General features: G+C 64.8%; 90 protein-coding genes and 1 riboswitch (2 of these 91 only partly in view). Of the genes, 45 read left to right on the top strand and 45 right to left on the bottom strand.

What is annotated here, in order from left to right; genetic code table 11:
• Positions 1-852 carry the 3' portion of an ABC1 kinase family protein gene (locus tag AC1D75_RS22710; protein ID WP_495517570.1) on the top strand. It extends 474 nt beyond the left edge of the window, so only the last 852 of its 1,326 coding nucleotides appear in the window; the start codon falls outside the window, past its left edge; it ends in the stop codon at positions 850-852.
• 51 nt (positions 853-903) lie between these two features.
• Here the strand turns inward: AC1D75_RS22710 and AC1D75_RS22705 are convergent, their stop codons facing one another.
• Together AC1D75_RS22705 and pdxH are read right to left on the bottom strand one after the other, a co-directional pair.
• The gene (locus AC1D75_RS22705; RefSeq protein WP_495517569.1) at positions 904-2,172 is read right to left on the bottom strand and encodes an MFS transporter; all 1,269 of its coding nucleotides are present in this window, start codon (positions 2,170-2,172) and stop codon (positions 904-906) included.
• Positions 2,173-2,201: 29 nt separating this feature from the next.
• A complete protein-coding gene (gene pdxH, locus AC1D75_RS22700; protein ID WP_495517568.1) occupies positions 2,202-2,921 on the bottom strand; it encodes a pyridoxamine 5'-phosphate oxidase in 720 nt (239 codons plus the stop codon).
• A 94-nt stretch (positions 2,922-3,015) separates the two neighbouring features.
• Here pdxH and AC1D75_RS22695 point away from each other — a divergent pair, with 94 nt between their 5' ends.
• The 4 genes from AC1D75_RS22695 (at position 3,016) to AC1D75_RS22680 (ending at position 7,478) form a co-directional block, all read left to right on the top strand.
• Positions 3,016-4,143 (top strand): citrate synthase 2, encoded by a 1,128-nt coding sequence (locus AC1D75_RS22695; protein ID WP_495517567.1) that lies wholly within the window; start codon positions 3,016-3,018, stop codon positions 4,141-4,143.
• A gap of 98 nt (positions 4,144-4,241) precedes the next feature.
• Positions 4,242-5,375, top strand: a complete 1,134-nt coding sequence (gene serC, locus AC1D75_RS22690) for a phosphoserine transaminase (RefSeq protein ID WP_495517566.1) — start codon at positions 4,242-4,244, stop codon at positions 5,373-5,375.
• Between the two features lie 145 nt (positions 5,376-5,520).
• Positions 5,521-6,618, top strand: a complete 1,098-nt coding sequence (sepH, locus tag AC1D75_RS22685) for a septation protein SepH (RefSeq protein ID WP_495517565.1) — start codon at positions 5,521-5,523, stop codon at positions 6,616-6,618.
• 56 nt (positions 6,619-6,674) lie between these two features.
• Complete coding sequence (locus AC1D75_RS22680; protein ID WP_495517564.1) at positions 6,675-7,478, top strand: DUF6928 family protein; 804 nt, start codon at positions 6,675-6,677, stop codon at positions 7,476-7,478.
• 55 nt (positions 7,479-7,533) lie between these two features.
• On the opposite strand, the gene AC1D75_RS22675 is transcribed toward AC1D75_RS22680, so the two are convergent.
• Positions 7,534-8,370 (bottom strand): TrmH family RNA methyltransferase, encoded by an 837-nt coding sequence (locus tag AC1D75_RS22675; protein ID WP_495517688.1) that lies wholly within the window; start codon positions 8,368-8,370, stop codon positions 7,534-7,536.
• A 74-nt stretch (positions 8,371-8,444) separates the two neighbouring features.
• Between AC1D75_RS22675 and AC1D75_RS22670 the strand changes: the two genes are divergently transcribed.
• Positions 8,445-9,671, top strand: a complete 1,227-nt coding sequence (locus AC1D75_RS22670) for a GNAT family N-acetyltransferase (RefSeq protein WP_495517563.1) — start codon at positions 8,445-8,447, stop codon at positions 9,669-9,671.
• A gap of 48 nt (positions 9,672-9,719) precedes the next feature.
• Here AC1D75_RS22670 and AC1D75_RS22665 read toward each other — a convergent pair whose 3' ends face one another.
• Entirely contained in the window at positions 9,720-10,172 is a 453-nt protein-coding gene (locus tag AC1D75_RS22665) for an Rv0880 family HTH-type transcriptional regulator (RefSeq protein ID WP_482141407.1), read from the bottom strand.
• Between the two features lie 145 nt (positions 10,173-10,317).
• On the opposite strand from AC1D75_RS22665, the gene AC1D75_RS22660 reads away from it, so the two are divergent.
• Positions 10,318-10,560: a DUF2530 domain-containing protein gene (locus tag AC1D75_RS22660; RefSeq protein WP_495517562.1), complete on the top strand. Its 243-nt coding sequence runs from the start codon at positions 10,318-10,320 to the stop codon at positions 10,558-10,560.
• Here the strand turns inward: AC1D75_RS22660 and AC1D75_RS22655 are convergent.
• From AC1D75_RS22655 to AC1D75_RS22645, 3 genes are read right to left on the bottom strand one after another with little or no spacing between them, the layout of a single operon-like run.
• Positions 10,448-11,155 (bottom strand): phosphatase PAP2 family protein, encoded by a 708-nt coding sequence (locus AC1D75_RS22655; RefSeq protein WP_495517561.1) that lies wholly within the window; start codon positions 11,153-11,155, stop codon positions 10,448-10,450. The genes AC1D75_RS22660 and AC1D75_RS22655 overlap by 113 nt on opposite strands.
• A complete protein-coding gene (locus AC1D75_RS22650) occupies positions 11,121-13,841 on the bottom strand; it encodes a sacsin N-terminal ATP-binding-like domain-containing protein (RefSeq protein WP_495517560.1) in 2,721 nt (906 codons plus the stop codon). Before AC1D75_RS22650 ends, AC1D75_RS22655 begins: the two co-directional genes overlap by 35 nt.
• 36 nt (positions 13,842-13,877) lie before the next feature.
• Positions 13,878-14,669, bottom strand: a complete 792-nt coding sequence (locus AC1D75_RS22645; protein WP_495517559.1) for a DUF3027 domain-containing protein — start codon at positions 14,667-14,669, stop codon at positions 13,878-13,880.
• A gap of 288 nt (positions 14,670-14,957) precedes the next feature.
• Between AC1D75_RS22645 and AC1D75_RS22640 the strand changes: the two genes are divergently transcribed.
• Together AC1D75_RS22640 and AC1D75_RS22635 are read left to right on the top strand one after the other, a co-directional pair.
• Positions 14,958-16,685, top strand: coding sequence for an MFS transporter (locus AC1D75_RS22640; protein WP_495517558.1), 1,728 nt, complete (start codon positions 14,958-14,960; stop codon positions 16,683-16,685).
• Positions 16,682-17,215, top strand: a complete 534-nt coding sequence (locus tag AC1D75_RS22635; protein WP_495517557.1) for a DUF2771 family protein — start codon at positions 16,682-16,684, stop codon at positions 17,213-17,215. Before AC1D75_RS22640 ends, AC1D75_RS22635 begins: the two co-directional genes overlap by 4 nt.
• A 22-nt stretch (positions 17,216-17,237) precedes the next feature.
• Here the strand turns inward: AC1D75_RS22635 and AC1D75_RS22630 are convergent, their stop codons facing one another.
• Positions 17,238-17,651 (bottom strand): cold-shock protein, encoded by a 414-nt coding sequence (locus tag AC1D75_RS22630; RefSeq protein ID WP_495517556.1) that lies wholly within the window; start codon positions 17,649-17,651, stop codon positions 17,238-17,240.
• A 227-nt stretch (positions 17,652-17,878) separates the two neighbouring features.
• On the opposite strand from AC1D75_RS22630, the gene AC1D75_RS22625 reads away from it, so the two are divergent.
• The 8 genes from AC1D75_RS22625 (at position 17,879) to AC1D75_RS22590 (ending at position 25,405) form a co-directional block, all read left to right on the top strand.
• Positions 17,879-18,088 carry a hypothetical protein gene (locus AC1D75_RS22625; RefSeq protein ID WP_495517555.1) on the top strand — a complete coding sequence of 70 codons (210 nt, stop codon included), beginning with the start codon at positions 17,879-17,881 and terminating at the stop codon, positions 18,086-18,088.
• 50 nt (positions 18,089-18,138) lie between these two features.
• Positions 18,139-18,651, top strand: coding sequence for a flavin reductase family protein (locus tag AC1D75_RS22620; protein ID WP_495517554.1), 513 nt, complete (start codon positions 18,139-18,141; stop codon positions 18,649-18,651).
• Between the two features lie 96 nt (positions 18,652-18,747).
• Positions 18,748-19,812: a GTP 3',8-cyclase MoaA gene (moaA, locus tag AC1D75_RS22615; RefSeq protein ID WP_495517687.1), complete on the top strand. Its 1,065-nt coding sequence runs from the start codon at positions 18,748-18,750 to the stop codon at positions 19,810-19,812.
• 1 nt (position 19,813) lies between these two features.
• Positions 19,814-20,062, top strand: a complete 249-nt coding sequence (locus AC1D75_RS22610) for a MoaD/ThiS family protein (RefSeq protein ID WP_495517553.1) — start codon at positions 19,814-19,816, stop codon at positions 20,060-20,062.
• A 305-nt stretch (positions 20,063-20,367) separates the two neighbouring features.
• Positions 20,368-20,566, top strand: a riboswitch (cyclic di-AMP (ydaO/yuaA leader).
• A gap of 7 nt (positions 20,567-20,573) precedes the next feature.
• Positions 20,574-21,170 (top strand): transglycosylase family protein, encoded by a 597-nt coding sequence (locus AC1D75_RS22605; protein ID WP_495517552.1) that lies wholly within the window; start codon positions 20,574-20,576, stop codon positions 21,168-21,170.
• A 274-nt stretch (positions 21,171-21,444) separates the two neighbouring features.
• Positions 21,445-23,031 (top strand): hypothetical protein, encoded by a 1,587-nt coding sequence (locus tag AC1D75_RS22600; protein ID WP_495517551.1) that lies wholly within the window; start codon positions 21,445-21,447, stop codon positions 23,029-23,031.
• 104 nt (positions 23,032-23,135) lie between these two features.
• Positions 23,136-23,843 (top strand): YoaK family protein, encoded by a 708-nt coding sequence (locus tag AC1D75_RS22595; RefSeq protein ID WP_495517550.1) that lies wholly within the window; start codon positions 23,136-23,138, stop codon positions 23,841-23,843.
• Between the two features lie 164 nt (positions 23,844-24,007).
• Positions 24,008-25,405, top strand: coding sequence for an MFS transporter (locus AC1D75_RS22590; RefSeq protein ID WP_495517549.1), 1,398 nt, complete (start codon positions 24,008-24,010; stop codon positions 25,403-25,405).
• On the opposite strand, the gene AC1D75_RS22585 is transcribed toward AC1D75_RS22590, so the two are convergent.
• Positions 25,396-27,069: a PucR family transcriptional regulator gene (locus tag AC1D75_RS22585; RefSeq protein ID WP_495517548.1), complete on the bottom strand. Its 1,674-nt coding sequence runs from the start codon at positions 27,067-27,069 to the stop codon at positions 25,396-25,398. The two genes, AC1D75_RS22590 and AC1D75_RS22585, sit on opposite strands and share 10 nt — an antisense overlap.
• A 256-nt stretch (positions 27,070-27,325) precedes the next feature.
• Between AC1D75_RS22585 and AC1D75_RS22580 the strand changes: the two genes are divergently transcribed.
• From AC1D75_RS22580 to AC1D75_RS22545, 8 genes are all read left to right on the top strand, one after another.
• On the top strand, positions 27,326-27,775 hold the full coding sequence (locus tag AC1D75_RS22580) for a GlcG/HbpS family heme-binding protein (protein ID WP_495517547.1): 450 nt from the start codon (positions 27,326-27,328) through the stop codon (positions 27,773-27,775).
• Positions 27,776-27,965: 190 nt separating this feature from the next.
• Positions 27,966-28,685: an iron-containing redox enzyme family protein gene (locus AC1D75_RS22575; protein WP_495517546.1), complete on the top strand. Its 720-nt coding sequence runs from the start codon at positions 27,966-27,968 to the stop codon at positions 28,683-28,685.
• A 94-nt stretch (positions 28,686-28,779) separates the two neighbouring features.
• The gene (locus AC1D75_RS22570) at positions 28,780-29,166 is read left to right on the top strand and encodes a Rieske (2Fe-2S) protein (RefSeq protein ID WP_495517545.1); all 387 of its coding nucleotides are present in this window, start codon (positions 28,780-28,782) and stop codon (positions 29,164-29,166) included.
• The gene (locus AC1D75_RS22565; protein WP_495517686.1) at positions 29,160-30,380 is read left to right on the top strand and encodes an NAD(P)/FAD-dependent oxidoreductase; all 1,221 of its coding nucleotides are present in this window, start codon (positions 29,160-29,162) and stop codon (positions 30,378-30,380) included. The genes AC1D75_RS22570 and AC1D75_RS22565 overlap by 7 nt, the downstream gene beginning before the upstream one ends.
• A gap of 1 nt (position 30,381) precedes the next feature.
• Complete coding sequence (locus AC1D75_RS22560; RefSeq protein ID WP_495517544.1) at positions 30,382-31,836, top strand: aldehyde dehydrogenase family protein; 1,455 nt, start codon at positions 30,382-30,384, stop codon at positions 31,834-31,836.
• Between the two features lie 32 nt (positions 31,837-31,868).
• Entirely contained in the window at positions 31,869-32,225 is a 357-nt protein-coding gene (locus AC1D75_RS22555) for a Rieske (2Fe-2S) protein (RefSeq protein ID WP_495517543.1), read from the top strand.
• Positions 32,222-33,814: a gamma-glutamyltransferase family protein gene (locus AC1D75_RS22550; RefSeq protein WP_495517542.1), complete on the top strand. Its 1,593-nt coding sequence runs from the start codon at positions 32,222-32,224 to the stop codon at positions 33,812-33,814. The genes AC1D75_RS22555 and AC1D75_RS22550 overlap by 4 nt, the downstream gene beginning before the upstream one ends.
• Positions 33,804-34,235, top strand: coding sequence for a RidA family protein (locus tag AC1D75_RS22545; protein ID WP_495517541.1), 432 nt, complete (start codon positions 33,804-33,806; stop codon positions 34,233-34,235). Before AC1D75_RS22550 ends, AC1D75_RS22545 begins: the two co-directional genes overlap by 11 nt.
• Positions 34,236-34,269: 34 nt before the next feature.
• Here AC1D75_RS22545 and AC1D75_RS22540 read toward each other — a convergent pair whose 3' ends face one another.
• The 12 genes from AC1D75_RS22540 to AC1D75_RS22485 form a co-directional block, all read right to left on the bottom strand.
• Entirely contained in the window at positions 34,270-35,103 is an 834-nt protein-coding gene (locus AC1D75_RS22540; RefSeq protein WP_495517540.1) for an ABC transporter ATP-binding protein, read from the bottom strand.
• 20 nt (positions 35,104-35,123) lie between these two features.
• Positions 35,124-36,221 (bottom strand): FecCD family ABC transporter permease, encoded by a 1,098-nt coding sequence (locus AC1D75_RS22535; RefSeq protein ID WP_495517539.1) that lies wholly within the window; start codon positions 36,219-36,221, stop codon positions 35,124-35,126.
• Positions 36,218-37,198 carry a FecCD family ABC transporter permease gene (locus AC1D75_RS22530; RefSeq protein WP_495517685.1) on the bottom strand — a complete coding sequence of 327 codons (981 nt, stop codon included), beginning with the start codon at positions 37,196-37,198 and terminating at the stop codon, positions 36,218-36,220. Before AC1D75_RS22530 ends, AC1D75_RS22535 begins: the two co-directional genes overlap by 4 nt.
• 279 nt (positions 37,199-37,477) lie before the next feature.
• The gene (locus AC1D75_RS22525) at positions 37,478-38,752 is read right to left on the bottom strand and encodes a lysine N(6)-hydroxylase/L-ornithine N(5)-oxygenase family protein (protein ID WP_495517538.1); all 1,275 of its coding nucleotides are present in this window, start codon (positions 38,750-38,752) and stop codon (positions 37,478-37,480) included.
• An 85-nt stretch (positions 38,753-38,837) separates the two neighbouring features.
• On the bottom strand, positions 38,838-39,104 hold the full coding sequence (locus tag AC1D75_RS22520) for a phosphopantetheine-binding protein (RefSeq protein ID WP_495517537.1): 267 nt from the start codon (positions 39,102-39,104) through the stop codon (positions 38,838-38,840).
• Between the two features lie 51 nt (positions 39,105-39,155).
• Positions 39,156-40,805 (bottom strand): (2,3-dihydroxybenzoyl)adenylate synthase, encoded by a 1,650-nt coding sequence (locus tag AC1D75_RS22515; RefSeq protein WP_495517536.1) that lies wholly within the window; start codon positions 40,803-40,805, stop codon positions 39,156-39,158.
• Entirely contained in the window at positions 40,789-41,436 is a 648-nt protein-coding gene (locus AC1D75_RS22510; protein ID WP_495517535.1) for an isochorismatase family protein, read from the bottom strand. Before AC1D75_RS22510 ends, AC1D75_RS22515 begins: the two co-directional genes overlap by 17 nt.
• Before the next feature lie 97 nt (positions 41,437-41,533).
• Positions 41,534-42,295, bottom strand: a complete 762-nt coding sequence (locus AC1D75_RS22505) for an SDR family oxidoreductase (RefSeq protein ID WP_495517534.1) — start codon at positions 42,293-42,295, stop codon at positions 41,534-41,536.
• Positions 42,296-42,463: 168 nt separating this feature from the next.
• Entirely contained in the window at positions 42,464-55,534 is a 13,071-nt protein-coding gene (locus AC1D75_RS22500; protein WP_495517533.1) for an amino acid adenylation domain-containing protein, read from the bottom strand.
• Entirely contained in the window at positions 55,531-63,174 is a 7,644-nt protein-coding gene (locus AC1D75_RS22495) for an amino acid adenylation domain-containing protein (protein WP_495517532.1), read from the bottom strand. The genes AC1D75_RS22500 and AC1D75_RS22495 overlap by 4 nt, the downstream gene beginning before the upstream one ends.
• A gap of 41 nt (positions 63,175-63,215) precedes the next feature.
• Positions 63,216-66,431, bottom strand: coding sequence for an amino acid adenylation domain-containing protein (locus tag AC1D75_RS22490; RefSeq protein WP_495517531.1), 3,216 nt, complete (start codon positions 66,429-66,431; stop codon positions 63,216-63,218).
• A 90-nt stretch (positions 66,432-66,521) separates the two neighbouring features.
• Positions 66,522-67,391, bottom strand: coding sequence for a siderophore-interacting protein (locus AC1D75_RS22485; protein ID WP_495517530.1), 870 nt, complete (start codon positions 67,389-67,391; stop codon positions 66,522-66,524).
• Positions 67,392-67,537: 146 nt separating this feature from the next.
• On the opposite strand from AC1D75_RS22485, the gene entS reads away from it, so the two are divergent.
• Positions 67,538-68,815: an enterobactin transporter EntS gene (gene entS, locus AC1D75_RS22480; protein ID WP_495517529.1), complete on the top strand. Its 1,278-nt coding sequence runs from the start codon at positions 67,538-67,540 to the stop codon at positions 68,813-68,815.
• Positions 68,816-68,865: 50 nt separating this feature from the next.
• Entirely contained in the window at positions 68,866-69,948 is a 1,083-nt protein-coding gene (locus AC1D75_RS22475) for an iron-siderophore ABC transporter substrate-binding protein (protein ID WP_495517528.1), read from the top strand.
• A gap of 128 nt (positions 69,949-70,076) precedes the next feature.
• Here AC1D75_RS22475 and AC1D75_RS22470 read toward each other — a convergent pair whose 3' ends face one another.
• The 4 genes from AC1D75_RS22470 to AC1D75_RS22455 are packed head-to-tail and all read right to left on the bottom strand — an operon-like array spanning position 70,077 to position 71,702.
• The gene (locus tag AC1D75_RS22470; protein WP_495517527.1) at positions 70,077-70,514 is read right to left on the bottom strand and encodes a molybdenum cofactor biosynthesis protein MoaE; all 438 of its coding nucleotides are present in this window, start codon (positions 70,512-70,514) and stop codon (positions 70,077-70,079) included.
• Positions 70,514-71,023: a MogA/MoaB family molybdenum cofactor biosynthesis protein gene (locus AC1D75_RS22465; protein WP_495517526.1), complete on the bottom strand. Its 510-nt coding sequence runs from the start codon at positions 71,021-71,023 to the stop codon at positions 70,514-70,516. The genes AC1D75_RS22470 and AC1D75_RS22465 overlap by 1 nt, the downstream gene beginning before the upstream one ends.
• Entirely contained in the window at positions 71,016-71,510 is a 495-nt protein-coding gene (moaC, locus tag AC1D75_RS22460) for a cyclic pyranopterin monophosphate synthase MoaC (protein ID WP_495517525.1), read from the bottom strand. Before moaC ends, AC1D75_RS22465 begins: the two co-directional genes overlap by 8 nt.
• 3 nt (positions 71,511-71,513) lie before the next feature.
• The gene (locus AC1D75_RS22455; RefSeq protein WP_495517524.1) at positions 71,514-71,702 is read right to left on the bottom strand and encodes a hypothetical protein; all 189 of its coding nucleotides are present in this window, start codon (positions 71,700-71,702) and stop codon (positions 71,514-71,516) included.
• A gap of 6 nt (positions 71,703-71,708) precedes the next feature.
• On the opposite strand from AC1D75_RS22455, the gene AC1D75_RS22450 reads away from it, so the two are divergent.
• Together AC1D75_RS22450 and AC1D75_RS22445 are read left to right on the top strand one after the other, a co-directional pair.
• Positions 71,709-74,051, top strand: a complete 2,343-nt coding sequence (locus tag AC1D75_RS22450) for a helicase-associated domain-containing protein (protein ID WP_495517523.1) — start codon at positions 71,709-71,711, stop codon at positions 74,049-74,051.
• A 73-nt stretch (positions 74,052-74,124) separates the two neighbouring features.
• Complete coding sequence (locus tag AC1D75_RS22445; RefSeq protein WP_495517522.1) at positions 74,125-75,777, top strand: DNA repair helicase XPB; 1,653 nt, start codon at positions 74,125-74,127, stop codon at positions 75,775-75,777.
• Between the two features lie 9 nt (positions 75,778-75,786).
• Here AC1D75_RS22445 and AC1D75_RS22440 read toward each other — a convergent pair whose 3' ends face one another.
• Positions 75,787-76,710: an LppU/SCO3897 family protein gene (locus AC1D75_RS22440; protein WP_495517521.1), complete on the bottom strand. Its 924-nt coding sequence runs from the start codon at positions 76,708-76,710 to the stop codon at positions 75,787-75,789.
• 34 nt (positions 76,711-76,744) lie between these two features.
• Here AC1D75_RS22440 and AC1D75_RS22435 point away from each other — a divergent pair, with 34 nt between their 5' ends.
• The gene (locus AC1D75_RS22435) at positions 76,745-77,902 is read left to right on the top strand and encodes a pyridoxal phosphate-dependent aminotransferase (protein ID WP_495517520.1); all 1,158 of its coding nucleotides are present in this window, start codon (positions 76,745-76,747) and stop codon (positions 77,900-77,902) included.
• A gap of 35 nt (positions 77,903-77,937) precedes the next feature.
• Here the strand turns inward: AC1D75_RS22435 and AC1D75_RS22430 are convergent, their stop codons facing one another.
• Both AC1D75_RS22430 and AC1D75_RS22425 read right to left on the bottom strand, forming a co-directional pair.
• The gene (locus tag AC1D75_RS22430; protein ID WP_495517519.1) at positions 77,938-78,957 is read right to left on the bottom strand and encodes a hemolysin family protein; all 1,020 of its coding nucleotides are present in this window, start codon (positions 78,955-78,957) and stop codon (positions 77,938-77,940) included.
• A complete protein-coding gene (locus tag AC1D75_RS22425; RefSeq protein WP_495517518.1) occupies positions 78,950-80,311 on the bottom strand; it encodes a hemolysin family protein in 1,362 nt (453 codons plus the stop codon). Before AC1D75_RS22425 ends, AC1D75_RS22430 begins: the two co-directional genes overlap by 8 nt.
• Before the next feature lie 211 nt (positions 80,312-80,522).
• Between AC1D75_RS22425 and AC1D75_RS22420 the strand changes: the two genes are divergently transcribed.
• The 12 genes from AC1D75_RS22420 to AC1D75_RS22365 all read left to right on the top strand — a co-directional run bounded on the left by AC1D75_RS22420 (position 80,523) and on the right by AC1D75_RS22365 (position 91,890).
• A complete protein-coding gene (locus AC1D75_RS22420; RefSeq protein ID WP_495517517.1) occupies positions 80,523-81,158 on the top strand; it encodes an alpha-ketoglutarate-dependent dioxygenase AlkB in 636 nt (211 codons plus the stop codon).
• A gap of 289 nt (positions 81,159-81,447) precedes the next feature.
• Complete coding sequence (locus AC1D75_RS22415; protein ID WP_495517516.1) at positions 81,448-82,767, top strand: 8-oxoguanine deaminase; 1,320 nt, start codon at positions 81,448-81,450, stop codon at positions 82,765-82,767.
• Between the two features lie 87 nt (positions 82,768-82,854).
• Positions 82,855-83,886, top strand: a complete 1,032-nt coding sequence (locus AC1D75_RS22410) for an ABC transporter substrate-binding protein (RefSeq protein WP_495517515.1) — start codon at positions 82,855-82,857, stop codon at positions 83,884-83,886.
• 9 nt (positions 83,887-83,895) lie between these two features.
• The gene (locus tag AC1D75_RS22405; RefSeq protein ID WP_495517514.1) at positions 83,896-84,123 is read left to right on the top strand and encodes a hypothetical protein; all 228 of its coding nucleotides are present in this window, start codon (positions 83,896-83,898) and stop codon (positions 84,121-84,123) included.
• Positions 84,124-84,156: 33 nt separating this feature from the next.
• Positions 84,157-84,852, top strand: a complete 696-nt coding sequence (locus AC1D75_RS22400; protein ID WP_495517513.1) for a Rieske 2Fe-2S domain-containing protein — start codon at positions 84,157-84,159, stop codon at positions 84,850-84,852.
• Positions 84,849-85,448 (top strand): glutathione S-transferase family protein, encoded by a 600-nt coding sequence (locus tag AC1D75_RS22395; protein ID WP_495517512.1) that lies wholly within the window; start codon positions 84,849-84,851, stop codon positions 85,446-85,448. Before AC1D75_RS22400 ends, AC1D75_RS22395 begins: the two co-directional genes overlap by 4 nt.
• Positions 85,449-85,471: 23 nt before the next feature.
• On the top strand, positions 85,472-85,972 hold the full coding sequence (locus AC1D75_RS22390) for a thiamine pyrophosphate-binding protein (protein WP_495517511.1): 501 nt from the start codon (positions 85,472-85,474) through the stop codon (positions 85,970-85,972).
• Positions 85,969-86,598 carry a thiamine pyrophosphate-dependent enzyme gene (locus AC1D75_RS22385; protein ID WP_495517510.1) on the top strand — a complete coding sequence of 210 codons (630 nt, stop codon included), beginning with the start codon at positions 85,969-85,971 and terminating at the stop codon, positions 86,596-86,598. The genes AC1D75_RS22390 and AC1D75_RS22385 overlap by 4 nt, the downstream gene beginning before the upstream one ends.
• Positions 86,585-88,123 (top strand): GMC family oxidoreductase, encoded by a 1,539-nt coding sequence (locus AC1D75_RS22380; RefSeq protein ID WP_495517509.1) that lies wholly within the window; start codon positions 86,585-86,587, stop codon positions 88,121-88,123. The genes AC1D75_RS22385 and AC1D75_RS22380 overlap by 14 nt, the downstream gene beginning before the upstream one ends.
• Positions 88,120-89,493, top strand: a complete 1,374-nt coding sequence (locus AC1D75_RS22375; RefSeq protein ID WP_495517508.1) for an amidohydrolase family protein — start codon at positions 88,120-88,122, stop codon at positions 89,491-89,493. Before AC1D75_RS22380 ends, AC1D75_RS22375 begins: the two co-directional genes overlap by 4 nt.
• Positions 89,480-90,397: an aromatic ring-hydroxylating dioxygenase subunit alpha gene (locus tag AC1D75_RS22370; protein ID WP_495517507.1), complete on the top strand. Its 918-nt coding sequence runs from the start codon at positions 89,480-89,482 to the stop codon at positions 90,395-90,397. Before AC1D75_RS22375 ends, AC1D75_RS22370 begins: the two co-directional genes overlap by 14 nt.
• Complete coding sequence (locus AC1D75_RS22365; protein ID WP_495517506.1) at positions 90,394-91,890, top strand: aldehyde dehydrogenase family protein; 1,497 nt, start codon at positions 90,394-90,396, stop codon at positions 91,888-91,890. Before AC1D75_RS22370 ends, AC1D75_RS22365 begins: the two co-directional genes overlap by 4 nt.
• A 38-nt stretch (positions 91,891-91,928) precedes the next feature.
• On the opposite strand, the gene AC1D75_RS22360 is transcribed toward AC1D75_RS22365, so the two are convergent.
• The 6 genes from AC1D75_RS22360 to AC1D75_RS22335 all read right to left on the bottom strand — a co-directional run bounded on the left by AC1D75_RS22360 (position 91,929) and on the right by AC1D75_RS22335 (position 100,654).
• A complete protein-coding gene (locus AC1D75_RS22360) occupies positions 91,929-92,942 on the bottom strand; it encodes a glycoside hydrolase family 6 protein (RefSeq protein ID WP_495517505.1) in 1,014 nt (337 codons plus the stop codon).
• 8 nt (positions 92,943-92,950) lie between these two features.
• Positions 92,951-94,900, bottom strand: a complete 1,950-nt coding sequence (glxA, locus tag AC1D75_RS22355) for a radical copper oxidase GlxA (protein ID WP_495517504.1) — start codon at positions 94,898-94,900, stop codon at positions 92,951-92,953.
• A gap of 26 nt (positions 94,901-94,926) precedes the next feature.
• On the bottom strand, positions 94,927-96,729 hold the full coding sequence (locus AC1D75_RS22350; RefSeq protein WP_495517503.1) for a glycosyltransferase family 2 protein: 1,803 nt from the start codon (positions 96,727-96,729) through the stop codon (positions 94,927-94,929).
• 378 nt (positions 96,730-97,107) lie between these two features.
• Positions 97,108-97,983, bottom strand: coding sequence for an oxidoreductase (locus AC1D75_RS22345; RefSeq protein ID WP_495517502.1), 876 nt, complete (start codon positions 97,981-97,983; stop codon positions 97,108-97,110).
• Positions 97,983-98,870, bottom strand: a complete 888-nt coding sequence (locus AC1D75_RS22340) for an oxidoreductase (protein WP_495517501.1) — start codon at positions 98,868-98,870, stop codon at positions 97,983-97,985. The genes AC1D75_RS22345 and AC1D75_RS22340 overlap by 1 nt, the downstream gene beginning before the upstream one ends.
• 50 nt (positions 98,871-98,920) lie before the next feature.
• Complete coding sequence (locus tag AC1D75_RS22335) at positions 98,921-100,654, bottom strand: adenylate/guanylate cyclase domain-containing protein (RefSeq protein ID WP_495517500.1); 1,734 nt, start codon at positions 100,652-100,654, stop codon at positions 98,921-98,923.
• A 136-nt stretch (positions 100,655-100,790) separates the two neighbouring features.
• Between AC1D75_RS22335 and AC1D75_RS22330 the strand changes: the two genes are divergently transcribed.
• Together AC1D75_RS22330 and AC1D75_RS22325 are read left to right on the top strand one after the other, a co-directional pair.
• The gene (locus AC1D75_RS22330; RefSeq protein WP_495517499.1) at positions 100,791-101,399 is read left to right on the top strand and encodes a TetR/AcrR family transcriptional regulator; all 609 of its coding nucleotides are present in this window, start codon (positions 100,791-100,793) and stop codon (positions 101,397-101,399) included.
• Positions 101,400-101,447: 48 nt separating this feature from the next.
• Positions 101,448-102,371 (top strand): alpha/beta hydrolase, encoded by a 924-nt coding sequence (locus AC1D75_RS22325; RefSeq protein ID WP_495517498.1) that lies wholly within the window; start codon positions 101,448-101,450, stop codon positions 102,369-102,371.
• 140 nt (positions 102,372-102,511) lie between these two features.
• On the opposite strand, the gene AC1D75_RS22320 is transcribed toward AC1D75_RS22325, so the two are convergent.
• On the bottom strand, positions 102,512-103,063 hold the full coding sequence (locus AC1D75_RS22320; RefSeq protein ID WP_495517497.1) for a YceI family protein: 552 nt from the start codon (positions 103,061-103,063) through the stop codon (positions 102,512-102,514).
• Positions 103,064-103,267: 204 nt separating this feature from the next.
• Between AC1D75_RS22320 and AC1D75_RS22315 the strand changes: the two genes are divergently transcribed.
• Positions 103,268-104,887, top strand: coding sequence for an FAD-dependent monooxygenase (locus AC1D75_RS22315; RefSeq protein ID WP_495517496.1), 1,620 nt, complete (start codon positions 103,268-103,270; stop codon positions 104,885-104,887).
• A 58-nt stretch (positions 104,888-104,945) separates the two neighbouring features.
• Here the strand turns inward: AC1D75_RS22315 and AC1D75_RS22310 are convergent, their stop codons facing one another.
• From AC1D75_RS22310 to AC1D75_RS22265, 10 genes are all read right to left on the bottom strand, one after another.
• On the bottom strand, positions 104,946-105,461 hold the full coding sequence (locus AC1D75_RS22310) for a hypothetical protein (protein WP_495517495.1): 516 nt from the start codon (positions 105,459-105,461) through the stop codon (positions 104,946-104,948).
• A gap of 22 nt (positions 105,462-105,483) precedes the next feature.
• Complete coding sequence (locus tag AC1D75_RS22305; RefSeq protein ID WP_495517494.1) at positions 105,484-106,692, bottom strand: DUF222 domain-containing protein; 1,209 nt, start codon at positions 106,690-106,692, stop codon at positions 105,484-105,486.
• A 10-nt stretch (positions 106,693-106,702) separates the two neighbouring features.
• On the bottom strand, positions 106,703-107,950 hold the full coding sequence (locus AC1D75_RS22300; RefSeq protein WP_495517493.1) for a vWA domain-containing protein: 1,248 nt from the start codon (positions 107,948-107,950) through the stop codon (positions 106,703-106,705).
• Positions 107,951-107,999: 49 nt separating this feature from the next.
• Positions 108,000-108,887 (bottom strand): AAA family ATPase, encoded by an 888-nt coding sequence (locus AC1D75_RS22295; protein ID WP_495517492.1) that lies wholly within the window; start codon positions 108,885-108,887, stop codon positions 108,000-108,002.
• A 13-nt stretch (positions 108,888-108,900) separates the two neighbouring features.
• Positions 108,901-109,509: a nucleotidyltransferase family protein gene (locus AC1D75_RS22290; protein ID WP_495517491.1), complete on the bottom strand. Its 609-nt coding sequence runs from the start codon at positions 109,507-109,509 to the stop codon at positions 108,901-108,903.
• Positions 109,506-110,423, bottom strand: coding sequence for an XdhC family protein (locus AC1D75_RS22285; RefSeq protein ID WP_495517684.1), 918 nt, complete (start codon positions 110,421-110,423; stop codon positions 109,506-109,508). Before AC1D75_RS22285 ends, AC1D75_RS22290 begins: the two co-directional genes overlap by 4 nt.
• A 24-nt stretch (positions 110,424-110,447) precedes the next feature.
• Positions 110,448-112,853 carry an aerobic carbon-monoxide dehydrogenase large subunit gene (locus tag AC1D75_RS22280; RefSeq protein ID WP_495517490.1) on the bottom strand — a complete coding sequence of 802 codons (2,406 nt, stop codon included), beginning with the start codon at positions 112,851-112,853 and terminating at the stop codon, positions 110,448-110,450.
• Entirely contained in the window at positions 112,850-113,371 is a 522-nt protein-coding gene (locus tag AC1D75_RS22275) for a (2Fe-2S)-binding protein (RefSeq protein ID WP_495517489.1), read from the bottom strand. Before AC1D75_RS22275 ends, AC1D75_RS22280 begins: the two co-directional genes overlap by 4 nt.
• Before the next feature lie 17 nt (positions 113,372-113,388).
• A complete protein-coding gene (locus AC1D75_RS22270; protein ID WP_495517488.1) occupies positions 113,389-114,279 on the bottom strand; it encodes an FAD binding domain-containing protein in 891 nt (296 codons plus the stop codon).
• A gap of 78 nt (positions 114,280-114,357) precedes the next feature.
• On the bottom strand, positions 114,358-115,343 hold the 3' portion of the coding sequence (locus AC1D75_RS22265; protein ID WP_495517487.1) for an XdhC family protein. The gene runs 175 nt beyond the window's last position; 986 of the gene's 1,161 nt are visible here — the last part of the coding sequence; its start codon lies off the right edge, out of view; its stop codon occupies positions 114,358-114,360.

Below are 115,343 nucleotides of genomic sequence, written 5' to 3'. Positions count from 1 at the left end.
CGATTGGCAGCCGATCTGCAGATCCTGCAGCGGGCCGCGGCCGTGGTCGAGTTCTCGCCGTACGGCCGCATGCTCAGTGCCAAGGCCGTGATCGAGGACTTCACCGCAAACCTCAACTCCGAACTCGACTTCCGGACCGAGGCCGCCGCGATGGAGGAATGGACCGACGCCATCTCCGGGTCGCGTTTCGCCGATCAGGTCCGGGTGCCGAAGGTCTTCTGGGACTACACCACCGAACGTGTGATCACGCTCGAGTTCGTCGACGCCATCCGTATCGACAACGCCAAGGCGATCCGTGAAGCGGGCCACGACGGCACCAAGATCGTCAAGACGTTGTTGCTCTCCCTGCTCGAATCCGCCTTCACCGATGGCATTTTTCACGGCGATCTGCACGCCGGGAATGTGTTGGTGGATCCCCAGGGACGAATTGTCCTCTTGGACTGGGGAATCGTCGGCCGCTTCGACGACCGGTCCCGGCTGATCGTGCGAGAACTGCTCGGCAATCTGATGCGCAGCAACTACGAAGCGGCCGGGCAGGCACTGGCCGCGCTCGGAACGTTCGGCAAACCGGGTTCGGTGCGCGAGACCGCAAAAGATCTGCGGCGGGTCACCGCACCCATCGGTGGCACCAATCTCGGTGACATGTCATATGCCGACCTGGGCAGGCAACTCGCCAACCTCGCCAAGACCTACGACGCCCGATTGCCTCGCGAGCTGGTCCTCGTCGGCAAGCAACTGCTCTACGTCGAGCGGTATATGAAGCTGTTGGCGCCCAGCTGGAAAGCCATGTCCGACCCCCAGGTCGTCGGCTACACCGCCGGGCTCCTCAAAGACTCTGCCCGCACCCGATGATGGTGGCTTTTGGCGGGCTTCACCTGGGGGTTTGCTCTCCAAAAGCCACCACTATCGGGTGATGCGGTAGCGGACGAAAGCCGGAATCGCCAGCGCGGCAATCCCTGTTCCGACAACAACGAGGACACCGCCGCCTGCGGTGGCGGCCGCGGTTCCCACCGAGACGGCCGCAGCACCGTGCAGGACATCGGCGATCCGGGGGCCTCCGGCGACCACCACGGTGAACACGCCCTGCAAACGACCACGCATCTCATCGCTCGCGGCTGCCAACAGGATCGCCTGCCGAAACGCCGACGACGCCATGTCGGCCGCACCACCGATCATGAGCAACCCGACCACGATCGGCAGCATCGGTAGCGCGGTGTGGTTGGCGAATCCGACACAGACCCCGACCCCGATGATGGCCACACCCCAGATGATCACGCAGACGATGACGGCAAGGCCCTGCCTACGCACCCGCGACACCCATCCGGAAAAGATGCCGCCTGCCAGCGCGCCGAGCGCAATTGCGGAGAACAGCAGGGCAAATGCGACGCCGCCGCCTTCAGGTCCACCGAAACTCTCGTGTGCCATCTGCGGGAACAGCGCCCGGGGCATCCCGAAGATCATGGCGATCAGGTCGACCACGAACGACGCCATCAGGACCGGTTGGCCACGCAGGAACACAAATCCCTCGATGATCGAGCGCACGCCGGCCGACGTCGGTTTCCGATCACCTCCACCCGGCCGCAACGACGGCAACTTGATGACGGCCCACAGCGTGGCGAACAGGAATACGGTGTCGACCAAATACAGCAGCGAGTAGCCGAGCACCGGTATCAGCGCGCCACCGACCAGCGGTCCGGCAATAGCACCGGCCTGCATCACCGTCATGTTCAGCGAAGCCGCCGCCGGCAGTTCGGCATTCGACACCAGCTTCGGGAGAATCGCTGTGCGAGTTGGCTGATTGACGGCGAAGAACGCTTGCTGCAATGCGAAGAGCGTGAGGATGACCCACACGTTGCCGAACCCCATGGCGGACTGCACGTAGAAGAACGCACTGGTACCGATCAACCCACAGGTGGTGATGATCAACAGAATTCGACGATCTATGGCGTCTGCCAGCGCGCCGCCCCACAACCCGAAGATCACCAGCGGTACCAACCCGAAAACGCCGGTCAACCCGACGTACGCCGAGTTGCCGGTGAGTTGGTAGATCTGGGCCGGAACCGCCACCACCGTCAGTTGCGCACCGATGACGGTGACGATGTTCGCCCACCACAGGCGACGAAAGTGTGGGTGCTTGAGCGGGGTGGTGTCGGCCAGGAACCGGCGGGTCACCTGCGGTGAACCGGAAGGTGGTCAAACATCTACGGCTGCAACCTCGTGACGTTCCACCGGCCGTCGACCAGCGACGCGCGTACCCGGTTGTGCAACCGGTTCGCGCGTCCTTGCCAGAACTCGACCTCGACGGGGGCGATCACATAGCCGCCCCAATGCGGCGGCACCGGAACCGGCTGCTCGCCGTCGAACCTTGCCTCGATGGCGGCAGCCTTGTCCTCCAACGCTTCCCGCGAGTCGATCGGCGCGGACTGCTGCGACGCAAAGGCGGACAGCTGCGAACCACGCGGCCGTTTGGACCAGTAGTCCGCTGTGTGGTCGGCCGGAACCTTCGTCACCGGTCCACGGAAATGGACCTGGCGTTCCATCGCGATCCAGGGAAACGTCACGGCGCCATACGGCACGCCGACGAGGTGCCGCCCCTTGTCGGATTCGTAACTGGTGAAGAACGTGACCCCGTCGGCGTCCACCCCTTTGCAGAGCACCGTGCGGGTCGACGGGTGACCGGCGGCATCAACCGTCCCGAGCACCATGGCGTTCGGTTCCGGGATCCTCGCATCGACGGCCTCGCGCAGCCATTTCCCGAACAGCTCCAGCCACGGCGGATCGCCTGCGAGCCAGAGCGGATCGAGGTTGTCCTTGACCCCGTCGGCACCGGCAGCGTCATCCCCGGATCCGGGCCGCCCGACACCTCCGGAAGCCGCATAGGCCATCCGCATGTTGGCCAAGTCGATCGGTTTGCGTTCCACGGCCGATAACGCTACTCCCGGGTCGTCCGGAATGCCTCGGGCACTACAGTCCTAATCAGTACGCATACAGGGCAATGGCAAGGGAGCTCGAGCGATGGCAGTCAACGTTGAAATACCCGAAGGATTCGTCGAAGGTCTCGAGGGTGTCACCGCATTCACCACCGAGATCGCAGAACCCGACAAGAACGGCGGCAACCTCCGGTACCGCGGCGTCGACATCGAAGACCTCGTAGAGAACAACGTCACGTTCTCCGACGTCTGGGCACTGCTCGTAGACGGACGTTTCGGTGACGGACTGCCGCCTGCCGAGCCGTTCCCACTGCCCATCCACACCGGTGACGTCCGCGTGGACGTGCAGGCAGGCCTGGCCATGCTCGCACCGATCTGGGGCTATCAACCACTCCTCGACATCGATGACCAGACCGCCCGCGACAACCTGGCCCGCGCTTCGGTGATGGCCCTGTCCTACGTTGCGCAGTCGGCCCGCGGCATCCACCAACCCGCCGTCCCGCAGAAGATCATCGACGAATGTGACACCGTCACTGCACGATTCATGACCCGCTGGAAGGGCGATCCCGACCCCGCGCACATCCGTGCGATCGATGCCTACTGGGTCAGCGCCGCCGAACACGGCATGAACGCCTCCACCTTCACCGCCCGTGTCATCGCCTCCACCGGCGCCGACGTCGCGGCCGCCCTCTCCGGCGCCATCGGCGCGATGTCGGGGCCGCTCCACGGCGGCGCACCTGCCCGCGTGCTGCCGATGATCGAAGAAGTCGACCGGACCGGCGACGCCCGCGGCCTGGTCAAGGGCATCCTCGACCGCAAAGAAAAGCTGATGGGATTCGGTCACCGGGTGTACCGCGCCGAAGACCCCCGGGCCCGGGTGTTGCGCCGCACCGCAAAAGAACTCAACGCCCCGCGATACGAGGTCGCCGCGGCACTGGAACAGGCTGCGCTCACCGAACTCCGCGAACGACGCCCAGACCGGGCGATCGAGACCAACGTCGAGTTCTGGGCGGCGGTCATCCTCGACTTCGCCGAAGTCCCGACCCACATGATGCCTGCGATGTTCACCTGCGGGCGGACCGCCGGTTGGTGCGCGCACATCATGGAGCAGAAGCGTCTGGGCAAGCTGGTCCGGCCTGCCGCGCTCTACGTGGGCGCCGCCCCACGTCGTCCCGAGGATGTCGACGGCTGGGACGCCATCGCACCGAAGTAGTTTTTTCGATGATGATGGCTTTCGGTGAGCAAACCCGCAGGTCGCGCTCACCAAACCCACCATCATCTCCGCTTGGGGCGGGACTCTAGACTGATCGCATGAGCGAAACGATCTCCATTCCGGCCAACCTCTTGCCCAGCGACGGCCGTTTTGGTTGTGGCCCGTCCAAGGTTCGCCCCGAGCAGCTGCAGTCGCTGGTCGACACCGGCGCATCGGTATTCGGTACCAGCCACCGCCAGGCCCCGGTCAAGAACGTCGTCGGTTCGATCCGCAGCGGACTGTCCGATCTGTTCTCGCTCCCCGACGGCTACGAGGTCGTGCTCTCCAATGGCGGCACCACCGCCTTCTGGGACGCCGCCGCATTCGGTCTGATCTCGAAGCGTGCCCTCAACCTGACCTACGGCGAATTCTCCAGCAAGTTCGCCACCGTCTCCAAAAATGCCCCGTTCCTGGAAGACCCGGTGGTCATCTCGTCCGAACCGGGCACCGCACCGAGTGTCAGCACCATCGGCGCCGACAAGTTCGACGGCGTCGACCTCGTCGGCTGGGCACACAACGAGACCTCGACCGGTGTGGCAGTGCCCGTCAGCCGCCCCGTGCTCGCCGGTGACGCCCTGATCGCCATCGACGCCACCTCCGGCGCCGGCGGTCTGCCCGTCAACGTCGCCGACACCGACGTGTACTATTTCGCACCGCAGAAGTCCTTCGCGTCAGATGGCGGACTGTGGATCGCCCTGATGAGCCCCGCCGCGCTCGACCGGATCGCCACCATCGGCGCTTCCGATCGCTGGTGCCCCGAGTTCCTGTCCCTGCCGACCGCCGTCGAGAACAGCAGCAAGAACCAGACCTACAACACCCCGGCCATCGCGTCGCTGCTGTTGCTCGCCAACCAGATCGAGTGGATGAACTCGAACGGCGGCCTCGACTGGTGCACCGCCCGGACTGCGGACAGCAGCTCACGGCTCTACGACTGGGCGGAGGCCAGCGAGTTCGCCACCCCGTTCGTGAAAGACACCGCGCACCGCAGCCAGGTCGTCGGAACCATCGATTTCAACGATGACGTCGACGCTGCAGCGGTCGCTAAGGTGTTGCGCGCCAACGGAGTGGTCGACACCGAGCCCTACCGCAAGCTCGGTCGCAACCAGCTTCGGATCGGCATGTTCCCGGCCGTCGAACCCGACGACGTGAGCCGCCTGACCCAGTGCATCGACTACGTCGTCGGCGCACTGTAGCGGCTACCCTCACTGGGCCCACCCCTGCTGAGCTGGCATTTTTATGCGTGTCATGCCCACCGTTTGGGTCTGACTGCATTACGCTGACGCCAATGCACACCGACACAGATGTTGAGGCTGGCTCCGAGTCGTGAAGGAGAAGCAGATGCGTGAGCTTCGAGTCATCGGCCTTGAGCCGGACGGCAAGAAGGTGATCTGTCAGGACACCGAGTCGGGCGAGAAGTTCCGTATCCCTGCTGATGACACCCTGCGTGCGGCTGCCCGTGGCGATCTGACCCGGCTGGGGCAGATCGAGATCGAGATGGAAAGCACCCTTCGGCCCCGCGAGATCCAGGCCCGGATCCGCGCGGGCGCCACGGTCGCCCAGGTGGCTGCGGCCGCCGGGGTGTCGATGAGTCGTGTCGAACGTTTTGCTCATCCGGTGCTGCTCGAGCGCTCCCGCGCGGCCGAACTGGCGGCGGCGGCGCACCCGTTGCGCTACGACGGGCCGGCACTGTCCACGCTCGGCGAGATTGTTGCCGCTGCCCTCGGCGCCCGCGGGCACAATCCCGAGAACACCGAATGGGACGCCTGGAAGGCCGAGGACAACCGCTGGGTCGTCCAGGTCAGCTGGCACGTCGGACGCTCTGTCAATCGCGCTCATTGGCGTTATCTGCCCGGCTCGAATTCGGGCACGGTGGAGGCAATCGACGAGGTCGCCGACGAGTTGATCGATCCGGATCTGAGCCGGCCGTTGCGTAGCGTGACAGCGCTCTCGCCCACCGTCGACGACACCGGCTCCGAAGAGACCGAACTCGCCTTCGACTACACACCGCCGAAAGCTGCTCGGGTATCGCCGATTTCGCGTTCGGCTCGCCTGACCGTGAAGTCCGACGGATCCGGCGAGGTCACCGTGGACGCCGATTCGGTCACCGGTGAGCAAACGGCCCGCCGAGCACCTCGTCCGGCCACGGTCGAGTCCCGTCCCCAGCCGACCGCCGCCCAGATCGACCCGGTTGACGAAGCCGACGATCTACCCGAGGCGATCACCGACGAGCCGACGTCGGAGGAGCAGACCGAGGTGGCGGTAGCCACCGAAAAGCCCGAAGCGCAACAGGGTCCGGTCACACCGACCGGTCCCAAAAACCCTGAGACCGGGGACAAGTCGGAACCCAACCGTAAGCGCGGGCGCGGGAATCGCAAGCCTTCGGTACCTGCCTGGGAGGATGTACTTCTCGGGGTCCGCAGCAGCGGCAACCCGTGAAGGGCGTTTAATTGTTCCGTACGTAAGACAGGTCGGCACCGACGAAAGGACTTGAGTTGGCAGCGAAAGCGTCGATGCTCTGGTTCATCAACTCAAGCGATCCGGTAGCCGAGATCAGGCAGGGCCTGCGACACGATCCCGCCGCGGCGGCCGGCCTTGCCGGCGCATTGTGCCCTGACCTCGCCGTTTTGCCCATTGGTGAGACAAACCTTTCGTCCGCCGCGACTCCGGCCGATGATCAGCTCTTCGTGGGCGTCTATGGCTCGCTTGTGGTGGTCACGAGCCCGGTACTCTCGACGACCACTCCGTCCACACTGCCCGAGGCCTGGATCACTGCGGTCCCGTCCGACGAAGTGGTTGTCCTGCACACCGAACCGGAATCGTCCCTGGGAGCCTTCGCCCGCTGGGAGGACGGCACACTACGCCGCTCGTTCTCGGCAAACCCGGTCACCATCTACGAAAACATCGGGCTGCCTTTCATATTCGAGGGCCCGTTCTGGGCCGGCGAGCATCCCCTGATGTATGCCGATGGCGCCCAACCAGATCCACAGGCTCTGCCATTCCATCCGCAGGAGTTCGCCGAACAGGCAATCCGCGAATGGCTCGGTTTTCGGTTCACCACGCCACTGGGCCCCGAGGATTCCGATCCGTCGAACATCGTCGTCTCGGGCTTCGCGATTCGACCCAAGGGGTATGTGCCGACAGAGGCCGATGTCGAGTTGGGGGTGTCCACCGACAACGGGTCCACCAGCACCGGGTCCACCAATAACGCGATGACCGACCGCGGTGACAACGACGAGTCGGGCGAGCACAAGCCGGGCCGGGTTGCCCGGTGGTTCGGGTTCGGCCCCAAGCCCTGACCTGGGCGCGAAACAACTGACTCCCGGCGCCCCCGGGATCAGATCACGCGAGGGCTCAGCGTGCCCGCTCGTAAAAGGCGAGCGCCGCTGCCGTCGCCACGTTGAGTGAGTCGGTCCCCCTCGCCATCGGAATACGTGCTCGCACATCGCCGGAGAGCATCGCCGTCTCCGACAGACCCGGACCCTCGGCCCCGACCATGAAGGCAACCCGCTCGGCGTCCACCGCTTCTGACAGCGGGAGGGCAGCACCGTCAGGCGTGAGCGAGATGATCCGGAAGTTGTTGTCGCGGAGCACATCCAGATCCGATGGCCAGCTTTCGACGTGGGCAAAGGGAACCAGCAGCACATGTCCCATCGACACCCGAACCGACCTCCGATAGAGCGGATCGGCGCAGGCGCCGCCGAAGATCACCGCGTCGACCCCCAGTCCCGCGGCGTTCCGGAAGATGCTGCCGATGTTCTCGTGATCGTTGACACCCTCGAGGACCGCCACTGTCCGGGCACCGACGAGCACATCGGCGAGCGTGAACGGCTCGGGACGGCGGGCGACGGCGAGGACGCCACGGTTCAGATGAAATCCGACCACCTCCGCCATCACGGCGGCACTGACCCGATAGAAGGGCACCCCGGCCACCGTGTCGGTACCGAGGGTGGGGGCCAACTCCCGTAGGCGCTTGTCGACGCCCAGGAACGCATGCGGCGCGAACCGGGAGGCAACCATTCGCTGGGCGACCAGCACTCCCTCGGCGATCACGAACCCTTTACCCGGCAGGCCACCGGGAAGAACAGGCAGGTCAGGACGTCGGTCTGCGGCGTTCAAATCTCGAAAATCATCGACCCGTGGATCGATCGGGTCGTCGATGTCGATCACGTCGACTGTGAGATCCGACATGATGCCGCCTGGGTGGGTATGCGATCCGGCCATCCGGCTAGTCTGCCCGACCGTCGATGTGACAGGTTGGAAGGGTGAGCAACGGTAATTTGACGCTTCGTCGAGCAATCGAATCCGACTGGCCCGACATCGCCATCGCCGATGCGCGGGCGTTCGCATTTGTCGAACCGCTCGACGACGAAGCCCTGGCGGACATCCGATCCAAGGTCACCGAAGGCGACGCCATCGTGGTCCACGACACCTCCGATCCGGAGCGTCCCGTCCTCGTGGGTGTGGCGATGTTCTTCCGGATGAAAATGTCGATTCCCGGCGGACTCCGGGTCGACCTGCCCGGATTGTCCTGGGTGTCGGTGGCAGCGACGCACCGTCGACGCGGAATCCTCCGGATGATGATCACCGAGATGTTCGAGCAGTGGGAACGCGAGCAGTCGACATTCTCGATCCTGACGGCCTCCGAAGGAACGATCTACGAACGATTCGGTTACGGGCCCGCGGCTTTCGACCACACTTTGCGTCTGGATCTGCGAAAGGCCTCACTGCGGGCTCCGGCGCCGGCGGACTCCCGGGTCCGGTTTGCCGATGCCGACCAGGTCCGCGAATCAGTTCCCGAGATCCACAACCGTTGGGTTTCGACCCGGCCCGGCGCGATCGTCCGAACGCCGGTGTGGTGGAACATGATCTTCGCCGATCGCCCCATCCTCCGTAACGGGCGCAGTGGACTCCACTACCTGGTGCACCCCGATGGTTACGCCAGCTACCGGATCCACCACGAGTCCGAAACCGTTTCCATCGCAGAGGTTTCCGAGCTCTTCACCGTCACCGACGAGGCCCACACCGAGCTATGGCGGGTCTTGTCAGGGCTCGATCTGATCCCGGCGCTCACCGCAACGACCCCGGTGGACGATCCTCTCCCCCTCAAGCTCACCGATCTGCGTGCACCGACGGTCACCGGTATCCACGACAGCATGTGGCTCCGCATACTCGATGTCGAGCAAGCTCTTTCGCTGCGCGAGTACGGTCACGACATCGACTTCGTGCTCGAGGTGGCCGATTCGTTCCGCGAATCCGGTGGGCGCTGGAATGTGTCGATCACCGACAACAAAGCCACGGTCAGTGCCACCGACGCCGAACCCACTGTCCGAATGGACATCTCGGTGCTGGGCAGTCTCTATCTCGGCGCATACCGCGCAGTCGACTTCGCTGCCGCGGAAAGACTCTGGACCGTCGACGGCGTCACCCTGCATGCGATCGATCAGGCGTTCAGCACGGACCGCAGGCCGGTTGCGGGCACGTCCTTCTGAGAACCACGTCCTTCTGAGAACGAGCGCCGCCACCGCCGGTTGCGGCGCTCAGTCGCTTTCGGTGACGATCGACTCGATGATGCCGACCGCACCGCGCAGGGTGGCCAGCTGCTGGTCGTCGAGCCGCTTGAGCTGAGCCCGCAACCATTCCTCACGTGCGTTCGCCTCGTCGACCACCAGCGCGTCCCCGGCCGATGTCAGGGTCACGATCACCTGCCGACCGTCCGTCGGATGCGGCTCACGCTTGACCATCCCCAGGTCTGCCAGGGAGGCGATCACGCGCGTCATCGACGGCGGTTGGACGCGTTCACGTGCGGCGATGGCACCCGGGGTCATAGAACCCTCGCGCTTGAGTGTGGACAGAGCCGACAGCTGCGTGAGCGACACCACGGACGATGCCCGGCGCCCACGTAAATGCCTGGTCAGCCGCACTACAGCTATCGCCAGATCACTTGGCAACTTCTCGTCATTCTGCTCCACGGTTCGAGGATAGGTGAGCATGACCGAAATGCGCGCTGAACTGCCAAGGTTCATTTGTTCACCTCACAATTGAGCGACTGTCGAAAATAATTGCAAAAACTGCACTTCGCCCATTGGGTGAGCACCGCGAATTCATGCGCGGGCGAAATCGGATTAACCTGACCCCATGCACGCAGAGATTCTTCAACTGCCCTCCCGATGGACCGCCCCCGGGCCGGTGATCGCCGTGGGAATGGCCGCGTGGCTGATCGCCACCCTCGTGGTGGCGATCTGGGACCTCGGCACCGACACCACACTCACGATCTGTCTGGTGGGCCTTGGGGTGGGTCTGTTCGGCTGCTTTGTGGTGTATCTGCAGAAGCTGGCGGTGCGCCGAGGGAGCCCGGCGGCTCAGCAGGGCCTGTCCTGAAGGTCATCCATGTCGCAGCTGCGACAAAGAGCGCCCCCAGTATCCATCCTGCGACGACATCGGTCATCCAGTGCGCTCCCAGGTACACACGGGTGACGCCGATGCTCAGCGCCAGCAACGGCGCGAACAACAGGACCCACAGGTGCGCCCGAACCCAGGGGCTGAACCGATAGATGGCAACCGCAGTCAATCCGTAGACCACGGTCGAGCTCATCGCATGACCTGACGGGAACGAATGGGTCGACAGCTCCACCAGCCGTTCGGGCATCGGGGGCCGATCACGGGAGAACAGTTCCTTCAGGGCGACCATCATCAGTGAACCCACGGCCGAGCCGAGGCCGACGAAGAGTGCGAGTCGCCACTGGCTGCGGAGAGCGAAAAAAGCGGTGACAGCGATCGCGACCAGAAACAGCGTCAGGGTGTTGCCCAACGTGGTGATCGCCTTCATCACCGTGGTCCAGGTATCTGTGCGGTGATCGACCATCCAGTCGAGGACGTACTGATCCGGACCGAACGACGTCGCCCCGTCGGTCCCGGCCACGAGGCTGCTGCTGGGCAGGTCAGCCGGGTACGACGCGGGACTTTGTATCAACATGGATCAGTCCATCCTCGTCACGCCACCACGGCACCCGGTACTCGGCACTGCTGCCCCCTCGACGCAACACGACGGTCAGGTCCGAGTGCACCCGGATGGGGCCCACCGGCAACTCACGGTTTTGCGACAGGGCCGTCTGCAAGGCCCAGGGCTGCGCATCCCAGGTCGACTCCAGCCCCGCCTCGGCAGGCCCTCCGACGAACTCCTCGGTTGCGGTCGGTATATCAAGCAGATCAGCGAGATTGGCGGCCAGGGCGTATTCGCCAGGCATCACCGATACGGTCGTGGCCGGGTCCAGCGCGGCGACCATCCACGGCGCGTCGAGTACGACCGCCTCCGGAGTCACCGAACCGGCCAGGGTGCGATATCCCGCCGGTGGTTCGAGGTCGTCGAGACGGATACGACCATCGCGCAGTGCACGCGCCAATTCGGTGTGCACCGCTGCTGCCACCGATGGCGTGATGCTCCGATCCGGATCGGACAAGTGCCACAACATCATCCGCGCCTGCTCGGTGTCCTCTACGTCGACGCTGCCGAGCGCGCCGGCCAGACCATCGGCCTGTGGGTGCTCCAGCGGATCGAGCAGACCCCGGGCGGCCTGGTCGCTCGGCGCCCGCCAACCGCCCAAGCGATTCCCGTCGATCACGGCGAAATGTCGTAGCCACCAGGCCGTGTAACCGCGGCGGTCGGCGAGTAACGGGGCGACATCCGGCGATTCGGCCAGCAGCGTGAGCGCCTCCGACCACTTGTCGGGGTCGACCAGGTCGAGATCACGGACCGCGATCAATGTTTGAGGTGCGTCGGTCAGGGTGTCCCACCACTGCGATTCGTCGGGCAGATCGTGGTCCGGGCCGGTCGGATATTCCTCCCGCGCCAAGGTGAAGTCCCAACCGACCCCGAGCGCCCGCAGCGCCGCTGCCCCGTACTCCTGCACCCATTCGGGACTGACCACGCCGAACGGTGAATCATCAACCAGCACAGCGGCCAACGGACTGTCCGGCAGCAGGAGTTCGTCCGCCGGACGGGGTTCGTCGTCGATGGTCGGCAGCTCCAGCGATCCCAGCCATCCCGGAACCGCCGAATCCGGGGCACTGCGAAGAAGACCCAGCACACTACGGACGAGCTGTTCACTGCCCGGGTCGGATTCGATCTCGGCCTGCAGCGCCGGGTCTGCGAGCATCTCCCCCACCGAGATCCGCCGGGCTCCGAGACGTTCGAGCAGGTCGTGGACCGCATCGGGATGAATGGTCGGCAGCCACGACGGGGCTGCGGTCTGCGTGTCGTCGGCGTCGGCGGATGCGTGTGGCGGCAATACCGTGCCGCGAGCACCCGGCATCGTCCGGCCATCGACCAATGGCACCGGCAGCGCACCGAGTTCGTCCACCTGCCCCTGCGCGAGCACCGACAACTCGGCGTAAAGCTCTCCCCACCACCGTGGTTCGCGCTGAACACCGGTCAGCCGAGCCGCGACCTCGGCCAGTCCGATCTCGGTGACCCCCACCGAACGCAACCGACTCAGCGCAGATCGTTCGGACAGATCCGGATGCACCAACGTGGCCACGATCTCCCCGATCAGCGCCGCGAGACCCGGGGTCAGATCGACCAACACCTCGGAGCGAGAGGGAATCAGGTCGTTCCCGTCGGCGCCGGGCAACCACCGATGCTCGCGCAGGTCGTTGATCAGCGCGGTCCGCAACCGCTCGTCCTCGTGACCGGCGGCAAAAACCGGCGGAGGAACCAACACCAGCCGATCCACCGCCGGTAGCGCAACACCGAAGTCGGTGTAACCCACTGCGAGCGTGGAGATATCGGCATCCGGATGTAATCCGCGACGATCCGCCGTCAGACGGACATCGCCGACACAGATCGCCGGTACCGTGAGTTCGACATCGGTCCGGGTCGGCGCGCGGAGCACCCCGGACGTCACCGGAACAACGTGGTCGCCTCGCAACGGGAGCAGCCATCGGGCATGTGGCGCCACGTATTCGCGCCATCGCTCGGCTCCGATGGTGACAACATCACCGTCGCGGGTCCGCGTGAAGTTCTTGTCGCCAACCGAAATCGTCTCGACGGCAGGCAGTTCCAGTAACAGTTCCACACTCTCGGTACCAAAATCGGCGAGCATGGCCACCGCGTCGACCGCGCCATCGAGTTCGAGCACCACCTCGGTGTCGAAGCCGGCAGCCGGTAGGGCGTCGATCGGCCACGCCAGCCGCAGAGTTGGCACCGGATGCCCGGCCAGGTCGGTTCCGGTCAGTTGCGCCCTGGTGCGCGTCGCCGAGAACTCGATGGATCCGGTGCGAGAACGGATCTGGACGTGGTCGGTGACGGCGGCCACCGCACTGAATCCGACCCCGAAACGCCCGACCAGACCATCACCGGTCTTGCTCGAGGACCGCAACGCGGTCAGTGCCTGCACGCCCGACCGGTCGAGCGGGGCCCCGGTGTTCGCGACGTGAAGGTCTCCACCGTCGATCCACACCGCCACCCGGCCTGCGACACCGGCTTCGGTGGCAGCATCGGCGGCGTTGGCAACGAGCTCGGTCAGCAGGCGATCGCGGTACCCGACCCCGACCAGATCGGATTCGGCGGCGGTGTCCTCACGCAGACGAGTGGGCGACGCCAACCAGGACTGCAGGATCGAATCCCGCAACCGATCAACACCAAACGGATCCGGCCCGGCCATCACCGGTACCCGCCGGCGTGCGCCATCACGCGCAGCTCAGGAATTCGCGTGGATCTCGACCGCGCCATCGTCATACGCGTCGTAAGCCGGACTGCCTGCACCCTCGGGTGCCTTCACATCCGAGTGCGCCCCACAGCCGTAGTCGGCGTGGACCACATGCCCGTCGGCAGAGTACTCATTGGCGCAGACGCCGAACGCCGCGCGCAAGGAACCCACCACGGGAAGATAGAACGCGCACGAGACGCAATTGTGCTTCGCGCTGCGGGCCATCTCGGCGGCCGGACCGTGGTCGCCGTCGACCCAACGCTGCGCGGCCTCGATACGGCCCTCGTAGCTCAACAAGCGCTTGCGGCCGAGCCCGATCGCCTCGCCTACCGCCGCTTCTTCGTCGACGAGATCAAAATCACCGTTGTCGACGTAGCCGGGCACGAGCCGCGGATCGTCGGCGGGCGTGGCGAGCAGATCACCTGGATGCAGATCGCCGGGCCGGAGCCGCTGATCCCACGGCACCCAGACCGGTGCGGTCAGTGCCGAAGACCCGGGCAGCAAAGCCACCTCGTTGATGGTGACGTCGTCACTATCGGGGCAACCGGCCAACACCACACACCACTGCCACCCGCGATACCCGGGCACGTTGGCCGCGAAGTAGTGGGTCGCCGTGTAGTCGGCCTCGATCACCGCGTCGAGGTGATCCCCGATTTCCCGTTCGTCGGCGTCGATGGCGGCCCGCGCCTGATCGACGGCCGAGGTCAGGAGCGAGGCAACCCGCTGTTTGTCGGGCTGCGCACCATCGGTCGCTGTTTCTGGCTGTTCAGTAACCGCGTTCACCCCTCTAGTGTGCCGTATCGCAACCCGCCCGGAGTGCACGAGGGTTGGTCGGCGGTCACGAGATAGGGAAGAATCAGGAAAGTGAACCGAGGAAATCCACCACCTGATCCTCGTGCGACCCCCTCGGACCGGGGCGGAGACGCGCGGGGCCATGCTGGTGCATCCGGTCACGGCCCCCGGGAGCGTCCACGCCAACAACCCACTGCACATCCGGGTTCGGCCAATTACCCGGCGGACGGCGGATCCCCGCGCGCACCGCAGGCGGGTCCCCCACCACCGGGCCCCGGCATGCGGAACCAACCACCCCAGAACCAGCCACCCCGGAACCAGCCGCCGCGGAACAACCCCCCACGACAAGATCCGTCCGGGGCATACCCGCCGCCCGGTGCACCCGGTCGCCACGACACCCGGCCGCAGACGTCGCAGAACCGGCATCTGCCCCCGCTCGACGAGACCGATTACCACAGCGACGACAACGCCCGTGCCATGCCGCGCAAACTCACCGTCACCCGGGTGGCGGCCATGCGCGGTCGCGAACTGACGTCCAAGGGCCTCGGGAAAATCCATCAGGCCGCCACGGCGGACGGTGCCGATCGATCCGGTCTGACCGCGCTCACGTACCCGACGGTCGTCAACTTCGCCGTCGATGCCGCGATGACGATCGCGCTCGCCAACACCCTGTTCTTCGCCGCGGCCAGTGCCGAATCCAAGGGCAAGGTCGGACTCTATCTCGCGCTGACCATCGCCCCGTTCGCCATCATCGCGCCACTGATCGGACCACTGCTCGACAAACTGCAGCGCGGTCGCCGGATCGCCATGGCGGGAACATTTCTCGGCCGGACCATCCTGGCGCTGCTCGTGATGGCCAACTCCGGATGGGATGCGGCCTCGAGCCAACTCACATACGACCCGTGGGTGCTCTACCCCTGTGCCCTGGGAATGTTGGTGTTGTCCAAATCCTTTGGCGTTCTCAAATCTGCGGTGACACCACGTGTCCTCCCACCGACCATCGACCTGCCAAGGGTGAATTCACGGTTGACCACCTTCGGCCTGGTCGGTGGCACCATCGTCGGCGGCGGTGTGGCCGCCTTCTTCGAGATGGCGCTCGGCAAGGTTCTGCCGCTACACATTCCGGGCGCGATGGTGTGGCTGGCGATCATCACCGTCGTCGGCGCGGTTCTGTGTATGCGAATCCCGTCGTGGGTCGAGGTCACCGAGGGTGAGGTGCCGACGACGCTGACGTACCACGGTGAGCCGGCCCGAACCCAGATGCCATCACCCGACGAAACCAAGAAGTCGCCGGTCAAGGCGCTCACGGCAACGATCCGACAACCATTGGGCCGCAATGTTCTGGTGGGACTGTGGGGCAACGGGACGATTCGCATCCTGACCGGTTTCCTGACGCTGTTCATCGCCTTCTACGCAAAGTCTCAGCAGGGTGGCGGCAGCGGCTGGGCGCAGGTCGCGATGCTCGGCGCGGTGGGTGCGGCAGCCGGTATCGGCAACTTCATCGGCAATGCCACCGGAACCCGGCTCGAGCTCCCGAATCCTCAGCGCATCGTTGTGATCGTCACCGGTTCGTGTGCCCTCGTCGCGCTGCTCGCCGCGGTCTTCGGCAACCTCATCTTTGTCATCATCGCCGCATTGGTCGCATCCGGAACGAGCGCGATCGGCAAGGTCTGCCTCGACTCGTCCATTCAGGACGATCTGCCAGACGCGTCCAGAGCATCGGCGTTCGGCCGCTCCGAGACCGTGCTGCAGATGGGCTGGGTGTTCGGGGCCTCCCTCGGCGTGTTGCTGCCGACGAATCTGTCCATCGGATTCGGTGTGGTCACCGTGCTGCTGGCCTTGGGCTTCGCCCAGACCTTTGTCACCAACCGGGGATCGACCCTGGTACCCGGTTTCGGCGGCAAGCGACCTGACATGACAATGCCGACCGGCGCAATCCACGTCGATCCCTCCGTGCGGGAGTCGTGGAACAAGAACACACGGAAAAAGGGTGCTCGCGAAGAATGAGTTTGACCGCAGGCGAAAAGAAGTTCGCCATCATCGCGGCGATAGTTGCCGTCCTGTTCGTGGCCATCGTCGGCGGCTCTGTTGCCGCTCTGACCGCAGGCCACAAGAGCGACGACGTCCCGTACGTCCAGGTTGCCTCCGGCACCGAATTGGTCCGCGTCGAACCGCTGGCCTACTGCACCATCGACCTGTCCAAATGTGAGGGCTCGGCGACGAATCCGCCAACGCGGGTTCCCGTTGCCGTCGGAGACACGCTCATGGTGTCGCTCTCCCATGAACTGGCTGTCGGACCGTGGATCCTGGTGGTGCAGTACCTGACTGCCGAAGGTTTCGACAACGGAACCGAGACCATCTACCTCAGCGATTCCAAACGCACCATCACGTTGCCATCGACCGAGGACAAGATTCTGGCCGTCGTCCAGATCACCCAGCCGTCGCAGATCGAGACCGAACCGGGAGTCTTCATCCAACGAGGTATCTGGGGAATCGACACACTCCCCGACGGCGTCGACGTGCCCGCTTCCGGGTAGGTCGGCCCCGCCGGGGGCGGAATCAGGATTCGAGTTCGCGGGCCACGGCCCGGACAACCTCTGAAATACGTTGTGAAGTCTTGCGATCGGGATAACGACCCTTGCGCAGATCGGGCTGCACCTTGCCTTCGAGCAAGGTGATCAGATCGGCGACCATGCCGTGTAGCTCGTCGGTAGTATGCCGCTTGGGCTGATCCTTGCGGGCTTCCCTGGTGTTCTTGGCGACGCTCGGCGCGGGGTCGAGAATCTTGACCGTGAGGGCCTGCGGACCGCGACGACCCGCAGCCATGCCGAACTCGACCTTCTGGCCGGGCTTGAGCGCCTCGGTTCCAGCGGGGAGCGCTGACGAACGTACATAGACGTCTTCGCCATCATCTTGCGAGAGAAAGCCGAAGCCCTTCTCCGCGTCGTACCATTTCACCTTGCCGGTAGGCACTGTGCACACCCTCATCTGTTCGCGTGACCCAAAACGAAAGCGCCCGCTGTGACAAGTGCGGTCCAGCCAGACGCGTTTGATCAGTCTAGCCCCTCGACCATGCTCCCAACACCATGGTTTTCTCCCATCGGGCAGCCGTGACAGCGAGCTCGGCCTCCGGCTTCGTCAGGCCGGTGAGCGACCTCCGCCTTCGTCTGCACATGCGGCACTGCACTACCGTTGACCACATGCGCAAAGCCGAAGGCGCCGGACTGCTACGGGTTGCGGTGGGGTTGTTCGCGATCGGGCTCATAGCCCTCATCGCGCTGTTTCTCGCCGAGCCGATCACCGGAGAAACCGCTCCCCTGTTCGTCTACCTGCTCATCATGTGCGCTCCCCTGGGATTTTTGTTCGGGCTGATTTTTGCCCTCCGATCAGGGCGCCGGGCAAAGCAGTAGTCCGACCAATCCGGCGACGACAACAGCGCCCCATTAGAGTGACGTTCGAGATGAGCCTTCACATTGACGGAGCCCTGACGCCCACCAGCGATGGTTCGGCCCTGCGGCGTGCCTACAGTTGTTTTCCGACCGGTGTGGTCGCCGTATGCCATCAGGGCGACGGTGATCCGATCGGTATCGCGGCGAGTTCCTTCGCCACGGTGTCCCTCGATCCGCCACTGGTATCGCTGTGTGTGCAGAACGAGTCGACGACGTGGCCGAAGCTGCACTCCGCGGCCGTCCTCGGCGTGTCGGTGTTCGCGCACGACCAGGACGCCGAGTGCAAGCAGTTGGCGGGCCCGGCGGCAAAGAGGTTCGACGGACTCGACCTCGAAACAACTGCCGACGGGGCGCTGTTCATCGGCGGCGCGGTCGCGCAACTCGCGTGCGAGATCTACAACGAGATCCCGGCAGGCGATCACAGCCTCGTCCTCCTCAAGGTGCTGGCATTGCGCGCCGACACCGATCACGAGCCGCTGGTCTTCCACGCCAGTACCTTCCGCGCATTGCAGGCACGCCCCTGACGGTTCACGGTCCGACTTTGCGTCGTGAACGTCTGTGTTCACCACGCGAGAGCAGCAAACCGTAGGCTGGACACTGTGACAGTCACCGCACTCGGTATGCCGACCGGTCCCAACGCCCGACCGGTGACCGACACCGTCATGCCAACTTCCGGACCGATGATCGACACCTTCGGGCGGGCAGTGCGCGACCTGCGGGTGTCGGTGACCGACCGCTGCAACCTCCGGTGCACGTACTGCATGCCGGCCGAGGGCCTCGATTGGCTCGACAGAGCCGACGTCCTGACCGCCGACGAGATCATCCGGCTCGTCGGTGTCGCAGTCCGCGACCTGGGCATCCGCGCGGTTCGATTCACCGGTGGTGAACCGTTGCTACGCAAGGATCTGACCGAGATCATCAGCGCGGTAGCAGCTCTCGATCCACGCCCCGAGATCGCACTGACCACCAACGGCCTGAGTCTGGCCCGCAGCGCGGAAACCCTCGCCGCGGCCGGACTCGATCGGGTCAACGTCTCCCTCGACACCGTCGACGCGGCACGTTTCGCCTCGATCACCCGCCGAGACCGCCTTCCCGACGTCCTCGCGGGCCTGGCCGCAGCGGGCGCTGCCGGTCTACGGCCGGTCAAGGTGAACGCCGTCCTCGATCCCGACACCGGCCTCGCCGATGCCGCCGACCTCCTGCGGTTCTGCCTGGCCGAGGGATACGAGTTGCGCATCATCGAGCAGATGCCGCTGGACGCCGAGCATCACTGGTCGCGCACAAAGATGGTCACCGCCGATCAGATACTCGACACCTTGCAGGCCGAGTTCGATCTGCAGCCGGACACCGCCCCCAGAGGGGCCGCACCGGCGCAGCGGTGGCTTGTCGGAGGCCACCACACCCCGGACGGCAAACCGGCCCGGGTCGGCATCATCGCCTCGGTGACACGTCCGTTCTGCGGTGACTGCGACCGGACTCGCCTGACGGCCGACGGACAGCTCCGCAACTGTCTGTTCGCCACTTCGGAGACCGACATCCGAGGTTTACTGAGATCAACTGAGAATTCAGATCAGGACATTGCCCTGCGGTGGCGAGAAGCCACCTGGGGCAAGTTGCCAGGCCACGGAGTCAACGACCCAGGCTTCCTGCAGCCCTCTCGACCCATGTCGGCGATCGGTGGCTGACATGGAGATCTGCGTCAGGTTTTTCGCAGCCGCACAGGCCGCCGCCGGCGTCGAGCAGCTCGTGATACATCTCACTGACAAAGCGACACTTGCCGATCTGGAAAACGAATTGGGCCAATCGAATCCGCAATTGGCCGAAGTGTTGCAACGATGCTCATATCTGCATGAGTCGATAGCGGTCCGCGACCGTTCGCGCACCCTCTCCGGAGGCGACACAGTTGACGTTCTCCCGCCGTTCGCGGGCGGTTGAGCAACCGGACACCCGCTCATCGATCGGGTCATTTGACCCACTTGAGTGCTTCCTCCCCTTGAATGATGCTGTGACGTTACTCACATAACGGTTCGATCACGGATCGGACACGGGACGACACTCATAGCGGTGAGCAGCAAATATGCCAAATCGGGACCAAAAGTCCCCTCGGGACGCATCGCCCAGGCGCCTCAGATAGGCGTGTGCAAGCGCGAATTAACACGTAGCGTCTCACTCGGTCGAACTGATCGGCCAAACAATGCAACTGAATATTCTCGGATCGCCGCGCCCAACCTCGTCCCGCGTTCCGAGAAACTCCAAACGTAATTCAGGGACGAGGGCGGGGGACCCAACCATCTCCTGGAGATCACCGGATTCCGACGGCCGACGGCAGCAACGCCCGACACCGACGAAATCCTTGGGGTGCAGTTCCGCATAGCGGAACCGAGCAACCTCTCGCTCGAACCCGACAGCTGACTTCGTAGGCGCGTGGAGAGAGGAAGTAAACCTTATGTCCGGACGTCATCGTCAGCCGACCAACACCGGTCGCACCGTTGCCAAGATCGCCCTCACCTCTGCCGTCATCGGCGGCGGCGCCAGCCTCGCCTTCGCAGGCGGCGGCAACGCCGGAGCGGCCACCGACTCAGAGTGGGACCGCGTCGCACAGTGTGAGTCAGGCGGCAACTGGGCCATCAACACCGGAAACGGTTACCAGGGCGGCCTGCAGTTCTCCCCGAGTACCTGGACCGGCCACGGCGGCGGCGAGTTCGCCCCGTCCGCAGACCAGGCCACCAAGGAGCAGCAGATCGCTGTCGCCGAGCGTGTCCTCGCTTCGCAGGGCAAGGGCGCATGGCCCACCTGCGGCACCGGCCTGAGCGGCGCCACCGAGCGCGAAGCTCCCACCGCAGCCCCGAGCCTGGAGATCCCGGCCGTGCCCGAGCTCCCGAACCTGTCGCAGGCAACTGACGACATCGTCGCTCAGCTCAAGGCCACGATCGATGACCCCGCGCTGCACGACCTGCTCGATCAGGCCAACGCCCAGGGCGACCTCACCCCTGATCAGGTCGCACTGTTCAACGAGTACAAGGGTTACCTCCCCGCTTCCTGATCCACCTTCAGGAAGCCCCCAGACGAAGGACCCCACACGCGACGCAACGTCCGTGTGGGGTCCTTTTCCAAATTCAGGAGCAGGCCGGGGAGATGACCCGGCGTTACCCGGCAGACATGGAAGTAACACGCCCGTAACAATGCGTGAAGATTGCACATCTATGACGTGAACCACTGTGCAACGTTCGCGTTGCCGGGCACCGGTGCAAGCGGAAAACTCAAGTCGCACAGCCCCGCACCATATCGGCCCGGGTGCGTTTTCCGGAGGAGCCACATTGAACGCTCATCTCACTGCCGCCCACTGGGTGTATCTCGTCGGGATCATCGTCATCCTCGTCACGATGGCAATGCGCAAGAACATCGTCGTACCTGCTGTAATCGCCACATTCCTGACCGCATTCGTCTTCTCCGGCAGCATCATCACCGGTCTGGCGTCGATCTTCAATGCCAGTCTTGTTGCCGCCAAAGAGCTTTTCAACATCTTCCTCATCATCGCCATGGTCACGGCAATGTTGGGCGCACTTCGTCACATGGGAGCCGACCGCCTGATGGTCGCTCCATTCAGGCGCGTGATGCGTACCGGCACAAGCAGTTTCATCGTTCTGGCGGTCGTCACCTACGTGATCTCGCTGTTCTTCTGGCCGACGCCTGCGGTTCCACTTGTGGGCGCAGTGCTCATCCCGGTGGCCATCCGCGCGGGTCTGTCGCCTCTGTCGGTGGGTATGGTGATCGCCATCTGCGGTCAGGGTATGGCGCTGTCGTCGGACTACATCATCAAAGTCGCGCCCGGAATCTCCGCAACAAGCGCGGGTGTGGACGCCGACTCGGTCGCCGACAAGGCGATGATCCTCTCGCTCATCGTCGGCCTGACCGCCCTCATCATCACGTTCGTCATGCAGCGCAAACACTGGCGCTCCCCGTCACCGGACCTGCTCGTCGAATGGGAGGCCGAGGCGGACCGTGGTGCCGACGAACTTCGTGATGAACTGGGCGAGGACGGTGGTGTCGGCGGAGCGGCCTCCGAGCCCGCAGGCGGACCCGCCGGACCACGGCCGGACGGCGCAGAACCGGTGGCGACCGCGGCCATCGCCACACCCTCCACGGCGACGGCCGTCATCGAGCGCAAAACAGTCGTTGATGACCAACCGCCGGCGAAGTCCGCGATGGCTCGCACCTTCGCGATGCTGGTACCACTGGTATATCTGGCCCTCGTGATCTACCTCATCTTGGGGAAGGTGGGTGTCGTCCCGGCCCTGAAGGGCGGCGATGCAGCCGCCATCGTCGGAGGTATTGCCACACTCGTGCTCTTCGCGGCCGCCGCGGTCTCCGACAAGGGCAACTTTCTCGAGACCACGTCCGAGCACCTCATCGACGGCCTGGTCTTCGCCTTCAAGGCGATGGGCATCGTGCTCCCCATCGCCGGCTTCTTCTTCATCGGAAACGCCGACTTCTCCGGCGCGATTCTCGGCTACTCCGACGACCAGGCAGGTCCGGCAATCCTGTTCGATCTGGTGAACTCCGCCCAGTCGCACCTCCCCCAGAACTCGTTCGTCACGGCGTTCGGCATCCTGTTCATCGGCATGGTCGCGGGTCTCGAGGGCTCCGGTTTCAGTGGCCTGCCACTGACCGGTTCGCTCGCGGGGGCTCTGGGTCCAGCCGTCGACATGGATCCATCGACGCTCGCGGCGATCGGTCAGATGGGCAACATCTGGTCGGGCGGCGGCACGCTCGTTGCCTGGTCGTCGCTCGTCGCCGTAGCCGGATTCGCCCGCGTGCCGGTGCTCGACCTGGCCCGCAAGTGCTTCCTGCCCGTCGTCAGCGGCCTGGTCCTCTGCACACTGTTTGCCATCTTGTTCCTCTGACACCGATCCGTCTCGAGTGCCCGCCGCGGAGTATCCGTGGCGGGCATTCGGTGTCGACCGGTCCGCTCGTCCCCCATCCACGCTCACCGAGGAGCCCACACACCATGCCGCCGCGCTTCCGTCTCGAACCAGCCTTCATACCCGTCATCGTCCTGACATTCGTCACCGGAATCGTCGACGCGGTCGGCTATCTCGCCCTGGATCGGGTGTTCACCGGCAACATGACCGGCAACATCGTCATCCTCGGTATGGGGTTGGCCGGAGCCGACGGACTACCGATTCTCGGCCCCTTGCTCGCGGTGTTGGCGTTCATGGCGGGTGCGTATGTGGCAGGCCGGTTGCTGCACGGTCACGAGAAGACCTGGCACCTCCGTCGCACCACCGGCCTGCTGCTCGCGGGCAGTGGCGCACTCGCCGGCTGTGCCCTGGCCCTGGTCCTTGCCGACTCGCACGCCGAACCAGTCCAGATCGCGGTCGCCGCAACCACAGCTGCGGTGATGGGCACCCAGGCGGCCGTCGCCCGGAAACTGGCAGTGACCGACATGACGACGGTGGTCGTCACCTCCACCCTCACCCAGCTCGCCGGTGAGTCGTTCGTGCTGGGCAGCAGGCACAGCCTTGCAAACCGACGGCTCGCCGCCATTCTCACGATCTTCCTCGGCGCCGTGGTCGGGGCACTGCTGCTGCGCGTGCACGTGGCGGTCCCGATGGCACTGGCCGCGGTCCTGATGATCACCGCCGCGATCATCGGTCATCTCGCGGTACGGGAACAGCGTCGCGAAGCAGCGGTTCTGAGCATCTCCGCGGCCTGAATCCGACACGTGGCATCACACGAACCGGTCGGTGCAGTATGCACAGGAATGTACGAAAATGATGTGCACGATGCAGTATTCGCGGTAGTGCTCACCACCCCCCGCGGTGAGAAGGTAGGGTGCGGCGCCGGCCACCCGGCCCGGGAGACGGGGACGAGGAACCGATGACCACCACTGCCGACCCGGCCGAGACGGCAAACGCAGACGACGCCGGTACCCCGTTGGCCCTCTCGGCACTGCTTGCCGGGACGCTGGTCGGTACGGTCAGCAACAACATCGTCAATGTCCCACTCGCCGAGATACTTTCCGACTTCAACGCCCCTCTCGAAGACGGGGTTCTCGTCGCCGTCGGCTTCTTGCTCACCTTTGCCGCGACCATGCCGCTCGCCGGGTATGTCGGGGACCGTTTCGGCAGGCGCCGTGTGTACTGCGGTGCACTGCTGGCCACTGCCGTCTGCTCCGCCGGTGCTGCCACCGCGCCGAGCCTGGCCGCTCTGATCGCGTGGCGGTCACTCGGTGGTGTCGCAGCCGCCGCGTTCGCGCCCGCCGTGATGGGCTTGATCGCCTGGTTGTTCGGCCCACAGCGCCGGGCCAGGGCAGTCGGCGCCTGGGCGAGCGTGAACGGCATCGGGCAGGCCGTCGGCCCGTCGATGGGCGGACTGATCGCCGGGACATGGGGCTGGCGTTGGGTTTTCGTCCCGCTGATCCCGGTGGCGCTCATCGGATTTGCCGGCACGATGCGTTGGATACCCGCCTATCCGGGACGTGTCATGCGCCTGGATGTGACCGGTGCCATCGCGTTGACGCTGGGGGCCGGAGTCCTGGTTCTGGGTCTGACCCTGGTGCCCCAGCCACGTGTACACGTGGCCGTCGTACTCGGCTTGATCGGTGTGGCGGGTGCCCTTCTCGGTTGGTTCATCTGGCACGCGCGCCGGGCCGCGGCGCCCTTCGTCGATGTCCGGTTGGCCGCCGAATCCCGCTTCGTCCGTAGCGCCGTCGCAGCGTGCGCCCAAATGTTCTGTCTGGGTTCAGCTCTGCTGGCCGTGCCGCTGTATCTCAACGAACACGGTGAGTCCACGGCCACCGCAGGCCTGATCCTGTTCGCCCTGCCGACGGCGATGGCCCTGCTCGGACCAGTGGTCGGGCGCACGTCTGACGCACTCGGCGCCCGACCGATGATGAGGGCCGGATTGTGCGTGTTGATTCTCGCCCAGATCGCGATGGTGTTGGTGGTCTGGGGATCTGACGGTAACCGCTGGACCATGGTCGGGGCGCTGATCACCACCGGTATCGGGATCGCGATGGTCCAGACGCCTGCGGCCGCCGGCTCCACGCGATCCCCCGCAGGCGCGCAGGGCACCGGACTGGGCCTGTTCAACCTCATCCGGTTCGGCGGATCGGCACTCGGCGCCGCGTGGGTCGCCATCGCGATCGACAGCTGGTCGTATCCGGCACTGTTCGGGGTGTGTGCGATCGTGGCAGCGATCGGTCTCGGCGCCACCTTCCTCGGGCGCGACCCGGAAGACGTCGGAGTCGAACCGTCGAAAGAAGCTCAGCGGTAATTGATCTCGCCGTCGACCGCATGGTGGATTTGTTCGAGCAACTCCAGCCGGATGGCCAGCCAGACCGTGAACTGGTTCTCCGGCACCCGGACATCGATACGCAGGGCCCGGGTGATCCTGTCCAGCTTGGACAACATGGTGTTCCGGTGGACATTGAGGTCACGCGCGGCAGCGTTCACGTTGCCGCCGACGCGGAGATAAGCGACCAGGGTGTCGTAGAGGTCCGAGCCCGGGCGCAACGGCCCCAACACATCTCGGACGAGTTGTCGGCCACGATCGGTGCCGGAGACGAGTTCGAGGGCCCCGAAGCCACGCAGGTCGCGGTACGCGATCGACCCGGTCATCTGCAATCGCTGACCGATACCGAGTGCGACCCGTGCCTGCCGATAGCTCTCTCGGATCTGATCGACACCCAGGGCCGAAGCGCCGTGTGCCACCCGGGTGGTGCGTCCGCCGCGACGTTGGGCATCGAAAGCCATCGCTTCCGCGTATTCGGCCATCTCGACTTCGATCTCCCGGTCGTCGCGAGACTTCAATGTCCGAACCACCACCAGCACATCGCCGATCACCGTGACGTACGAGCGGACTGCCGGATCCGGGAGTACTCCCGCGACGTGACGCGCGATCTTCACCAGACTCCCACTCCGGTCTGAATCGGACGAGTTCACCTTGGGCGCGGGCACCGGCACCACGAAGACACCGAATGTCGATGTGAGGTCGACGTCGTGGTAGTCCGCACGTGTCTGTAGGTCGTGTTCGCTCGTGAAACTGCCGTGTACCAGCGCCTGCACGAAGTCTCCCCGTGCACGTTCCTCGGCTTCGTCGACGCTGCGTTGTCGCAACATCTCCGACCCGACGATCGCTGTCGCCTGTTCTGTGACCACCGCATGCTGAGCGAGATCGTGCAGGCCAGGAGACGACGGTCCACCGGCCAGTACGACAACCCAGCCCTCGAACCATTTGCCGAGCATGATGGAGCTCGCGGTACAGGTATATCGGGGCTCCTCATCGTCGAGTTCGACCACGCAAGTGGTGGTGCCGTGTGTGGAACGGCCAGAAGTACGACTCTGCCTGTCCACCAGATTGTTTCGCAGTCGTTCGTACACTGACGCGGTTTCTTCCCCGACCATGCCGTGTTGGGCGACGACTGTGCCGCGAGCATCGAGCGCGAGCGCCGGACACTGGGCGAGCGTCGAGACCTCTCGGATCAGGATCGCCATCCCGGCACCTCGATGCAGTAGCCCGGCGAGCGTGTTGTGCACGTGCGACGAGTACCGCATGACATGCACTTCTTGATTCAGTGACCGTTCTGCCAGAAGACGATTCAGATCGGCGAAGCCGATCGGGAAGGACAGTTCGACCACAGCCATGTTCTCGGGCAGGTCCATAGCGGCGATCGCCGGGGGAAGCGAGCCGTCGATGATCAATGCCGCAGCACCGCGCGCGGCGAGCGCGGTCAATGCCTGCGGATTGCCTGCGATCGCTTCCGGGCGCGCGTACACCGCAACCGCGTCAAGGTTGTCATAGCGTCCCATGACTTCACTGAACGGAAGTGCCCATGTCAGCGGGCGATCCAAGCTGCCCGACCCGGAGACCACCGTTGCGCCTGCCATGAGTGTTTCATCCAGGAGGCCACGGCCGGTGAGTCGAGGGCTGGGTTCCATGACGGTCTGCCTTCTTCCACAGGAGATGTGATGCCGGCGGTTGCCGGACACACTGCATCCACCCATTATCGGGGTCACTCGCACTCAAACGATGTGCACAATGCCCATATATTTTGTTGATCCTAGGCCACTTTCACCACGCCGTCCGACCTCGGGCGCTGCTAAAAATGAGGTGTCCCGCTGGCGACCGCCACGATCGGACACCCGCACCTACCCACCGCGACGGTCGGTGGAACCCCTCGAAGAGAGCGACCCAATGCATCAAATTCACCGGATCACACTCGACGACGCGCTGCCACTTCTCATGGCCGGCCGCGCAAAGGCCGACGAGATCGGCGTCAAACAGACGCTGTGCGTCTGCGATGAGAGCGCAAATGTCATTGCCCTGCACCGACTTCCCGGAGCTCGGCTGACCGGGGTCGACATTGCGATCGCCAAGGCATTCACCGCGGCAGGACACGAACGGGCGACGCATCTGTTCAACGAACCGCCGAACGGCCCCGCGCTCCCCGGTAACGAGGCCTTCGGTATCAGCCACATGCTGCCCGGGAAGTTCGCCATTTTCGTCGGCGGCTTTCCACTGATCTACGACGGCCAGATCGTCGGCGCAGTCGGGATCAGCGGCGGCAACGGCGAACAGGACAAGGCCGTCGGCGCCGCGATGCTGGCCGAGTTCGCGTCCCTCACATCTGTCGCGACCAGCTGATTGTGCACATAGACCGTCATCGCCCAGTAGATCCGGCCACTGTGAACGTGGCCTGGCCGACCGGACGCCGATAGCGTCGACAGCACCGAATCCAGGTGTAAATCACCGGTTTTCGCTCATCAAAGGCCGCAACGGAGCTGCCCGCGATTGCGCCCTGCGCACGAATCGAACATCCTCGAGAGGAAATACCATGACCGAATTGCTCGGACGCGATGAGTTCCGCACCGCACTGGAAGATGCGATCAAGGGCCGTGAGGCCAAGAACGCTTCCTTCAGCAAGGCCTGGGCGGAGGGCAAACTCGAAAAGCACCACTTCGCCCGGTGGGCCGAGAACCACTACCACTACGTCGGGCCGTTCTCCGACTACCTGGCGAACATCTACGCCAACACCCCCGACCACTACACCGATGCCAAAGATTTCACCCTGCAGAACATGTATGAGGAAGAACTCGCCGACATTCGGCACACGGACCTCCTCATCAAGTTCGGTGAAGCCTGCGGCACCACCAAGGAACGCATCGAGGATCCCAGCAACATGAGTGCCATCACCCGTGGCCTGCAGTCGTGGTGCTACGCGGTGTCGTCTCGCGAGAATTTTGTGGTGGCGACCGCCGCGCTGGTGGTCGGACTGGAGTCGCAGGTGCCCAGCATCTACAAGAAGCAGATCGTCCCGCTGCGTGAGGTCTACGGCTTCACCGAGGACGAGATCGAGTTCTTCGATCTGCACATCACCTCAGACGTGGTTCACGGCGAACGCGGATACCAGATCGTTCTCGACTGCGCGGACACCCCGCAGTTGCAGCAGCGCTGCCTGCAGCTGGTGCGGTGGGGCGCGGAGATGCGCTTCTCCTACACCAAGGGCCTGTACGACACCTACGTCGCACCAGACCTGGCGCTCACGTCGGCCTGATTCTCGGCCGAATTGTGGTCCGGCCCGCGGATCGTCGCTCGGGCCGGACCACCACCACGGACACGACCACTTCGGGAGAAACGGAAAACCCCCCATGCTCGACGACGCATCCCAGTCCACTGCGCCGCCCCAGCACTGGGTGGCGGTGGCTACCACCAAGGACGTCACGCGACGCCGAAAGCTACGCATCGAGGTCGACGGTGTCGGAATCGCCCTCTTCAGTACGGGCGAGAAGATCTACGCCTTTGCCGACCTCTGCGTCCACCAGGACCGCTCGCTGATCAAGGGCACGCTGCTCCACGGGAGGGTGATCTGTCCCGGACATCAATGGCGTTTCGACCTGGAAACCGGCTACGAGGAAGACCAGGAACTCTGCCAGCCCACCTACGATGTCGCGATCTACGACGACACCCTCTATCTCGATCCGACGCCGCGCATCCGCCGCGGCCACAACGACTCCCGTGAGGATGATCCATCATGACGACCACCGTTGCGACCGTGGGCGCAGGTCAAGTCGCCGCCGTCGTCGCCCGGACCTTGCGTCGTCGCGGGTTCGACGGGCGCATCGTCCTGCTCGGCGCCGAAGCACATGCGCCCTATCAGCGTCCACCGCTGTCCAAGGAATTCCTCTCGGGCCGTGAGTCAGCCGAATCACTTGCACTGCTGACTCCGAAATGGCTCTCGGAGAACACGATCGAGCTGCGGACCGGGACAACCGTACGGCGGGTGAGTCCTTCCGATCGCAGCATCGAACTCGATACCGGAGAACTCCTCGATGTCGATGCCGTGGTGTTCGCAACCGGCGGACGTCCCCGCACCATCGAGACCACCGGCAGCCGGCCGGATCTCGTCCACTATCTACGAACGCTCGACGACTCGATGTCGCTGGCGCAGCGCCTCGTTCCGGGCGCTCGGCTCGCGATCATCGGCGGCGGTTTCATCGGACTCGAGATCGCCTCGACCGCAGTCGGTCTTGGTGTCTCGGTCACGGTTCTCGAGCGTGGACCACTTCCGCTGGGCGCTGTCCTGGGAACTGAGATGGCCGAGTTCTGCACCGGTCTGCACCGCGAACGCGGCGTCGAGATCCGAACCGACGCGCTGGTGCGCGAGGTGACGACTTCGGATGCCGGAGTCCGGATCACCCTGTCCGATGGGCACATCATCGAATCGGACGCCGTCGTCGTCGGGGTCGGAATCGAACCCAATGTCGAGGTGGCGGCCGCCAGCGGGCTATCGACCGCAGGCGGAATCGTCGTGGACGAATCCGGCCGCACCGGCATCCCCAACATCTACGCCGCGGGGGACGTCGCGTGCCGCATGTCCGACGCCGGCCCGAGCCGGGTCGAGCATTTCGACAACGCCAACCGCCAGGCCGGTGTCGTCGCCAACGCGATCCTGGGCCGCGAGACCGCCTCCGACGATCCGCACTGGTTCTGGTCCGATCAGTACGGGATGAACATCCAATTGACCGGCAGCACCCGGGGCGCCACCGACCTGGTCATCCGGGGAGACCAGAATTCCGGCGAGTTCGCCGCTTTCTACCTGCGCGAGGGTGTCCTGTGTGCAGCGTTCGCGATCGATCGCGGCGAGGACATCATGGCCGCACGGGAACTGATAGGACAACCCGTCGATCGTCGGATCCTCGCCGACGAGGATGCGGATCTGTGGGAAATCGACGAACAGATGGTGAACTGACATGAGTATCGAAGGCATGAACTTCGTAGCAGGACAATGGATTCCGTCTGCATCCGGCAAACGGTTCTCCAGATGCAATCCGGCGGATCCGGCCGATGTGATCGGTTCGTTCCCCGACTCCGACTCCGACGACGTACACGCGGCCGTCGACGGCCTGGTCGCCGGCTTCGCCGAGTGGTCGCAGAGTCCTCCCGAACGGCGGGCAACGATCCTCGAGGCCGCCGCCACGCTCTTGGAGCAGCGCGCCGACTCATTGGTCTCGGAACTGATCCGGGAAGAGGGCAAAACTGCCGCCGAGGCCCGGATGGAGGTGAGCCGGACCCCGATGAACCTGCGTTTCTACGCGGGCGAGGCAACACGCGCGACCGGCGCCACTTATCCGTCACCGGGTGAAGGCCTCGTCTACACGGTTCGGGAACCGTTCGGGGTCATCGGCGCCATCACCCCATGGAACTTTCCGCTCAACATCCCGTCCCGCAAGATCGGGCCCGCCCTTGCCGCCGGAAACGCGGTCTTGTTCAAGCCATCTGAATTGACACCGCTGATGGGGCAACGTCTGGTCGAGGCTTTGCTCGACGCGGGCCTGCCACCGCAGGCGATCGCCCTCATCCAGGGCGACGGAAAGGCCGGCGCCGCAGTCGTCGCCGACGAACGGGTCGATGCGGTGACCTTCACCGGATCCACGGACGTGGGGCGAGCGATCCACCGCGAGGTCGGGCCGGCCCGGCGGGTGCAACTCGAGATGGGCGGCAAGAACCCGGTTGTGGTCCTGGCCGATGCGGACTTGGACAAGGCCGCCGCCCTCATCGTCAAAGGCGCCTTCGGCCTGTCGGGCCAGGCCTGCACCGGCACCAGTCGGGTGATCGCCGACACCACGATCCACGACGCTCTCCTGGAGCGGGTGGTCGAATTGGCCGAGGACCTCGTCGTCGGCGTCGGCACCGCACCCGGTGTCGCCATGGGACCCCTCGCCAGCGAGGCCCAGCTGGCCAAGTACCTGCACTACGTCCAAATCGGAACAGACGAGGGAGCGCACCTCGTATCCGGCGGAACCCGTTGCGCCGACGAACAACTGCGCGACGGCTTCTTTGTCCGCCCGGCAGTTTTCACGGACGCCGCCCCGGACATGCGCATCGTGACCGAAGAGGTGTTCGGTCCCCTGTTGGCATTCCAGCGGGTGACGTCGTTCGAGGAGGCGCTCACGCTTGCCAACGCAACGGAGTTCGGTCTGACCGCATCGATCGTCACGCAGAACCTGGCACACGCCAACAGTTTTGCCAACCGTTCGCGCACCGGCTTGGTCAAGATCAACCAGCCGACAACCGGTATGGCGATGAACGCACCCTTCGGCGGGTACAAGGACTCGAGCACCCAGACGTTCAAAGAACAGGCCGGACCGACGCTGATGCAGTTCTACCAGTCGGAAAAGACCATCTATCTCATGCCCACACTCTGACCCGTTGCGGTCGGAACGTACTGGAGGAAACCTTGGAGTTCAAGAGAGTTGCCCGCTCGGGACAGGTACCAGAAGGCATCGTGCGTCGGTTCTACGCCGACGAGTACGAGGTAGCCGTGTCACGACTGGACGGGAAGGCCTACGCCACGTCCAACTACTGTTCGCATCTCGACTGCCTGTTGTCGTCGGGAAAGCTCGTCCAGGACGGCATCGGTTGCTCCTGCCACGGAAGCGCATTCGACCTCGAGACCGGCGAACCCCTCTGTCCACCGGCCACCGAGCCGATCAAGACCTATCCCGTCCAGGAACGTGACGGGGAGATCTTCGTCGGCATCGATCCCACCGAGCCCCCGGAGGGGCCCCGCAGGCGCAAGCTCCGCAAGTCATGACCACCAGGTCGCTCCGGCCGCCGACTCTGGCCGCCGGTGCCATGGTGTCGTCGAGCCATCCCTTGGCCAGCCAGGCCGGTGCCTCGGTCCTCTCCGACGGTGGCAATGCCATCGATGCCGCGCTCGCGATGGCCGCGGTGACCTGGTTGACGCTCCCCGGCCAATGTGGCATCGGCGGTGACGCATTCGCTGTGGTCGCCGAACCCGACGGCCGGGTGTGGACGGTCGGCGGAAGCGGTTTCGGGCCGGACGGGGGTACCCCGGAGTTCTATCGCGAACGGGGGCTCAGCGCCATCCCCCTCGACGGAGCGCTCGCCGTCTCCGTGCCGGGCGCACCCGCGGCGCTGGCCGCCCTGCACCGACACGGCGCCACCCGCAGTCTCGCCGAACTGTGGGAACCTGCGGCAGTCCTGGCCACCGGCGGACTCCCCTGTTCGGCCAAGACCCGCAACGACGTCCACACCGCACTGGGCGCGATCCAGCGCGACCGGGACCTGAGCAGCCGGTTCACCGACGCCGGGCAGGTACCACTCGTGGGCACACGGTTACCGCAACCCGATCTCGCCAAGACCATCCGGGAGCTCGCCGCCGATCCGCGCGCGTTCTATCGGGGCGATCTGGCACAGCGCTGCGTCCGCACCCTGCAGGACGGTGGCGCACCGTTTTCCGGCGACGAGTGGGCGCAGGGATGGGACGTGCACCCGGAGGCCGCCATCTCCGGCGACTATGCCGGGGCGACGATCCACCAGACACCACTTCCCACACCCGGGTGGATGGTCCTGCAACAGGCAGCATTGCTTTCCGATGTCACTTCCTCACCCCTGCTGAGTGCGGCCGCGATCGATCAGTTCGCGAATGCGGCGCGGATAGCGTTCGAGGACCGGTTCCGCTGGAGCGCGTCCGACAATGATGCCGTGACGCGAATCCTGCATCCGGACAACATCTCCGCCGGTCGGGCCCGCATGTTGACGACCCCCTCGCAGCAGTTCACGGTCGGCGACGGTGACACCACGTCATTCGTGACGGTGGACTCCGATGGACGAGCGGTGAGCTTCATCCACTCGCTCGCCTTCACCTTCGGTGCGAAGATGACCGTTCCCGGTACCGGCATCGTGCTCAACAATCGATTGGGCCGCGGCGCCTACCTGATCGACGGGCACCCGAACGAGGTGGCACCTCGGCGTAAACCACTGCACACCCTCAACGCCTGGGTGGTCACCGGCGCATCCGGTGAACTCATGCATGTCGGCAACACCCCCGGCGGCGACGGGCAGGTGCAGTGGAACATGCAGCTGCTGTCCCATCTTCTCGACCACGGACTCGATCCGCAAGAATCTGTCGAGGCGCCACGGTTCACCGTCTATCCCGGTTCCGACGCCGATGTCATCGGCGCACCGCCGGAGCTTCGTGTCGAAGGGTCCATCGATGTCGTTGTCCGAGAACAACTCTCCCGTGCCGGACATCGGGTGAAGGTGTTGCCGCCGATGGGTGCCGACGGAAGTGCCCAGATCATCTCGCTCGATCCGCGCGGGATCCTCAGTGGCGGCAGCGATCCGCGACAAGAGGGGGTGGCGCTCGGTGTCGGCTGAAGCGCCCCGCCCCCAGGGGCTGTACGTGGCGGCGACCCGCTCCGGCAACACGATCCGGACCGCAGGCATGACCCCGCGCCGCGACGGCATCTTGCTGATCACCGGGCGGGTGGGCGCGGAGGTCGGGTTGACCGCGGCCCGCGACGCCGCCGCGGTCGCAGTGGCCAACGCCCTGACCGCGGTGTCGTCGATGATCGACGAGACCGAGTGTTTCCGATGCGTCGAGATGGTCGTCTACATTGCTTGCGCACCGGATTTCACCGACCTGTCCCGGGTCGCCGACGGCGCCACGGAGAGCTTGGTCGAGCGATTCGGCCCGGCCGGACTACCCGCCCGCAGTGCCATCGGTGTCTACGCCCTGCCCGGCGGCGCGCCCGTCGAGATCGCACTCACCGCCGACATCACCCCCGTCTCCCCGTAGAGTCGGCTCGTGGCCGGGTCGGATACAACGGCAGTCAGCGCCTGACGAGCGGAATGATCAGCGGCGTATGTGACTCGGGGTCATCGATGATCCGGCAGGGCAGCCCGAACACGTCATGGACGAGTTCAGCGGTGACGATCTCGGTGGGCCGCCCTTCGGCGACGATCCGGCCGTCCTTCATCACGATGATGTGGTCGGCGTACCGGCAGGCATGGTTCAGGTCGTGCAAGACTGCGACCAAGGTGTGTCCCTGGTTGCGGTTGAGATCGCTGCACAACTCGAGAAGGTCGATCTGGTAGGCGATGTCGAGGAACGTCGTCGGTTCGTCCAACAACATCAGCGGTGTCTGCTGGGCGAGCACCATCGCCACCCAGACCCGCTGTCGCTGACCGCCGGAGAGTTCGTCGACCAGGCGCCCGGACAGTTCGGTGACGCCGGTCGCCTCCATCGCATCGACAACGGCGGTTTCGTCGGCGTTCGACCACTGCCGGATCAATTTCTGGTGTGGATACCGACCGCGGGCCACCAGGTCGGCGACCCGGATGCCGTCAGGGGCGATGGATGCTTGCGGCAGCAGTCCGAGCTTGCGGGCCACTTCCTTGGCCGGATACGAATTGATCGCCTTGCCGTCCAACAACACCGAGCCGCTTGTCGGCGTCAGCAGTCGGGACAGGGCCCGCAGCAACGTCGATTTGCCACAGGCATTCGGCCCGACGATCACGGTGAACGCGCCGTCCGGAATCTGGACGCTCAGCGATTCGCTGATGACCCGTTTGTCGTAGCCGATGGTGATGTCGCGGGCCTGTAGCCTGCTCGACGTCGCGACCGCCGCCTCGCCACCGGTCGGCACCATGTCAACCTTGTCCATCTCACTCCTCGTCGAGCGGGTCATTGTCGTCGGGCTTCCCTGGCGAGCAACCACACCAGGTACAGCCCGCCCACCGACACGGTGACAACTCCCACCGGAAGTTGGTTCGGTGCGAAGGCCCGCTGGGCGATCAGGTCGCTCACGATGAGCAGCAGCGCGCCCATCGCGGCTGCAGGCACCAGCGCCACCCCTGCACTGCGGGTGAGTCGCCGGGCCAGTTGCGGTGCGGCCAGGGACACAAATGCGATCGGGCCCGCGGCGGCGGTGGCCACCGCGGTCAGCGAGACCCCCAACACGATCAGACCGAGTCTTGTCCGCTCGGTGCGGATCCCCAGCGCTTTGGCGGCGTCGTCGCCCATGCCCAGGACCGGCATCCGATACGCGGCCCAGATGGTCGGCACGATCAGGACCCCGAGGATGACGAACACCGGTACGGCCTGATTCCAGCCGAGTCCGTTGAGCGACCCGGCACCCCACGTCGCGGCCGACATCGCCGCCTCCAGATCCGCCTTGAGGATCAGCCAGGTGTTCACCGATTGCAGGATCGCGCTGATCGCGATTCCGACGATGATCAGCCGGAATCCCTGGACCCCGCGTTTGAAGGCAAGGACGTACACGAGCAGCGCGGTGACCACGCCGCCCACCAGTGCGCCGGCCGCGGTGCCGTAGTAACCCGTGCCACCGACCACGAGCAGGACCACCAGCGCACCGCTGTACGCGCCGGTGTTGAACCCGATGATGTCCGGGCTACCCAGCGGGTTGTGGGTGATCGACTGGAAGATCGCGCCGCTGATGCCAAGCGCCGCACCGAGAACCAGGGCCAGCAAGACCCGGGGCATCCGCCACTTCATCACCACCAGCTCTTCGAGCCGGGTGCCGTCGGAGAAGATCGCGTTGACGACACGGCCAGGCGCGACCGGATAGTCGCCGGTACCAAGCGCGATCACAGCCGCCACGAGTGCCAGCGCGGTCAGGACGGCAACCACCGAGATGGCGCGTACGTCGAACCTTCCGGACAGGCCGGTGCCGGGTAGCCGCACAACCACGAGGCGGCGGCCGAAGTCGATCTTCGAGGCCGTCACCGTCGCAGTCGGTGATTTGCGGACATCGATGCTCACAGCCCACTCACCTTCGTGCGACGCACCAGGAAGATCAGCACGGGGGCACCGACGAATGCGGTGACGATACCCACCGGCATCTCCCCCGGACGGATCACCAGACGCCCGACGACGTCGGACAGCAAGATCAGAATCGGGCCGCCGATCAGGGTGTACGCGAGTATCCAGCGTTGATCGGGTCCCACGATCCAGCGTGCGACGTGAGGCACCATCAGCCCGACGAATCCGATCGGTCCGGCCGCTGCGGTCGCAGCACCACACAGCAGGGTCACCGCCGCAAAACCGATGATCCTCGTCCGCACGATGTTGGCGCCAAGGGAACGGGCGAGATCGTCGCCGAGTGCCACCGCGTTGAGCGATCGGGCAACGCTCACGGCCATGACCAGCCCGATCACGACAAACGGGAGAATCGAATAGGTGACATCGAGGCCGCGCCCGGAGATCGATCCGGCGATCCAGTTGCGCATCTGGTCGAAGGCAGCAGGATCGAGCAGGATCATTCCGGTGGTGACGCCCTGGAATACCGCTCCGACCGCGACGCCGGCAAGCGTCAACCGAATCGGTGTGGCGCCCCCGCGCCCAGAGGATCCCACGATGTAGACGACCACCATCACGACGATCACGCCGATGAAGGCAAACCACACGTTCGACATGAGGCCGCTCAGACCGAAAACGCTGACCGCCAGCGCGACCGAAAACGCCGCACCCGCGTTGATACCCAGGATGCCGGTGTCGGCCAGCGGGTTTCGGGTGGTTGCCTGGATGAGTGCGCCCGAAACCCCCAGCGCCATCCCGACAACGAGGCCGAGGACCGTTCGCGGGATGCGCAGTTCACGGATCACGATGTGATCGCTGGAGTTCTCAGGCGAGAACAGCGCTTGCCAGACGGTTCCCAGCGGGATGTCCCTGGATCCGATCGCAACGCTGAGCAGACACACCACCGCCAGCACGGCAAGGGCGACGAGGGCGCCCAGCATTCGACGTGTGTTGGTCGCGGCCAGTCCGTCCGGCCGCTTCTTCGCCACGTCCGTCCCACTGGCGGCTTCACTGCTTTTGCGCAGGTCAGACCGAGGGATGGCGCCCGAACGGAGACTCACCGGGATAACCGGCCGATGTTGTGTTCTGCCTTCATTTCGCCGCCGACCTCACGACCCTCTCCGCACATGGATTACCTACGTCACAATTGGTTACGCTCACCTTAGTCGTGGCCATCCGATGTGCATTCCTCGACCGGTCCGAGTGGACCGGCCGACAAACTAGATCATGCTCGGGACGCCGGCCCCGACGAGCGACGTGACGAGTTCACCGGACCGCACCGCGAGGTTCGACAACAACGACGACGTCAGTCCATGCGTGTGCTCGGTATTGCCCTGCAGATAGATGGCACCGCCGACCCGATCACTGGTCACCACCCGGTAGTCCCGCGCCACAACCGGACGTCCGTGTTCGTCGGACTGACATTCCTCGCCCAGCGGACCAAGCAGGTCGACGAGTCCCGTCGGACGGAAGCCGGTCGAGAAGATGATTGCGTCGCAATCGATCTCCTCGATCGCCTGACTCGGACGATGACAGATCCGCACCGACACACCGGACTCGGAGTCGAGGATCTTGCTGACCTCGGAGGCACCTCGGACGAACAGACGACGTCTGCCGCTGACCCGTTCCTGGTACTCCCGCCGGTACAGTTCCTCGATCAACGGGAGATCGACCGCCGAATAGTTGGTGCCGCGGTGGTAGTCGAGCAACTGCTGGCGGAGGTCGGCCGAGGCCTGATGGAAATCCACCACCGCTTCGGGATCGAAGATCCGGTTGGCGTAGGGACTGTCGTCGGCCGGGGTGTACCCGTACTTCCCGAAGACCGCATGGACCTCGGACCCCGGATATGTGTCATGGAGGTAGGCGGTGACCTCCGCGGCGCTCTGCCCCGCTCCGACCACGACAAATCGGTGGTGTTTCTGTTCGGGCAACACCGCCAGGTGATCGAGAAGCCGATGATTGTGGAACACCCTTGGGCTCGGCTGGATGCCGTCGGGCAGACTCGCCGTCAGACCCGCTGCGACAACGAGATTGCGTCCCCGAATCGAAGGTCGCTCGGCGACCTTGACCTCGAAGAACTCACCGTCCCATTCCACGCCACTGGCCTGCGCGCCGTAGGCCACATCGGCGTCGACCTTCGCGGCCGCCCAGGTCAGATAGTCACTGAACTCGACCCGGGTCGGGAAGAAACTCTGATGATTGATGAAGTGGGACAACCGCCCCTGCTGCGTCAGGTAGTTGAGAAACGAGTACTCACTGCAGGCATTACGCTGCGTGACGAGGTCTTTGAGGAATGAGATCTGCATCGTCGTTCCGGGCAACAACATTCCCCGATGCCAGCCGAAACGTGGTTGTTTCTCCACAAACTGCGCAACGACCCGGCGATCTGCCCCAACCGATTGGTTGTGCTCCTCGATCGCGATCGCCAACGCGAGGTTCGACGGACCGAAGCCCACACCCACCACGTCCGCGGGAGAACCATCGCCGATGGCCATTGTCATTCCTTCCTCGGGTTCACCGCCTGTGATCGACTGATCTGCAACCACGCCGGCTCACCCACATTGATTTGGTCGAACGAGCTCAACAGGTCTGGGTTGACCCGGGTTCTTCTTCGACGGCCACCGCGTCGAGCCACACACCGACCACCGGCTCGGAGGCCAGATTCACGAAATCGGCGCCGGGAGATCCTGCCGTGCGCCACTTCTCGACCAGCGACATCAAGCGGATCGAATCCAGCCCGGCATCAAGTAGATTCGTGTCTTCGGTCAGCTCTTCCGGTGCCACATCGAGTAGTTCGGCGATATCCGAGACGATTCGCTGCCTCGACAGCACGGTGGAACCGCTCACATCACTCACCCTTGTCCATTTCTGTCAGTGCACTTCTCGGTGCCCGGCGTTTCATCGCGCGGGCTCCGGCCGTGGTGTTCGTTGATCGTTCTTCGAGATCTTGCCCACCGAGGTGCGCGGGAACTCCGTCACGAACTCGACTACGTCGGGGATCTTGTAGGCCGCCAGGTCACGCTCTCGCAGAAACTTCCTGATCGCGAGCGAACTCGGTGGTGTGGAGGCATATTCGGCGCGCAGCACCACATACGCTTTGCTGCGCTCGCCGAGATGGTCGTCGGGGATGCCGACGACCGAGACGTCGTGGACCCACTCGTGTGCCAGGAGATGGTTCTCGACCTCCTCGGGTGCGATCTTCTCGCCCCCGCGATTGATCTGATCCTTCGCCCGGCCCACGACCGTGAGATAGCCACGCTCGTCTTGCGTGACGATGTCTCCGGTGCGGTAGAAACCGTCGGCGGTAAAGGATTTCGCGTTGTGTTCGGGTGCCCGAAAATAGCCGCGGATCGTGTACGGCCCACGGGTCAGCAGGTGCCCGGCCTGCCCCCGCGGCAGGTCACGGTCATTATCGTCGACAACCCGGACCTCGTCGGCCTGCGAGATCGGACGGCCCTGAGTCGTGGTCACCGTGGTGACGTCGTCGTCGAGGCGCGTGTAGTTGACCAAACCCTCGGCCATTCCGAACACCTGTTGCAGAGTTGCACCCAGGTCGGTCTCGACACGCTCGGCCGCGCTCTGGCTGAACTTGGCCCCACCGACCTGGATCGTCTGCAGACTCGACAGGTCACGGGTTTCCCTCAGCGACGAGTTCATCCAGGCAAGTGCCACCGGCGGAACGACGGAGACCATGGTGACGCGGTGCCGCTCGATCAGTTCGAATGCGGTGTCCGGACTGGGGTTCGGGGCCAGGATCACCGTGGCCCCGGCGTGGAACGCACCGAGTATCCCCGGCGAACTCATCGTGAAGTTATGCGACACCGGCAGCACCACCAGGAGCACCGTGTCCGAGGTGACGCCACAGATGCGGTTGCTCTCGCGCACCGAATAGAGGTAATCGTCGTGTGTGCGTGGGATCAGCTTCGGACGCCCGGTGGTCCCGCCGGACAATTGCAGAAAGGCCAGATCCGAGGGCAGCGCAGCGCATCGGTATGGATTGCGACGATCGACTGCGGGATTCTCCGCGCCGAGGGGCAGCACCACCGTCTGCAGGTCGTCGAACTCGCTGTCCAATTCACCGGCAAGACGCCCGTAGTCGAATCCGGCCGCCTTGTCGACAGTCACATACGCTGCGGCCTCGCCGAATTCGATGAAATACCGGATCTCACTTCTGCGGTGTGCGGGCAGTGCAAAGATCGGCACCGCGCCGAGTGCGAACAACGCGAAGGTGATCTCGACGAACTCGACGACGTTGGGGAAATGGACAACCACCCGGTCCCCGCGCCCGATCCCCATCGCGGACAGGGTGTCGGCGTGCGAGAGTGCGTTGTCACGCAGTTCGCCGTAGGTCACGGTTCGGCGTTCGTCGCGCACGGCGACGACGCCGGAGTTGCGGGCCGCCGAGTTCTCCAGCATCTCCCAGTGGGTTTCGCCCGTCCAGAACCCGCGGTCGCGGTAATCCTGTGCCACCTGCGGCGGATACGGAACCACTCCGTCCAACTCCAGTGGCAGGGAGGCACTCCCGCCGGATTCAGGCAGCGGCGGCATGGCGCAGGACGCTGATCACGTCGTCTGTGGTGGTGACCACGGCGCAGCGTTTGGCCGCATAGGACAACGCCATCTCGTGCTCATCGCGACTGAAGTCGGCGGTGGCGTCGGCGATGAAAAACGGCTGGATGTCGGTCATGAAGGCCTCGGCGGCCGACAGCATGCAGCCCATGTGCGCGTAGACGCCGGTGACCAGCAGCTGGTCTCGACCGTGATGCGAGAGCAGCTCACGCAGGTCCGTGCGCTGGAACGCGGAGTAGCGCCACTTCGTCACCTGGATATCGGTGCTCAGCGGCGCCAGCTCGGACACCACCTCGGTGTCGCGGCCGACGGTCAGTCCAGGACCCCACAGATCGGCAAGCAGGCCCCGACGGGATGGGTGCTGGTCCCCCGGCTGCATGGTGAAGATCACCGGGATCTGCAGTCGTGCACACCATTGCCTGATCGCCGCGATGTTGGGCATGACCGTGGTCATCGGTTCGGCATCGACCTGATAGGCGTCGATGAAGTAGTTCTGCATGTCGTGAATGAGCAGAGCCGCGCGCTCCGGCGCCAGCACCCAGGGTGCCTTGTTCTCCGGAATCACCGATGCACTCGGCAGTTCATACGGATCAATCGCCGGAATTGCCACAGACGGTCCTCCACTTTCTACACGTGGTCACGAAACACTGGCCAAAAGTTAGTGTAGGCACACTTAACTTGAATGCACCAGTCAGACACCTCGTGGATCACTGATCCAGGGTGGCCCCTCCGTCGACCCGCAGGTCATGCAGGGTGATGTGCCGGGCAGCGGCGGAGGCGAGAAATACTGCGCACCCGGCGATCTCGCTCGGATCCGCGAGGCGGCCGAGCGGAATCCCCAGCCGGAAAGTCTCCGGCGAGCCCGCGATCGTGGCCGCCGACCCATCGGGCGTATCCCACATCCCCCGGAGCATCGCGGTGTCGGTCGAGCCCGGCGAGATGACATTGCAGCGGATGCCGAGCGGCGCCAACTCCAGCCCGAGAGATCGGACGAATGCGGTTGCCGCAGCCTTCGATGCCGCATAGGCCGCCATACCCGCACGCGGCGCGGCCCCGGCATTGGAGGAGACCACCGTGATCGAGGCCGGACCACGCAGAACGCGGGAAGCAGCCCGCGTCACGACCATTGTGCCGGTCGCGTTGACGGCCAGGACCCGATCCCATTCGGAATCAGTCAATTCCGACACCGGCCCGGTGGTGAGCACGCCTGCCGCATGCACCACCGCGTCCACCTGACCATGGAGCTGTCGGGCGCGGTCGAACACGCCGGCAACGGCATCCGGGTCCGTGACGTCGGCCCGGAGGTAGACGGTTGCCGCATCCCACGGCGGTTCGACCGGCGCCGGGCCGATATCCGTGAGCACCACATTGGCACCGGCCTGCGCAAACGCTTGCGCGGTTGCTGTTCCGATACCACCGGCCGCACCGGTGATCAGGACGGTCTTGCCACTGACGCCTGGCACAGACATGCGGGTTCAACCTCTCTTCATGGGCATCGAATACACCCATCACTGACAACCACTCGATGTTAGCCTCACCTAACCCTGGCGCAGAAGTGCGGCCCCGTAAAAGGTGATGCCACCCTTTGGCGACCGGCCGACGGCCCGCAGATTGTCATCCGCGGGCCGAAAGACGCTCTAATCCATGCTGTTTGGGGAGCGAACCAGCGCGTGGTACCACTGCCCCACCATGTCCGGATTCAGCATGTCGTCGTGCATCGCCGGTATCCGCGAGGACCGCACAACGCTGCGGCAATGCCTCTGCCAGAGTTCGCGGGTCGCGTTTTCTGTCTCGAAGTGCAGATAGCCCAGCACCAGATCGATCGGCACCGAGACCTCACCATGTGTCGGTGCCTGATTCATCAGCCGTAGGCAGCGTGCGTACGAAGCCATGAACGCACGGGCGTCGTCGAGGCTGTAGTCCGCCATAGGTCCACCGGATCCTGCACTGCGGCGGGCGATCTGGTCCCGGGCCTCATCTCGGGGCAGCCCGGCCACCGCATCGACGTCCGCAGCAGGCAGTGCGGCATAGTGCGCAAAGATCCGAATCACCTCGCGCTCGAGCTCATCGGCATCCGGGGTGATGGTCACCGCGTCAGCGGTGATCGGCGGAGTGTCGAGGATGGTCAGGCCGCTGACGGTGGCACCGGCAGCCTCCAACTCGCGGGCGATCCCGAAGGCGATATGTCCACCGTACGAAAAGCCCAGCAGCTCATAGGGACCCTCGGGCTGGTGCTCGCGGATCACCTCGGTGTAGGTCGTCACCAGCTCGTCGAGGGTCTCGAAGTCCTGGGACGATCCGCCATGGGCCGGATCCTGCAGCGCGATCAGGCCATGGCCGTCCGGTAGATGCGGCACCACACTCGAATACACGGTTCCCGCCCCGGATATGGCGTGCACACAAAAGACATGGCGACCCTGTGCCGACGGTGCGAGTTCCACCGCGATCGGATGGCCTTGCCCACTCTGGTCTCCCGCGTCGATCGCTGCGGCGATCCCGGTGACGGTCCGCCGGTCGAAGATGGTCCGCAGGGCCAGCGGTAGTCCGGTCCTGCTGCGCAGGGCATTGGCAAACCTTGTCGCCGACAATGATTGACCACCGAGACCGAAGAAGTCGTCGTTCGATGAAATCGCCACATCCGGACCGATCTCCAAGACCTCTCGCAGCACCTCGGCGACAAAGATCTCGGTGGCCGTCTGCGGGTCCCGATGATCGATCGCCGCGAACGGCACCGGTTCCGGCAGTCCACTGGCGTCGAACTTGCCGTTGACGGTGACCGGCAGTTCGTCGAGTTCGGCAAACGCGACGGGCACCATGTAGTCGGGAAGGCGCTCCGCCAGGAAGTCTCGCAACCGGGCGATGAGCCCGTCATCGGTTGCCGGATCGGATCCGGCAACGGCTCGCGTGACATAGGCCGCCAGGTACGGCTCGGCGAGGGAACCACGGTGGCGCACAACAACTGCCGCGGTTCGCACGTCCTGATGCGATTCCAGCACAAACCTGATCTCTTCGGTCTCGACACGGAAGCCGCGAATCTTGACCTGATCATCGATCCGGCCCAGATACTGGATCGAACCGTGCTCGGTCCAGCGGACGAGATCGCCGGTGCGGTACAGCCGTTCGCCGATGCCGCCGAAGGGGTCGGCAACAAAGCGGGTTGCGGTCAGGTCCGGCCGGCCGTGGTAGCCAAGCGCTACCTGAGGACCACCGAGATACAGCTCTGCGACCACACCCACGGCCACCGGCCGTAGCGAGTTGTCGAGCACTCGCGCCGTCGAGTTGAAGGCCGGGCTCCCGATCGACAGGCCGGCCCCCGAACCCTGGCCGCCTGCGACGACCTGCGCGGTCACCAGTTCGCCGGTGATACCGACCGTGGTCTCGGTGGGTCCGTACAGGTTGTACAGATCTGCATCGAACCGGGCCAGCGCCGCGGCCGCGGTTGCCGCAGACAGTGCCTCACCACCACAGAACACCCGCCGCACCGATGCCGTGGCCTCTTTCGGGAAGTCGTACTGCAGAAGAGCATTGAGCATCGACGGAACGAACTCGACCGTTGTCAGCTGTGCCCTCTCGATCTCGTCGAGAAGGTACTGCGGATCCCGATGTCCACCCGGCTCGGCCATCACCACCGTGCCGCCGATCATCAACGGAACGAAGAACTCCCACACCGAGGCGTCGAACGAGAACGGGGTCTTCTGCAGAATCCGGTCGCTCGCGTCGATTCCGGTGGCCCGTTGTTTCCAGACCAGGAAGTTGACCAGGCCCCGATGGTCGATGACCACACCCTTCGGGCGTCCGGTCGAACCCGAGGTGTAGATCGTGTAGGCGGCGTCGCCGAGCAGGATTGCCCGGCCCCGCTCGCCATCGGTGATCGGCTCCGTCGACAGTGTCGCCAGTTCGGCGCGCAGTGCGGCGTCGTCGAGTGACACCACATCGGCCGCGTCGCCGAGCGCCGAGCGCGTCGTCGAATCGACGATTGTCAGTGCCACCGCACTGTTTTCGCGGATGTATTCGATGCGATCGAGTGGATAATCCGAATCGATCGGCACATAGGCAGCACCGGTGCGCATGATCGCGGTCAGGACGGCAGGCAATTCCAGACTGCGTGGCAACGCCACCGCAACCCGATCCCCCGGGCGCACACCGCGGCGCAGGAGCAGGCGGGCCAACCCGTTCGCGTGCATGTCGAACTGCGCGTAGTTCAACGTCCGGTCACCGAACACCACTGCCTCGGCAGCCGGATGCCGGTGGGCCGCGTCGATCAGCAAGTCGTTGATCGTGCCCGGTGGCAGCTCCACCTGATCGCCGGTCGACCATGCCGCCACGTTGGCCGATTCCGCGGCCGACAGGACGTCGATCTCGCGCAGCGGAACATCCGTGCGCTCGGCAACCGTGCGCAGCACGGCGATCAGTCGCTCGGCCAACGCCTCGACCGTGGACCGCTCGAACAGGTCGCTGCTGTACTGCAACGCGCAGCCGACAACGCCGGTTGCCTGGTCTTCGGTGAAATCGAAAGACAGCTCGAACTTTGCCGTGCCGTTGCCGGAGAGCTGTTCCGGTGCACCGATGCCCGCCGACGACGTATCCGGCAGCGACCCGGTCAGGTAGACGATCATCACCTGGAACAGCGGGTGGATCGCCGGGGAACGGTTCGGCGCCACTGTCTCGACAACCTGCTCGAACGGCACGTCGCGGTGGTCGAAGGCGGCAAGATCGGTCTCCCGCACCCTTCCGAGCAACTCGATGAATGTCGGATGGCCGGACAGATCCGTGCGCAGGACAACCGTGTTCAGGAAGTATCCGACCATGTCGTCGAGCCGCGCGTCGCTGCGCCCGGAGATCGGTGATCCGATCGCGATGTCGGTGCCGGCACCCATCCGGTGCAGCATCGCTGCGACCGCAGCCTGCATGACCATGAACATGCTGGCACCGGTCTGCGCTGCGAGCTCCCGCAGCGGCCGGGTGATCGGAGTATCGATCCGGCGGAAGACGGTGCCACCGCGATTGCTCATCCGATCCGGTCGGGGATGGTCGTAGGGCAACGCCAGCTCTTCTGGAAGCCCGGCCAACCGGGTCCGCCAATAGTCCAGAGCGAGTGCACCCCTCGAACTTTCGTCGTTCGGGTCGCCGAGCAGATCACGTTGCCAAAGCACGTAGTCGGCGTACTGCAACGGGAGCGGGGACCAGTCCGGCGCAGCACCGGCCGATCGCGCCCGATAGGCCTCGGTCAGGTCCCGCTGCAATGGCGCCGCCGACCACTCGTCCGTCGCGATGTGGTGCAGCAACAGCAGCACCAGGTCTGCTCCGGCACCGGTCTTGAGAACGGTTGCCCGCAACGGCACCTCACGATCGAGCTCAAAGCCGTATGACACCGCCGCCATGACCGTCGCGACCACATCGGCCTCGCCGACCGCAATCGATTCGACAGGCACCGTGGCCGTCCCGGCCGGTTTGATGACCTGGACCGGCTCTCCATCGACCTCGGGGTAGAACGTGCGCAGAACCTCGTGCCGGGCAACAACATCGGCGAGCGCCTGCGCCAGAACCTGTTCATCGATCGGATCGGGGTGAGACCAGAACACCGGCACGTTGTACGTGGGGTCGGCACCACTGACGGCATACAACGTCCACATCTGGGCCTGCCCGGACGACAGCGGCAGCAGATCGGGGCGCGTGCGCGCGACCAATTGCGGACGCGTCTGCGTGGTCCGGCCGTTCTTCAGATGATCGGCCAACTGGGCAATCGTGGGATTCTCGAAGAGGTCCCGCATCCCCACCGAGACGCCAAGCCTCTCGCCGAGCGCGTTGGAGACCCGGATCGCGAGCAGCGAGTGTCCGCCGAGTGCGAAGAAGTCATCTTCTGCGCCGACCGGCCCCTGTGCCGGGTCCCGGCCCAGCACGTCGCCGAAGACCTCACCGAGCACCGTCTCGAGCTCACCTTCGGGAGCTCGTGAGGTGCGCGCGGCACTCGCCGGGACCGGCAGTGAGCGCCTGTCGAGTTTGCCGCTCGGCCCCAGTGGAAGAACGTCGAGTTCGATCAGTTGCGTGGGCACCATGTAGCTCGGCAGCCGGGATGCGATGGCACTGCGTATCGTTTCGACGCCGCGATGTTCCGTCGACGACGGGTCGAGTACGTAGTAGCCCACGAGGTCATCCGCGTGCACGGCGACCGCGGCGGCCGACAATCCTCCGGTTTCGAGTATCGCCGCCTCGATCTCACCGAGTTCGATACGCAGGCCACGGAGTTTGACCTGCTGGTCGCAGCGGCCACGATAGTCGAGCCCGATCCGGCCCTCACCGTCGCGGCGCACGCATACGAGGTCACCTGTCCGGTACAGACGCTCACCGACCACAAACGGGTGTGCGACAAACCGTTCCGCCGTGCGTCGCGGGTCCGCGTGATAGCCGCGGGCCAGTTGTACACCACCGATGTACAGCTCCCCGATCACGCCTTCGGGAACCTGTTGGAGGAATGCGTCGAGGACGAAAAGGTCGGTGCCCCAGACCGGTCCACCCAGCGACAGTGAGGCACTGACCCCATCTGGATCCTCGAAGGTTCCGTCGCCCACACCGATTGCTGCGCTCACGTCCACCGCTGCCTCGGTGGGTCCGTAGAGATTGTCCAGGCGTACCCCCGGCAGTCGTTGACGAAGCGTCTGCGCGACGTCTGCCCGCAACGCTTCCCCACTGGCGATGATCGCCTCGAGTCCACGGTGGGCCAGATGCGGAACCTCCGTCAACGCCGGGGATGACAGGAAGACCTCCAGCATCGACGGGACGAAGTGCGCATACCGGATCCGTTGCTGGTCGATCAACCCGGCCAGATATGCCGGATCGCGATGTCCTTCCGGTTCGGCGATCACCAGGGTGGCACCATATGCCAACGGCCAGAACAACTCCCACACCGAGACATCGAAGCTGATCGGCGTCTTGTGTAGAACTCGGTCACCGGCCCCGACCCCGTAGACACTCTGCATCCACACCAGCCGGTTGACGATCGCCCGGTGCGAGACCACCACACCCTTCGGTCGCCCGGTCGACCCCGACGTGAACAACACGTAGGCGGGGTGTTCCGGCAACAACGCCCCGGTGCGCTCGGCGTCGGTCAGCGGATCACCCGACAGTTCGGAGAGCGCCTCGGCCACAAGCGAATCGTCCAGCACGATGGCCGGGATACCGGCAGGCAGATTACCTGCCCAATCGGTGACGGTGAGCGCCACCACCGGATTCGCGACATCGACCATGTATTGCAGCCGGTCCGCCGGATAATCCACATCGAGCGGCAAGTAGGCGGCGCCGGCCATGACGACGGCGTGGATGGCCCGCAGCAGCTCTTCCGAGCGTGGAACTGCCACGGCAACAACCGACTCCGGCCCCACTCCCGCGGCGATGAGATAGCGCGCCAACCGCGCGACGGCACCGCGGAACTCGCCGTGCGACACCGAACCGCCACCCGGGGTCAGCAGGGCGGGCTGCGGCTGCGCCGGACGGGCGACCAGCAGGTCCGCCAACGTCGGCGATGCCGGAACCCGAGGGCCCCGGAGTGCGGCCAGGGCCTCGTTGTCCGCGGCATCTATCACCGTGAGGTCGCCGATCCGCACGCCTGGACACGCTGCCACCTGGCGCAGGATGCCCACCAGGCGACGTGCGAATCCTTCGACGGTGGAGCGGTCGAACTGCTCGGTGGAGTACTCCACACCAATGGTCATCGAGGTGTCTGTGTCGACAAAGGTGAACGCGAGGTCGAACTTCGCATGCTGTGCCTGCAGGTTCTCGAATTCGGTTGGCATACCCAGGAAATCAGGGTTGGCACCACCGATCTGCAGGTAGCTGACCATCACCTGGAAGAGCGGGTTGCGACCGGCCACCCGCGACGGGCTCAGAGCTTCGACGATCTGCTGGAAGGGCAGGTCCTGATTCTCGAAGGCGGCCAGATCGACCTCACGCGTGCGCTCCAGCAGGTCGGTGAACGCCGGGTTGCCCGAGACGTCCATCCGCAGCACCTGCGTGGAGACGAAGAACCCCACCAGATCGGCCAGGGCCGGATCGCCTCGACCGGAGATCGGCGAACCGAGAGCCAGGTCGGTCCCTGCGCCGAGGCGACTGAGCAGCGCGGCCACCGCAGCCTGGGTGACCATGAACATGCTGGCGTTGACCTCGCGTCCCACGGCCAGCAGTGCGTCCCGGACCTCGGGTCCGACGTCTGCGGTGACCATGTCACCCGCCCCGGTCGGGACCGTCGGCCGACGCCGATCGCGCGGCAGTTCGATCTCGTCGGGCAGACCGGCCAGGGTCTGCTTCCAATAATCGAGCTGGCGCGCCGCGCGAGACCCGGGATCCGACACCGATCCCAGCCGCTCGAGCTGCCAGCGGGTGTAGTCGGCGTATTGCACGGGCAGGTCGGCGAATCCGGGTGCCGTACCGGACAATCGGGCCAGGTAGGCAATGGTCAGATCGGTCAGCAGCGGGCGGTCCGACCACTCGTCGGTGACCATGTGATGCAGGGCCAACGCGATGACCGAGTGTTCACCGGCTTCGCCCACCCGGATCAGGCAGGTCCGCAGAACCGGTCCGCGTTCCAGGTCGAAGCGTCGGGTCAGATGTTCTGCGACAGTGGCGCGGATCGCGGTGTCGTCGGCGCCGCGGCGCTCGAGTACATCGAATGCCAATGCATCGTCCGCCATACCGACGTGCTGGGTCGGCTGTCCGTCCACGACACGAACCACCGTGCGCAGCGCCTCGTGCCGGTCCAGCACGTCGAGAAGTGCTGCACGCAGCGCATTCTCGTCGACAACTCCACCGACACGCGCCACATGCGCGTAGTGGTACGACAGATCGTCGCCATCGAGTGAGTGCAGGAGCCACAGACGTTCCTGGGCCGCAGACAGCGGAACCAGTTCGGGCCGTGGCGTGTTCGCGACGGCGATCAACGATGACGTCTCCGGATCGGCCCGGAGATCTCCACCCTGCAAACGCGCAGCCAGGGCAACCGGTGTCCGCGCCTCGAACAGATCACGGATCGCGAGCTTGCGGCCGTCGACCTCAACTCTGCCGACCAACTGCATCGCCGACATCGAGTGCCCACCGAGTGAGAAGAAGTCGTCGTCGATACCGACCTCGTCGACCTCGAGGATCGAGGCAAATGCCTCACACAAAGCACGTTCGGTGTCAGTTCGCGGCGCACGTCGCACGCCACCGACCGCCAGTTCCGGCTTGGGCAGCGCGGCGATGTCCAGCTTGCCGTTGACGGTCATCGGCAGGCTCTCCACCGCCGAGAACAACGCCGGGACCATGTAATCGGGCAACAATCCACCCAGATACGCACGCAGCGCAGCCAGATCACCATCGAAGCCCGTCGCGGGCACCACGTACGCGGCGAGGCGTTTGGTACCGGGAAGTGATGGATCCGGAGCGGCTATCACGGCGGCCCGCACGATGTCGTGATGGGCGTCGAGGACGGCCTCGATCTCGCCGACCTCAACCCGGTAGCCACGGATCTTCACCTGATCATCGGTGCGTCCCAGGAACTCCAGGTTCCCGTCGGCCCGCCATCGCATCAGGTCGCCCGTGCGGTACATCCGCTGCCCGGCGGCCGCGAACGGGTCGGCCACAAATCGCTCGGCGGTCAGTGCGGCCCGGTTCAGGTAACCCCGCGCCAAACCGGCGCCGGTCACATACAGTTCGCCGACCACGCCCTCGGGTACGGGTCGGAGCCACGAATCGAGTAGGTGGGCCTGCGTGCGACTGATCGGATGTCCGACAGTGGGTTTGTCACACTCGTCGGTGCCTGCGCCAAGCGTGTTGATCGTGTACTCGGTGGGTCCGTACAGGTTGTAGCCCAGCACATCCGGCGTTTCGCGTAGTTGTTGCCAGATGTTATCCGGGACCGCTTCGCCGCCGAGCAGGACCAGCGGTGGGCGATGCCCGGGATACGGGGTTCTGACGTCCTCCGGTCCGGCGAGAAGTCCGGCTTCGAACAGATGATGAGCGTACGTCGGGGTGACATTGACGACGTCGATGAGGTGGCGACGGCAGTAGTCCACCAGCCCGGCGGCATCGCGGCGGAGTTCTTCGTCGCAGACATGGACTTCGTGGCCTTCGACAAGCCACAACAGCTCTTCCCACGACATGTCGAACGCAAACGACACGGTGTGGGCGATGCGAAGTCGGACGCTCCTGCCGGACTCGGCGACGGCCCGAACCGTCGGATCGAAGATCGCACTGCGATGGTTGAGCTGCATGTTCGTCAGCCCGAGATACGGCGTCGACACGCCCTTGGGCAGGCCCGTCGAACCCGAGGTGAAGATGACATAGGCCGGATGCCGAAGGCGGCCCGGTGTTCCGGGCGCAAACATCCCGAGTTCGGTGTCGGTCAAGGGTGATTCAGACACCTCGGCCAGGTGTCCGCGGGTCTCGGCGTCGTCGAGGACCAGCAGATTCCGCCCGCCGAGTCGCTGCGCTGTGCCCGCGACGGTGAGGACCACCATCGGATCACCCTGGTCGAGGATGACCGCGAGACGGTCGTCGGGATGATCGAGTTCCAGGGGCAGATACGCTGCACCGCAACGGAGTACTGCGAACAGCGCGACCACCGTGTCGATGCTGCGCGGTAGCGCGATCGCCACGATCGACTCGGGACCGGCACCCTGGCCCACCAGGAGTCGGGCCAACCGATTGATCCGGGCATCGAGTTCTGCGTAGGTGAGGCGCTTGTCTCCGAACACGAGCGCGTTCTCCGCCGGTATGAGTGCCGCTCGGTCGGCGAGCATCTCGGAGATCGTGATGTCGGGCAGGTCGGGGAGGTCATGGAGCGGTTCGGTTCGATCCGCAGGGAGCGCAACGGGCAGCGCGGCCGCGGCGACGGTGCCCGGAGCATCGACGAATGTCGCGAGTACCGAACGGAACTCGTCGGCGATCGTGGCGGCCAGGTGGTCGCTGATCAGGTCTGCCCGGTACTCGATCCGGAAGCGGATGTCCTCGCTCGGCGTCACCACGATGGTGACCGGGTAGTGCGTGTGATCGAGACTGCCCTCACCGAGCAGGCCGTGCCGCTGCGATTGTTCGGCCTCTTCGTCCTCGGTGCGAAAGTTCTGCAGCACGTACAGGACGTCGAACAGCGCGGAGACACCGGCGGCGCGCTGGATTCCGGCGAGTCCCAGATGGTCGTATGCCATCGAATCGACCCGGTCGGTCTGCACCCTGCGCGCAAGTTCGGTGAGTGTCTCTCCGGGCCGCAGCCCGACCCGGACCGGAATCGTGTTCAGGAACAGCCCGATGACTCCTTCGAGACCGGGGACCTCGGTGGGGCGACCAGACACGGTGGAACCGAAAATCACATCGGCTCGACCAAGGTGACGTGAGAGCACCAGCGCCAGCGCGGAATTGAGTGTGGCATTGAGCGTGACACCCGCCAGACGAGATGCCCCACGGAGGTCGATTGAAAGATTCGCTCCGAGAGTGCGTTCGATGCGCACCGGTGCCGCGCCCGCCGTACCCGCCGCACGCGGAGCGAGTAGCGATGGTTCTTCGACGCCGGAAAGAATCTGCGCCCAGGCGTCGTGCGCGACCTGCTGGTCCTGGCCACCCAGCCAGGCAAGGTAATCGCCGAACGTCGCGTGCGGAGCTTCGACGGTGCCGAAATCCGCTGCGGCATAAAGTGCCAGTAGTTGGGAGACGAAGGGGCCGCCCGACCAGCCGTCCCACAGCATGAACTGACGGTTGATCACGAGTCGGTCATGACCGGAGTCGAGATGGATGAGCGTCATTCGCCACAGCGGCGGCGCATCGAGTGTGAACGGGGTTCGCCGGTCCCGGAGCAGTTCGAGTTCGAGCATCTCGTCGCGATCGGCCGCCGGGTATCCCGACAGATCGACCTCGACCAACGCCGGTTCGAGATCGTCGAGCACGAATTGGACCGGCGCATCAAAACCGTCGACGGTGAATCCCGCGCGGATCGCGGGATTGCGTTTCATCAGCTCGGTGGCGGCGACCCGCAACCGGTCCGCGTCGAGCCGGTGATCGACGTCCAGCCAGAACTGTGCCGTGTAGATGTCGTTTCCGCTGTCCACCTGGGCCTGATAGAACAGGCCCTCCTGTAGCGGCGACAGTGGCCACACATCGGAGATGTGTTCTCCGGCCAGTGAAATCAGGGTCTCGTCCTGCTCGGGGGTCACCCGGACCAGGTAGCCCGACGTCCGCGCCGCCGCTGCGGGCAACAGAGCCGTCAGGGTCTGCGACCAGATCGTCGAAAGCTGTTCGAACTCGGGTTCACCGGCCGCCGAGCATTTCCCCTGCACGTGCGCCGACCAGCCGGCAGCACCGCGACGCAAGGCCAGTCTGATCGCCGTCTGCGCAGGCAACGGTTCGTCGGTGTCGAGTCGCTCGACCCGCAGGTCCACTGGAGGCAAGGCTGCCAGGGCGGCGCCTGCCTGCGGCTGCAGGTGACGAAGAACCTCGTAGCGTACATCCGCTGCGTCGGACCAGAACTCGCGAGCGGTCTCGATGAGCTGCGCCGACTCGGCACCCGGTCCGGTCGACAACCGGATGGGCGCCACCGAACGGAGCGGGCCGACAGTCCCGGACAGGTCCAGACCGAACGGGGTCTTGTGGTGGATGTCCTGGCCGACCTCGAAGACGACCTCGGTCCGGTCGATACCGCGGGCGGCATCCCAACGCGCGATCGTCACAGCCGCCGCGGCAGACAACACCGCGGTGAGTTCTTCTGGTGCGAGCTCATCGGGTGCGGTAACGGGTGATTCGGACACGTAGACGGTCTGCGCCGACTGATCCGGATCCCCCTGCCGGGTCACACCGGCCGCCACCCGCCCGCCCGGGGCCAGGATCCCGAGCCAGCGGGGCAATTCGGCGAGCAGCTGGGGTGAGCGCGATCGGGCCGAGAGTTCGCGGGCCACAGTTCCGATGTGTGTTGCGGGAGGATCGATTCGAATCGCCCGGCCGGCCAGCGCGTCCGAAGCGGCCTGTTCCAGCTCGGTCGCCAGTACGGTCAGCGACACCTCATCGACGAACAGTGCGGCAACCGTCAGATGCACTGCGAGTTCGTCGGATCGCCAGTGCGCAGCCAGGATCCGGCCGGCACGGACGTCGATCTCATCGCCAGAAGCGGTGGGTTCGGGATCGACCGGTTCCAGCGACCACAGTCCGGCGGCGGGTTCGGACAACCGGCTATGCAGGATCGGATGGGCACTCACCAGTGCACGCGCCGCGTCGAGAACGACCTCGGCGGTGGTTCCGGAGGGCAGGGTGACCGTCCGGGTCCGCAATGCTGTGGCGGTCTCCGGCTGGTGCCGCGCCCGGTGCAGAGACGGAAGCAGTGGCAGCGCTTGCGGTTCGCCGCCGGACACTGTCACCGGGTTCGACCCCAGCACCTGCAATCTGGCGGTCGGGTCGACAAACAGTTCGTCGAAGAACGTCTCGAGATCGCCGCTGACCTCGAGCACATCATCTTTGGCGTCGGCCACACCCCGCAATGTGATGCGGATCGGTTCGAGACCCCGCTGAATCACGGCGAGGAACTCGACGTCCCCGACCGGACCTGAGGCCAGCGGGACGAACTGCGCAGGCAAACCGCCCACAGTGGCATTCGAGGAGGCGGACAGGACGTTGATCCCGGCGCCGAACATGCGGTATGCGGGGTCCAGGCCGCGTAGTTCCCGGCCGAGATCTTCACCCCGAAACCGACTGTGCTTCAACATCTCGGCGAGGCGGTCGGCAACTCTGCGGGCGATGTCGGTGAGTGTGTCGCGACCGTCGACGGGGATTCGCAGTGGCAAGACACTGGTCACCATTGCCGGAACGGTTCGCAGTTCACTGACCCCACGCGCGGTGGTCGGCAGCGCGAAGACGATGTCGGACAGGCCGGTCCTTCGCTGGGTGAACGCGGCGAGCACGCCGATCAGCATCTGCGCCAACGACAGACCATGGTCCTTGCCCAGGTCCTGCAGGATCTTCGTGCGGTCGGTGTTCAGGATCACCGCAGCATGCTCGGTCCCCTGCGCGGGTGACAGAAAGCGGTTCAGCAGACGCGGGGCGGGCGGCAGGTCCGCCATCTGCCCGACCCAATACGCCCGGTCTGCGTCGAACTGATCCGAGTCCCGATAGTCCTGATCTGCCTTGACGTAGCCCTCGATCGACCAGCGCGGTCCCGGATCGAACTCGGCAGGTGCGGGGTAGGCACGACGCACGGCGAGGCCGAGCTGCATCAGTCCGACACCGTCGCAGACGATGTGGTGTGCGTACAGGAACCAGATGGTGGCAGTGTCCGACAACAGCAGGACGGCGGTCCCGAACAGATCGTCGGTGGCGACGTCGTGGGGCCGGTCGAGTTCGGCTCGCATCCACGCCATCGCGGCAGCACGCGGATTCGCGTCCGCGCGCAGATCGACCACGTCGGGAATGGTGTTCCCCGGCGGCGTGACGACCTGCCGTAGTTCTCCGTCAGACGCCATGGTGAATCGAACGTGCAGGGTTGGTGCTTTGGCGACCACGCTGCCGATCGCAGTGGTGAGGCGATCGATGTCGAGCGGACCCGACGTGACCTCTCCATAGAGGCCGGTGTTGTAAAGCGTGGCGTCCTGTGCGGTCTGCGCGCCGAGGAAGACATCCCGCTGAGCAGCGGTGGCAGGCAGTGTCCCCGGACCCTTCGCGGCGGTCTCGTCCACGTTGCCGTAAGACTCTTTGACGTCGGTCACCGTGCTACCTCCACCGAATTCGTGGCGGGATCCGCCAATTGCCCACCGACCGACATCCATCGCTGCGCCACGCTCACCACTTCTTCCTCGGCGAGCACACCCGGCAGGTAGGTGAACCTGCCACGCAGCACCGGGCCATCGGGCCCATCGATGCACACGATCTCGATCTCCAGCGCATACGGGACACCAAGATCGGCATCCGGCGGGGTATCGAGTGCCCGCGACTCTTCAGAGGGCAGCCAATCGCCACCCTTACCGACCGGGATGCGCCCCAGGTAGTTGAACAGCACTTGGGCACTGCCTGTTTCAGACAGAATCGCGCTGGTCTGCGGATCGAGGTAGCGAAGCATCCCATATCCGAGTCCGGATCCCGGGACCGCGGCCAGCGCGGCCGCCGTCTGCGCCACCGCATCGTCGACAGATGTGAAGGCGGGCAGCCGAACCGGTGCCATCGCGGTGAACCAGCCGAGTGTTCGCGTCAGTTCCACCGACGGACCCGAATCGGGATCCTCACGGCCATGACGCTCGACGTCGACGACAATTTCACGTTCGCTCTCACCGAGAGCCGCTCGAACCGTTCCGAGCAGGATGGCGGTCACCTCGAATCCGGATAGCGCCGGCACCGAAGTCAGCAGCGCAGCGCTGGTTTGGGTATCGAGCGCGACCTCGACCATGCGCTGCTCGCCCACCGTCCCGGTCACCGGGCCCGGAACCAGTTCACCGCCTGGCGCCAGCACATTTCGCCAATGCGCTAGCTCACGCTGCCGACCGGAGTCGAGCGCAGCAGCCGAAATCCGGTCCGCGAACTCCGTCAACGTGGTTCGCGCGGGGAGCAGGTCGATCGACCTGCCGCCCTGTACGTCCGCCCATGCCTGTTCCAGGTCTTCGAGGATGATCCGGCGGGACACACCGTCGATGGCCAGGTGGTGAATGACAAGAATCAGTCGGCCCGGGGTGCTGGGCCGGTCGAGGTAGACCGCGGCCAGCATCCGGCCGGCTTCAGGATCGAGGCGATCGCGGGCCGCCGAGGAAGCGTGGGCCACCGCGTCGCCGAGGTCGGCGTCATCGGACACCCGCACCACCTCCACGCAGTCTGCGCCCGACACCGTGCCCCGCGGCCTGATCTCGAGCGACCAGAGGATGCCGGCAATATCGGTGAGCTGCAGGCGCAGGGCGTCATGATGATCGACCATGGCCGACACGATCGAGCGAATGACCTCACCGTCGGCCGATACCGGAACCTGTACCACCATCGACTGATTGATGTGGGTACTCGATCCGCCGAGTTCACGAAGACGAGACATGATCGGCAGCAATGCAACCGGGCCAACCGCGGCATCGATGTCGGTGTGGTCCTGTGACTCGTTCGTCGCCACCGCCGCGAGGGCGGCGACGGTTCGGTGGGTGAAGATGTCCCGCGTCGCCAAGGTCAGACCGCGGCGCTGCGCCCGATTCACGAGCTGGATCGACACGATGCTGTCACCACCGAACGCAAAGAAGTCATCGTCGACCGAAACCTGGTCGAGTCCAAGCGTTTCGGCAAACACCTCACACAGGATCCGCTCGTTGTCGGTCTCCGGTTCCCGCGAGGTGATGCCGGTGGTGAACTCCGGATCCGGAAGTGCGCCGCGGTCGAGCTTGCCGTGCGGTGTCATCGGGAAGCCGGGCAGGAACACCAAGGCCGAAGGCACCATATAGTCGGGAAGCCTGGAGTGCAGTTCACTGAATATCCGGTCCCGAACGATGAGGTCCGCTGATTCCGGATCAGCCGAATCGGGATTGCTCGCAGCAACCACATAGCCCACCAAAATGGTTGCACCCGAGGGTCCCTCACGGTCGACCACGACAGCGTCGCGGACGCCCTCGACGTCGCGGATCGTCGCTCCGATCTCACCGAGTTCGATACGGAATCCGCGGATCTTGACCTGTTGGTCGGCGCGTCCCACGTAGTCGAGGGATCCCCGATCGGTCCACCGGACCACATCTCCGGAGCGGTACATCCGCTCCCCTTCCGCGCCCCAGGGGTCGGCGACGAAACGCGTACTGCTGAGCCCGGCGCGCCGCAGGTATCCGGCGGTGACCTGTGGGCCAGAGAGGTACAGCTCACCGCTCACGCCCACACCGACGGGGCGTAGCAGGTGGTCGAGTACGCGCGCCCGGAATCCGGCAAGCGGGGTCCCGATCACACTGGACGGCACCCGGGTGTCGTCCTCCGTGATCTGGAGCCAACTCGCATGAACGGTGGTCTCGGTGATGCCGTACATGTTGATCAGAGCCGGGCCTACCTGCGCGGCACCGGACGCGTGGCGGTGCCGGGCAAACCACCCGGAGAGAGCCGGGAGTTCCAGGGCTTCACCACCGAAAATGATGTACCTCAACGAACCCGTCATACCCGGCGTCTCGGTGTCGGCCGCATCGAACTGCCGGAAGGCGGTAGGGGTTTGGTTCAGGACGGTCACACCGGTGCGGTTGATCGTCTCGAGCAACGCCAGGGGCGATCGGGCCTCGTCGCGGCCGAGTACCTGGATCCGGCCCCCGTATGCAAGAGCCCCCCACAATTCCCACACGGAGAAGTCGAACGCGTAGGAGTGAAAGAGCGACCACACGTCGCTTGGACCGAACTCGAACCGATCGGCGGTGGCACCGAGCAAGGAGCAGACATTGCCGTGGGACACGACGACACCCTTGGGCCGACCGGTACTGCCCGATGTGTAGATCACATAGGCCGGATCCTGTTCTGTCAGCACCACCGGCGGCAAGGGCGCAGTCGAATCGGCCGCCTGCCAAGCCGTCTCGAGGTCCACGACGGTTGCCCGCGGCGGTAACCCGGTCGGTGGACGGATCCCACCGGCAACCACGACCACGGCCGGAGCACAGTCTTCGACAATCATCCTGATTCGATCGGCCGGATAGTCCGGATCGATCGGGACATATGCCGCACCTGCGCGCAAGGTCGCAAGTACCGCCACCACCAGATCCGTTGTCCGCGGGATCATCAGCGCCACAAAGCAGCCGCGTCCGGCTCCGGCTGCCACCAGTGTCGCCGCCAGTGTTCGTGAGCGTTGGTCGAGCTCGGAGTAGGTCAGGGTGGCGTTCGCGTCCTGCACCGCAACCGATGCCGGATGGTTGCGCGCCGTCTGAGCGAACACATCCGTCAGCGACGACGCCACCGCGGTCCCGGGCTGCGCGCCTGCCAGCACCAGCTGCGCTTCGGTGGCGGTGATCAATCGCAACGTAGACACGTGGGTGGTCAGGTCTTCGGCCATGGCCGTGAGCACGGCCCGCACCCGTCCTGCCATCGTCGCCACGGTCGATCGATCGTAGAGATCGGTTGCGTACTCGAATGTTCCGATCAATCCGTGGCCCTGCGCCGATTCGCGGAATTCACACGACAGATCGAACTTCGCGGTCCGGGAGTCGGCAAAGACCGGTTCAGCGACCGTGCCGCGGAACTTCGGGGCGACGATCGGATTCCGGTACTGCACCAGTGTCTGGAACAACGGCTGACGCGCCAGCGAGCGCTCCGGATCCAGATCGTCAACGATCCGCTCGAACGGAACATCCTGGTGCACATACGCTTCGAGGTCGGTGGCGCGAACAGCCGCGATCACCTCCGCCAGCGTCGGGTCGCCGGCGAGATCAGTACGCAACACCAGCGTGTTGACAAAGAACCCGACCAGTTCATCGAGAGCATTGTCGGTGCGACCGGCGACGGGTGTTCCGACCACGATGTCGGTGCCTGCGCCCGACGCCGACAGCGCAATGGCCGTCGCCGCGTGGACGACCATGAACATCGACGATCCGGTGACCCGCGCAACCCGGCGCAGGGCAGCGAGTTCTTCCGCGCCCATGGTGAACTCGACTGTGCTGCCGTGGTACGTGGCATGTACCGGACGCGCTCGGTCGTAGGGCAACGACAGCTCGACGGGTATCCCCGCGAGCCGGTCCCGCCAATAGTCGAGTTGCCCACCGGTGAGTTCGGTCGGCTGATCCGGGTCCCCGAGGACGCGACGTTGCCACAGCGCGTAGTCCGCGTATTGCACCGGCAGCGCCGGCAGTGATTCCCCCTGATAGGCCCGGGCCAGGTCACTCATCAACGCCGTCGCCGACCATTCGTCGGCGGCGATGTGGTGGACCAGCAGCACCAGCACACTGTGCTGCGGGCCGATGTCGATCAGCTCGCCGCGGATCGGGAGTTCCGAGGTCAGATCAAAGGTCTGTTCGCCGAGGGACTGCAACTTGCTGACCAGATCGCCGTCGCTGCAGGAACTCTCGTTCCATGCCACCTCGGTTCCGACCGGGAGGATCACCTGCATGGCGTGTCCGGTTTCGGCGTCTTCCGGGAAGATCGTTCGCAGTGCCTCATGCCGGTCCACCACCGCGGCCAGCGCCCGCCGCAGCGCGTCTCTGTCTAGGCGACCGTGCAGCCGCATTGCGAACCGCAGCGTGTAAGCCGGGCGGGATTCCTCGATTCGGTGCAGGAACCGAAGACGGTGCTGCGCAAACGACAACGGCAGCGGCGCGGGCCGGGCCTGCGCCACCAGAGGTTCGGTGGCCGTTCCGGCATCCGACTCGACGAGTTCGGCCAGTTCTGCGGGAGTGGGCCGACCGAAGATGTCGGCGACGGTGAGCGCTGAACCGAGCGCTGCCCGCATCCTGGTGATCAGGCGAGTCGCCGACAGCGAATGCCCACCGAGATCGAAGAAGTTGTCTTCGGGTCCGATCATCGAAACGCCGAGGACCTCGGCGAACAGGGTGCACAACTGTGCCTCTGTGGCGGTGCGCGGTTCGCTGCGCCCACTGCCGGTGCCGGTGACAACGGGTTCCGGCAGCCTCGCACGATCGAGCTTGCCGTTCGGGAGGACCGGAAGATCCTCGACCAGGGTCCACGCGGTGGGGATCAGGTGTCCCGGCAGTCGCTGGGACATCGCCTGGCGCAGCGTCTGCCCGGTCACGCCGACATGCTCGGGCACAACGTAACCGGCGAGCAGGTTGTCGCCGTGCACGTCGGCCCGAACCGCAACAGCACCCGCCCGGACCTCGGGTAGCGCCGCCAGGACCGCCTCGACCTCGGCCAATTCGACGCGGTGACCCCGGATGGTCGCCTGACTGTCACTGCGGCCCAACAGTTCCAACCGGCCGTTCTCGTCGAAGCGGCCGAGATCACCGGTTCGATAGAGCCTGGTGCCGTGCCCGGCTGGATCTGCCACAAAGGCCTGCGCGGTGGCGCCCGGCCGACCACGGTAACCGCGCGCCAACTGGGCACCACGTACGTACACCTCGCCGACCGCACCCGGTGCGGCCGGTTGCAAGAAGATGTCGAGCAGAGCGATCCCGGTTCCGGGCACCGCCGAACCGACCAGTACCCGGTCACCCGGAGCCACCACCGCGGTGGTCACGTCACCGGCAACCTCGGATGAACCGTACGAATTGACCAGCTGCGCACCGGGGGTGGCGCGGCTGATCCGATTCACTGCATCGGTGGTGAGCGGTTCGCCGCTCAGGATCCACCGGCGCACCGATGGCACCGGCGTGGTCTCCACCAGCGTCGTGGCCAGTCCGCCGATCGCCGTCACCTGGCTGACCACGTGGTCACCGATGAGCCGTCCCAGGGCTTGTGGATCTTTGGCCTTCTCGGAATCGGCGACGAGCACCTGCGCGCCGGATGCCAGCGCGCCGAGTAATTCTGTGGATCCGTCGATGAAGCTGAACGAGCTCTTCGCGAGCCGGACATCGGCAGTGGGCAACGACCAGTCCCGCGCCGCCCACGCGATCCGGTTGGCAAGCGCACCCGCTGTTCCCAGCACCGCCTTGGGCGTGCCGGTCGACCCGGATGTGTAGATGACGTAGGCGATCGATGTGGGGACGTGCGCAACAGCTGCGCGCCCGGTGTGATCGACGACGGCTTCGACGGTCGCCGGGTCGACAACCGGGCAGCCCGCATAGGCACCGACCCGCGGATCGTCGGTGACCACCAGCGCGGCTCCGGCGTCGGAGACCATGTAGGAGATCCGCTCGGCCGGGTACTCCAGGTCGATGGGCAGGTAGGCCGCACCCACCTCGAGTGTCGCCAGCATCGACGCCACCGCATCGATGCCCCGCGGCACCGCGATCGCAACGACACTCTCGCGGCCGATGCCACGCGAGCCGAACTCGTGTGTGAAGTCATCGACGCGGAAAAGCAGTTCCCTATAAGTGAGCGTTGCGGATTCGGTCACCAGTGCGATCGCGTCAGGGCCCGCTGCCGCGCGGGTTCGGATCTGCTCCGGCACCGACCGCGCCGGCCCGGCGGCGGTGATCGCCGACCACGTCTCGAGTTGCTCGCGCTCTGTCGGTGACGTGAAGTCGACGCTGCCAAGAGAGCGCTCCGGCGCCTCGGCAAAGAGGCTCAGCCCCATGCACATCCGATCGACCAACGACCGGACCACAGGTTCGGCGATCCGACCCGGCGAGAACTTCACGAGAATCCGGATCCCGGACGACGGTGACGGAACCACGGTGAGGGACAACGGGAACTCGGTGGCGTCCGCGATGACCGGTTCACCCATGTCGAGGCCGGCACTGCGTTGCGCCTCGTCGATGACCGCGGAGTCGATCAAGAAGTTCTCGACCACCAACATGGTGTCGAAGAGGTCCCCGACCCCCGCCGCGCGCTGCAGCGCACCCAGACCCACGTGCATCGCGGGCATCAGCGCAATCTGCTTTCGCTGCAGGATGATTGCGTTGTCGATCAGGCTGGTCGACGGCGACAACCGCACCCGGACGGGCACGGTGTCGACAAAGGTCCCGATCGCCGACTCGATACCTTCGATCTCCGGCGGGCGCCCCGAGACGGTTGCACCGAACACCACATCGGTTCGCCCGAGATGCTTCCCGAGAACGGTCGCCCACACCAGTGACAGTGCGGTGTTGAGCGTCAGACCTGCCGCACCGAGCGTTTCACGAAGCCGGGCGACCACCTCCGATGCCACCGACACCTCGAACTCGGCGGGCAGTTCCGACCGTGCCCCCGGCGATCGCGCCTCGGCGAGCAAAGTGCCACCGGAGAGGTCGGCCAACTCCGGTTTCCAGAACTGTTCCAGGCGTTGCCCACCCGACTGCTGGTCCGCCGCGAGCCAGGTCAGAAAACTCCAGTAGGCGCTCGTACCGTCGGCCGGATCGGTGAGATCGTCGCCGTAAGAACGCAATACATCTGTCAGCAGCAGATACAGCGACCACCCGTCCACGATCAGGTGGTGCACGGTCAGTACCAGGGTGCACTGCTGCGGGGCGGTGCGGACCAGGGCTGCGCGCAACAGTGGCGGTGAGGTGAGGTCGAACCGGTGTGTGCGCTCGGCGGCGACCAGCCGGTCCAGATGCGCGATCTGCTCGGCCCCGGGCCGGTCGGAGTCGTCGAACTCCTGCCACCCGAACTCGGTCGACGACCGGACCAGGCCCACGGGCTCACCGGTCTTGCGGCGGGCAAAACCGGTGCGCAGCCCGGGATGCCGATCGATCACCGCTGCAATCGCCGACCGCAGCCGCTGCGCGTCGACCACACCCTGCAAAGGCACCGACAGGACTATTGAATACGGGTCGGTCCCAACCGCATTCGTGGATTGATAGACCAACGATTCCTGCAATGGCGTCAGCGGTACCACGTTCTCGAGCGTGGACGATGTAGCGGGTCGCGAGCCTGTCGTCACAGTAGGTTGCCTTCGCCTTCGAACTCGTCGAGCTCTTCTTGCGAGAGCCCGGTGAACACTGCGGTGTCAGGAGCCACCCGCTGTCGCGGGTGGGCCTGCGCAGGAGCTGATATGGGCGCGAAGGCCGTCACCGGTGTGGCCAGCGGCGCCAGTACCGCAACGGTTCTCGATTCGAACACGTGGGCCGCCGTCAGCTTCAATCCCACCCGGGCGGCCGCACCGACCACCCGAACCGCGGTGATGCTGTCGCCACCGAGGCCGAAGAAATCGTCCTCGACGCCCACCTGCGCCACACCGAGCACCTGCGCGAAGACAGCACACAGCGCCGACTCGACCTCGTTCTCGGGTTCTCTGGAGTCGGTGACCATCGACGAGAAGTCCGGCGCAGGCAGCGCTTTACGATCGAGTTTCCCGTTCGGCGTCTGCGGGAACCCGGCCACTTCGAGTACCGCTGCCGGGATCATGTATTCAGGCAGTATCAGTCGCAGGTCATCGCGTATCTTCGCCGGGTCGACCACCACGTCGGCAACCGGGCGGACGTATGCCACCAACTGCCCACCGGTGGCGCTCGGAATCACCCTTGCGACACATCGATCCACGCCTGCCATCGCGGCAACCGCGGTTTCCACATCACCCAACTCGACCCGGAAACCGCGGACCTTGACCTGATCATCGGTGCGGCCGAGACAGGCGAGTCGACCATCGGCGCCCCACCGCGCCAGATCGCCGGTGCGGTACATCCGGCACCCCGACTGATCCGGATCGGCAACAAATCGGGCCGCTGTGAGATCGACCTGCCCGAAGTATCCCGTTGCGACACCGTCACCGGCGAGATAGAGCTCCCCGACCGCCCCCACCGGGACCGGTTGCAATGCTCTGTCGAGGACGTATGCGCGGGTATTGGCGATAGGCCTACCGACGGTGATGTCGGCACCGGAGCTCACCGCGGCCACCGTCGACCACACTGTTGTCTCTGTGGGGCCGTACATGTTCCAGACGGTTCGGGCGGCAGCTCCGAGCGCTTCGGCAACGGGTTCGGGCAACGGTTCGCCGCCAACCAGGACGTCGACGCCGCGCAGATCCAGAGCCGGACCGAGCGTGAGCAACCCCGCCCACAGCGCCGGTGTCGCCTGCATGACATTCACACCGTCCGAACAGATCCGATCGGCGAGTGCCTGCGGATCCTGGATCTCGGTGTTGCCTGCCAACACAACCGAACCACCCGAGATCAAAGGTGAGAACAATTCGAGCACCGCGATGTCGAAGGAGATCGTGGTGACCGCCAACATCACGGTCTGCGAGCCGAATCCGAATCGCGCACTCATGTCGCACACCAGGTTTGCCATCGCCCGGTCGCTGATCGCAACCCCTTTGGGCAATCCGGTCGAGCCCGACGTGTAGATCACGTAGGCCACCGAATCCGGTGTCCGGTGGGCAGTACCCGACCGCCCCTGCGACCGGGCCGGATCCGGGTGAACGTCTCCGCCCGGCGCATCGAGAACAAGCGTGCGCTCGAGTTGCCTGCCGGACAAGACCCCGACGCAGTCCGTCGTTGTGAGGATGGTCCGCGGATCGCTGTGCCCGAGCATGTATTCCACCCGGTCGGCCGGGAAGCGCGGATCGAGTGGAAGGTAGGCCGCACCCGCGGCCAATGTTGCCAACAGCGCGACGACGAGTTCCGGTGTCCGGGGCAACAGGATCGCAACCCTGTCGCCGACACCGACGCCTTGCTGCCGCAGACGGTCGGCCAAACGGTCGGTGGCCTCGACCAGATCGCCGTAGCGCATCGCATCGTCGCCCGAGGTGATCGCGATTGCATTCGGCGTGCGCTCGGCCGTACGACGAATCAGTTGCAGCACATCTGCATTCGCGTCGAACTCGACACTGCCCCCCGCGGTCGGCAGTGCGTCCACCTCACGCGGCGTCGCGACCGGGACCTGACCGAGGCGGGTCGGTGGTCCGGGTGCAAAGAAACGGTCGATGAACGCGACCAGACGCACGCCGAGCGCAGCGAGTTCGGATTCGGTGTATCGCTCGGAGTCGGCGTCGATGCACAACTCCACTGCCCCGGTACGTTCGACGCGCTGTGCGGTGATGCTCAGATCGGTCACCGGCCCACGAGCCAGGGATTCGACCGTAGCGTCCAGTCCGGCGAAGCGAATCCGGTCGCCAAACGGTTTGATGTTGATCGACGGTCCGACGATCGGCGATGATCCGCTCGATCTCACCGACCGCGCGATGTCTTCTCCGCGGTATCTCGCGTGTGCACCGATCCGCGACCTGGTCTGCGCAAAGGACTCCATGATCTCGCGGGCGCTGCTCGTCCGAGCGGTATGCATCCGCAGCGGAACAACATTCACCGAGGTCGTCGGCACCCGGGTCGCAGGCGTACCCATACGTGCCATCATCGGGAATCCCAGGATCACGTCGTCGCGATCGGTCACGCGGGCCACAAAGCCGGCAAAACCTGCCGCCAGTGCCTCGATCCAGGTGCCGCCGCCTGACACCGAACTGGTCATCGCGTCGACGGTCTGCGGCGGCACCATGATCCGTTCGGTCCGCACCGATGTCGCAATGGCTGCCGGACCGGCATCCGGATGTGCAAGCGAGACAGCGGGATCTGACCCGGCCAGTTCCTGCGTCCAGAACTCTCGGTCGATGCCGAACTGTTCGCTCGCGCGGTACCGCAGGTCGTCATCGACCACGTCCCCGACGGAGGGCACCAGGGGTTCGGCACCCTCGTACACCGCCGAGACTTTGCGCATCAGCAGCGCGATACCGAAGGCATCGAGGGCCGCATGGTGGGCGGCGAGGTGAAGAAGGTGGGTCTGCGCGCCCAGGATGAGCACGGTTGCCCGCACGCAGGGCTGCGATGCCGGATCGATGGCGACCGAATGGCGGCGGCGTGCCCATTCGAGCGCGGCCGTTTCCGGCGACCGTTCCGCCATGAGATCCACGACCTCGGTTGGGGGCGCCTCGTGGCCCAGAGACATCGCCGCACCATCGGCATCGACCGTGAACCTGGCCGTCGCCATGTCCAGGACGGCCAATGTGGAATCCGTTGCACGCACCAGCCGCTCGACCTCGAGCGGGCCGCTCATCCGCAAGAACTGCCCAACCACAAAGGTGGGATTCCCCGGAGCGAGTGCCTGCGCCAGAAGGACGTTCTGCGAGGCGCTGGATGTGCGCAGAACCTGCTGACGGAGCTGCACGATGCGACTTCTCTTTCCCGAAACGACAACCGAGCCTTAGGTTAGCCTGACCAAGGCATAGCCAGTCAATCGGGATCTTGTTCGGACTGCTTACAGTCTGCCCGCCAGAGTTTCGGTCGCCTGCACACGGAGCGTGCGGACCCGCTCGAGAACACCACCGGTGACGGGCCTGCGCCAGTAACCACTTGCATCGAGCATCGCCTTGCCGACACCCAGAGACTTCGCCACTGCGCGAAGCTCGCGAACGGTCCCGGCCTCGCCGGCAATCCACATCCAGCCGTCGCCGTCGGGAAGTGACAATTCGTTGATCGCCGCCGCCAACTGCTGACCGTCGGTGACGTCGGCGCGGCGCCGCAACCACGTGATCCCATCGACGTCGGCCTGCTCATCGGCAGCATCGGGCACCACGGCGAACGCATGAACCGGCGTCCCGGCCGGCGGTGCATCGAGGTAGTGCGCGATCGCAGGCAATGCTGTTTCGTCCCCCGCCAGGATCCACCACGGCGCACCCACCGGCGGCGCGGTGGTCACCTTCGGTCCCGCGAGATGAATACTGTCGCCCGGCCGCACCGCACGGGCCCACTCACCGGCAACACCGTGACCGTGCAGCACGAAGTCGATGTCCAGCTCGCCTGCGGCCGCGTCGTAACTGCGAACCGTGTACGACCGCGAGGTCGGCGCCGGGCGCTTTGGCCAGTCGAGGTGGCCATCGTCCTGCTCGGGCAGGGTGAGCACGTCCGTTTCGGGGTCTGCGAAGAAGAGTTTCACGTAGTCGTCCGGACTGTGCGTCGCGAACGGCGTGAGGTCGTAGCCGCAGGCACTGAACGCGCCGAGCTGTTCACCGCCGAGGGTCACGCGCCGCATATGTGGAGTCACATCGACAACCCGGACAACGTGCAGGTGCCGCAGCACGATCGGCAGCGATGTCCGCTCCGGCGGGACGTGTCGTTCGGTGGTCACGACTGCGCGGCCCCTTCGATTGGGTTGTGGCACACAACACTGCGATACGATCTGTTCGCCTTAGGGTAGCCAAACATGATTCACCGATGACCACTGGACCACCGAACGCGCAACGCCGGTGTGGGCCGCCCGAGAGGTACTGATCTGTGACAGCGGAACGAACCACCAACAAACGCCGGGTCCTCCTCGATCTTCGACCACTGCGTGAGAGCGTGAACTTCCGTCGGATCTTCATCGCGCGGACGATCTCCCTGCTCGGGATCGGGATGCTGACGGTGTCGGTTCCGATCCAGACCTACAACCTCAGCGGTTCGACGTTCCTCGTCGGCCTGGTGTCGGCGCTGGGCGGTGTCGCCACGATCGGCGGCATGCTCGCAGGCGGTGTGCTCGCCGACCGATACGATCGCCGAACCCTGATCCTGTTGTCCCGCACGATCGCGGGCCTGACGTTCGTCGGGCTCGGCGTCAACGCGATACTCCCGTCGCCGTCGGTCACCGCAATCGCGGTCCTGACGGTCCTCAACGGGGCATTCGGATCGATCAGCGTTGCCGCGTTGCTGTCGGTGATCCCCAGCCTGATCCCGTCCGACCAGATGATCGGCGTCGGCGCCCTCAATGCATTGACGGTCCGGCTCGGCGCGGTGCTGTCCCCGCTGCTGGCCGGCCTGATCGTGGCGACCTGGTCGGTGTCGTGGAACTACTGGATCACCACCATCGGAACGGCGATCACGATCATCATCTTGTCCGGGCTCCCCCGCCTTCCGGCGCCGACCCACGAGCCGACGGTACCGGTCGACGGCAAGGCTGTCCCCGCCCGCGAATCCGCCGTGCAGTTCCTGCGTCGCGACCGACTCGTCGGCGGGGTGATCGCGGTCGGCGTGATCGCGATGCTCGGCGGCGGACTGCTCGCTTTGATCCCCGCATTTGTCGACGAGCGATTCTCCGGAGATTCGCGGACCACCGGCCTGCTCTACGCCGCCGGCGCGATCGGGGCGGTGATCGCGTCCTTCACCAGCGGTTGGCTGTCTTACCTGCGCAGGCCCGGACTGGTGCTGCTGACGGCACTGGCCCTTGGTTTTGTCCTGCAGGGCGCGGTTGGCCTCGCGACCACCATCCTGCTCGCAGTACCACTGCTGATCACATTCGGGGCGGCGACAACCATCCAGGAAGTGCTGCGCTACAACCTGATCCAGACCAATACCCCGGCCGCTCTGCTCGGCCGCGTCAACAGCCTCTGGGCCGCACAGGAAGTCGCGGGCCTCTCGGTTGGCGCCCTGCTGGCCGGTGCCGTCGGCAGCTTCATGGCGGCATCGAGCGCGGTCACCGTCTACAGCGGAATCCTGCTTGTCGTCTCCCTCTGCGGAGCGCTGGTGTTGCGTCCGCTGCGGACGTATTCGCCACCGAATTCCCCGGTGATAAGGTGAGCCTTCCTTAAGATGTTCGTGGAAACACGTTGAGCGACAGGAAGACAAGAATGACGTCGGAGCGACGGTCGAAGAACATGCAGTGGCGCAACCGCCTGATCGGCGTTGTCGCCGCGGGTACGCTCCTCCTTCCGTTACTCGCGGCCTGCGGGTCTGACAGCGACGGCAACCAGACGAACGATGCCCGGAAGGCAACGGAAACCGCGGCCGCCTCGGAGTCGACTTCTGGTTCGTTCCCGGTGACCGTGGGCGGTGCGTTCGGTGACGTCACCATCGAATCGAAGCCCGAGCGGGTCCTGGCACTGAGTCCGACCGACGCAGACATCGTCCTCTCACTCGGCGTGACCCCGATCGCCATCCCCACCAGCGCCCAGACCGACGCGACAACCAACGGCACCGGCCTGTTCCCCTGGGCGCAGGGCAAGTACCCCGCCGGAACCCCCAAGTTGGACCTGAGCACCGCGCAGTCGTCCACTCTCGAAGCGATTCTGGCCCTGGAGCCCGACGTCATGGTGGGCACCGCGTTCTACGGCCTGGTCGATCAGACGAATGCCGCACTGGTGGACGTCGCACCGATCGTGTCGTACACGACCCAGGCGAACGGTGATTCCTGGCAGGACTCGACCCGAAAGGTCGCCAAAGCCCTTGGCCTCGAGTCCAAGGGGGAAGAGGTCATCGCCTCGGCAGATTCGACACTCTCCGACGCCGCAGCGGCCAACCCGCAGCTCAAGGGCAAGACGTTCAATGTCCTCATCTCGCCGTCGGCATCCGACGTCTACATCCTGTGCTCGGCCGACGACAACCTGGGCCGCGTCATGAAGGAGTTCGGCATGGTGTTGTCCGACTACGCAGAGAGCGTCCCGTGCACCAACGGCCGGACCCAGGTCAGCTACGAAAGCCTGGAGAAGCTCGACGCCGATGTGCTGATCGTGTTCCCGGACACCGCCGACCAGATGAGTCTGCTCAGTGATCAGCAACTGTGGACCAACATGCCTGCCGTCAAACGTGGTGCCGTCGTGGCGATCCCGAAGACCGAGTCGGTCCCGGCCGCACTGGCGTTCCCGTCAGCGCCCAGCCTCGAATGGGCAACTGATCAGATGACCCCGAAGATCGTGGAAGCGGCCGGGAAGTAGCCACACACACGGCCCACGGGCCCTGGACCCACAAATGCTGATCGGCGCGGCGGTGAACATCTCACCGCCGCGCCGATTGCTATCCCGAAGAGTTGCGATATCCGAGCCGACCCCAAGCCGGCAAGCCCTCAGGCCGAACCGACCCATTCGTCGGTGCCGTCGGCGAAGATCTGGTGTTTCCACACCGGCAGCTGGGCTTTGACCTCGTCGACCAGCAGCGCACACGTGGCAAACGCCGCCTGCCGGTGGTCGGCGGCGACGGCGACCACCAGTGCGGCGTCGCCGATGGCGAGATTGCCGACGCGATGCGACACCGCAACGGCACGTACACCTTCCGCGGCCGCCGCGACCTCGCCGACAACTCTTGCCACCACCTCGGCAGCGGTCGGATGGGCACTGTAATTCAGAGCGGTCACGTCTCGGCCGCCATCGTGATTGCGCACGGCACCAACAAAACTCACGATTGCCCCGGCAGTACCGTCGGCGGCATCACCGGCAAGCTGTTCGTGGACAGCGGTCGACAACGGTTCCTCGGTCACGGCGGCCAACGCCACCACGGCTGCCATCAGTGATCACCTCCGTTGATCTGATCGATCGCGTGGTCGAGAACCGGCTCGAGTATCTCGAGTCCGTCCCGCACACCTCCGCTGGAGCCGGGGAGGTTGACGATCAGGGTGCGTCCGGCAGTGCCGACGATGCCACGTGAGAGGACCGCGGTGGGCACCTTCGGAAGACCGCTGCGCCGGATGGCGTCGGCCAGACCGGGTATCGCGCGGTCGATCACGGCGGCGGTTTGTTCGGGTGTGTGGTCGGTGGGTGTGAGCCCGGTTCCCCCGGTGGTGATGATGAGGGCAACACCGGCGGCAACAGCGGTGCGCAGCGCCTCGCCCACCGCGTCGCCGTCCGGCACGACCTGCGGCTGCCCGACCTCATAACCGCGCTCTCGCAGCCACTCGGCGATGATCGGCCCACAGCGGTCCGGATACACGCCGGTGGCAGCCCGTGTCGAGGCGACCACGATGGCGGCAGTGCGGGGTGTGGCGTGCTCAGACCCCGGTGAATGGGTCTTACCCATCGTCGCGCTTCCAATGACCTTTCTTGCCACCGGTCTTTTCGGCAAGTCCGATGTCGGTCATCTGTGCGCGGGGGTCGACCCCTTTGACCATGTCGTGAAGCGTGAGACCGGTAACGGCGACAGCGGTCAGCGCTTCCATCTCGACGCCGGTGCGATCGGTGGTGACGGCCGTGGCCCGCACCTCGATGGTGCTCTCGCCGAGTTCGAAGTCGACGCCGACGGAACTGAGCGCCACCTGATGACAGAGCGGGATCAGTTCAGGGGTCTTCTTGGCCGCCATGATCCCGGCGATCCGGGCCGTGGCCAAGGCATCGCCCTTGGGCAGACCACCAGACGACAGCAGCCCGATCACTTCGGCGGTGGTCACAAAAGTGCCCGTTGCCACAGCTTTTCGGGTGGTCGCGGGTTTGCCTCCGACATCGACCATCTTCGCTGCCCCGGACTCATCGAGATGAGTCAGGCGCCCCGAATCCGATGAGGGATCCACCGATCAGCGATTGACCGTGGTGCGGGGATGGAGGTAGGGAAGATCGCTCGGATCCAGCGGGAATGTGATGTCGCCAAAGGGTGACAGCGATCCGGAACGATCGGACGTGAATTCACTCACGGCGTGCTCGCCTTCCGGAACCTCAGGCCAACCGTTGTCCACGTACTTCTTCTTTTCAGCCACGGCGGTCATTGTGCCATGACCGGCGCGCATATCATCTACTGGATGAGCCCCGACCAGCCAATCAGCCTGGCCGACGACCTCGCCTCGCGCAGCGACGAACAACTGCTTGATCTGTTGCAGGCGCGGCCCGACCTGGCAAGCCCACCTCCTCCGGGTGTTGTGGTCCTCGCCCAGCGGGCGTTGTCGGCAGCCTCGATCAACCGTGCCGGCGAAGATCTGGACCTGCTCGCGGTGGCCGTTCTCGAAACCCTGAGCACATTGCGACGGGAGTCCGGCGGCGAGGCCGTCACCGCCGCTGCCATCATCGAAGCCCTGTCGCAGCGCGGCGATCCGGCCGCGATCCGCGCCCGGATCGATTCGCTGAACGCGCTGGCGCTGATCTGGGGTCCGCAAGAAGCCCTGCGGACCGGACCGCATATGCCTGCTGCGTGGCCCTGGCGCGCACCGCTGGCCACCGCGCCCATCAACCTGTGCGACCTCGAGGAGATCCGGAAGAAGATCGACGCGCTCGGTGAGCGCGAACGCGAACTGTTGACCACGCTGTCCACCGGCCCCGGCCTCGGCCGAACCCGTGACGCCGCACTCGGACCGGACTCGGACCGACCGGTTCCCCAACTCGTTCACCAGGATCTGCTTGTCGTGGTGGACGAGCAAACCGTCGAATTGCCGGTGGTGGTCGGGCAGTTGTTGCGCGGCGAGGATCCGGCCGAGCCCAAGGTTCTGCGCCCACCGGAATTGACCGGCGGCGGCGGCCGCAAGATCGGTCTCGGCGAAGTCGACGCGGCCGCCGCGGGCGAGGCCATGGAGTTCTTGCGGCACAGCACAGATGTGCTCGAGGCACTCGGTGCGCAGCCGGCGACGGTCCTGCGGGCAGGCGGGATGGGAGTCCGCGAGATCCGCCGCCTGACCAAAGCGGTGGGCGTGGACGAGAAGCGGATGGGGCTGGTGCTCGAGGTGCTGGCGGGCCTGCGCCTGATCGACTCCGGCTTCCCCGAACCAGACCTGTCCGACGGTGTGGAACCGTCGTGGGCACCAACAACATCCGCCGACAGCTGGATCCACCAGAGCACCGAACGACGCTGGCTCTCGATCGCGTCGGCGTGGATCGACCTGCACCGTCGTCCGTGGCAGATCGGCGATCGGACACCGGAAGGCACGATCATCGGCGCGCTGGTCGGTTCGATTTCGGAGGGCGCCGCACGCGCCGAACGAATGCTGGTGCTGCAGGCACTGGCCGAGGCCAAACCCGGTGCCGCTGTCGGCCCCATCTCGGTCGGGCGGCAGATCGCCTGGCGTCACCCCCGGTGGATACGCCGGTTGTCGCAGACCACTATCGCCGAGACACTCGCCGAAGCACAGGCGTTGGGCCTGGTCGCCCACGGAGCGCTGACATCCGCGGGCCGTGAGATCGTCGCCACCGGTACCGCCGAGGACATCGAGTCCCAGACAATCGCCGCGATGGCACGGTCCATCCCGGCCCCCATCGACTACTTCCTTGCTCAGGCAGATCAGACGATCACCGCACCGGGTCCGCTGACACCCGAACTGATGGCCGACCTCAGCCTGGTCGCAGATCTCGAATCCGGTGGCGCCGCATCGGTATATCGGGTCTCGGAAGCAACCGTCCGACGTGCACTCGACGCCGGCCGCACCGGCACCGAGTTGCTCACCTTCTTCACTTCTCATTCGAAAACGCCGGTGCCGCAGTCGATCTCCTATCTGATCGACGATGTCGCCCGTAAACACGGACAGCTCCGGGTCGGCGTCGCCAGTACGTTCATCCGATGTGAGGATCCGACGACGCTGGCCGCGGTGCTCAGCTCCCCGGTCGCCGAGGAACTCTCGCTACGCGCGCTGGCTCCGACCGTCGCCGTGACGTCCGAACCACTGATCGGCGTGCTCGATCACCTCCGGGCGGCCGGGTTCGCCCCGGCAGGCGAGGACGCCACGGGCGAACTGGTGGACCTGAGGTTCCGTGGCGCGCGGCTGCCGACACCGCGCGAACGCCAGAGTGCCCGCAAACCGTCGCTGTCGCTGCCGAGCCGCGATCGGCTCGGCGCGGTGGTCACCCACATGCGTTCGCAGGATGCCGCCAACTCCGCAACTCTGGTCCGTCCCGGGAAGGGCGGCTCCTCGGTGACCGGCGGCGGACTGCCTGCCACCGCGCTGTTGCAGAAAGCACTGAATTCGAAGAGCACGGTTCGGCTGGGATATGTCAACGCGGAGGGCTTTGCGAGCCGTCACGTGGTGGTCCCCCGGTTGATCGGCGCCGGCCAGGTGATTGCGACCGAGCCCGGCACCGACGAGGAGCACCGGTTCTCCCTGCACCGCATCACCACCGTCGAAATGGTCGACTGAACTTCGGCCCGTAGAGAGACGCACGTCACCCCTACGTGGCACAAACGCGCACTTCCCAGGACAATGGTTCCTTGTGACCGACGGACCCCTGATCGTGCAATCCGACAAGACCCTGCTTCTCGAGGTCGACCATCCCCAAGCTGCCGAAGCGCGCGCCGCCATCGCGCCGTTCGCAGAGCTCGAACGCGCACCCGAACACGTGCACACCTACCGGGTGACACCGCTCGCGCTGTGGAACGCCCGCGCGGCCGGACACGACGCCGAACAGGTGGTGGATGCGCTGGTCAGCTTCTCGCGCTACGCCGTGCCGCAGCCCCTGCTCATGGACGTCGTCGACACCATGGGCCGCTTCGGACGACTGCAGTTGGTCAAGAGTCCGGTCCACGGATTGACCCTGGTGAGCTTCGATCGCGCGGTTCTCGTGGAGATCATGCGCAACAAAAAGATCGCTCCCATGCTCGGGGATCGCGTCGACGACGACACCGTCATCGTGCATCCGTCCGAGCGTGGTCGGCTCAAGCAGGTACTGCTCAAGGTCGGCTGGCCTGCCGAAGACCTCGCCGGATACGTCGATGGCGAAGCCCATGCGATTTCGCTCGACGAGAACGGCTGGGAGCTGCGCGACTACCAGCAGTTGGCTGCCGATTCGTTCTGGGCCGGCGGTTCCGGTGTGGTGGTCCTGCCCTGTGGCGCCGGAAAGACGATGGTCGGCGCAGCCGCCATGGCCAAGGCTCAGGCGACCACCCTGATCATGGTCACCAACACCGTCGCCGGCCGGCAGTGGAAACGCGAGCTGATCGCCCGCACCTCCCTGACCGAGGAGGAGATCGGCGAGTACTCCGGCGAACGCAAGGAGATCAGGCCGGTCACCATCGCGACCTATCAGGTGATGACCCGCAAGACGAAGGGCGAGTACCGCAACCTCGACCTCTTCGATTCCCGGGACTGGGGCCTGATCATCTATGACGAGGTCCATCTGCTGCCCGCCCCGGTCTTCCGGATGACCGCCGACCTGCAGTCGCGGCGCCGACTCGGGCTCACCGCCACCCTGGTGCGCGAGGATGGCCGCGAAGGCGACGTGTTCAGCCTGATCGGCCCGAAACGGTACGACGCACCGTGGAAGGACATCGAGGCACAGGGCTGGATCGCACCTGCCGAATGCATCGAGGTGCGGGTGACGCTGACCGACAACGAGCGCCTCGAATACGCCGTCGCCGAACCCGAGGAAAAGTACAAGCTCTGCTCCACCGCGCACACCAAGATCAACGTGGTGAAGTCGATCCTGGAGCAGCACAAGGATTCTCAGACACTGATCATCGGCGCCTACCTCGATCAGCTCGACGAACTCGGTGAGGCCCTGAACGCTCCGGTGATCAAGGGCTCCACCAAGAACAAGGAGCGCGAAGAGCTGTTCGCCCTGTTCCGCACCGGCGAGATCCAGACGCTGGTGGTGTCGAAGGTTGCCAACTTCTCCATCGACCTGCCCGAGGCGTCAGTCGCGGTCCAGGTGTCGGGAACCTTCGGATCCCGGCAAGAAGAGGCCCAACGCCTCGGCCGTCTGCTGCGACCGAAAGCCGATGGCGGACAGGCACACTTCTACTCGGTGGTCTCCCGCGACACCGTCGATGCCGACTATGCGGCCCACCGGCAGCGGTTCCTCGCCGAACAGGGTTACGCCTACCGGATCACCGACGCCGACGACCTGCTCGGCCCGGCCATCGGCTGATCGCCTGTTCTAGTCGGCGGGGCTACCGAAGCAGAATCCGAGCGGCTTGGGACGGTCGAACGTTATCGCGCTGGGGCAACCGGGAACGGTCGTCGAATCAACCCTGGTGAGGACCTTGAGCACCGTGTTGATCTGGCTGCTCCCGACTTCACAGGGCACCTCTTTCATCCCGGTCAATGACGCGACGGGGACCTCGTAGCAGTTGCCTTCCTGAAAGTTGGGGACCAGACAGAGCTTCGTTTCGTCCTCGCCGGTCTGAGTCAGCTCCGAATATTGCTCTCCCCCACACGATTCGGAACGTGAATCGAGCTTCTCGGCGACGATGAAGTTCAGCGGCGAGGTCGTGCCGCAGTCGACGATGTCGAAGTCCGCGTCCGAGTTGGCGCCGGTCACGGTGACGCAGTCACCTGCTTTGACGTCGTCGATGTCGTCGGCCAGGACAACCGCCAGCGCCACCACCGCGATGACGCCTGCGACCAGAACAGCCGCCACCACTGCGAGAACCACCCACACCGTGCGCTTCTTGCGGGGTGGGGGCTGCTGGTAGTTGCCGTACGGACTGCCGCCGTACTGCGGGACCGCGCCGTACGGCGGGGCGACGGGCTGCTGCGGATAGGGCTGACCGGGGAAAGCAGGCGGAGGATAGGCCGGACCGGAAGCCGGACCGTAGCCCGGTGCCGGCGGTGGATACGACTGACCAGGTCCCGGTTGGCCGGGCGTGGCACCGGGGTACTGCTGCCCATAGGGATTCTGTTCTCCATACGGGTTGTTCCCACCAGGACCATTGGGTCCCGGCGCGCCTGGATAGGGACCTTGATCTGACACGCGAAACCCTCCGATGACCGAAATGCTGAGATTCTGAGCGTAACCGCTGACGACCGCGCCGCCGAGGTGAACGATTCTGAGCGCCCGCGCCGCTGTAGCGTTGGACACTGCGAGCATCTGACATCTCAGGAGGCCAACAGACATGCGGACCGTCAAACGGCTACAACCGTTCTCCTCTACGATCTTCGCCGAGATGTCCCAGTTGGCCGCCCAACACGACGCCATCAATCTCGGGCAGGGCTTCCCGGACACCGACGGCCCGGAAACCATGCTCATGGTCGCGCAGGATGCGATCGCGACCGGACACAACCAGTACCCGCCCGGCGCCGGGATCCCGGCGCTGCGGAATGCCGTCGCCCAGCATCAACTCGACCACTATGGGCTGCACTACGACCCCGACACCGAGGTCCTGATCACCGTCGGCGCCACCGAGGCCATCACCGGAGCCGTTGTCGGCCTGGTCGAGCCGGGTAGCGACGTGGTGATGATCGAGCCGTACTACGACTGCTATGCCGCCGCCACCGCGATGGCAGGCGCCAACCGGGTCACCGTCCCGCTGGTTCCGGACGGCGACGGCTTCACCCTCGATCGCGATGCGCTGCACCGTGCAATCACATCCGATATCGCGCTGGTCATCGTCAATTCGCCGCACAACCCCACCGGCACCGTCCTTTCCGGCGACGATCTGCAGGCCATCGCCAACGCCTGCATCGAGAACGACGTGGTGGCGCTGACCGACGAGGTCTACGAGCATCTGCTGTTCGACAACCGCACGCACACTCCACTGGCAACGCTGCCGGGCATGAGGGAACGGACGCTGCGGGTCAGCTCGGCAGGCAAGACATTCAACTGCACCGGTTGGAAGGTCGGCTGGATCAGTGGTCCGGCCGAGCTCGTCGCCGCGGCCCGGACCGCCAAACAGTTCATGAGCTACGTCGGCAGCGGACCGTTCCAGCCGGCCGTGGCCTCCGCGCTGAACACCGAAATGGACTGGGTTCGCCAGTCCGCAACCCGTCTGCAGCGCAGCCGCGATCTCATCACCAGCGCGCTGACCGATGTCGGTTTCGATGTGCACCGCAGCGAGGGCACCTACTTCGTCTGTGCCGATCCCCGTCCGCTGGGTTATCACGACGGTGCGGCGTTCTGCCGCGACCTACCCGAACGGATCGGTGTCGCGGCGGTCCCGGTCAGTGCCTTCGTCGATCACCAGGACCAGTGGAGCCACCTGGTCAGGTTCGCTTTTGCCAAGCGCGACAATGTGATCGAACAGGCCGCAGCGCGGTTGCGCGCCCTGGCCTGAAGGCGGACGCACACTGCTCTTGATGACCCCGTTGGTCAGGCAACAGCAGTGGCACCCCGCACCGGTAGCAGCTTCTTCACCACATCGTTCATGGTCAGCAGACCACAGGTCTGCGCCCCGTCGGTCACCACGGCCAGATGCCCGCGGGTTTCACGCATCGTCTGTAATGCCTCATAGACCGGGGTTGCCGCGGCCAGTGTCAGCACCGGTCGCATCAGTTCGCCTGCAGTGGTGGTCGGCGGCACGGTCAGGCTGTCCCGAACGTGCACCACGCCTTCGATTCCGGTCTTGCCGCTGACCAGCAGCCGCAGGTGTCCGGTGGCGTATCCGGCCGCCCGGATGTCGGCGGCAGTGGCGTTCACGTCGATGGAACTCGGTGCGACGCCGCGGTTCACCAACTCGCCGACGGTCAGATTCTCGAGTTCCAGAGCCACCGCCAGTTGGCCGTGGTACCGCTCGTCGAGTGTTCCCACTGTCGCCGAATGTTCCACGAGATGCCGTAGCGCGTCCGAATCCTGGCCTGCGTCAACCTGATCCACCGGCGTCACACCGACCTTGATCAGGAGCCAGTTCGCCATTCTGTTCAATGTCAGCAGCAGTGGCCGCGTGAGCCACATGAATCCTCGCATCGGCAATGCGAGCATGGTTGCTGACTTCTCGGGATGGGCGATCGCCCATGATTTCGGTGCCATCTCCCCCACCACGAGGTGCAGGAAGGTGACGATGATCAGTGCGAGAACGAATCCCAGGACATCGGCGAGCCATAGTGGGGCACCCCAGTCATCGAACATCGGGGTGAGCCAATGGTGCACAGCCGGTTTGGTCACCGCTCCCAACGCGAGGGTGCAGACGGTGATGCCCAGCTGCGAACCGGCCAGAAGTACCGACAGCTCCGATGCGCTGCGCAACGCTGCCCGCGCCGCTCGGCTGTCCGGTGCGGCATCCTCGAGTCGATGCCGCCTGGCGGCGATCAACGCGAACTCGACGGCGACAAAAAATGCCGACGCCGCGATCAGCGCCACCGTGATGGCCACGACGACCCAGGGGTTACTCATCGTCGACTCCCTTCGTCACCGTCAACGTGACGAACAGCGTTGCGGGAACATGCGATTCGATCGATGTCACTTCGGCGATCAGCTTGCGTACCGGAGCGTCCTCGTCACTGACCAGATCGGCCGGGTCCGGTTGGAGTTCGATCTCGATGCGCTCTCCGACCTCGGGCAGTCCGGCATATCGGGCGACAACTGCGCCCGCCAGCGTCTCGAAGTCACCTTCGGGCAGGCTGTATCCGACGATCCGTTCGACCTCATCCACGTGCAGGTCACCGGGCATCGTCCAACCATCCTCGGCATTGCCCGCCACCACTGCGCCGCCTTCGGGGTCGTGCTCGTCGGCGATCTCACCGACCAGCTCCTCAGCGATGTCTTCGACGGTGATGACGCCGGAGAATCCGCCGTATTCGTCGACGACCAGTGCCATCGCATCGGATTCCTCGGTCAGGTGGGCCAGCACCTGCGGAAGCGGCAACGTGGTCGGCACGACCACCGCCGGTCGTGAACGCGACAAAGCGGTACCCGTTGTCGGGTCCTCGAGCAGATCGTGCAGGTGGATCACACCCAGCAGGTCGTCCGACGTCGAACCGATCACCGGATACCGGGTGTGGCCGGTACCCATCAGTTCCACCACATCGGCCACGGGTAGGTCGGCATGCACCGTGCCCACCCGGGATCGCGGGATCATGGCGTGTTCGGCTGTCCGCGTCGGGAAGTCGAGGATCCGGTCGAGCAACGTCGACAACTCGGCAGGCAATTCGCCGGCATCCCGCGAGTTCGCGACGATGTGTTCGAGGTCGCGTGCGGTCGCCGAGTGTTCGACGTCATGAACCGGCTCGATCCGCAATGCGCGCAGAAGCAGATTCGACGATTGGTCGAACAGCCAGATCAGCCAACCGAACAGCCGGAGGTACAGCGTTGTCGACATCGCCAACCACCGTGCGACCGGTTCAGGGCGCGCAATGGCGAGGTTCTTCGGGAACAGTTCACCGAACAACATCTGCACCAGCGTCGAGAAGGCGACGGCGATGATCGCACCGATCGCGATGCCGGCACCGGTCGGGATGCCCACCCCACCCAGCAGCTCACCCAGGCCCTTGCCGATGAGGGGTTCGGCGACATAGCCGACGAGGAGGCCGGTGACAGTGATGCCCAGCTGCGCTCCGGAGAGCATGAATGAAGTGCGCCGCGTAACGGTGAGTGCACGGGCAGCACCGATGTCGCCGGCCTCGGCGCGCGCCTTGAGTCGCGACCGGTCAACAGACATATATGCGAACTCTTGGGCAACGAAATAGCCGGTGAGCGCGGAGATGAGAAGTACAACGAGGATGCCGAGAGCGATGGACACGAGCGTCAACGCGGAGTCGACCCCGCTTCGGCCGTCAGGTCAATGTCGAAGGGTCTATCTGTGCGCGGGGCGCTGGCCATGGCTCTTTCTGCGGTTGAGCGGGTCGATACCACCGTGCCCGACAGGCACCAATGGTAATGGGTTGGTAAATAAACTGCGCTCTAGCATACCGGATGGGAAATTTGTCGCACATACGTTCTAATCGCGCTAAGGTGGACCGATGAGTCCCGGACGTCAGGTGTCGCTGTTCGAGGATCTGAGTGACACCTCCATACCCACGCTGAACCCGCTGCTGGGGAACGTGATCCGTCGTGAGCTCTCCGATGGCGCCTGGGTTGATCTGCGACCGGCCTGGGTCGGCGGCGCCGACGAGGTCTTCGACCGACTGCACGCAGATGTTCCGTGGCGCGCCGAAAGACGGCAGATGTACGACCGCGTTCTCGATGTCCCCCGCCTTGTCCACCAATACCCCGACGCGGGCAATGGCCCCCATCCGATGCTTGGCACGTGCCGCGACGCTCTGACTGACCACTACCGCGCAGAACTGCCGGAGGGATTCGCGTCGGCCGGATTGTGTCTGTACCGCAACGGCAATGACAGCGTCGCCTGGCATGGCGACACCATCGGCCGGGGCAAATCCGAAGACACGATGGTTGCGATCCTCTCGCTGGGTTCGCCGCGTGCGCTGTTGTTGCGCCCGATCGGCGGCGGCGCATCCCTGAAGTTCACACTCGGCCATGGCGACCTGCTGGTGATGGGCGGCAGCTGTCAGCGCACCTGGCAGCACGCCGTACCGAAAACCACGGGCGTCGGACCACGGGTGAGTGTGCAATTCCGTCCCCCAGGCGTCTGGTAATTCAACCCAGCCCGCGAGCGTGCCCAAATCAGCGTGCGCCCAACCGGTTACGCAGCGTTAACATCGCCGTTTCACCACAGACAAACGGCAACCGTAACTTCAGGAGCTACCGGCCAGAACGATTGAGCCGGAACAGTCCGCCCGGCATCGCCGGACACGATCTGGAGCTCCCCTCCAGAAGAGGACATTCACCTCCAGTGGTGGGCGCGAGGGCCATCACAGACGAAAGTTGTCTGGCCCACTGGAGGACTGAATGTACGACCTGCTTTTTCGTAATATCGGACATCTCATGCTGGAGCCGGGTAACGAACTGCCCGACGCCTGGCTGGCGGTGTCAGACGGCCGCGTAGCCGCCTTCGGATCCGCCGGAACTGAGCCCGAAGCGGCCGAAACCCACTCTGTTGGTGGTCGATTGGTGACTCCAGGCCTGATCAACACCCATCATCACATCTATCAGAACCTGACCCGGTCCTACGGTCCCGTGGTGAACGGCTCCCTGTTCGACTGGCTCACGGGCCTGTATCCGATCTGGTCGATGCTCGATGAGGAAGCGGTGTACGTGTCGACGTACATCGGGCTCACCGAGTTGCTGCTCGGCGGCTGTACCACCTCCACCGACCACCTCTACGTGCATCCTCGACCCAATCTGATCGACGCCCAGATTCGCGCGGCCAATGACATCGGCTTCCGGTTCTACCCGACGCGTGGATCGATGTCGTTGTCCGTCAAAGACGGTGGACTTCCGCCGGACAGCGTCACCCAGACCGCTGAGGCGATCCTCGAAGACTCCGAACGGCTGATCAAGCGGTACCACGACCCGAAGCCCGGTGCGATGACACGTATCGGCCTGGCGCCGTGCTCACCCTTCTCGGTCGATGACACGCTCATGCGTGCCACCGCCGAGCTGGCGGAGAAACACGACGTCCGCATGCACACGCACCTCGCCGAGGACACCGACGAGCACACCTACTGCCTGGAAAAGTACGGCCGTACGCCGGTCGAGCACTTCGAGGACGTGGGCTGGGCCGGCCCTCGATCATGGGTGGCGCACTTCATCTTTCCCAGCGACGTCGAGGCCAGGCGGCTGGCGTCGGCAGGTGTCGGCGTTGCCCACTGTCCCAGTTCGAATATGTTGATCGGCGGCGGAACCGCCAAGGTCCGAACCCTTCGTGAGCACGGTATGGCCGTTGGTCTCGGTTGCGACGGCTCGGCGTCCACCGACCACGCCTCGATGTGGCTGGAAGCGCGAACAGCCCTGCTGCTGGCGAGGTTCCAGGGTGGACCTACCGCGATGACGGCCCGCGATGCACTCGACATCGCCACCGTCGGCTCGGCACGATGCCTCGGATGGGACGACGAATTGGGGCGGCTCACGGTGGGATCTCTCGCCGATCTGGTCGCGTGGCACCTCGACCCGGTGTCCCTGGCCGGAGCACTGTCCGATCCCGTTGAGGCATTGCTTCGGTGCGGTCCGGCACGTGCATGGACAACTGTCGTGAACGGCAAAGTTGTTGTCGACGAAGGACAACCGGTATCTGCAGCCCTGCCCGACATGTTGCGTGAACATCGCCGTATCGCCACGCGAATGCAAACGGCCGCCCTGACCTGAGACCGGCGTCTGCGTCTCGCCACACGCTTGCCAGTGCCAACCACAAGTGCTTTGCCCCGCACACGTCTTCACCACAAGGAGAACCCCATGTCCCACGCAGGATTTTCGCTGTCCCGACGGAGTCTGCTCAAGGGCGGTCTCGGTCTCGGAGCAATAGCCCTCGGCGGACCCACGCTGCTCACGGCCTGCTCCGATTCATCGACCTCGGTGGCGGCCGACGGCACCACCTCCATCGACTACCAACTCAGCTGGCTGCCGACCACCGAACACTCCGGTAGCTGGATCGCCTCCGACACCGGCCTGTACGCGAACAACAAGCTCAAGGTGGGTTTTCTCAACGGGGGCCCCAACGTCAGTCCTGACACCGTTGTGATGTCCGGCAAGGCAGCGGTCGGCGGAAGCAACGCCGACGTGGTGGCCAATGCGATCACGCAGGGCGCCGATCTCAAGGTCTTCGGCACCCGATTCCAGAAGAGCCCCTTCTGCATCCTGTCTCTCGCCGACTCTCCCATCAATTCCCCGCAGGAGATGATCGGGAAGAAGATCGGTGTTGCCGCACTCAATGAGACGTCGTTCAACCTGTTGTTGCAGATCAACAACATCGACCCGGACAGTATCGAGGTCGTCCCGGTGCAGTTCGATCCCGCGCCCGTCGTGAACAAGGAAGTTGACGGCCAGGTGGTCTTCGTCATCAACGAGCCCACACAACTCGAGGCCAAAGGTATTGCCACCAACACCTTCCTGTTCGCCGACTTCGGCTATGCGGTCTTCTCGGGCGTCTACTTCGCCAAGACCGAGACCGTCGAGACAAATCCCGAGATGCTCGCCGCATTCCTTCGATCCGAACGACTCGGATGGGAGGCGAATGTGGCCGATCCTGCTCTCGGCACCGATCTGACCCTCAACGTCTTCGGCAAAGACCAGGGCTTCGACCGCGCACAGCAATTGCTCGAGTCGCAGACCCTGCCGCAGATCATGGTCACACCCGACACCGATACCGGCGGACTGCTCACCCTGCCGCCCGCGCTCATCGAGAAGAACATCGCCACGTTGTCCGCGAACGGGATCGACGTGGCCGCGGATCAGCTGTTCACCACCAAGATCCTCGACATGATCTGAGTGGCGGACATGGCGGCAACCCTGATCCTGACCGGGGATCTGATGCCGGAAACATTCTGCGACTTCATCATCGCGCGCGCCGAGGTTCTCGACGTGGATGCGGTGGTCCTGGAGGCCGCCCCACATCGAATCGTCGTGCGGGTACACGGGCAACACGACCTCGTCGGCGCCTTCGAGATGGCCTGCGAGCTCGCGCCCGGAACCAGCGTTGTCCACGATGTCGCTCACCTCGACTGAACTCCAGCAGCGCAAGAGAAAGGAATCATCGAGATGCTCACATCTCACCCGGCCCCGTCCTCGGGTTGGGCACCGGTCGCGCTGAGCCGCGACGTGCTCTCCGGCTCGGCAACAGACACGAAGCTGAGCGGCGCCGGCATCGCACTGTGGCGGGGAGGTGACGGACTCGTCCACGCGTGGGCCGACCGTTGCCCGCACCGCGGTATGCGTCTGAGCCTGGGTTTCGTCCGCGAGAACCGGCTCGTATGCCTCTACCACGGTTGGGAATACGAATCCGCGGGAGGATGCCGACACATACCCGCCCATCCCGATGTCGATCCACCGAGTTCGGTCCGGACCGATCGATACCGTTCCGCCGAACGTTATGGGATGGTGTGGCTGGACGGCCAGACCGGCACCACCAGAGGCGAGCTCGAATACGCCGTCGAGATGCCACCGGAATACCCTGCGACGCCTGCATGTTCGGTGTACCTCGACGCTGCGGTCCCCCGGGTGCTGGAATCCCTCGCCTCCCGTACGGACAACATGCAACATGCGGACAACCTCGTCCACACGACCGTCGACGGCTCCGATCTCGTCATCGGCGTCCAGGTCCGCGACGAGACCACAACCGTGATGCACATCTGCGTCGGCGTCGAAGGCGCCGACCCGGCTCTCGTGCGCCGGATCATTCAGTGGGCACACGCGTTTCGCGATGAGATGAACGCGCATGCGACGGTGGCCTCGTGAGTGACTTGCTGCTCGCCGACTTCGAACTCGACCTCAACTGCTACAAGGTGCGACTGGGGATGGCGCTACTCGGTATCGAGTACACAAAAGTGCCCGTGAACTGTTATCCGGTGGGCCCGGACACTGCAACAGAAGTGCCTGTTCTGCGCCATGGCGACCACACCATACGCGGCGCCGAGAACGCCCTGCTGTATCTGGCGACGGAGTTCGCGACCGACACCACCTGGGCGCCTGGAGAATCCGTGGACGGCTACCGGCTCGCCCACTGGCTCGATTTCTGCGCCAACGCATTCGGCGCGATCACCGTGGCGCGCGATCTCGCCCTGTACAGCATCGACCCACTGGATGAGGCCGTCGGACGCGCGAAGGTGGCTGTGCAACAACTCGATGACCACCTCACCCTGCAGCGGATCGACAATCACTGGGTACTCGGCCCCCAACCCACCATCGCCGACATCGCGCTCTTCGCCGGTGCGGCCCTCACCCGGGACATCGGCATCGACCGCGGGCGCTATCCGGCGCTGCGGTGGTGGCTCCGACGAATGCAGACACTGCCCGGCTTCATCGCGATGCCCGGCATCCCCGTCTTCCCCTGACACCCGAGAAGAAAAGGCTTGCCATGCAACAAAGTGCCGTAGACGCGGTGATCCGTGGCCTCAAGAAGGCCGGTGTGAGCACCGTCTGCTATCTCCCCGACTCGCTGTTCAAGGAGCTCTATCCGGCCCTGGACGCCGACCCCGACATCCGGACGATCCAGGTCACCAACGAGGGTGAGGGTGCCGCCATCTGCGGTGGCATCTTCCTCTCGGGCAAACGAGCTGCTCTGATCATGGAGAACTCGGGGCTGCGCGCCTCAGTCGAACCGCTCGCCCGCATGGGTCTTGGCGCCGGAATCCCGGTGATCATGCTCATGAGCTACCGCGGTGAACTCGGCGAGAACAACTGGTGGGCGGTCCCGCACGGCATCACGATGGAACCCATCCTCGATGCGCTGCGGATCCCTTACCGGATCGTGCGGGAGGAAGACCAGATCGAGCGGTCGATTCACGACGCCTTCGAGTGGTCCTATGCGGCATACCATCATTCGGCGATTGCTCTGGGCGGAGGTCTGGTCCGATGAACGACTCGACAGCAAACATGACACGCTTCGACTGCATGAAGCTCCTCGCCGACAAATTGTCGGACGAACTGGTGATCGTCTCACTGGGGGCCAGCGTGGACGAGTGGTACAACGCCGCACCCCACATGCGCAGCGCCAGCCTGTTTCAACAGCAACTCGGATGCGTCACTCCCCAGGCATTCGGGCTCGCGGTCGGCCTGCCGCACCGGCGCATCATCTCCCTCGACACCGACGGTGGAATGCTCTTCAACCTCGGCATACTCGCAACACTCGCCAACGAACGTCCCCGCAACCTCTTCACCGTGGTGTGGGACAACGAGTGCTACCAATCCATCGGGGGCCCACCGACGCACACGTCGAAGGGCATCGTGAGCATCGCGGCGATCGCCCGTGGCGCCGGCATCGAACACTCCTATACTGCAACAACTCTCGAAGAGTTTGACCAGCACTGCGCGGCGGGGCTGGTGGCCGACGAGCCGTACGTCCTGGTTGCGAAGGTCTCGAGCGTGGTCGAGCCCGGGATCAAACGCAAGCACAGCGACGGACGTGAGGACAAGTACATCTTCGTCCGGCACGTGGAGGCCACCGAAGAGATCACCATCATGGGGCCCAGTGAACACAACTGAGACGTTCGACTACATCGTCGTGGGCGGTGGCTCGGCGGGATGTGTTCTGGCGTCGCGTCTCTCGGAAGATCCCGACGTCTCCGTGCTCCTACTGGAATCCGGGCCGAGCCACGACGGCATCGCCGAGATCGACGAACCAGGCGGCTGGGCGAGGCTGTTGTCCGGGAAGTATGACTGGGGATATGCCTATTCGCCCAACCCGAACCTCGACGGGCGCGCGATCCCGATACCCCGCGGGCGGGTGCTCGGCGGTTCGAGCAGCATCAATGCCATGCTCTGGTATCGGGGCCACCCCAGCGACTACGACGTCTGGGAGGACAGCGGAGCGACAGGGTGGAATTGGGAGTCAATGCTCCCCTACTTCCGCCGCTGCGAGGACTGGGAAGGCGGTGCGTCCGAATTGCGCGGCAGCGCAGGGCCACTGACCATCACCACGCCCGAAAACCCCCATCCGGTCGCCGAAGCGCTGCTCGGTGCGGCCGCGGAACTGGGTTTTCCGGTGCTCGCCGACTCGAACGGCAACGACGTCCACGGCGCCTCGCTGGCAAATCTGACCATCGCGGACGGTCGACGGATGAGCACCGCCCGTGCATATCTGGGGCCCGCGGCGCAGCGGACCAATCTGACCGTGCGGACGGGCTCTCACGTCGGGGCCCTCGAATTCGAAGGTGCCCGGTGCTCCGGGGTGAATCTCGGCGGAACCCTGGTTCGGGCCGAACGAGAAGTGATTCTGTCGGCCGGTGCGATCTCGAGTCCGCACCTGCTGTTGCTCGCCGGTATCGGCGAACCCGAACACCTGCGGGCACACGGCATTCGGGTCCGAAGTGATCTGCCGGGTGTGGGACAGAACCTCCAGGACCACCCACTGCTGATGGGGGTGAACTTCGCCGCCCGCCTGCCGATGGGACCGGTGCGCGACAACGGCGGCGGCGCCATCCTGAACTGGTGCTCCACACCGGAGCAGTCACTGCCCGACCTGCACGCCTTTGTCGTCCAGGGGCCACACGCGACGCCCGAAGTCGCTGCGACGTACGGCCTTTCAACATCCGACAACGTGTTCGCGGTCTCACCCGGGCTGATGCGGTCGCACAGTGTCGGACAGTTGACCCTACGGTCCGCCGACCCGGAGACGGCACCGGAGATCGATCCCCGGTATCTGTCCGACCCTCGTGACCTGACGGCCCTGGTCGCCGGACTCGACACCATCATGGATCTGGCGCAGACCGCACCGTACCGAACGCTGATCGAGCGACCGATCGCACCCGATCGTCGTCTCACCGGCGCCGAGCGCGCGGCGTTCGTACGAATGAGTTGTTCGACGTTCTTCCACACCGCAGGCACCTGCGCGATGGGTACGGGTCCCGGAGCCGTGGTCGACTCCGAGCTGCGGGTGTACGGGACCGAGAACCTGCGCGTTGTGGATGCCTCTGTGATCCCCACATTGCCCTCGTGCAACACCAACGCACCCGTCGTCGCGCTCGCCGAGCGCGCGGCAGATCTGATCGCCGGAAGGAACGCCGCATGAGCACACTTCTCACCGCCGATGCCGTGGTCACCGTGGACGCCGCCCGCACCGTGATCCCCGATGGCGCGGTACTGGTCGACGGTAACCGGATCATCGCCGTCGGACCCACCGATCAGCTCACGGCCACGTATCCCGAAGCCGAGGTGACCGCACTGCCCGGACGCCTCCTCATGCCCGGACTCATCAACGCGCACAGCCACTCCGGGCTACTGCGCGGAACCGCCGAAGCGCTACCGGTCTGGGAATGGCTCCGCGTACACATCGACCCCATGCACCGGGTCGTCACCGCTGCTGAAGCCGAGGCGGCGTCCTGGCTCTGCTATGCGGAAAGTGTGCTGTCGGGTACCACCACGGTGGTCGACATGTGGCGGCACATGCATGGCAGCGTCGCCGCCGCCACCGGGGTCGGGAACCGGCTTGTCACAGTCAATTACGTGGGCGCCCATCCCGACTTCGACTACTTCGACACCCTCGACGACAACGAGCAACTACTGCAACGCAGTCAGGGTGCGGCAAACGGCCGGGTCTCGGTCTGGGTCGGACTCGAGCACGTCTTCTATGCCGACGCCGCCGGCCAACGCCGGGCCATCGACATGGCGCGCGACTACGACACCGGGTTCTACACACACTGCAGCGAATCCGAGATCGAGATCGCCGAGTTCGACAAGCGCTACGGCAGCAGGCCGATGAGGGCGCTGGAGCGACTCGGATTCTTCGACGTCCCGCGCACCATGCTCGCGCACGCGGTCTGGCTCGACGACGACGAGATCGCGTTACTCGCGCAGCGTGGTGTCGCCGTCGTCCACAACCCGGTGAGCAATATGAAACTCGCAAGCGGGGTGGCACCGATCGAGCGCCTGCTGGCCGCCGGTGTGACCGTCGGGCTCGGTACCGACGGGGAGAAGGAGAACAACAACCTCGACATGTTCGAGGAGATGAAGGCCGCCTCCCTTCTCGCGAAACTGTCCAGCGGGGATGCCGCCGCCCTGGACAGCTGGAAGGTGATCGAGATGGCCACCATCAACGGCGCCAGGGGCCTCGGCCTCGACGCCGACATCGGCTCGCTGGAGCCCGGCAAGAAGGCCGATCTGATCGCGGTCCGCACCGACACCCCGCGGATGACACCGTTCTTCCCCCAGGGTCCCTATTTCAACCTGCAACACAACCTGGTCCACGCCGTGCGCGGCTCGGATGTGGATCTGACGATGATCGACGGTCAGGTGGTGGTGCGCGACGGACAGCTGGTGTCGCAGGACCTGCCGGACATCATCGCCCGCGCTCGGGGCGTCGTCCCGGGCCTGTTCGAACGGCGCGCGGACTGGCTCGCCGAGCACGACGATCTGGAAGGAGTCTTCGGTGCCCACGATTGACGACGTCCACACCGATGAACGCAGCGACGACGGCCGCTGCGACGATCCGGTGGTTCTCGACCAATGGTATGCGGTGTGCGCCCGCAACGAACTCGACGACGGCGCCATCACCACACGTCTCCTCGGTGTCGAATTGACCTGTATGGCGGACGATCCCGATGTTCCACTGGTTCGCGCCGACGGAGCCGAACTGCCCGTCCGTCTGCGATACGGGTTCGTCTGGACCACGCTCGGCACCCCGGCCGGGGACATCTTCGATCTCCCCGAATCACTGGAGCCTGATCGGCGCTACGTGCCTTGCGGATGGATCACGATGCGGACCTCACCCGGCCGGGTGGTGGAGAACTTCCTCGACATGGCGCACTTCCCGTTTGTGCACCCCGGGATCCTCGGCGGTGAATCGAACACCGAAGTGGCCAAGTACGAATCGGAGATCCGCCGCGACACCGACGAGGTGTGGGCCACCAACTGCACGTTCTTCCAGCCACAGGTCAGCGCGAGTTCCGAGGGTGCGTTCGCACAATTGTCCTACCGGGTCCCGGCACCGTATCTGGTGGTGCTCTATCGGGTGTCACCGGCAGACCCGACCCGGCAGGACGCGATCGCACTGTTCATCCAGCCGATCACCCAAACACTCTGTCGTGCACAGCCGGTGATGTACCTGGTCGATCAGGAGGCCGCCTTCACCGATCTGCTCCACTTCGAGCAGACGATCTTCCTGCAGGATCGCATCATCGTCGAGAATCAACGCCCGCTGTTGCTCCCACTGGATCCGCGCGACGAAATCCCCACCCGAGCAGACGGTTCATCCATCACCTATCGACGCTGGCTCAAGGCGAAGGGCCTGCGATACGGCGCAGTCCCCTTACCACCCGCCCGCAGCCGCCGAGGAGCAGACGCATGAACACCTCGACCACAGTTCCTCGCCATAGTGCCGAGTTCCTGAGTACCTCACCCAAAGCACTGCTGATCGGCGGCGACTGGGTTCCGGCAGGCAACGGCGTATTCGAGAGCCGCGATCCGGCCTCCGGCGAGCTGCTCGCCGAGATCGGTTGTGCATCCGCCGCTGACGTCGACCAGGCGGTGCGCTCGGCCCGCGAGGCGCTGACCGGACAGTGGGCGAAGTGCACCCCTACCGCGCGCGGAAAACTGTTGTGGCGGTTGGCAGACCTGATCGACGAACACGCCGACGAATTGGCCGAGCTCGAGACCCTCGACCAGGGCAAGACCTGGGCCACGTCCCGTTTCGCCGAGATACCCTCTGCTGCAGAGCAGTTCCGGTACTACGCCGGCTATGCGAACAAGATCTCGGGAACCACCATCAACCCGTCGATCACGTACCAGCCGGAGGGCCGGAAGGTGATGGCGCACACCGTGCGCGAGCCCATCGGGGTCGTCGCGGCGATCGTGCCATGGAACTCTCCACTGCTGATGGCGGCGATGAAGCTCGCGCCTGCCCTGGCGGCCGGCTGCACGGTGGTACTCAAACCCGCCGAAGACACCAGTCTCACCGCCATCCGGCTCGGCGAACTGATCGTCGCCGCGGGCTTTCCGGCCGCAGCAGTGAACATCGTCACCGGCGACGGTGACGTGGGACGCGCACTGGCGCAGCACCCCGGTGTCGACAAGGTGACCTTCACCGGTTCCACCGAGGTCGGAAAGAAGCTGGTGGCAAGCGCCGGTGGCACCAATCTCACCCGGCTCACGCTGGAACTCGGTGGCAAGTCACCGGTGGTCGTACTCGACGACGCCGATATGTCGATCACGATTCCCGGTGTCGCCAGGGGCATCTTCGCCAATGCCGGGCAGGTCTGTGTATCCGGTTCACGGGTGTACGTCGCGCGCAGCGCATATCAGGAACTTGTCGACGGTCTCGCGGCTGCGGCGTCGTCGATGCGGCTCGGTCACGGGCTCGACCCGGCCAGCGATCTCGGTCCGCTCGTCAGTCGGACGCACCGGGCGCGGGTTGCCGAGTACGTGGACGACGGCGTGGCCGGTGGAGCCGAAGTCGTCACCGGCGGCTCGGTCGTGGCCGGTGAAGGCAGCTTCTACCGACCGACCGTGATCACCGGAGCCGGCCCGGATATGGCGCTGATGCGCGAGGAGATCTTCGGACCGGTGGTGGCGGTGACCGCGTTCGACGACATCGACGAGGTCCTCGGCTGGGCCAACGACACCGAATACGGGCTCGCCGCCAGTGTGTGGACCCGCGACTTCAGCGCCGCCCATCGGCTGGCGGCAGACGTGCGGGCCGGAACGGTGTGGATCAACTGCCACTCGTACTTCTCACCCGAGCTACCGAAAGGTGGCCACAAGCAGTCCGGTTGGGGCGTGGAGAACGGCGCGGCCGGCCTCGACAACTATCTCGAGTCGAAGACGATCTGCATGATGGTGTGAGGGGGTCGAGAGATCTCGGCTCAGGGCAACCGCGAGTCTCAGGGCAGTTGGGCCACAAGTAGGTTTCCGTCGAACTCACCGGCCGCTTTGTCGCTGATCCCGCATTGTCCGTCGGACTCGCCGGGCACCTTCACGTACACCTCTTCGACCTTCGCATCCGGATCGAATGATCTGTCCGAGATCGTGCCCAAGGTTTGCGTAGGCGGGTTGCACCATTCGGTTCCACTGCTCTGCGCACCGTTGCGTGAGTTGTCGATCAACACGAAAAGATCGGCCTCGTAGGCATTTTGAACGTCGAGGCCGTACTGCTCGGTTTCCGCTTCCGGACGATAGTTCGCCACGTTCAGCGCGATGCCCGGCACGTCTACGTCGTGCGCCGAGATCCGCTTGAGGAATTCGGCCGTATCCTGAGGGCTGCGCCACGTACTGTTGCCTGCGTCCAGATATACCGCGGTATTCGTGTTCGCGGCAAGCACTTTCAGCGCAGCCGCGAGCATCGAGACCCGTTCTGCGGCATCGGCCTCTGGTAGATCGGGCAGATGCGCCAACGCGTCCGGCTCGAGTACGATCACCGCGTCGCCCTGACCGATCACGGCGCTGATTCCCGAAATCCACTCGACATACGCCACGGCCGAGGCGCTACCACCCTGCGAATGACCGCCGTCATCGCGTTGGGGAATGTTGTAGGCCACGAAAACCGGCACCGACCCGTTCGCGGCGGACCGGTTCAAAACCTCGCGAACGGTCTGCGCGGAGTCCTCGGAGTAGAGCCATACCGCCACCGGGGTCTGGATCAGATTCTTCAGGGACTGCTGTTTTTCCACTGGGACATAGCCTTCCGCCGCCAACAGGTCGGCGGAGTACCCCGGGTCGGCCTGGACCGAATAGTCGGCGCGTGCCGGTGCGGCACGCTCGGACGGCAGCGAACCATCGACAGGATCACCCTCTGCCCCACCGGTGCATCCCGTGACCAGCAACAGACCGATCGCCGAACCCGCCACGACGCCACGGCGCACACGCGATGCGAGGAAGGTGTCGATCAACGAGGACATTGCTTGGTTCACTCGACCTGCACCCATTTCGCGATGCCGGGAACCCCGGCGGTGTCATTGAAGAAGAGCATGTAGCTCCCCCTGGGCAGCAGAGCCCTTTCGGATGGCAGTGTCACGGTGACATTGTTCCCGTTCTGGACGAATCCGACGTCGACAACCCGCTGATTGGTGTCGGTGACGTGCGTCGTCGCGGCCGGAAGGACCAACCTGGCAGATGCGATCGGCGCACCTGCCGTTCCCGGATCAAGGGTGAATGTGCCTGACTTTCCCAGAGGCAGCACGGTTGGACCATCGGTTATCGCAGTACGCGACACCGACTTCCCGTCCGTTCGGAAAAGATATGCCGGGGTATAGACCTCCAGCCGTTGTTCGAACTCACCGGGCACGGAATTGTCTTTGTCCGAGAACAGCGGATCGGATCCCATCGTCAGGATCTGCCCGTTGGGCAAGAGGATCGCCGACGAATGATAGTTACGGCCAACACCCGGATCAGCCATCGCCGTGAGCTCACCGTCTGCGGTCAGCACGTAGCTCTTGAGGATGTCGCTGTCGCCGCCGCCCCGATAGTCCCGAGAACCCCCGGTGATGAACACATCCCCGGAAGGCAGCGGAACCAGGCTCGGATACCTTGTGCCGTCCGCCAACTCGCCGAGCGGCTCGAATCGAGGAGTCGGACTCTTGAGGTCGATGACGTCAATTCTCTCCGTGGACAGCGGCGAGTTCCCGATACCTCCGCCACCGACGACCACGAGCCGCTGATCGTTGACCGGCCCGATCCAGGTGGACGACCCGGTCTCGAGCTGATCCGGATCTCGAAGTCCCGGCACCGGTGCAAACGTGTTGTTCTTCAGATTCCACAGGCCGGGCTCGCGGCCCGACTCCGCCGGACCCCATCCGGTCGACGGCCCGGCGAAGAACAGCATGTCATCACGTGCGGTCTGGAAGACCGCCGGATAGGTCGGAAAGAATCTCTTGAGGCTGCCGCGCTCAGTCCACAGTTTTGTCTTCGGATCGTATATCTCGTTCTGTCCGTCCAGGATTCGGCCCGAGTTGTCGAGTCCGGACAGCGCGATGACAGATCCGTTGGGCAAAGTGGTCAGTGTCGGATACCAGCGGGCGTAGTTCATGTCCCCGACCCGCTCGTATTCTTCGGTGATCGGGTTGAACTCATAGGAGTACCGGGTGCCCTGGTACTCCTTCTTGTCCATCGTCATCTTCGGGGCAAAGCCGTGCAGGTTGCGACGATCGGCCGTCGTCAGTCCTTCGAGTTCCACCCGGTAGGCCTCGCCTTGCAGCGACACCCCGGCAGCACCTGCAACCACGGCTTCGACGAAAACGTTGCGATCGGTCGGCGAAATCTTGCGGGTCCGGGGATCCACCTTCGCCGCAGGGATCACAACCTCAGAATCCGACCGATACTGCTTACCGCTTGCCAGCCCGGTCAGCGCTGTCCCCTTCGGGACCACAAAAGACTTGCCGGGGGTCTCATTTCGAATGGTCACGTAGCCGCCGGCGTTGGTGACGTCTTTCGCCGCCTTCTCATAGCCTTGTGTGCCACCGGCCACCAGCAGGTTGCCGTTCGCGAGATGTGCGTGGCCTGCACAGAACATGTCTTCGGGTGTGTTGACCTCTTTGATGTAGCCATCGGACGGGTCGTAGACGACTGTGCTGAACTGCCCGGCCTCAAAACTCTCCCGGTCATTGCCCGAACCGGCTATCAGCAGTATTCGGCCCGAGGGGAGCAGCGCAGCGTGCACGGCATTGATCTTGTGATCCCCTGGCAGAGTGATGGTCTCCCACTTGCCGTGCTGAGCCTTGTACTCGTCGGAGTTGATGAGCCGGTGCCTGTTGACATTCTGGATCAACTCAGCCGCAGGCGGCGCAGAGAACCCCGCAAGCAGGAGCACCGCACCCACCCCGATCGCCGTTCGCCAGTTCAGCACCGATTTCAGGCTCATATTCGGTTTCCAGCCGGTGCGGGGAGTCAAGCGCTCACCGGCGTGCGAGCCAACGTCGTTTGTTCACCGTCAGCGGGCACGGCCGTGGCCTGCGCTCTGGCGGTCGACACCTGCCAGATCACAATCGGCGATGCCGACAACGCGGCCGCGGACAACGGCCACAGTAGTGTCGCCGGATCGGCGTAGCCGTTGACACAGATGAGAGCGACCACGACCACATAGAACAACAGCCAGATGATGTTGAGCCGGAAGGCAAACCAGGTGTCTCGGTTGCTGTGCACACCTTTGGGTGTCACCTCGAAACCGGTCTTTCGTCGGAACACCATTTTGATCAATGCTGCGGCGTAGACCGGTGCGGTGACCACGCTCATGAACATTCCGTAGACGCCCCACGACCGCCCGACCTCGTAAGGGCTGACGTTGTGACGCCGCGACGAGACGTAGACCGACATCTGAAGGACAGAGACCCAGCCGTAGAAGAGCAGCCAGTCGTTTGGCGCTACGCCGGTCGCACTCACGCCGTAGATGGCGAACAGCATCGCGTTGACCGCTCCCAGCAGCCACGTCACCGCCATCACCGGGTAGAACGACATCAACAACAGGTAATGCGCGATGCGCAGTGGGCTGCGCCGCATCCCCCACATCTGGCGCAGAAACGGTCCGGCGAACATCTGTTCCAACGAGCCTCGCGCCCAACGGGTCTGCTGTTTGTAGAAGCTCCCCCAAGTGTCCGGGCCCTGACCGTGGGCCAGGAGGTCAGGCGTGTAAACGCCTTTCCACAGACGACCGGTTTGCGGGTTGGTTCGGCAGAGGACTTCGAAACTGGTGGCCATGTCTTCGGTGATCGAGGACTGGATCCCGTCGATCTGGCGCAACACATCGCTGCGGATTGCATAACTCGTGCCAACCAGCATCGGAGCCCAGTACGTGTTGGCGGCGGTCTGGATCAGGGCATGGAACGGGAACTGCTGCGACTCGGCCAGTTTCGCGACAACATTCGACGTCGCATTCGCATAGGCCTGGGGACCCGAGACGTAAGCGATATCCGGGTCCTCGAAATAGCCGAGCATGCGATCGCCGAACTCCGGGAGCGGAACGTGATCGGGATCCAGTCCCATGATGACGTCGTAGGCGGGGAAACGGTCCGTGGTACTCACCCAGTCGAACGCGGCATTGATGTTTCCGTATTTGGTTCTGGTCGAGAACTTTTCGCCGGCGTGGTAACCGGGCATCCCGAGTCTGCTGAAGTGGTAGATCATGTTGCTGCCGACCTCGTCGTTGATCGACTCGATCAGTTGCGGAACCCGCTTCGGGTCGCCGGGGTCACCTTCATCGAGCACGAAGACATCGAACGTGCCTGATTGAACTCCGTTTTCATTCTGAACCTGGTGATTGATCTGTTTGGCCGCGCGCAGGGTTCCCGCCAGCACATCGATGTCCTCGCTGGCCGGAACAAAGGTGATGAAGAGCGCCACGTTCATACCGTCCCTGGGCCTGATCACGACCGGCTTCTTCACCAGGACCGTGGACGTGGCCAGCATGCAGGTGAGGAGCATTCTCGAGGATTCGATGAGCAACGAGATCGCGAGTAACACGAAGACGATTGGCCCGGCGACGGAAACCCGTTCGACAACCGGGGTTCCCGCGAAGGTGAGCCAGTAGATGTACCCGACGCTCACGGTCAAGGTGACGAAGGTCAGCATCACCGCGCCGAGGCATCGAGTACGACCGTTCATGGCCTGAAGTCGTACGCGCCCATCGAAGTCATCGGACGGCTCACCCGCTATCCGGCTCTTCTCGACAATCAGGTCCTCGAGGCGCACGGTCACGCTCCACCGAGATGGCGAAATCCCATCGTCAGAACTCGCCCACCCGGAAGGAACGTCTGATTGCGAAAGCCCACCCCGCGAAAAGAAACGCGCATGCAGAACTCCGAATGTCTTGGCCGAGTTGATGTTCGAATCAGTAAGATGTGAGCATCGCCGCTCTATTGCGTTCGCGCAACAACACAAACTCGGCGATTCACCACACTTGATTGACCGTTAGAGTCAGTAGTGGCACCGACGATCCGATTCCGTCAATTGTTCAGTGGAACAAGTCGGTTTCGTACCGTCTTCGACACTCAGAACGCTCAGCAATGTGTGACGGAAATCATATCTTCTTCGTCGATGAAATTAATGATTGCTCGCGGCCGGTCCGAGGCTGGTTCAGAGCGGATAGGTCACGCCGGTCAACTTCTCCGACGCCGCCCAGAGTTGTGCCGCGAGCGCGGCGTCCTTGGACAACGCCGTTGACGGCGATTCACCAACAGGCCCACGCATGCCCATCAACCGCGTTGGTCCCCAGTAGATATCCGGATCGGCATCGCGTGCTGTGGCGGCAAATATCGTCGACTGCGCGGCTTTGCGCGGATGATGCCCCACCAGTCTGATTGCCGGTTTGGCCAGCTTGTCGACAAAAGTCTCTGTGTGAGAGAACAATTCGGTCGACGAGACACCGGGATGGGCAGCGTATGACCGCTTCGGTGACCCCGCCGCCTGCAATCGCCGCTGGAGTTCACGGGCGAACATCAAATTGGCGAGCTTCGACTGACCGTAGGCAACCGCACGCACGTACCGGCGGTTCTCGTAGTCGAGGTCGTCGAGGTACAGCGCAGGCGTCTGCCGATGCGCGATGCTCGACACGGTGACGACCCGGTCGTTGACGCGGTCGAGCAGTTGCCCGGTGAGTGCGAAGTGACCGAGATGGTTGACGCCAAATTGCGTTTCGAAACCGTCCACGGTGAGCCGGTACGGCGTGTTCATCACTCCGGCGTTGTTGATCAGAACATCGCACTGACCGACCTGTTCGGCGAATGCACGAACAGACGACAGGTCTCCCAGATCAAGATGCGCCACCTCGAGGTCGCCACCGATCCGCTGCGCCAGCCGCTCGGCTTTCGCGGTGTCACGGCAGGCCATGACAACTTTTGCGCCTTTGCCTGCCAAGGAACTCGTGATGTGTTCACCGAGCCCACCGTTGGCACCGGTGACCACAAACGTTCGGCCGGTCTGATCTGGTATGTCGTCTGCCGTCCACCCCATCAGTTCGACGGCGCCGGATCCACCGAGTAGGTCACGCCGGTCAGTGATTCCGACAGTTCCCAGAGTCCGGCGGCGACGAGTTCGTCGCGAGATCGCTTGTTACCCGTGGCAGGTCCCGGTGCGCCGCGCGACCCGCCGAGTTTGGTCGGACCGTAGAAGCCGCCGGACCGTGCCTGGTCCGAGGTCGCGGCATACAGGCTGGGCAGGGCGCCGTCAGCAGCCGGCTGGGCCATCAGGTTTCCGATGACCATCAAGCGATCCCAGACCGATTCTGTGTGCCCCTGCAATCCGGTGGCGGCGTATCCGGGGTGGGCCGCCATCGATTTGACTGATGACCCGGCAGCAGCGAGCCGCCGCGCGAGCTCGTACGAGAACAGCAGGTTGGCCAGTTTCGACTGTCCATAAGCCGGCCATCGCGAATATGAGCGTTGCCGGTAGTTGGGGTCTTCGAGGTCGATCTTGCCGATCTTGTGCATGGCCGACGACACGGTGACGACGCGGTCGGAGATCTTGGGCAGCAGCAGCCCGGTGAGCGCGAAATGCCCAAAGTGATTGGTACCGATCTGCATCTCGAACCCGTCGGCCGTGCGCCGCAGCGGTATTGCCATCACACCGGCGTTGTTGATCAGGACATCGATCGGACCCGTCCGTTCCGCACACGCCCGAACACTGGCGAGATCGGCCAGATCGAGTTCGGTGATGGAGGCGTTGGCCCCGATCCGGGCAGCCACGGGCTGCGCCTTTTCCACCGTTCGGCAGGCCAGGATCACATTGGCACCCGCCGCTCCCAGCGCGAGGGCGGTTTGCTCACCCAGACCGCTGTTCGCTCCCGTGATCAGGAACGTGCGTCCGCTCTGATCACCGATATCCCCCGTGGTCCATGTCATCGCCTCAACCAATCCCCTCGTCATTTTCGAGCATCGATGTGTACTTTTTGCTATCTCCGGTCGCGCATTCCGAACAGTGACCGGGTTCCCTCGCCGACAACGTCGGAAACCACGGTTGTCGGGATCTTGAATGCAGTGCCTATCAGTGATTTCAGGCTACGGCTCCCCTGCTCGCTGTCGACGGGAATCGTGTAAAGATTGGTCGGTACCGCACGCCCCCGCAGCACCAGGGATCCGATCGAATCCCAGTGACCGTGCTCATCGTCAGAATTGTCGATCGCCGATCCGCTGGCCAGGACGTGCGCGCGAACCGATTTGGCGGCCTCGGACAAACGGGCCGCCTCGTTCACCGCATCACCGATGACCGTGTACTCGTAGCGTTTGACCGCACCGATGTTTCCGGCGAACACGGTCCCCGCCGAGACCCCGATCGAAAAGTGTAGTGGCCGAAGCACTTCGAGTTCGGCGTGCAGTTCGCGAGCCGCTCCCAACGCGGCGCCCGCCGGGTCGGGGACCGCACTGGGCGCGCCGAAGATCGCCAGCGCCGCATCACCCTCGAACTTGTTGATGAATCCGCTGTGCCGGTCCACCACGTCCGCGACGATGGCAAAAAAGCTGTTGAGCAGGGCCGCGACAGTCTCGGGCGCTTCTCGTTCCGCGAGTTTTGTCGACCCCTGGACATCGACGAAGATCACGCCGACAAATGTGTTCTCGCCATGAAAACCCGCACCCTGCTGCAGCGCAAGCTTCGCCACGCCGTCACCGACGTGCCGTTCGAACAGTTCCCTGATCTGCTCACGCTCGGCCAGCCCCGACACCATGTCGTTGAAGCCCTGCTGCAGGATTCCGAGTTCGGAGGAGTCGTAGACATCCAGAACCGGGTGCGACTGCCCGGCCTTCACCCGCTCCATCCCGCTACGGATCTCACCGAGTGGGTCGGTGATCGAGCGTGACACGAGTACGGTCGCCCGGATGCCGCCGACGAGGCAGAAGCCGGCAAGGACCACCGTCGGGACATCGACGACGTATCGGCTCGCGGGGATCCACTCCGGCAACCGGCCGACGTTGATGGCGATGAGGCCCACCAGCGGGACGGCACAGAACACGATCCACACCGCGATCAGGCGTTCACGGACCCCGAGGATGGATCGCCCGAGTACCCCGTCGCGCAACGCGATCGCCACGAGTGGCCGCGACACCCGTTCGACGAAGAGGTACGCGAGACAGGCGGCAGATGTACCCGCCATCAGGAAGGCCGAACCGAACACCACGAACTCGACAGCGGTACCACCGAGTCCGAACGGGATGTAGATCAGCGCTCCGATCGCCCAGGTGAGCAAGGTCGCGCCCGCCTGCTGCAGCGGCATCATCTGGATCGATCTGCGCCGATCCGGTGACGCCGGGATGGTTTTCACAAACCACACGAGCTGCGGATACAACACGGCGGTGCTCACCGCACCGCCGAGCAGCAAACCGATGACGACCGAACAGATCAGGACGGGAATGTTCGCCGCGTCGATCATGTCCGGCACACTCAATTCGCCGCCTGTCATCACCAGCTGGATCATGACCACGGTCTCGAATGCGGCCGCCAGATTGCTGACCGCGATACCGATCAGCGCAAGGACCACAAAGCGGTTGGCCACATGCCGTCGACTGGCCGGACCATCCAGACTCGGATCGGGTACGTCGACGAAATAGTGATCGATCCGATCATCGATACGGCGAATGCTCTTGAAGGCGTTGGCCAGCCGTGAACGTCGGCTGGACTGGTGCGCCGTCAAGGTCCACCTTCTCTCACCGCCGATCACCAGACCACGGGCGCGGTCAGATCTCGATCGCAGTTAACGGCAACTATACATAAAGCAACTCAAGTTGCGTTAGAGTCGATAGGTGCGTCAAACCGGGTCTTCGGACCCCATGCCAGAGACGACACCACGGATCCGATCACACCGCCGCGGGGCGGCCGTCCGCGATCGCGTGATGTCGGCGACCGTGAACGAGCTGCTCAACGTCGGCCTCGACAGGCTCACCATCGCGCAGGTCGCCGACCGGGCAGGCGTCCACGTCACATCCATCTATCGTCGATGGAAGACCAAGGAACAGCTGGTCACCGACGCACTGGTCGATCAATTCGATCCCACGATCGATGTGCCCGACACCGGTTCCCTGCGGGGCGACCTGATCGCACTGACCATCGACCTCCACACCGCACTCACCAATCCGCAGGTGAAGACGCTCTCACGACTCGTTGCCATGCCCATCGACGTCGGCCCCCTCGTCGAATTGCAACGCCGGATGACGCAGGCACGAACCGAGGTACTGAAATCGACCTTCGTGCGTTCGGCCGAGCGCGGAGAAATCGACATCACCACCGAACCCGACTATCCACTGCTTCTCGAGGTGATCCACGCCCCGATTTACGCGCGCGTCCTGCTGACGAGGGAGCCGGTGGATCTGAAGTTCATCGAAGACCTCGTCGATGTGCTCATGACGGGGTTCACTCCGCGTTGGCAAGCGACCGAATAACAGGCTGCGGCCTTATGGCAGCACGACCCGACAATCACCGGAGTCTTTGTGAAACTCTCACTAATTGATTTGTTCGAACCGGTGTCCGGTGATGATCGGTCGATCACACAGGCCTTCTACGAGACTCGGCCTGCCGGCGTCGGCCCGAACTCTCCCCAGGAACTCCTTGCGGTGCGTGCCTCGAGGGCAGCTGACCACACATCACCAACCCGAGCTGTTGTGCAGACGGTCGACATCGGCGGCCGCAGTGTGTCACTGCGCGTGATCACTCCGAAAGACAACGAGGTGACCGGGGTCTATCTGTACATCCCGGGCGGTGGCTTCTACATGAGTTCAGCTGCCAGTGCAGATGCTCGGAACACAAGGCTTGCGGATGCAGTCGGGGCGGTTGTGGTGTGCGTCGACTACCGACTCGCGCCCGAGTCCCCCTGGCCGGCAGCGCCGGACGATTGTGAAGCGGCAGCTCTGTGGCTGCTTGACGTCGCAGCCGAACGGTTCGGCACAACCAAGCTCGTCATAGGCGGTATGTCTGCGGGTTCGACCTTGGCCGCGACGACGCTGTTGCGCCTTCGCGAGCGAGGCCTTGCACTGTCATTTCTCGGCGCTGTCCTGGAGGCAGGCACGTATGACATGAGCGCCCAAACCCCTGCTGGGCGAACCATCGCCGACGAGTACTTCATCGAGGCGTACGTCGGCCATATCACCGACCGCACGGTTCCGGATATCTCTCCGACGTTCGGCGACCTGAACGACCTGCCGCCAACCCTCGTTGTGGTCGGGTCCGAGGACCTGGTGTTGGCCGAGAACATTGCAATGGTGGCTCGGCTGTCTGCGGCGGGCAACGATGTCGACTTGCGGCTCTATCCCCATGTCCCTCATGGATTCGCCAACCATGCAACGCCCATCGGCCGCCGCGCTCTACTCGATATCGAAGCATGGCTCAGGCACCGCTTCGACGTGCCGCCCCGCTGACAGAGCCGAGCCGACCAAATCCCAGCGGCGGCCCCGCGTCCGGGATCTTCCGGTCACGGGGCCGCCGCTCGGGGAGCCTGATGGCCGGTGGTGGTCAGCCGATCAGACAGTCGATATTGCTGCGCAGGGTCAGTGCGAGACTAGGCAGTCTTGCCAGCTTCGATGTCCAGCGTGATGGTGATCTTGTCGCCGACAACGCTGCCACCGGTCTCCAGGGGCATGTCGATGTTGATGCCGAAGTCCTTGCGGTTGAGGACAACCGAGGCCTCGAAGCCGGCAACCGGGCCGTTGCCCATACCGGGGTTGACACCGTTGAACTCGAGCTTGAGGGTGACCGGACGGGTCACGCCGTGGAGGCTGAAGTCACCTTCGACCAGGTAGTCATCGCCGTCGGCCTTGACCGCCGTCGAGGTGAAGGTCGCGGTCGGGTACTTCTCGACCTCGAAGAAGTCTGCCGAGCGGATGTGGCCATCGCGGCCTTCGTTTCCGGTGTTGATGGATGCGACGTCGATCTCGGCGGTGACCGACGGGACGCCGTTCTCATCGACGGTGATGGCTCCCGAGAAGGTCTCGAAGTTTCCGCGAACCTTGCTCACCATGAGATGGCGAACAGAGAAGGCGACGACCGAGTGGGTCGGATCGATGGTCCAGGTGCCGGTGCCGAGATCTGTGGTGGTGATGGTGGCGCTCATGTGGTTCTCCTAGAAAGTCTGGTGGTTGGGACTACATACGATCTAACCGGACTACGGTCCGATTCATTCCATCGGGGTGAAAGTCACTCGGTCGGCAACGCCTGACCTGCGACGACGAGCATCGAATGTGACCGAATGCACCGCAATGCCCGGGCCGCGACGGCACAATGCCAGCAGACGCAGCATCAGAAGGGTGGTCCACGGGTGTTCGATACAGACGTTTTGATAGCCGGAGCCGGTCCGATCGGCCTGACCGCAGCGATCGAGCTGCGGCGGCGCGGGATCCGATGCCGAATCGTTGATCCACTCCTCGAGCCCCCGCAATACGCGAAGGCCGTCGGTGTCCAGCCCCGCACACTCGAGGTGTTCGAGGGGATGGGTGTGCTGCGCCAGATCCTCGATGCGGCGATCCAGATGCGCGGGCAGGTCGTCTACGTCAACGGCATCGAAGTGTCCCGGATCGACCTGTCGCTACCTGCCGATGTGCCCTTCGGCTTCGCGTCCATCCCCCAGTACGAGACCGAGCGCATCCTCCGCGATCGCCTCGAGACGCTGGATCTACCGATCGAACGCGGAACCTCGCTGTCGCGTTTCGACCAGGACGACAAAGAGGTCACCGCGGTGCTTGCCGGCCCCGACGGGGATGAGATCGTCACCGCGCAGTATCTGGTGGGCTGCGACGGTGCCCACAGCATCACCCGCAAAACACTCGGATTGACGTTCGAGGGCGCGGCGTTCGAGGAGCAGTACATGCTCGGCGACGTCGAGGTCGACTGGGTGCAGCCGCCCGGGTACGGGGTGCGGGTGATGCACCAGACCGAAGGCACCACCGACGACCTACTCGTCTGTATCCCGCTTCCCGGTCGCGGACGATACCGGATGTCGATGCTCGTCCCCGAGGACCTCGCCTCGGCGAAACCGTCGGAGCCGGGGGCGATCGCGCACGGATTCGAAGGTGGGCGCAAACCCGAACTCTCACATATCCAGGCCGTCCTCGACCGGCTCGCCCCGGAACCCACCACAGCGCGAAACCTGCGGTGGTCATCGGTGTTCCGGATCAGCCACCGGATCGTCGACTCGTACGGACACGGCCGGGTGTTCGTTGCCGGCGACGCCGCACATATCCACCCACCGACCGGTGCGCAAGGCATGAACACCGGTATTCAGGATGCCCACAACCTGGCGTGGAAGTTGGCATTGGCCGTCAACGGCAAGGCATCAATCGGTTTGACCGCCAGCTATGACGCCGAGCGCCGGCCGATCGGCGAAGAGGTGGTCGGGCGAACCGTCCGCAGCGCACGGGAAGGTATCGACGCCGGATCGACGAGTCCGGAGCAGCTGATGCTCCGTGAGGCCCAACTCCTCATCGACTATGCGGGCAGCCCGATCGTCGGATCCCCGGCCGACGAGGGCTCGCTGCTCGTTCCCGGCGTCCGAGCCCCGGATGCCACCGGTTTGTCCCGCGACATCGTCACCGACCCGTTCCGGTTGTTCTCACTGTTCGATCGCCTGCGGCATACCGCGATCATCTACCTCAGCGATGCGGACGATGTAGCCGAAATCGTCGATCTCGAGTCCATCGCGACAGCGGCGCAGGCGGCCACCCACGGCGAACTCGATGTATACGTCGTCGCCGCGGCGGCCGCAGCCATCGGAACGACCACCCTGCCCGTCATCCGCGACGACTCCGGCAATTTCGCCAAAAACTATGGCGCCGAGAATCATTCCATATTCATTGTTCGACCCGACGGATATCTGGGCTACAGCAGCGACGCCATCGCCGAAGACACCGTCGTCGGGTTCCTCGCGAAGACGTTCCGGTAGCTCTGAGGAACGGGTAGCTCGCAGGAACGGGCCGACGAATCGTTCTCGTGGATGACATCTAGAAGGCCGGTGGCGGTTCGTTCCGTCCTCGTTCGTCCCGGAGTGCTTGGTTGTGTTGTTCCTGTAGTTCGCGCTGCCGACGGTTGGCCAGTCGTTCTTGTTGACGGCGTGCATGTTTCGCGACGGTGCGTGGCTGCGGTCTTGACGGTGGTATCGGCGGTCGTGGCCGTGGTGAGCCGCGTTGGTTGTCGAAGACGATCAGCCTCAACGTCGGGAACAGGTCGTCGCCGGTCCATCCCGGGCCGTGGTAGTGGCGGCGTTCGGGTGTGGTGAAGATCAACCGGGTCCGCCCGGTCTCGGGGTCGGGGTACTGATCATCAAGCCAGTCGGAGTAGGTCTTGAGCAGGTGGTGAAAACGGCACAGCGTCTTCATCTCTGACGGATGCGTGGAGCCACCAGTATCGGGGTCGTTGTGGTTGTACTCGCAGGTGTGGTCCAGGTCAGCTCCCCAGGCCTTGTGTTCACAGCCGGGCCACATGCAGTAGACATCCCGGATCCGGAGGTAGGTATCCAAGACGACTGACGGACGGTATTGGTCACCAGGTTGGGTGGCCGGGAGCGGAATCACCTGCGGAAACGGCGCTGTGACGATGGCAGTGTCGCCGCCGCCATCGGGGAGGTTCTCGACTGACGGGTTCTGCGGTCGGCGCACGTACACGTTCGGCCGCTTCGGTTTTGGTGTCCCCGGCTCGGGCAGCGCTGGTTCTGGCTGCACTGGTTCGGGCTGAGGCTCGGACTGCACGGGAGCGGGCGCAGGTTTGTTGCCCATTGGCCGCTGCACGGTTTCCGGGCGGGCTGCGATGTCGCGAACGTGATCGCCGGAGATGACACCGTGGCCGTCCATGAAAGCCCGGATTCTCGGCGCGTCCGTCGAGGGTGACCTGGTCGGCGATCACGTGCAGCACGATCTTCACATCCACACCTGAAACCACCTGACCCGCAGGAACAGTGACGATCTCGGCGGTACAGGGATGCTTGGGGTCGTTCGGGCATTCACAACGGAATTCGCGACCCATCACCGTGGCAAACAACGCATCGGCCATCCGATCAGACTTCTTTCGCGGATCAGCCTTACACGTGGCCATGGCCAGCTTTTCCAGCCGCGCCATGATCAACGTCAATTCCTCAGCCGTGGAATGCGCATCCAGCACCGCCATCCCGTGGTCGGCGTTGTTGGCCCACACCCCACGGTTGTTCTTCGCATCCTCCCGGTCCTTACGGACCAGATCCGGATCACGGCGAAAGATGATCGCATCAACCATGTCCCGCATCCGACCCTTCGACCACGAACCCCGCCGACCTAGTGCTTCGGCGATGCCGCGATCGATATCGGCCACGTGGGCTGAGCCTTCGATCAACTCGGTCCGCGCGATGATGTCCGGGATGTGGTGCGCGGCGATGCGGCCGGCTTTCAACAACGCATTGACCGCAGGCAGGCGATCGCGCAACGCCACCCCGCGATTGATCTGCAACTCCGCGGTCCGCTGCGTCAACCCCTGTGCCACAGACAATCTCGCCGCACACTGCGCGAACGGATCCAGTGCCCGCATCTCAGCTTCGGTACCGGCAGTCGGCTCCACCAGTAGCCGGTGCATCATCGCCGCAGCGGCATAACGCTCCCACTCCATCCGCGACTGCTGGGCCATCGCCAGCTCGGTATTGCGCAACAACTCGTTGGTGCGCAGCAGATAGACGGGACCGATTTCATCGTCCCCACCTGCATCTTCGATCTCCCCCTCGAACATACATTTGAGTCTAAACGAGGGGTCTGACACTTGTTCCGCCAAGGAGATCGGGCGGTTTCGTAGTCGTGGCGCGGCTCCCCAAATCCTCCAGCAACAGGAACAGCTCGTGCAGTTCCGCGAGCGTCCGGCCCGACACGAAGGCGTCGCAGAACGGCAATGCCGCAGCCATTGCCCCGGCCTTCGGTTCGTAATCCTGTTCTCCCGCGCGAGGATTAATCCAGACCACCCGCCACGCCCGACTGGCGATCCTGGACATCACCCGCGCGATCACGTCTGGATCGTCGCTGTCCCAGCCGTCCGAGGCGATCACCACCAGCGCACCGCGGAGTGAATGTCCCGCAGGCGACGCCACGAGTTCGGCCAGGCTGTGGCCCAGCCGAGTGCCCCCGAATCGGTCGGCAACCTTGTCATTTGCCTTCGCAACGGCAGCTTCCGGCGACCGGTGGGCAAGGATCGCCGTCAGTTTTGTCAACGACGTTGCGAACGCGAACACCTCGGGCCGGATCATCGAACGCCGGTCGACCGCAGCCCGCATCAGGTGAAGATACGTCGTTGTGTACGGCTGCATGGAACCACTGACATCGCAGACGAAGACAACCCGGCGCCGCCGCAGACGCGGCCGCCGCAGGATCAGGACTGCGACCTCGAATCCGGTTCGGCGAGAATGGTTCATCGTCGCCCGAAAATCGACAGCCGAGCCACGGCGACCGTACTCGCGGCGCCGAGACCGCCGGCGGGGCCAGCGAGCCACCGCATGCTCCAGCCAGGCTCCGAGCACCCGCAGATCATCGGCGTCGAACGATTCGAACGGCTCGTCGGCCCTGGCCATCAGGCGACTGGGCAGCAGGTCGGGCAGTACCGCACCGTCCGGCGTCGCTCCGGCGGCGCCCACAACCGTGCGTCGTGTGGCCCAGGGCAAACCGGCGGCCTCATCCTCCGAGCGTCCCGGGTGTGGCCCACCGGGGTCAGGCACAGATGGGCTGACGCCGGACAGCGGAGCGGCTCTACCCGGCGGATCGAGCCCCAGCCCGGACCCGGCGAACACCTCATCGAAGACGGCATCAAAAGCCACCAGGTCGTCGGCCCGGTCGACCAGCGTCAGGCGGGCCGCCCAGTACAACTCGGTTCTGGTGTGGGGCGCCAAGTGGCGCAAGGCTTCTACGAACGCGGCCGGACCGCCTGCCGAGACGGCAACCCCGCCACGACGCAGGCGGGCATCGACCGCGACGGCAAACGCCGCGAGGTCGACGCCGCGCATCAACGTGACAGTTCTTCCCGCCTCACTTGTCACCTCCGATGTCGCCTTCTCACGCGGTGCTCAACCCATCCGCGAACTCCACGAACGCCTCGTGCACGGCGACGCGATCGTCCGGGGTCTTGGCGAGTGCACTGAGGGCCGCCGACGCGTCGTCGGCGACCAGATCGCCCACACCGAGTGCCACGAGCGCCGCCAGCCAGTCGATCGTCTCGGAGATGCCGGGAGGTTTGTCCAGATCGAGTTCACGCGCTCGGGAAACGAACCGGGTTGCTTGATCGATCAGTGCCGCAGTGGCTCCCGGTACCGTCCGGCGAACGATCGCCACCGCGCGTGCAGGCGGCGGAAAGTCGATCCAGTGGTAGAGACACCGACGACGCAGCGCATCGTGAAGGTCGCGGCTGCGGTTGGAGGTCAACACCACGATCGGTGGCGTCGGGGCGACGAACGTACCAAGTTCGGGAACCGTGACCGCCGCCTCGCCGAGGAACTCCAGGAGCAGGGCCTCGAATTCGTCGTCGGCGCGGTCTATCTCGTCGATCAGCAGAACCGGCGGCGTCGCGCCGCGGTGTCGGACGCAGTGCAGGATCGGACGGTCGATCAGATAGGCCTCGGTGAACAGATCCGATTCGGAGATGTCGGTCCCCCGCGATTCGGCAAGTCTGATGCTGAGCAACTGGCGCTGGTAGTTCCAGTCGTAGAGCGCCTCGTTCGCGGTCAGCCCTTCGTAACACTGCAACCTCACCAGGGGTGCCCCGAGTACCAGCGCCAGCGTCTTTGCCGCGGTTGTCTTGCCAACTCCCGGTTCACCTTCGAGCAACAACGGCCTGCCCATGGTCGTGGCCAGATAGATGGCGGTCGCGGTACCGATGTCCAGCAGGTGGTCGTGTTCGTCGAACCGGCGAATCACGTCGGCGGTATCGGTGAATCCCCCTGTCATGTCCGTGGCCTTGTCATATATGTGTCGCGGACAGCAGGTCGATGTAGTCGTCCCAGGTGTCGACATCGGGCGGGATCGGGGTGTCGACCTCCAGAGTTGCGGTGTCGAAGCGCCCGGACGCGATGAGTTTCCACAGACCCTTGTCGCCTCGGAGTCGCGCCACCGCCGCAAAGATGCTGCGGTCCAACCAGAACGGATGCCCGGCATGTCCGCGATATCGCGTGACCAGGATCTTCGCCGATGTGCCCGGACCGTCTTCTGCCTGCGATAGCAGGCGATGGACGGTCGTGGCCTCGATCCCGGGCTGGTCACCGAGGAACAGGATCAGACCTGACGAGGCCGGGTCCACCGCCCCGACCGCCGATCGCAGCGACGCTCCGCAGCCGAAGCCACTGTCCTCGACCTCCACCGCATCGACGCCGCCGAGGTCGACACGCTCACGTATCGCATCGGCGTCCTTGCCGAGTGTCACGACGATCTGATCGAACCCGCACCCGCGGACCATGTCGATCGTGGCCCCGAGAAGTGTTGTCTCCCGGTACGGCAGAAGCTGTTTGGGTACGCCGAGCCTTCGGGAGGAACCGGCGGCCAGTATCACCGCCGTTTGCCGACCACGTGTCATGGGGATCCGATCGCCGACAGGTACGAATCCCGGCAACCGGTACCGCAGAACCAGTGATCGGCACCATCAATCGCTGCGTGCACCGTGTCAGGTCCGATGGTCACGGTCATCCCGCACACCGGGTCCACCGCCTCCCGCGACTCAACGGTCGGCCGGGGCGCGGCCGCGATACCTCCCCCGCGGCGGGCCGCGATGAGTTCGGCCACGATCGACACCGCGATCTCCGCCGAGGTCTTGGCTCCGATGTCGAGACCGACAGGTGTGTGGATGCGTAGGCCCTCGTCGACGGTGGGCGCGACCTCTGCAAGAACCGCCGCCCCGCGAATTCGGCTCGCCACCAACCCGATATAACCGACCCCGGCGTCGAGGGCAGACCGGATCATCGCGGCCTCGGCGCCACCGTGGCTGGCGATCACAACCGCGGCGGTGTCGGTCAATGCGCCGGCGGCATCGGTCGATTCGTCGTCAGTGGCCGTATGAGGCTGCCCGGTCTGATCGACGTCGAAACCGACCAGCTCGCACATCTGGGCCAGCGCCTGGGCAATCGGTGCCGATCCACAGATCCGGATCAGCGGACTCGGTATCTGCGGTTCGAGGAATATCTCCAGGGCGCCGCCGGACAGACACGGATTCACCACAACCGATGCACCTGCGGCCTCGGGAAAATGCAGATCACCGTCAGGCAGTACCCGCAGCAGAACACTTTCGCCGCCCTGCAATGCCCCGAGCGCGGCCCGGCGCACCGAGTTCTGAGCGCACTGCCCGCCGACAAAACCCTCGATTGTCCCGTCGGACAGGAGAATTGCCTCATCACCGGCCCGCGCCGATGTCGGCTGACCGGCACGCACCACGGTCGCATGCACAAACGGTGTACGCCGGGACAACAATTGTCTGACGCGTTCGTCCACCGTGATCGACTTCGCCATGATGATCTCCGTTCAGATCGGTGGGGTCGCCCGGCCCTGCATGGCTTCCCACACCCGGGACGGGGTCAGCGGCATGTCGGCGTGCCGAACCCCGTAGGGCGCCAAGGCATCCACGACGGCGTTGACCACCGCAGGCGGCGAGCCGACCGTGGCAGATTCGCCGATACCCTTTGCACCGATCGGATGGTGCGGCGACGGTGTCACCGTGAAACCCGTCTCCAGGTGTGGAACTTCCACGGCTGTGGGAATCAGATAGTCCATCAACGAGCCACCGAGACAGTTCCCGTTCTCATCGAATTCGATGATCTCCATGAGCGCCATCCCGATTCCGTCGGCGATGCCTCCGTGCACCTGACCCTCGATGATCATCGGATTGATCCGGGTGCCACAGTCGTCGACGGCGAGAAACCGGCGCACCTTCACCTGTGCGGTACCCGGGTCGATGTCCACAACACAGAAGTAGGCGCCGTACGGATAGGTGAGATTCTCGGGGTTGTAACAGATCTGGGCATCGAGACCACCTTCGATCCCATCGGGAAGATCACCGGCGCCATGGGCGCGCATCGCGATCTGGGAGATCGTCACCGCGGCGGACGGGTCACCCTTCACATGGAACGATCCCTTCGCCCACTCCAGGTCGGCAACCGACGCCTCGAGCATCCCGGACGCGATGATCTTGGCCTTGTCGCGAACCTTGCGCGCCACCAGTGCCGCAGCAGCACCCGACACCGGCGTGGACCGACTTCCGTAGGTGCCGAGGCCGAACGGTGTCTGGTCCGTATCACCGTGCACCACATCGATATCGTCCGGCGGGATACCCAGTTCTTCGGCGACGATCTGCGCGAACGTCGTCTCGTGGCCCTGCCCCTGGCTCTGTACCGACAGTCGCACAACGGCTTTGCCCGTGGGATGAACCCGCAGCTCACACCCGTCGGCCATACCCAACCCGAGGATGTCCATGTCTTTGCGAGGTCCGGCCCCGACCGCCTCGGTGAAGAACGACATCCCGATACCCATCAGTTCTCCGCGGGCGCGCTTTTCCTTCTGTTCCTGCCGCAGGGCGTCGTAGCCGATCATCTCCATCGCCAGCCGCATCGTCTTCTCGTAGTCACCCGAGTCGTACAGCCAACCCGTTTTGCTCTTGTACGGAAACTGTTCGGGACGAAGGAGATTCTGCAACCGCAGCTGCGCGGGATCGATCTTCAACTCTTGCGCGAGGCAATCGACAAGGCGTTCAACAAAATACACGGCCTCGGTGATCCGGAAGGAGCATGCGTACGCAACACCACCGGGCGCCTTGTTGGTGTAGACGGCGGTCATCTTTGCGTAGGCGGCCTCGATGTCGTAGCTACCGGTGAACACCCCGAAGAACCCGGCCGGATACTTCACTGGGGCGGCGGTGCCGTTGAAGGCCCCGTGATCGGCCAGTACGTTCGACCGGATCGCCAGGATCTTCCCGTCCCGGGTCGCGGCGATCTCACCGACCATGATGTAGTCGCGGGCAAAACCTGTGCTGGTGAGGTTTTCGCTGCGGTCCTCCATCCACTTCACCGGCTTACCCAGAACCAGAGACGCCACGATGGCGCAGACGTAGCCCGGGTAGATCGGGACCTTGTTGCCGAATCCGCCGCCGATGTCGGGAGCGATGACGCGGATCTTGTGTTCTGGCAAACCTGCCACCAGCGCATAGAGCGTTCGATGCGCGTGCGGCGCCTGACTGGTCGACCACAACGTCAACTTGCCCGACACCGGATCCAGGTCGGCAACCGCCCCGCACGTCTCCAGCGGCGCGGGATGCACTCGTGGATAGACCATCTCCTGCTTGACGACGACATCGGCACGGGCGAACACCGCCTCCGTCGCGGCGGCATCACCGGTTTCCCAGTCGAAGCAGTGGTTGTCGGTCTTGCCTTCCAGATCGGTGCGGATGACCGGGGCGTCATCTGAAAGCGCCCGACGCGCATCGATGACCGGATCGAGGATGTCGTATTCGATGTCGATGAGTTCGAGGGCATCGCGCGCCGAATACCGATCCTCGGCAACAACAAACGCCACCTCCTGCCCCTGGAAACGAACCTTGTCGGTGGCCAGGACCGCCTGCACGTCGTTCGACAGGGTCGGCATCCAGGCCAGACCCTTCTCGGCCAGATCGGCACCGGTCACCACCGCTTTGACCTTCGGGTGGGCCAGCGCCGCGGAGCTGTCGATGCCGACAATGCGCGCATGCGCCACCGGCGACCGCAGAATCGCCAGGTGCAGCATCCCCGGCAGGGCGACGTCGTCGACGTAGTTGCCGCGGCCCCGGATGAACCTCGGATCCTCTTTGCGCAGCATCTTGCCGTGCCCGCAGGGCTTGTGGTCGTTGTCGACCACGTCATCTGGTCGCGGGTCCCCTGGTCGTGATTGAACCGTGGTCATGACGAACTCCCGATGGGTTCGACGGGTGTGACGGGGCTGGCGGTTTCAGTGGTTGCGTCGGCACTGTGCTCGGCGGCCCAACGGATCGATCGCACGATCGTCGTGTAGCCGGTACATCGGCAGATCTGACCCGAGATCGCCTCCCGGATGGTGTCCTCGTCGGGGTCCGGGTTGCGGTCGAGCAGCGCCCGCGCGGTGATCATCATCCCGGGTGTACAGAATCCGCACTGCAGGCCGTGACACTGCATGAACCCCTCTTGAACGGGATCGAGTTTGCCGTCGACCTCGAGGCCTTCGACTGTGCGCACCGAGCGACCGTCGGCCATGACCGCCAGCATTGTGCACGACTTCACCGGTTCCCCGTCGACCTCCACCACACACGTTCCGCAATTGCTGGTGTCACATCCCCAATGGGTTCCGGTTAGCCGCAGTTGGTCTCGGAGGAAGTGGACAAGCAGTATGCGTGGTTCCACGTCGGCCGTGACGGCCTCACCGTTGATGGTCAGATTCACGAGCATGATCAATTCCCTTCCGGTTAATTTCCTTCTGGGGCGGGTATGGCCAACACCCGTTCGACAGACGTGCGGAGCGTGCGAACGGTCAACTCCGAGGCGAGATGCCGCTTGTAGTCAGCGCTTCCCCGGCTGTCGGTCACCGGCGAGCAGGCCGCCGCCGCTGCGGCGCCCGCCTCGGCGTAAAACTCCTCACCCGGCGAGTTGCCGATGAGCACGGCTGCCACGTCGGCAAGCCCCTCGACGTCCGGGTTCACCGCGGTCAACCCGACGCGGGCCGCCGCGATCACACCACCTTCGAGCGTGACGCACGACCCAGCGGCGGCGATCGCCCAATCGCCCACCCGCCGTTCGACTTTCGCATAGGCGCTCGACGTGCCCAGCCGGACCGGGATCCTGACCTCGATCAGCAGTTCATTCGGCGCCATCGCAGTCTCATACGGACCGGCCAAGAAGTCGTCCATCAGGATCTCCCGATCACCGTCGGGTCCGCGTACCTGACATGTGGCACCCAATACCGTGCACACCGTTGTCAGATCTTCGGCCGGGTCGGCCTGGCACAGAGACCCGCCGACGGTTCCCCGGTTCCGGACCACCGGGTCGGCGATCACCCGTTCGGCGTCCCGGAAGATCGGGCAGACCGCCGCCAGGGCATCCGACTCGAGAACCTGGCGATGGCGGACCATCGCCCCCAGTCGGACGAGCGTCGGGTCGCAGACGATATAGCCCAGCTCGGCGGCGAGATCGTTGATGTCGATCAGATACTCGGGGTTGGCCAGGCGCAGCTTCATCATCGGGAGCAGGCTGTGCCCGCCTGCGACCACGCGCGCCTCCTCCCCGAGCCGATCGAGGAGTCCGATGGCGTCCGCGACGCCCGTTGCGCGTTCGTATTCGAAGGGTCCAGGAACCTGCATGTGACCTACCTCACAATCGTGGAGGTGACCACAGTGACCCCGCCTGCGGCCAGGGTCAAGACCGAATTAAGTGATCACTTAATTCGCTACCGGCGCCGGACTCTCGGCAACCGGCGCTTCCTGTTCGTGATGAATCCGGCCGTCGGTTTCACGCAGCGGGCGGCCCCCGCCGCCCCACCGTCGCGCGATGATCTCCGCCGCGATCGACACGGCGGTCTCCTCCGGTGTCCGTGCACCGAGATCGAGCCCGATCGGACTCGCCAGGCGCGAGATCTGATCGTCGGTCAGTCCCACGGCACGGAGTCGCTCGACCCGATCGTCATGAGTGCGCCGCGACCCCATCGCGCCGACGTAGGCCCCCTCGGGCATCGTCAGGGCCACCTCGAGCAGCGGTACATCGAACTTCGGATCGTGGGTCAGGACGCAGATGATCGTGCGCTGATCGAGCGCTCCGGCGTCCACCTGCGCGGACAGGTACCGATGCGGCCACTCGACGACAACTTCATCCGCGGTGGGAAATCGCGCTGAGGTGGCAAACACCGGACGCGCGTCACAGACCGTCACCCGATAGCCGAGGAACGATCCCTGCTGAGCCACGGCCGCGGCAAAATCGATGGCCCCGAACACCAACATCCGAGGGCGCGGGGCGTGGCTGGACACGAATACCGCCATACCTTCACCGCGGCGCTGTCCGTCGGGACCGTAGTTCAGGACTTCACTCCGCCCGGCAGCGAGAAGCCCGCGCGCATCATCGGCGACCGCGTTGTCCATACGGGTAGAGCCGAGGTGCCCGGCGACCGTTGTCGGCCGGACGACAAGCCGTCGCCCGATCCACCCCGAATCCGGGTGTTCGATCACGGTCGCGATGGCGACGGGTTGATGATCGGCGATGTCCTGGGCAATTTGGCCCAGCTCGGGAAATGTCTCCTGCGAGATCGCCTCGACAAATACATCCAGGATCCCGCCGCACGTCAGGCCCACGGCGAACGCGTCGTCATCCGAGACGCCATAGCGTTCCAGAGCCGGTTCACCATTTTGTGCGGTGTCGGCGGCCAGTTCGTAGA

The sequence above is a fragment of the Williamsia sp. Y712 genome (assembly GCF_059445525.1).
The sequence above is the reverse complement of the archived record's forward strand: the minus strand, read 5'-3'. Positions and strand labels throughout refer to the sequence as shown.

Coding starts and splice junctions, on each gene's coding strand:
- AC1D75_RS22695 (WP_495517567.1), top strand. CDS start 3,016: ATGGCAGTCAACGTTGAAATACCCGAAGGATTCGTCGAAGGTCTCGAG.
- serC (WP_495517566.1), top strand. CDS start 4,242: ATGAGCGAAACGATCTCCATTCCGGCCAACCTCTTGCCCAGCGACGGC.
- sepH (WP_495517565.1), top strand. CDS start 5,521: ATGCGTGAGCTTCGAGTCATCGGCCTTGAGCCGGACGGCAAGAAGGTG.
- AC1D75_RS22675 (WP_495517688.1), bottom strand. CDS start 8,370: ATGTCGGATCTCACAGTCGACGTGATCGACATCGACGACCCGATCGAT.
- AC1D75_RS22665 (WP_482141407.1), bottom strand. CDS start 10,172: ATGCTCACCTATCCTCGAACCGTGGAGCAGAATGACGAGAAGTTGCCA.
- AC1D75_RS22660 (WP_495517562.1), top strand. CDS start 10,318: ATGCACGCAGAGATTCTTCAACTGCCCTCCCGATGGACCGCCCCCGGG.
- AC1D75_RS22655 (WP_495517561.1), bottom strand. CDS start 11,155: ATGTTGATACAAAGTCCCGCGTCGTACCCGGCTGACCTGCCCAGCAGC.
- AC1D75_RS22650 (WP_495517560.1), bottom strand. CDS start 13,841: ATGGCCGGGCCGGATCCGTTTGGTGTTGATCGGTTGCGGGATTCGATC.
- AC1D75_RS22640 (WP_495517558.1), top strand. CDS start 14,958: ATGCGGAACCAACCACCCCAGAACCAGCCACCCCGGAACCAGCCGCCG.
- AC1D75_RS22635 (WP_495517557.1), top strand. CDS start 16,682: ATGAGTTTGACCGCAGGCGAAAAGAAGTTCGCCATCATCGCGGCGATA.
- AC1D75_RS22625 (WP_495517555.1), top strand. CDS start 17,879: ATGCGCAAAGCCGAAGGCGCCGGACTGCTACGGGTTGCGGTGGGGTTG.
- AC1D75_RS22620 (WP_495517554.1), top strand. CDS start 18,139: ATGAGCCTTCACATTGACGGAGCCCTGACGCCCACCAGCGATGGTTCG.
- moaA (WP_495517687.1), top strand. CDS start 18,748: ATGCCGACCGGTCCCAACGCCCGACCGGTGACCGACACCGTCATGCCA.
- AC1D75_RS22610 (WP_495517553.1), top strand. CDS start 19,814: ATGGAGATCTGCGTCAGGTTTTTCGCAGCCGCACAGGCCGCCGCCGGC.
- AC1D75_RS22605 (WP_495517552.1), top strand. CDS start 20,574: ATGTCCGGACGTCATCGTCAGCCGACCAACACCGGTCGCACCGTTGCC.
- AC1D75_RS22595 (WP_495517550.1), top strand. CDS start 23,136: ATGCCGCCGCGCTTCCGTCTCGAACCAGCCTTCATACCCGTCATCGTC.
- AC1D75_RS22590 (WP_495517549.1), top strand. CDS start 24,008: ATGACCACCACTGCCGACCCGGCCGAGACGGCAAACGCAGACGACGCC.
- AC1D75_RS22585 (WP_495517548.1), bottom strand. CDS start 27,069: ATGGAACCCAGCCCTCGACTCACCGGCCGTGGCCTCCTGGATGAAACA.
- AC1D75_RS22580 (WP_495517547.1), top strand. CDS start 27,326: ATGCATCAAATTCACCGGATCACACTCGACGACGCGCTGCCACTTCTC.
- AC1D75_RS22575 (WP_495517546.1), top strand. CDS start 27,966: ATGACCGAATTGCTCGGACGCGATGAGTTCCGCACCGCACTGGAAGAT.
- AC1D75_RS22570 (WP_495517545.1), top strand. CDS start 28,780: ATGCTCGACGACGCATCCCAGTCCACTGCGCCGCCCCAGCACTGGGTG.
- AC1D75_RS22560 (WP_495517544.1), top strand. CDS start 30,382: ATGAGTATCGAAGGCATGAACTTCGTAGCAGGACAATGGATTCCGTCT.
- AC1D75_RS22550 (WP_495517542.1), top strand. CDS start 32,222: ATGACCACCAGGTCGCTCCGGCCGCCGACTCTGGCCGCCGGTGCCATG.
- AC1D75_RS22540 (WP_495517540.1), bottom strand. CDS start 35,103: ATGGACAAGGTTGACATGGTGCCGACCGGTGGCGAGGCGGCGGTCGCG.
- AC1D75_RS22530 (WP_495517685.1), bottom strand. CDS start 37,198: ATGCTGGGCGCCCTCGTCGCCCTTGCCGTGCTGGCGGTGGTGTGTCTG.
- AC1D75_RS22525 (WP_495517538.1), bottom strand. CDS start 38,752: ATGGCCATCGGCGATGGTTCTCCCGCGGACGTGGTGGGTGTGGGCTTC.
- AC1D75_RS22515 (WP_495517536.1), bottom strand. CDS start 40,805: ATGCCGCCGCTGCCTGAATCCGGCGGGAGTGCCTCCCTGCCACTGGAG.
- AC1D75_RS22505 (WP_495517534.1), bottom strand. CDS start 42,295: ATGTCTGTGCCAGGCGTCAGTGGCAAGACCGTCCTGATCACCGGTGCG.
- AC1D75_RS22475 (WP_495517528.1), top strand. CDS start 68,866: ATGACGTCGGAGCGACGGTCGAAGAACATGCAGTGGCGCAACCGCCTG.
- AC1D75_RS22470 (WP_495517527.1), bottom strand. CDS start 70,514: ATGGCAGCCGTGGTGGCGTTGGCCGCCGTGACCGAGGAACCGTTGTCG.
- AC1D75_RS22465 (WP_495517526.1), bottom strand. CDS start 71,023: ATGGGTAAGACCCATTCACCGGGGTCTGAGCACGCCACACCCCGCACT.
- AC1D75_RS22455 (WP_495517524.1), bottom strand. CDS start 71,702: ATGACCGCCGTGGCTGAAAAGAAGAAGTACGTGGACAACGGTTGGCCT.
- AC1D75_RS22450 (WP_495517523.1), top strand. CDS start 71,709: ATGACCGGCGCGCATATCATCTACTGGATGAGCCCCGACCAGCCAATC.
- AC1D75_RS22435 (WP_495517520.1), top strand. CDS start 76,745: ATGCGGACCGTCAAACGGCTACAACCGTTCTCCTCTACGATCTTCGCC.
- AC1D75_RS22430 (WP_495517519.1), bottom strand. CDS start 78,957: ATGAGTAACCCCTGGGTCGTCGTGGCCATCACGGTGGCGCTGATCGCG.
- AC1D75_RS22420 (WP_495517517.1), top strand. CDS start 80,523: ATGAGTCCCGGACGTCAGGTGTCGCTGTTCGAGGATCTGAGTGACACC.
- AC1D75_RS22415 (WP_495517516.1), top strand. CDS start 81,448: ATGCTGGAGCCGGGTAACGAACTGCCCGACGCCTGGCTGGCGGTGTCA.
- AC1D75_RS22410 (WP_495517515.1), top strand. CDS start 82,855: ATGTCCCACGCAGGATTTTCGCTGTCCCGACGGAGTCTGCTCAAGGGC.
- AC1D75_RS22405 (WP_495517514.1), top strand. CDS start 83,896: ATGGCGGCAACCCTGATCCTGACCGGGGATCTGATGCCGGAAACATTC.
- AC1D75_RS22400 (WP_495517513.1), top strand. CDS start 84,157: ATGCTCACATCTCACCCGGCCCCGTCCTCGGGTTGGGCACCGGTCGCG.
- AC1D75_RS22390 (WP_495517511.1), top strand. CDS start 85,472: ATGCAACAAAGTGCCGTAGACGCGGTGATCCGTGGCCTCAAGAAGGCC.
- AC1D75_RS22385 (WP_495517510.1), top strand. CDS start 85,969: ATGAACGACTCGACAGCAAACATGACACGCTTCGACTGCATGAAGCTC.
- AC1D75_RS22375 (WP_495517508.1), top strand. CDS start 88,120: ATGAGCACACTTCTCACCGCCGATGCCGTGGTCACCGTGGACGCCGCC.
- AC1D75_RS22365 (WP_495517506.1), top strand. CDS start 90,394: ATGAACACCTCGACCACAGTTCCTCGCCATAGTGCCGAGTTCCTGAGT.
- AC1D75_RS22360 (WP_495517505.1), bottom strand. CDS start 92,942: ATGTCCTCGTTGATCGACACCTTCCTCGCATCGCGTGTGCGCCGTGGC.
- glxA (WP_495517504.1), bottom strand. CDS start 94,900: ATGAGCCTGAAATCGGTGCTGAACTGGCGAACGGCGATCGGGGTGGGT.
- AC1D75_RS22345 (WP_495517502.1), bottom strand. CDS start 97,983: ATGGGGTGGACGGCAGACGACATACCAGATCAGACCGGCCGAACGTTT.
- AC1D75_RS22340 (WP_495517501.1), bottom strand. CDS start 98,870: ATGACATGGACCACGGGGGATATCGGTGATCAGAGCGGACGCACGTTC.
- AC1D75_RS22330 (WP_495517499.1), top strand. CDS start 100,791: ATGCCAGAGACGACACCACGGATCCGATCACACCGCCGCGGGGCGGCC.
- AC1D75_RS22320 (WP_495517497.1), bottom strand. CDS start 103,063: ATGAGCGCCACCATCACCACCACAGATCTCGGCACCGGCACCTGGACC.
- AC1D75_RS22305 (WP_495517494.1), bottom strand. CDS start 106,692: ATGTTCGAGGGGGAGATCGAAGATGCAGGTGGGGACGATGAAATCGGT.
- AC1D75_RS22300 (WP_495517493.1), bottom strand. CDS start 107,950: ATGCGCGGCGTCGACCTCGCGGCGTTTGCCGTCGCGGTCGATGCCCGC.
- AC1D75_RS22295 (WP_495517492.1), bottom strand. CDS start 108,887: ATGACAGGGGGATTCACCGATACCGCCGACGTGATTCGCCGGTTCGAC.
- AC1D75_RS22290 (WP_495517491.1), bottom strand. CDS start 109,509: ATGACACGTGGTCGGCAAACGGCGGTGATACTGGCCGCCGGTTCCTCC.
- AC1D75_RS22280 (WP_495517490.1), bottom strand. CDS start 112,853: ATGACCACGGTTCAATCACGACCAGGGGACCCGCGACCAGATGACGTG.
- AC1D75_RS22275 (WP_495517489.1), bottom strand. CDS start 113,371: ATGCTCGTGAATCTGACCATCAACGGTGAGGCCGTCACGGCCGACGTG.
- AC1D75_RS22270 (WP_495517488.1), bottom strand. CDS start 114,279: ATGCAGGTTCCTGGACCCTTCGAATACGAACGCGCAACGGGCGTCGCG.